Annotated in this window: 116 protein-coding genes, 1 tRNA gene and 1 pseudogene; 110 read left to right on the top strand and 8 right to left on the bottom strand. The window is 45.1% G+C overall.

Translation table 11 applies throughout. The features are described from left to right. The first annotated feature begins 18 nt into the window (after nt 1–18). The 80 genes from FGS84_RS17520 to FGS84_RS17140 all read left to right on the top strand — a co-directional run bounded on the left by FGS84_RS17520 (nt 19) and on the right by FGS84_RS17140 (nt 60,103). Nucleotides 19–339 (top strand): hypothetical protein, encoded by a 321-nt coding sequence (locus tag FGS84_RS17520; RefSeq protein WP_331672092.1) that lies wholly within the window; start codon nt 19–21, stop codon nt 337–339. Nucleotides 340–383: 44 nt separating this feature from the next. Further along, a complete protein-coding gene (locus FGS84_RS31825; protein ID WP_007868868.1) occupies nt 384–518 on the top strand; it encodes a hypothetical protein in 135 nt (44 codons plus the stop codon). Between the two features lie 78 nt (nt 519–596). Further along, nucleotides 597–815, top strand: a complete 219-nt coding sequence (locus tag FGS84_RS17515) for a hypothetical protein (RefSeq protein WP_007868866.1) — start codon at nt 597–599, stop codon at nt 813–815. 63 nt (nt 816–878) lie between these two features. After that, nucleotides 879–949, top strand: a tRNA-OTHER gene (locus FGS84_RS17510). Between the two features lie 54 nt (nt 950–1,003). After that, a complete protein-coding gene (locus FGS84_RS17505) occupies nt 1,004–1,321 on the top strand; it encodes a hypothetical protein (RefSeq protein ID WP_007868857.1) in 318 nt (105 codons plus the stop codon). A 22-nt stretch (nt 1,322–1,343) separates the two neighbouring features. Continuing rightward, entirely contained in the window at nt 1,344–2,123 is a 780-nt protein-coding gene (locus FGS84_RS17500) for a DUF6353 family protein (RefSeq protein WP_007868853.1), read from the top strand. A gap of 46 nt (nt 2,124–2,169) precedes the next feature. After that, on the top strand, nt 2,170–2,340 hold the full coding sequence (locus tag FGS84_RS30945) for a hypothetical protein (protein ID WP_007868851.1): 171 nt from the start codon (nt 2,170–2,172) through the stop codon (nt 2,338–2,340). Between the two features lie 36 nt (nt 2,341–2,376). Beyond that, a complete protein-coding gene (locus FGS84_RS17495; protein ID WP_007868850.1) occupies nt 2,377–2,667 on the top strand; it encodes a hypothetical protein in 291 nt (96 codons plus the stop codon). Nucleotides 2,668–2,700: 33 nt separating this feature from the next. Continuing rightward, on the top strand, nt 2,701–3,579 hold the full coding sequence (locus FGS84_RS17490; RefSeq protein WP_138309753.1) for a DUF6273 domain-containing protein: 879 nt from the start codon (nt 2,701–2,703) through the stop codon (nt 3,577–3,579). Then, nucleotides 3,579–4,352: a DUF6353 family protein gene (locus tag FGS84_RS17485; protein ID WP_007868846.1), complete on the top strand. Its 774-nt coding sequence runs from the start codon at nt 3,579–3,581 to the stop codon at nt 4,350–4,352. Before FGS84_RS17490 ends, FGS84_RS17485 begins: the two co-directional genes overlap by 1 nt. A 70-nt stretch (nt 4,353–4,422) precedes the next feature. After that, a complete protein-coding gene (locus tag FGS84_RS17480) occupies nt 4,423–4,689 on the top strand; it encodes a hypothetical protein (protein ID WP_006781043.1) in 267 nt (88 codons plus the stop codon). 82 nt (nt 4,690–4,771) lie between these two features. Continuing rightward, nucleotides 4,772–4,978 carry a hypothetical protein gene (locus FGS84_RS17475; protein WP_007868844.1) on the top strand — a complete coding sequence of 69 codons (207 nt, stop codon included), beginning with the start codon at nt 4,772–4,774 and terminating at the stop codon, nt 4,976–4,978. Continuing rightward, a complete protein-coding gene (locus FGS84_RS17470; protein WP_006781041.1) occupies nt 4,978–5,580 on the top strand; it encodes a hypothetical protein in 603 nt (200 codons plus the stop codon). The genes FGS84_RS17475 and FGS84_RS17470 overlap by 1 nt, the downstream gene beginning before the upstream one ends. 14 nt (nt 5,581–5,594) lie before the next feature. Then, nucleotides 5,595–5,855 carry a DUF3310 domain-containing protein gene (locus FGS84_RS17465; RefSeq protein WP_007868842.1) on the top strand — a complete coding sequence of 87 codons (261 nt, stop codon included), beginning with the start codon at nt 5,595–5,597 and terminating at the stop codon, nt 5,853–5,855. A gap of 2 nt (nt 5,856–5,857) precedes the next feature. Then, complete coding sequence (locus tag FGS84_RS17460; protein ID WP_007868841.1) at nt 5,858–6,817, top strand: DUF6353 family protein; 960 nt, start codon at nt 5,858–5,860, stop codon at nt 6,815–6,817. A 70-nt stretch (nt 6,818–6,887) separates the two neighbouring features. Then, nucleotides 6,888–7,457, top strand: a complete 570-nt coding sequence (locus FGS84_RS17455) for a cell wall hydrolase (protein ID WP_007868840.1) — start codon at nt 6,888–6,890, stop codon at nt 7,455–7,457. 119 nt (nt 7,458–7,576) lie between these two features. Beyond that, complete coding sequence (locus tag FGS84_RS17450; protein WP_007868827.1) at nt 7,577–7,741, top strand: hypothetical protein; 165 nt, start codon at nt 7,577–7,579, stop codon at nt 7,739–7,741. Further along, nucleotides 7,731–8,345, top strand: coding sequence for a hypothetical protein (locus FGS84_RS17445; protein WP_007868814.1), 615 nt, complete (start codon nt 7,731–7,733; stop codon nt 8,343–8,345). The genes FGS84_RS17450 and FGS84_RS17445 overlap by 11 nt, the downstream gene beginning before the upstream one ends. Then, nucleotides 8,345–8,893, top strand: coding sequence for a hypothetical protein (locus tag FGS84_RS17440; RefSeq protein WP_007868810.1), 549 nt, complete (start codon nt 8,345–8,347; stop codon nt 8,891–8,893). Before FGS84_RS17445 ends, FGS84_RS17440 begins: the two co-directional genes overlap by 1 nt. A gap of 14 nt (nt 8,894–8,907) precedes the next feature. Beyond that, nucleotides 8,908–9,120, top strand: a complete 213-nt coding sequence (locus FGS84_RS17435) for a hypothetical protein (protein ID WP_007868808.1) — start codon at nt 8,908–8,910, stop codon at nt 9,118–9,120. Nucleotides 9,121–9,363: 243 nt separating this feature from the next. Continuing rightward, nucleotides 9,364–13,464: a DUF5906 domain-containing protein gene (locus tag FGS84_RS17425; RefSeq protein ID WP_119205463.1), complete on the top strand. Its 4,101-nt coding sequence runs from the start codon at nt 9,364–9,366 to the stop codon at nt 13,462–13,464. Nucleotides 13,465–13,483: 19 nt separating this feature from the next. Next, nucleotides 13,484–13,969, top strand: a complete 486-nt coding sequence (locus tag FGS84_RS17420) for a hypothetical protein (RefSeq protein ID WP_007868801.1) — start codon at nt 13,484–13,486, stop codon at nt 13,967–13,969. 92 nt (nt 13,970–14,061) lie between these two features. Then, nucleotides 14,062–14,949 carry an N-6 DNA methylase gene (locus FGS84_RS17415; protein WP_007868799.1) on the top strand — a complete coding sequence of 296 codons (888 nt, stop codon included), beginning with the start codon at nt 14,062–14,064 and terminating at the stop codon, nt 14,947–14,949. A 22-nt stretch (nt 14,950–14,971) separates the two neighbouring features. Beyond that, nucleotides 14,972–15,136, top strand: coding sequence for a hypothetical protein (locus FGS84_RS30940; protein ID WP_006781028.1), 165 nt, complete (start codon nt 14,972–14,974; stop codon nt 15,134–15,136). Continuing rightward, nucleotides 15,126–16,364: a DEAD/DEAH box helicase family protein gene (locus FGS84_RS17410; protein WP_007868797.1), complete on the top strand. Its 1,239-nt coding sequence runs from the start codon at nt 15,126–15,128 to the stop codon at nt 16,362–16,364. The genes FGS84_RS30940 and FGS84_RS17410 overlap by 11 nt, the downstream gene beginning before the upstream one ends. A gap of 13 nt (nt 16,365–16,377) precedes the next feature. After that, the gene (locus FGS84_RS30935; protein WP_006781026.1) at nt 16,378–16,536 is read left to right on the top strand and encodes a hypothetical protein; all 159 of its coding nucleotides are present in this window, start codon (nt 16,378–16,380) and stop codon (nt 16,534–16,536) included. Further along, nucleotides 16,533–17,060 (top strand): DUF5662 family protein, encoded by a 528-nt coding sequence (locus tag FGS84_RS17405; protein ID WP_007868794.1) that lies wholly within the window; start codon nt 16,533–16,535, stop codon nt 17,058–17,060. The genes FGS84_RS30935 and FGS84_RS17405 overlap by 4 nt, the downstream gene beginning before the upstream one ends. Further along, entirely contained in the window at nt 17,044–17,244 is a 201-nt protein-coding gene (locus FGS84_RS17400) for a hypothetical protein (RefSeq protein WP_007868793.1), read from the top strand. Before FGS84_RS17405 ends, FGS84_RS17400 begins: the two co-directional genes overlap by 17 nt. Then, nucleotides 17,241–17,432 carry a hypothetical protein gene (locus FGS84_RS17395; RefSeq protein ID WP_007868788.1) on the top strand — a complete coding sequence of 64 codons (192 nt, stop codon included), beginning with the start codon at nt 17,241–17,243 and terminating at the stop codon, nt 17,430–17,432. Before FGS84_RS17400 ends, FGS84_RS17395 begins: the two co-directional genes overlap by 4 nt. Further along, entirely contained in the window at nt 17,419–17,973 is a 555-nt protein-coding gene (locus tag FGS84_RS17390; protein ID WP_007868786.1) for a LemA family protein, read from the top strand. Before FGS84_RS17395 ends, FGS84_RS17390 begins: the two co-directional genes overlap by 14 nt. A 95-nt stretch (nt 17,974–18,068) precedes the next feature. Further along, nucleotides 18,069–18,743 (top strand): hypothetical protein, encoded by a 675-nt coding sequence (locus FGS84_RS17385; RefSeq protein ID WP_347563852.1) that lies wholly within the window; start codon nt 18,069–18,071, stop codon nt 18,741–18,743. A gap of 103 nt (nt 18,744–18,846) precedes the next feature. Beyond that, nucleotides 18,847–19,914 carry a hypothetical protein gene (locus FGS84_RS17380; protein WP_007868780.1) on the top strand — a complete coding sequence of 356 codons (1,068 nt, stop codon included), beginning with the start codon at nt 18,847–18,849 and terminating at the stop codon, nt 19,912–19,914. 109 nt (nt 19,915–20,023) lie between these two features. Next, nucleotides 20,024–20,221, top strand: coding sequence for a hypothetical protein (locus tag FGS84_RS31570; protein ID WP_242827942.1), 198 nt, complete (start codon nt 20,024–20,026; stop codon nt 20,219–20,221). After that, nucleotides 20,221–20,493: a hypothetical protein gene (locus FGS84_RS17370; protein ID WP_119205464.1), complete on the top strand. Its 273-nt coding sequence runs from the start codon at nt 20,221–20,223 to the stop codon at nt 20,491–20,493. The genes FGS84_RS31570 and FGS84_RS17370 overlap by 1 nt, the downstream gene beginning before the upstream one ends. A gap of 15 nt (nt 20,494–20,508) precedes the next feature. Further along, on the top strand, nt 20,509–20,835 hold the full coding sequence (locus tag FGS84_RS17365) for a hypothetical protein (protein WP_055649095.1): 327 nt from the start codon (nt 20,509–20,511) through the stop codon (nt 20,833–20,835). A gap of 15 nt (nt 20,836–20,850) precedes the next feature. Then, nucleotides 20,851–21,126 carry a hypothetical protein gene (locus tag FGS84_RS17360; protein WP_007868773.1) on the top strand — a complete coding sequence of 92 codons (276 nt, stop codon included), beginning with the start codon at nt 20,851–20,853 and terminating at the stop codon, nt 21,124–21,126. Beyond that, on the top strand, nt 21,119–21,805 hold the full coding sequence (locus tag FGS84_RS17355; protein WP_007868771.1) for a hypothetical protein: 687 nt from the start codon (nt 21,119–21,121) through the stop codon (nt 21,803–21,805). Before FGS84_RS17360 ends, FGS84_RS17355 begins: the two co-directional genes overlap by 8 nt. A gap of 3 nt (nt 21,806–21,808) precedes the next feature. After that, nucleotides 21,809–22,009, top strand: coding sequence for a hypothetical protein (locus FGS84_RS17350; protein ID WP_007868769.1), 201 nt, complete (start codon nt 21,809–21,811; stop codon nt 22,007–22,009). A gap of 2 nt (nt 22,010–22,011) precedes the next feature. Then, entirely contained in the window at nt 22,012–22,230 is a 219-nt protein-coding gene (locus tag FGS84_RS17345) for a hypothetical protein (protein WP_007868766.1), read from the top strand. 158 nt (nt 22,231–22,388) lie between these two features. Beyond that, a complete protein-coding gene (locus FGS84_RS17340) occupies nt 22,389–22,763 on the top strand; it encodes a hypothetical protein (RefSeq protein ID WP_007868764.1) in 375 nt (124 codons plus the stop codon). Between the two features lie 123 nt (nt 22,764–22,886). After that, entirely contained in the window at nt 22,887–23,090 is a 204-nt protein-coding gene (locus FGS84_RS17335; protein WP_006781013.1) for a hypothetical protein, read from the top strand. Nucleotides 23,091–23,093: 3 nt separating this feature from the next. Further along, nucleotides 23,094–23,357: a hypothetical protein gene (locus tag FGS84_RS17330; protein ID WP_006781012.1), complete on the top strand. Its 264-nt coding sequence runs from the start codon at nt 23,094–23,096 to the stop codon at nt 23,355–23,357. A 778-nt stretch (nt 23,358–24,135) separates the two neighbouring features. After that, entirely contained in the window at nt 24,136–24,657 is a 522-nt protein-coding gene (locus tag FGS84_RS17325) for a hypothetical protein (protein ID WP_007868760.1), read from the top strand. A gap of 13 nt (nt 24,658–24,670) precedes the next feature. Continuing rightward, the gene (locus FGS84_RS17320) at nt 24,671–25,465 is read left to right on the top strand and encodes a DUF4839 domain-containing protein (protein WP_007868758.1); all 795 of its coding nucleotides are present in this window, start codon (nt 24,671–24,673) and stop codon (nt 25,463–25,465) included. A gap of 162 nt (nt 25,466–25,627) precedes the next feature. After that, nucleotides 25,628–25,918, top strand: coding sequence for a hypothetical protein (locus FGS84_RS17315; protein ID WP_007868756.1), 291 nt, complete (start codon nt 25,628–25,630; stop codon nt 25,916–25,918). Then, nucleotides 25,890–26,447 (top strand): DUF2800 domain-containing protein, encoded by a 558-nt coding sequence (locus tag FGS84_RS17310; RefSeq protein ID WP_007868754.1) that lies wholly within the window; start codon nt 25,890–25,892, stop codon nt 26,445–26,447. The genes FGS84_RS17315 and FGS84_RS17310 overlap by 29 nt, the downstream gene beginning before the upstream one ends. A gap of 3 nt (nt 26,448–26,450) precedes the next feature. Further along, the gene (locus tag FGS84_RS17305) at nt 26,451–29,198 is read left to right on the top strand and encodes a helix-turn-helix domain-containing protein (protein WP_119205465.1); all 2,748 of its coding nucleotides are present in this window, start codon (nt 26,451–26,453) and stop codon (nt 29,196–29,198) included. A gap of 9 nt (nt 29,199–29,207) precedes the next feature. After that, nucleotides 29,208–29,459, top strand: coding sequence for a hypothetical protein (locus tag FGS84_RS17300; RefSeq protein WP_007868750.1), 252 nt, complete (start codon nt 29,208–29,210; stop codon nt 29,457–29,459). A gap of 278 nt (nt 29,460–29,737) precedes the next feature. Continuing rightward, the gene (locus FGS84_RS17295; protein WP_006781004.1) at nt 29,738–30,076 is read left to right on the top strand and encodes a hypothetical protein; all 339 of its coding nucleotides are present in this window, start codon (nt 29,738–29,740) and stop codon (nt 30,074–30,076) included. A gap of 127 nt (nt 30,077–30,203) precedes the next feature. Then, nucleotides 30,204–30,482, top strand: a complete 279-nt coding sequence (locus FGS84_RS17290; RefSeq protein WP_243130008.1) for a hypothetical protein — start codon at nt 30,204–30,206, stop codon at nt 30,480–30,482. Then, nucleotides 30,442–31,044 carry a structural protein gene (locus FGS84_RS17285; RefSeq protein WP_243130007.1) on the top strand — a complete coding sequence of 201 codons (603 nt, stop codon included), beginning with the start codon at nt 30,442–30,444 and terminating at the stop codon, nt 31,042–31,044. Before FGS84_RS17290 ends, FGS84_RS17285 begins: the two co-directional genes overlap by 41 nt. Next, nucleotides 31,041–31,373: a hypothetical protein gene (locus tag FGS84_RS17280; protein WP_007868739.1), complete on the top strand. Its 333-nt coding sequence runs from the start codon at nt 31,041–31,043 to the stop codon at nt 31,371–31,373. Before FGS84_RS17285 ends, FGS84_RS17280 begins: the two co-directional genes overlap by 4 nt. Before the next feature lie 11 nt (nt 31,374–31,384). Continuing rightward, nucleotides 31,385–33,130, top strand: coding sequence for a terminase TerL endonuclease subunit (locus tag FGS84_RS17275; protein ID WP_007868738.1), 1,746 nt, complete (start codon nt 31,385–31,387; stop codon nt 33,128–33,130). Nucleotides 33,131–33,147: 17 nt separating this feature from the next. Further along, the gene (locus tag FGS84_RS17270; protein WP_007868735.1) at nt 33,148–34,488 is read left to right on the top strand and encodes a phage portal protein; all 1,341 of its coding nucleotides are present in this window, start codon (nt 33,148–33,150) and stop codon (nt 34,486–34,488) included. Further along, complete coding sequence (locus FGS84_RS17265) at nt 34,488–35,318, top strand: hypothetical protein (protein ID WP_007868723.1); 831 nt, start codon at nt 34,488–34,490, stop codon at nt 35,316–35,318. Before FGS84_RS17270 ends, FGS84_RS17265 begins: the two co-directional genes overlap by 1 nt. A gap of 43 nt (nt 35,319–35,361) precedes the next feature. Continuing rightward, complete coding sequence (locus FGS84_RS17260) at nt 35,362–37,227, top strand: HK97 family phage prohead protease (RefSeq protein WP_007868722.1); 1,866 nt, start codon at nt 35,362–35,364, stop codon at nt 37,225–37,227. Nucleotides 37,228–37,334: 107 nt separating this feature from the next. Next, nucleotides 37,335–37,613, top strand: a complete 279-nt coding sequence (locus FGS84_RS17255; protein WP_243130006.1) for a hypothetical protein — start codon at nt 37,335–37,337, stop codon at nt 37,611–37,613. A gap of 15 nt (nt 37,614–37,628) precedes the next feature. Continuing rightward, nucleotides 37,629–37,943: a hypothetical protein gene (locus tag FGS84_RS17250; RefSeq protein WP_007868718.1), complete on the top strand. Its 315-nt coding sequence runs from the start codon at nt 37,629–37,631 to the stop codon at nt 37,941–37,943. Nucleotides 37,944–38,280: 337 nt separating this feature from the next. Beyond that, complete coding sequence (locus tag FGS84_RS17240) at nt 38,281–38,988, top strand: hypothetical protein (protein ID WP_007868716.1); 708 nt, start codon at nt 38,281–38,283, stop codon at nt 38,986–38,988. Further along, a complete protein-coding gene (locus tag FGS84_RS30930) occupies nt 38,988–39,128 on the top strand; it encodes a hypothetical protein (RefSeq protein ID WP_007868714.1) in 141 nt (46 codons plus the stop codon). The genes FGS84_RS17240 and FGS84_RS30930 overlap by 1 nt, the downstream gene beginning before the upstream one ends. 61 nt (nt 39,129–39,189) lie before the next feature. Then, the gene (locus tag FGS84_RS17235; protein WP_007868712.1) at nt 39,190–39,591 is read left to right on the top strand and encodes a hypothetical protein; all 402 of its coding nucleotides are present in this window, start codon (nt 39,190–39,192) and stop codon (nt 39,589–39,591) included. Between the two features lie 56 nt (nt 39,592–39,647). Continuing rightward, nucleotides 39,648–40,148: a hypothetical protein gene (locus tag FGS84_RS17230; RefSeq protein ID WP_330417969.1), complete on the top strand. Its 501-nt coding sequence runs from the start codon at nt 39,648–39,650 to the stop codon at nt 40,146–40,148. A 5-nt stretch (nt 40,149–40,153) separates the two neighbouring features. Then, nucleotides 40,154–41,158, top strand: a complete 1,005-nt coding sequence (locus tag FGS84_RS17225) for an N-acetylmuramoyl-L-alanine amidase (RefSeq protein WP_007868708.1) — start codon at nt 40,154–40,156, stop codon at nt 41,156–41,158. Nucleotides 41,159–41,170: 12 nt separating this feature from the next. Then, nucleotides 41,171–41,548: an HK97 gp10 family phage protein gene (locus FGS84_RS17220; RefSeq protein ID WP_006780988.1), complete on the top strand. Its 378-nt coding sequence runs from the start codon at nt 41,171–41,173 to the stop codon at nt 41,546–41,548. Then, the gene (locus FGS84_RS17215) at nt 41,545–48,057 is read left to right on the top strand and encodes a tape measure protein (RefSeq protein WP_007868699.1); all 6,513 of its coding nucleotides are present in this window, start codon (nt 41,545–41,547) and stop codon (nt 48,055–48,057) included. Before FGS84_RS17220 ends, FGS84_RS17215 begins: the two co-directional genes overlap by 4 nt. After that, nucleotides 48,054–48,968 carry a phage tail domain-containing protein gene (locus FGS84_RS17210; RefSeq protein ID WP_007868698.1) on the top strand — a complete coding sequence of 305 codons (915 nt, stop codon included), beginning with the start codon at nt 48,054–48,056 and terminating at the stop codon, nt 48,966–48,968. Before FGS84_RS17215 ends, FGS84_RS17210 begins: the two co-directional genes overlap by 4 nt. Before the next feature lie 2 nt (nt 48,969–48,970). Further along, nucleotides 48,971–50,041: a siphovirus ReqiPepy6 Gp37-like family protein gene (locus FGS84_RS17205; protein WP_007868697.1), complete on the top strand. Its 1,071-nt coding sequence runs from the start codon at nt 48,971–48,973 to the stop codon at nt 50,039–50,041. A 20-nt stretch (nt 50,042–50,061) separates the two neighbouring features. Then, nucleotides 50,062–51,192: a hypothetical protein gene (locus FGS84_RS17200; RefSeq protein WP_055649099.1), complete on the top strand. Its 1,131-nt coding sequence runs from the start codon at nt 50,062–50,064 to the stop codon at nt 51,190–51,192. Between the two features lie 17 nt (nt 51,193–51,209). After that, entirely contained in the window at nt 51,210–52,181 is a 972-nt protein-coding gene (locus FGS84_RS17195) for a hypothetical protein (protein ID WP_138309752.1), read from the top strand. A gap of 100 nt (nt 52,182–52,281) precedes the next feature. After that, complete coding sequence (locus tag FGS84_RS17190; RefSeq protein WP_007868694.1) at nt 52,282–52,590, top strand: hypothetical protein; 309 nt, start codon at nt 52,282–52,284, stop codon at nt 52,588–52,590. A gap of 15 nt (nt 52,591–52,605) precedes the next feature. After that, the gene (locus FGS84_RS17185; protein WP_007868693.1) at nt 52,606–52,749 is read left to right on the top strand and encodes an XkdX family protein; all 144 of its coding nucleotides are present in this window, start codon (nt 52,606–52,608) and stop codon (nt 52,747–52,749) included. Continuing rightward, the gene (locus FGS84_RS17180; RefSeq protein ID WP_007868692.1) at nt 52,746–53,231 is read left to right on the top strand and encodes a hypothetical protein; all 486 of its coding nucleotides are present in this window, start codon (nt 52,746–52,748) and stop codon (nt 53,229–53,231) included. Before FGS84_RS17185 ends, FGS84_RS17180 begins: the two co-directional genes overlap by 4 nt. 211 nt (nt 53,232–53,442) lie before the next feature. Beyond that, on the top strand, nt 53,443–54,639 hold the full coding sequence (locus tag FGS84_RS17175) for a reverse transcriptase domain-containing protein (RefSeq protein WP_055649101.1): 1,197 nt from the start codon (nt 53,443–53,445) through the stop codon (nt 54,637–54,639). A gap of 17 nt (nt 54,640–54,656) precedes the next feature. Further along, nucleotides 54,657–54,980: a hypothetical protein gene (locus tag FGS84_RS17170; protein WP_055649102.1), complete on the top strand. Its 324-nt coding sequence runs from the start codon at nt 54,657–54,659 to the stop codon at nt 54,978–54,980. 11 nt (nt 54,981–54,991) lie between these two features. Continuing rightward, nucleotides 54,992–55,288: a phage holin family protein gene (locus tag FGS84_RS17165; RefSeq protein ID WP_055649103.1), complete on the top strand. Its 297-nt coding sequence runs from the start codon at nt 54,992–54,994 to the stop codon at nt 55,286–55,288. 60 nt (nt 55,289–55,348) lie between these two features. After that, nucleotides 55,349–55,930, top strand: coding sequence for a hypothetical protein (locus FGS84_RS17160; protein ID WP_055649104.1), 582 nt, complete (start codon nt 55,349–55,351; stop codon nt 55,928–55,930). A 13-nt stretch (nt 55,931–55,943) separates the two neighbouring features. After that, the gene (locus FGS84_RS17155) at nt 55,944–56,195 is read left to right on the top strand and encodes a hypothetical protein (RefSeq protein WP_055649105.1); all 252 of its coding nucleotides are present in this window, start codon (nt 55,944–55,946) and stop codon (nt 56,193–56,195) included. Nucleotides 56,196–57,974: 1,779 nt separating this feature from the next. After that, complete coding sequence (locus tag FGS84_RS17150; protein ID WP_347563851.1) at nt 57,975–58,535, top strand: GNAT family protein; 561 nt, start codon at nt 57,975–57,977, stop codon at nt 58,533–58,535. 226 nt (nt 58,536–58,761) lie between these two features. Then, on the top strand, nt 58,762–59,061 hold the full coding sequence (locus FGS84_RS17145; RefSeq protein ID WP_138309751.1) for a hypothetical protein: 300 nt from the start codon (nt 58,762–58,764) through the stop codon (nt 59,059–59,061). A 58-nt stretch (nt 59,062–59,119) separates the two neighbouring features. Next, nucleotides 59,120–60,103: a tRNA-dihydrouridine synthase family protein gene (locus FGS84_RS17140; protein WP_138309750.1), complete on the top strand. Its 984-nt coding sequence runs from the start codon at nt 59,120–59,122 to the stop codon at nt 60,101–60,103. 96 nt (nt 60,104–60,199) lie between these two features. Here FGS84_RS17140 and FGS84_RS17135 read toward each other — a convergent pair whose 3' ends face one another. Beyond that, on the bottom strand, nt 60,200–60,709 hold the full coding sequence (locus FGS84_RS17135; RefSeq protein ID WP_138309749.1) for a superoxide dismutase family protein: 510 nt from the start codon (nt 60,707–60,709) through the stop codon (nt 60,200–60,202). A 338-nt stretch (nt 60,710–61,047) separates the two neighbouring features. Here FGS84_RS17135 and FGS84_RS17130 point away from each other — a divergent pair, with 338 nt between their 5' ends. From FGS84_RS17130 to FGS84_RS17115, 4 genes are all read left to right on the top strand, one after another. Further along, nucleotides 61,048–62,178, top strand: a complete 1,131-nt coding sequence (locus tag FGS84_RS17130) for a hypothetical protein (RefSeq protein WP_138309821.1) — start codon at nt 61,048–61,050, stop codon at nt 62,176–62,178. Between the two features lie 132 nt (nt 62,179–62,310). Then, entirely contained in the window at nt 62,311–62,814 is a 504-nt protein-coding gene (gene greA, locus FGS84_RS17125) for a transcription elongation factor GreA (protein WP_138309748.1), read from the top strand. 134 nt (nt 62,815–62,948) lie between these two features. After that, nucleotides 62,949–64,274, top strand: a complete 1,326-nt coding sequence (locus FGS84_RS17120; RefSeq protein ID WP_138309747.1) for an MATE family efflux transporter — start codon at nt 62,949–62,951, stop codon at nt 64,272–64,274. A gap of 71 nt (nt 64,275–64,345) precedes the next feature. Beyond that, on the top strand, nt 64,346–65,560 hold the full coding sequence (locus FGS84_RS17115) for a BTAD domain-containing putative transcriptional regulator (RefSeq protein WP_138309746.1): 1,215 nt from the start codon (nt 64,346–64,348) through the stop codon (nt 65,558–65,560). Between the two features lie 167 nt (nt 65,561–65,727). On the opposite strand, the gene FGS84_RS17110 is transcribed toward FGS84_RS17115, so the two are convergent. Next, nucleotides 65,728–66,873: an AAA family ATPase gene (locus FGS84_RS17110; protein ID WP_138309745.1), complete on the bottom strand. Its 1,146-nt coding sequence runs from the start codon at nt 66,871–66,873 to the stop codon at nt 65,728–65,730. A gap of 426 nt (nt 66,874–67,299) precedes the next feature. Between FGS84_RS17110 and FGS84_RS17105 the strand changes: the two genes are divergently transcribed. From FGS84_RS17105 to FGS84_RS17015, 20 genes are all read left to right on the top strand, one after another. Beyond that, entirely contained in the window at nt 67,300–75,459 is an 8,160-nt protein-coding gene (locus tag FGS84_RS17105; protein WP_138309744.1) for a doubled motif LPXTG anchor domain-containing protein, read from the top strand. A gap of 216 nt (nt 75,460–75,675) precedes the next feature. Continuing rightward, nucleotides 75,676–83,508: a doubled motif LPXTG anchor domain-containing protein gene (locus FGS84_RS17100; RefSeq protein WP_138309743.1), complete on the top strand. Its 7,833-nt coding sequence runs from the start codon at nt 75,676–75,678 to the stop codon at nt 83,506–83,508. A 153-nt stretch (nt 83,509–83,661) separates the two neighbouring features. Continuing rightward, complete coding sequence (locus tag FGS84_RS17095) at nt 83,662–84,486, top strand: SDR family NAD(P)-dependent oxidoreductase (RefSeq protein WP_138309742.1); 825 nt, start codon at nt 83,662–83,664, stop codon at nt 84,484–84,486. A 179-nt stretch (nt 84,487–84,665) separates the two neighbouring features. Beyond that, nucleotides 84,666–85,766 carry an alcohol dehydrogenase gene (locus tag FGS84_RS17090; RefSeq protein WP_227146737.1) on the top strand — a complete coding sequence of 367 codons (1,101 nt, stop codon included), beginning with the start codon at nt 84,666–84,668 and terminating at the stop codon, nt 85,764–85,766. 51 nt (nt 85,767–85,817) lie between these two features. After that, a complete protein-coding gene (locus FGS84_RS17085) occupies nt 85,818–86,420 on the top strand; it encodes a cytidylate kinase-like family protein (RefSeq protein WP_138309741.1) in 603 nt (200 codons plus the stop codon). Then, nucleotides 86,417–86,560: a hypothetical protein gene (locus tag FGS84_RS30925; protein ID WP_171042660.1), complete on the top strand. Its 144-nt coding sequence runs from the start codon at nt 86,417–86,419 to the stop codon at nt 86,558–86,560. Before FGS84_RS17085 ends, FGS84_RS30925 begins: the two co-directional genes overlap by 4 nt. A gap of 124 nt (nt 86,561–86,684) precedes the next feature. After that, a complete protein-coding gene (locus FGS84_RS17080; protein WP_138309819.1) occupies nt 86,685–87,101 on the top strand; it encodes a MarR family transcriptional regulator in 417 nt (138 codons plus the stop codon). 4 nt (nt 87,102–87,105) lie between these two features. After that, nucleotides 87,106–88,170 carry an efflux RND transporter periplasmic adaptor subunit gene (locus tag FGS84_RS17075; RefSeq protein WP_138309740.1) on the top strand — a complete coding sequence of 355 codons (1,065 nt, stop codon included), beginning with the start codon at nt 87,106–87,108 and terminating at the stop codon, nt 88,168–88,170. Between the two features lie 11 nt (nt 88,171–88,181). Next, a complete protein-coding gene (locus FGS84_RS17070) occupies nt 88,182–89,342 on the top strand; it encodes an ABC transporter permease (protein WP_243130004.1) in 1,161 nt (386 codons plus the stop codon). Beyond that, nucleotides 89,339–90,490, top strand: a complete 1,152-nt coding sequence (locus FGS84_RS17065; protein WP_138309739.1) for an ABC transporter permease — start codon at nt 89,339–89,341, stop codon at nt 90,488–90,490. Before FGS84_RS17070 ends, FGS84_RS17065 begins: the two co-directional genes overlap by 4 nt. A gap of 70 nt (nt 90,491–90,560) precedes the next feature. Beyond that, on the top strand, nt 90,561–91,973 hold the full coding sequence (locus FGS84_RS17060; protein ID WP_243130003.1) for an MATE family efflux transporter: 1,413 nt from the start codon (nt 90,561–90,563) through the stop codon (nt 91,971–91,973). A gap of 198 nt (nt 91,974–92,171) precedes the next feature. Further along, nucleotides 92,172–93,059 (top strand): MurR/RpiR family transcriptional regulator, encoded by an 888-nt coding sequence (locus FGS84_RS17055; RefSeq protein WP_138309737.1) that lies wholly within the window; start codon nt 92,172–92,174, stop codon nt 93,057–93,059. After that, nucleotides 93,056–93,955 carry an N-acetylmuramic acid 6-phosphate etherase gene (murQ, locus tag FGS84_RS17050; RefSeq protein WP_138309736.1) on the top strand — a complete coding sequence of 300 codons (900 nt, stop codon included), beginning with the start codon at nt 93,056–93,058 and terminating at the stop codon, nt 93,953–93,955. The genes FGS84_RS17055 and murQ overlap by 4 nt, the downstream gene beginning before the upstream one ends. Beyond that, nucleotides 93,936–94,922 (top strand): GNAT family N-acetyltransferase, encoded by a 987-nt coding sequence (locus FGS84_RS17045; protein ID WP_138309735.1) that lies wholly within the window; start codon nt 93,936–93,938, stop codon nt 94,920–94,922. Before murQ ends, FGS84_RS17045 begins: the two co-directional genes overlap by 20 nt. Before the next feature lie 29 nt (nt 94,923–94,951). Then, complete coding sequence (locus tag FGS84_RS17040) at nt 94,952–96,280, top strand: PTS transporter subunit EIIC (RefSeq protein ID WP_138309734.1); 1,329 nt, start codon at nt 94,952–94,954, stop codon at nt 96,278–96,280. Between the two features lie 157 nt (nt 96,281–96,437). Next, the gene (locus FGS84_RS17035; RefSeq protein WP_021893973.1) at nt 96,438–96,650 is read left to right on the top strand and encodes a FeoA family protein; all 213 of its coding nucleotides are present in this window, start codon (nt 96,438–96,440) and stop codon (nt 96,648–96,650) included. Further along, on the top strand, nt 96,647–96,871 hold the full coding sequence (locus tag FGS84_RS17030) for a hypothetical protein (protein ID WP_331669360.1): 225 nt from the start codon (nt 96,647–96,649) through the stop codon (nt 96,869–96,871). The genes FGS84_RS17035 and FGS84_RS17030 overlap by 4 nt, the downstream gene beginning before the upstream one ends. Nucleotides 96,872–97,070: 199 nt before the next feature. Further along, on the top strand, nt 97,071–97,499 hold the full coding sequence (locus FGS84_RS17025) for a MarR family transcriptional regulator (RefSeq protein WP_002571615.1): 429 nt from the start codon (nt 97,071–97,073) through the stop codon (nt 97,497–97,499). Between the two features lie 47 nt (nt 97,500–97,546). Next, nucleotides 97,547–99,277, top strand: a complete 1,731-nt coding sequence (locus FGS84_RS17020; RefSeq protein WP_002571614.1) for an ABC transporter ATP-binding protein — start codon at nt 97,547–97,549, stop codon at nt 99,275–99,277. Beyond that, entirely contained in the window at nt 99,274–101,076 is a 1,803-nt protein-coding gene (locus FGS84_RS17015; protein ID WP_117626270.1) for an ABC transporter ATP-binding protein, read from the top strand. The genes FGS84_RS17020 and FGS84_RS17015 overlap by 4 nt, the downstream gene beginning before the upstream one ends. A gap of 110 nt (nt 101,077–101,186) precedes the next feature. Here FGS84_RS17015 and FGS84_RS17010 read toward each other — a convergent pair whose 3' ends face one another. The 3 genes from FGS84_RS17010 to FGS84_RS17000 form a co-directional block, all read right to left on the bottom strand. Further along, on the bottom strand, nt 101,187–102,011 hold the full coding sequence (locus FGS84_RS17010; RefSeq protein ID WP_002565882.1) for an ABC transporter permease: 825 nt from the start codon (nt 102,009–102,011) through the stop codon (nt 101,187–101,189). Continuing rightward, on the bottom strand, nt 102,004–102,771 hold the full coding sequence (locus FGS84_RS17005; RefSeq protein WP_002565883.1) for an ABC transporter ATP-binding protein: 768 nt from the start codon (nt 102,769–102,771) through the stop codon (nt 102,004–102,006). The genes FGS84_RS17010 and FGS84_RS17005 overlap by 8 nt, the downstream gene beginning before the upstream one ends. Nucleotides 102,772–102,927: 156 nt before the next feature. Beyond that, nucleotides 102,928–104,454 (bottom strand): polysaccharide deacetylase, encoded by a 1,527-nt coding sequence (locus FGS84_RS17000; protein ID WP_138309733.1) that lies wholly within the window; start codon nt 104,452–104,454, stop codon nt 102,928–102,930. A 155-nt stretch (nt 104,455–104,609) separates the two neighbouring features. Here FGS84_RS17000 and FGS84_RS16995 point away from each other — a divergent pair, with 155 nt between their 5' ends. Both FGS84_RS16995 and FGS84_RS16990 read left to right on the top strand, forming a co-directional pair. Continuing rightward, nucleotides 104,610–105,050: an HIT family protein gene (locus tag FGS84_RS16995; RefSeq protein ID WP_002565885.1), complete on the top strand. Its 441-nt coding sequence runs from the start codon at nt 104,610–104,612 to the stop codon at nt 105,048–105,050. Nucleotides 105,051–105,209: 159 nt separating this feature from the next. Next, entirely contained in the window at nt 105,210–106,724 is a 1,515-nt protein-coding gene (locus FGS84_RS16990) for a D-alanyl-D-alanine carboxypeptidase family protein (protein ID WP_138309732.1), read from the top strand. Nucleotides 106,725–107,316: 592 nt separating this feature from the next. Here the strand turns inward: FGS84_RS16990 and FGS84_RS16985 are convergent. From FGS84_RS16985 to FGS84_RS16975, 3 genes are all read right to left on the bottom strand, one after another. After that, nucleotides 107,317–108,321, bottom strand: a complete 1,005-nt coding sequence (locus FGS84_RS16985) for an ABC transporter substrate-binding protein (protein ID WP_138309731.1) — start codon at nt 108,319–108,321, stop codon at nt 107,317–107,319. Between the two features lie 615 nt (nt 108,322–108,936). Next, nucleotides 108,937–109,392: a transposase gene (locus FGS84_RS16980; RefSeq protein ID WP_279232823.1), complete on the bottom strand. Its 456-nt coding sequence runs from the start codon at nt 109,390–109,392 to the stop codon at nt 108,937–108,939. A 237-nt stretch (nt 109,393–109,629) separates the two neighbouring features. Further along, nucleotides 109,630–110,361 (bottom strand): tyrosine-type recombinase/integrase, encoded by a 732-nt coding sequence (locus tag FGS84_RS16975; protein ID WP_243130002.1) that lies wholly within the window; start codon nt 110,359–110,361, stop codon nt 109,630–109,632. 703 nt (nt 110,362–111,064) lie between these two features. Here FGS84_RS16975 and FGS84_RS31990 point away from each other — a divergent pair. The 4 genes and pseudogenes from FGS84_RS31990 to brxL all read left to right on the top strand — a co-directional run bounded on the left by FGS84_RS31990 (nt 111,065) and on the right by brxL (nt 115,144). Next, nucleotides 111,065–111,568, top strand: a pseudogene (locus tag FGS84_RS31990) (transposase). A gap of 371 nt (nt 111,569–111,939) precedes the next feature. Beyond that, nucleotides 111,940–112,491, top strand: coding sequence for a hypothetical protein (locus FGS84_RS16960; protein WP_138309728.1), 552 nt, complete (start codon nt 111,940–111,942; stop codon nt 112,489–112,491). 37 nt (nt 112,492–112,528) lie between these two features. Then, nucleotides 112,529–113,071, top strand: coding sequence for a hypothetical protein (locus FGS84_RS16955; protein WP_207671128.1), 543 nt, complete (start codon nt 112,529–112,531; stop codon nt 113,069–113,071). 9 nt (nt 113,072–113,080) lie between these two features. Then, the gene (brxL, locus tag FGS84_RS16950) at nt 113,081–115,144 is read left to right on the top strand and encodes a protease Lon-related BREX system protein BrxL (protein ID WP_138309726.1); all 2,064 of its coding nucleotides are present in this window, start codon (nt 113,081–113,083) and stop codon (nt 115,142–115,144) included. The last annotated feature ends 199 nt before the right edge of the window (nt 115,145–115,343 follow it).

Raw genomic sequence — 115,343 nt, 5'->3', positions numbered from 1 at the left:
CCGAACATCTATTTGTCGATGTACGGAAAAGTATATTTTTGTGACCATCCAGTCTATCATTGCTGCACGCTGTTCCAAATCGGAGAAAAGGGACTGGCAGTTATTCAGCAGAGATTTGACGAGAAAACAAAGAGTACCTGGTGGGGAGACGTGGACCCATGGATTACGGATGATTTATATTTGCATCCTCGTTTTAAAGAATACTTTGATACACATTCCGGAATGGCTACGGACGGGCTTTATCCCACTGTGACACTTCGTCAGATTATGTGGGCTTTAAAAATGAAGCCGATTAAGAGGGAACGATGGGAGACTGTTTTTGACAGGAGAAATATTTAGTCCGCTAAAATTACATCTCCTATTGTGAAAGGAGAGTGACTTTTATGATTAAAATAACGTATAAGCGATCAGGAGTCGAGGATTATCGAGAGTTTAGAAACAAAGAAGAATTCGAAGATTGGCTTGATCGCCAGAAGAAAATTGAAGAGATCACCATTATCAATAAGAGCGAGTCCTAACAAGGACTCTTTCTTTTTGCGTGATTTTTACAGCTTCTCTTATGGAAACCGATAGATCTTGAGAGGAGGAAGAGGAGTATGGACGAAATGAAAATCAACTCAAAATTTACACGGATGTTGCTTTCGAAATTAGCAAAAGGGGTATTACATAAAAAGCTTGGATATAACGTAGATATCCAGTTAAACGAGTTGAATGCTTCGATTTCAGATGAGAAAGCGCACGTACATGTGAGTATTGATGCAGATATGAGTAAAGAAGAACTCATGAAAATTCTGAAGAAAATCGGTTTAAATTAAGAGGATTGAGCCAGCAATGGCTCTTTCTTTTTACTTCGCAAAATTTACAATTCCTATTATGGAGAAACAGTTAGCTCATTGGCAGAGCGCCACACTTCCGTGGAGGTAATCGGTTCGAGTCCGATACTGGTTCTCTTTTATTTTTTTATCAATCAAGAAAGGGGGATTTTAAGAAGGTGGTCAGAAATTTGAGTTTGGACGAATTGGCGTTGATTCTATGTGATATGTACGAAATGGACGAATGGTTGCCAAATCCGGTATTCGACAAGAAAGAGTTCACTAGGGTGAGCAATACATTGTGGGCGATTGGAGAATTTCGAAATTATGTAGCCGATCATATTTTTCCCCAGACCAAAACGTCCATAAAAAATTTAGAAGCGATGGCTCGATCATTTATAGAAAAAATGGATGACTTTGCTTCTATGAATCAACAGAACAGTTCTATATTTACCACCGCTAAGATGGTTGGAGAAAATATTCAAGATCTGTTATATGCCATGGAATAGGATAAAACGAAAGGAGAATATTATGCAAAAAGTTAAAATCTTGAAAAGAGTCGGGCGTCAATTATATCGCTCATCTCCGACAATTTTAACGGTAGTAGCTTCTATTGGAGTCATTGCAACAACCATTACGGCTGTTCAGGCAACCCCTAAAGCAATAAAATTGTTGAAAGAGGCAGAGCTGGAGAAGGGCGAAAATCTAACTAAATTAGAAATCGTCCGAGTAGCGGGGCCGACTTATATTCCTTCTGTACTGCTGGGAGTTTCAACTATTGCTTGTATCTTTGGAGCGAATGCATTAAATCAAAAGAAACAGGCTTCTTTGATGAGTGCATACGTTATGCTCAATGAATCCTATAAGCAATATCGGAAGTCAGCCAAGACAGTTTACGGAGAGGATGCGGATGATAAAATCCATGCGGAAATGGCGAAAGATGCCATGGTGTCTTCCTACGACTGGGGTTATCAGGTTTACAACATGGACATGGATTCTGAAAGTGAACGGTTGCTTTTCTATGATCTTGCCTCAAAGAAGTATTTTAGAACCACAATGGCAGCGGTGTTAAACGCCCAATATCATGTAAATCGGAATCTTTCCATTAAAGGCGATTGTTCATTAAATGAATACTTGTCATTTTTAGGTGTCGAAGGCATAGACGGAGGCGATGAACTCGGATGGGATATCAGCTATATGGTAGAAGAAATGGATTGCTATTGGTTGGATTTTGATAATTACAAATCAACGTTGGAAGATAGCTTGGAGTGCATCATTATAGACACGATGGCGGTCAACAAATTTGAATGATTCGCAAAAATTACAGACCGTATTATGAAAAGGAGGCTAATGCTTTATGAAAAACAAAAATTTTATCAAAGCCATTGGGATTGCAGTTACGGCGATCGGATTTGGAGTAAGTATTCTTACCGATTGGGTAAACGAAAAGAAAATGGATGAGAAAATTGAAGAAAAGGTAAACGAGGCACTTGCCAAAAAAGATGATGAAAACGAAGAGGAGTCCTAACAAGGGCTCTTTCTTTTTAGTTTGGAGCAAGTGCTGATGAATGATGAGGCTATTCAAAAAATCATGAATTATACGAATATGCATCTGTTTGAACCGGGAGAAAATTGGCCTAAATCAGCCATTATGGAACGTTCGTATGAACGGTGGGCGGTTGACGAGATTCTACTGGCCATTATGGATCATCCGATGACAGAAGCCGATTTAGTGATAGAAGGGTTTATATTGAAAATGGAGCTTTTTCTTTACCTGTCGGAAAATCCAGCAAATAACCACATATTTCAAGTTGCAGAAAATACGGCCGAGACACTTCTCGGTCTTATTTTATAACCACAAATTTTATATTTCGAAAGGAGAAGCATTATGAAGGTATTAAGAAAACAGGAAATCGAAACAGCCAACATTCAGGTAGGAGATCAGATAGTCATTCCGCTGGCAGAGCTTGGAGAGTTTACCGCGACCGCTCACAAGGTTACGGACGAGGGCGTCATGTTTATATTTGACGAATATGTTACCTGCCGGCCGATGAATAACTGCTCTACAAACAAAGGTGGTTTTGAAAAGTCCGATCTGAAGAAGTGGATGGATACAGTTCTGTTTATGGCGTTCCCAGAAGAGTTGCGTGATAAGATTTACGGACTTACTATTCCAACCGTTGGACAGATTGTTGGTCATGAGGACGAATGGGATAACAAGAATCTGGAACCAGATAGCGATGAACAGCTTCCTTTGATGAAAGAGTGCAAGAATCGAATTGCTTGTTTTGAAGATCAGCTTACGTGGGGATGGCTGAGAAATGCTACAAAAGAGGAGTTTTCTTCGGCTTATTTCGCTCGTGTGTACGACTATGGCACTACGTACTGCAACGGCGCTTCGTACTCTCATGGGGTTCGTCCGGAATTCTGGTTGGTTAAGCAGGAATCTAGGGGCCCTGTGCCCCGTAGATCTGGCCGTTATCCTTGGGGCTTTGATGCTGGTTCAGAAGACATTCTGCATTATTGTCAGAATGATGTAATGGTTACAAAAGAAGCAGTGTTAAAGATGGAAATTTGGAATAAAGAAAACGAGATTGATACTCTGAGAAAGGAAATTGAGAAGTTAGAAAAATATAAGCAGTACGATAAAGCAACAGCGGAAACCAAAGTAATTATGGACAGCTTTGTTCGTGCTGGCTTTACTGAGAATCAGGCTCTTGACATGGTTAAAACGATATTCAGTGTGATATTTGGAGGAATGAGATAATGAAGAAATCGAACATATCAAAAGTTTTGTCGTCAGTTCGAACATCCATGGCGAAGCACAGCCCTGAAATTCTTACCGGAATTGGTATTGCTGGTATGATCACAACGACTGTCATGGCGGTCCGGGCAACGCCGAAAGCGCTGATTCTCATTGAAGATAGAAAAGAGGAGATTGGAGCCGAGGAGCTTGAAGTCGCAGATGTGGTAAAAACAACTTGGTTCTGTTATATTCCGGCAGTGATTACGGGAACCCTCTCCATTGCATGTTTAATTGGAGCCAGCTCAGTAAACGCTAAACGGAATGCAGCACTCGCAACGGCATATACCTTATCGGAATCCGCTCTCAAGGACTATCAGGGAAAAGTCGTTGAGATGTTCGGAGAGAAGAAGCACGAAACTGTGAAAGATGCTATTGCAAAGGATAAAATCGAGAAAAATCCAGTGGTAACAAGAGAGATAATCATTACAGAAAAGGGAAATACGCTCTGCTATGACGCGATTTCTGGCAGATATTTTAAAGGCGATATCGACAAAATTAAGAAAGCGGAATGTGAATTAAATCGTCGGATGCGCGATGAGATGTATGTATCCTTAAATGATTTCTACTACGAAGTCGGTCTGGATAATATCAAAATCGGCGATGAGTTGGGATGGAATATTGATAATGGGTATATTGATCTATCATTTAGTTCTCAATTGACCAGCGATGGAACTCCCTGCCTGGTGATTGATTACAGTATTGCTCCGAGATACAATTTCAGTGAGCTGATGTGACGCGCGAAAAAAACAGTGGCTTTAATGGAAGAAGAACCACACATTTTCAAAAATTGAAAGGAGAATAAACATGGAAACCAATGAAATCATGAACAACGAAGAGGTTATGGAAACAGCCACAGAGGAAATCGTTAAAGCGAGTTCTGGTAAGGGGTTTAAGGTTGCGGCCGGTATCGGTTTAGCCGTACTTGCAGGTGTTGTAATCTACAGGTATGTGGGTAAGCCGATGATTGCCAAAATCAAAGCTCAGAAGGAGCAGCAGATTATCGATGCTGAGTGGGATGAACCCGAAGAACCAATCATTGAGAATGAAAAAGAGGATTCCGAAGAAGCCTAAACGAAAAAATGTGTTTCAACACGAGGGAGAGTACCTGTAACAAGGTGCTTTCCCTTTCTTCTTTTATCCGGAGGTGAAATTTATGAACATGTATTCGTATGATGGCCCAGTTATGGAATTTGACAACTGTGTTGCAAATCGCTGGATTGCTTCCACACGGGCAGTTTCAGAAAAGAAAGCAAGGTCAAACCTTACTTATCAGTTTAAAAAGAAAAACAACCGACTTCCGGGTACAAAGATTATATTGCCTGGAAAGATCAGTTTGGTGAGCGGAAAGGAGACAACTTAATGGAGGAATATAAGCCGAATTCCCACAAATCAAAGGAGGAGCAGAAAAATCTTGTTCCCGAAAAACGTGTAGAGAAAGTGATTTCTGGGACGGTAAAATCAAAGAAAAAATCAGAAATGCAGAAGTTTGCAGACGTATTCATTTCTGAAGATGTCAATAACGTAAAATCTTATATTGTGATGGATGTTCTGGTGCCGGCAATAAAAAAGGCAATTTCCGATATAGTTACCAATGGTATTGATATGATCCTCTATGGAGAAACTGGGAAGTCAAAAAAGAACTCTACAGCGTCCAAGGTATCCTATCAGAAGTATTACGACAGCGGAAAGAAAGATTATACAGCACCGAAGAGCCGGACGAGCTACGAATATGATGAGCTTTTATTCGAAACTCGTGGAGATGCGGAATCGGTATTAGACGCCATGAACGAAATTATTGCACAGTATGAGGTAGTTAGTGTTGCAGATCTTTATGATTTGGCAAACGTGTCCAATGACAATTATGCTGCCAATAAATACGGATGGACTGATATTGCTGGATGCAGGGCGGTTCGAGTAAGGGATGGTTATATTTTAAAATTGCCTAAACCAATGCCGTTGTAAAGGAGGGATTCAAGATGTATGAGTCAGAAGACAGGATGGTATCTCATCCGGATCATTATATTTCCGAAACGGGTATGGAAGTTATTGATGTAATCGAAGCCTTTACTTCTGATTTAAAAGGAATTGAGGCTGCCGATACCGCAAACATCATCAAATATGCCTGCCGTTGGAAGAAGAAAAACGGAATCCAGGATTTGGAAAAAATCCTTTGGTACGCCCAGCATTTGATCGACCATTTAAAGAAAACAGAAAAAGTAGAAGAGGAGAATAAATAATCATGAAAAAAGCAGAGATTGTAAAGAGCATGAATGGTTTTCTTAGTAAAACCAGTTTCCAGTTAAAGAAGCATAGTCCGGAGATTCTCGTTGTGGCTGGAGTTATCGGTGTGGTTACAAGCGCGGTAATGGCTTGTAAAGCAACGACAAAAGTGGGTGAAATTCTGGACAAGACAAAAGAAGATGTCGAAACAATTCATAAATGTGAAGCAGACGAATCCGTGAAGGAGCGGTATTCCAGCGAGGATGCCCAAAAAGATTTGGCGATTGTTTATGTTCAGACCGGTATGAAATTTGCCAAACTGTATGGGCCTTCCGTCATACTCGGTGCATTGTCAATCACCAGTATTTTGGCATCTAATAACATTCTTCGTAAGAGAAATGTAGCTCTAAGTGCGGCTTATGCAGCTATTGATAAAGGATTTAAAGAGTATCGCAGCCGTGTGATCGAACGATTTGGCGAAGAGGTTGACCGTGAACTGAAATATAATCTCAAAGCCAAAAAGTTTGATGAAACGGTTATTGATGAAGAGACTGGAAAAGAGAAGAAAGTTAAGAAGAATGGTTTTGTGGTAAGTCCGGGGGATATCAGCGGTTATGCCAGATTCTTTGAAAAGTACACGCAGGATGAGGATGGAAATTCCATTCTTAATCCTCATTGGGAAAGCAACAATGAATATAATCTGATGTTCATCAAAGCCCAAGAGCGTTATGCAAACGACTTGTTGAAAGCAAAGAAGCGCGTATTTCTGAATGAAGTCTATGAGATGCTTGGACTTCCGAGAACAAAAGCCGGCCAGATTGTTGGTTGGGTTTATAATCCGGAAAATTCTAAAGGAGATAATTACATTGATTTCGGTCTGTATTCTGATAATCTGAGTTATTCGGATTATGTCAATGGATTCGACCAGGCAATCCTTTTGGATTTTAATGTGGATGGGAACATCTGGGATTTGATGTGAGAGATAAATTTATAACTATCCCTAGGAGTTATTACGATTCTTGGGGATAGTTTTTATTTGGGAGGAATTTATGCGCAAGTTAATCAAAGTAATAGCGGTTCCGATCTTGTGTGGTATCGTGATAGCATCTTCGTTCTTTGTATCTGAATTTCACTCAGAAGGGGAAGACGTTGTAGCAATACCTAGGGCCAGCGTTGTCGAAAAGACAGAACCGGTTATTACAGTTTTGCAAGAGGAATCCATTCCAATTGCCACTGAGGAAATGGAGGGATTAGAAGAAGTTATACCGAAAATGTCGAGAGAAGATGTAGAGTTAATCGCCCTAGTTACTATGGCAGAAGCCGAAGGTGAATGTGAAGAAGGAAAACGCCTTGTTATCGATACTATATTGAATCGGGTAGATTCCGAACATTTTCCCGATACGGTATATGAAGTGGTTTATCAACCGAATCAATTTTCATCTATGTGGAATGGTCGAGTGGACAGGTGCGAAGTCCGAGCGGATATTTGTGACCTTGTCTATGAGGAACTGGAGTCAAGGAGCAATTACGACGTTGTGTTCTTTACGGCAGGAGAATACAGTGCGTATGGCGTTCCGATGTTCCAAGTTGAAAATCATTATTTTTCAAGGTATGAGTGAAGAAAGGAGAATCATCATGCGTAATCTTTTAGCATTTGTGTCTTATACACTGGCGGCAATGTCCGGTATCTGCTTTGTTGGTGGAATCGCAATTCTATCAACGGGAAGGGAGCATTGATATGGACGGTCTGGAGAATGTGATATCGGTACTGGACTATGTTCTGGATACTAAGAGAAAAAGACATATTATGGGAGGCATTCTGTTGAGTGTCTCCTTTCTTTTTGGCGGTTTGGCAATAACCGTAATGACAATTAAAAACGAGGAGGAAGAGGATGAGCAGTAAAGGATTGACTTTCCTTGCTTTTATTGCTGGAGCGGGGATTGGTTCTGTATGTACATGGCAACTGCTGAAACGGAAATATGAGCTGATCGCTCAGGAAGAAATCGACTCCGTAAAAGCAGCTTATGCCGAAAGAGAAAGCGTAGAGAAAGCGGGAAAGAGTTTTGTGAAGGGTTTTCGTGATGGCCTTAAAGTAGCGGAAGATAGAACTCCGAAGGATGTAGACGACATGGATTTCAAAAAGTACGCGTCTATCATTCAGAAAGAGGGCTATACGGATTATTCCAAAACGGTTGAGGAAAAGAAAGGAGAGGCGTTTGTGGAAAAACCTTATGTCATCTCGCCAGAGGAATTTGGCGAATTTGAAGAGTATGAAAAAATCAGCCTCACTTACTATGCAGACGAAGTTCTGGCTGACGAGAATGATGAAGAGGTAGACGATGTGGAGGAAATTGTCGGTAAGGGCTCTCTGAATCATTTCGGGGAATATGAAGACGACTCTGTGTTTGTCCGAAATGACCGGTTAAAGTGCGATTATGAAATCCTGCTTGACCAGAGAAACTATTCCGATGTTGTAAAAACGATGCCACATCGAATGGAGGAGTAATGACAAAGAACGAGCTTAATGATGCATATTTTAACTGGATGTATCAGCTTGTATTTGATGGGAGATATTCAAAGAGATTATCGTATCAAAAGCTTTTAAGAGAGCTGCATCGAATCGAATTTACTTACAGTATTCCGATGGATGGAAATCGGGCGGAAGATGGAGTGGATTTAAGGTATCGGTTTGGTTATGAAAACGGATACAGCAGCTCTATGGTTTCCACCTATTTGGATAATCGGACTTGCAGTGTGCTGGAAATGATGATCGCGCTTGCGATTCGGTGTGAAGAACATATTATGGATGATCCAGACATTGGAAACCGAACTGGACAGTGGTTTTGGAATATGATTGTCAATCTTGGGCTGGGTTCTATGAATGATTCCAAGTTTGACAGAGATTATGTCGAGGACATTGTCCAGAAGTTTCTGGATCGGAAATATAGCCGTAATGGTGACGGAGGACTGTTTACCGTAAATCGCAGCCGATACGATTTGAGATCTGTTGAAATCTGGTATCAGATGTGCTGGTACTTGGACGAAAATACTTAGAAGGAGAGATTGCCATGGGTCACAGTGAAGTAATGAAGTGGTTTGAGAGTTATTTTCCCGATTTTTCAGGAGAGCGGATTGATATGTGGTTTCCAAATGGAAGGAACAGTATCCGTATCCGCCAGAAAAATGGCCAAGAATTTATATTCACTTATCACGGTCAGAAAGATTGGAAATTTGAAACGATTACTAGCTTTCTGAATGGAATGAAGGGAGAAAAAAAGTAAAATGTGCGAGGTTATGAATTATATTTTTGGAAGTCTTAGCAGCTCGGAAACAGCGATCCGGTCTATCCGGAAATCCATGAATAAACAGGCACGTTATAATCGGAAATTAAGTACGCTTGTTCTTATCGTAACGGTTAATCTGGTTCTCCTGGAACTGGATCGAGTAGAGCAGAAAAAGAGAATCGAGAAATTGGAATCAACAATAGAGGAAATGAAGTGCGATAAAGGAGAGTAAAAAATGAGATGATCGACTTTTTGATGATTTCTACACGTAGTACAAAGCGTGGTGTAATTGAAATCTATCCGAAGTTCATTATTAAGAAAAGCTCCGATCTGATGATTCGAGGTGGTGACTTCTACGCTATCTGGATTGAGGAACGAGGTTTATGGTCTACTGATGAACAGGACGCTTTACAACTTATCGACCGTGAACTGGATAGGTACGCAGAAGAAAGCCGCCAGCGCTTTGACTCTGAAATAAAAGTTCTTCACATGTGGGATGCAGAGTCTGGAATGATTGATTCCTGGCACAAATATTGTCAGAAACAAATGCGGGATTCTTTCCACATGCTGGATGACAAATTGATATTCTCCAACACAAAAACCGATAAAAAAGATTACGCCAGTAAAAAGCTGAAATATCCGCTTGAAGCTGGCGATTTGTCTGCTTATGACCAATTGATGTCTACTCTGTACTCTGAGGCTGAGCGACAGAAAATTGAATGGGCTATCGGTTCTGTGGTATGTGGAGAATCGAAAAAACTGCAAAAATTTATGGTTCTGTATGGAGCTGCCGGAACAGGTAAATCCACAGTTCTCAATATTATTCAGCAGCTCTTTGAAGGGTATTATTCGGTCTTTGACGCAAAAGCTCTGGGGGCGTCCAGTAATTCTTTTGCATTGGAGGCATTCAAGAGTAATCCGCTTGTTGCGATCCAGCATGATGGCGATTTGTCAAGAATTGAGGATAATACCAGGTTAAACAGCTTGGTGTCCCATGAGCTGATGACCGTAAATGAGAAGTTCAAATCGACTTACTCCAACCGATTCAAATGTTTTTTGTTCATGGGTACCAACAAGCCGGTAAAGATTACAGATGCAAAATCTGGTTTGATTCGACGACTGATTGACGTATCTCCTTCAGGAAATAAGCTGAGCCCGAAGGAATACAAAGCAATTATGAAACAGATTGAATTCGAACTGGGAGCGATTGCATATCACTGCCGGGAAATCTATCTAAACAATCCCGGTCTGTATGATGACTATATTCCCATTGCAATGCTGGGCGCATCCAATGATTTCTATAACTTCATCATTGATTCCTACCATGTATTCAAACGGGAAAACGGCACGACTTTGAAAGCTGCCTGGGAGATGTATAAGACCTATTGTGATGAAGCCAAAGTAGGCTATCCATTTTCTCAGAGAATTTTTAAGGAAGAACTGAAGAACTATTTCCATGACTACAAAGAGCGATTCAACATGGAGGACGGTTCGAGAGTACGAAGTTATTATATCGGATTCCGGACTGAAAAATTTGAAGAGGAAATGGTTGCTGAAAAGCCGGAAGAGAAGCCTTCATTATTGCAGTTTAATACTGCCAAATCCATTTTCGATCAGGTATGTTCCGATTGTCCATCGCAGTATGCAACAGACAAAGAAACACCTTCCATGAAATGGAACAAGGTAAAAACGAAGCTATCGGATTTGGATACTTCTAAAATCCACTATGTTAAAGTCCCGGAAAACCACATCGTAATTGATTTCGATATTCCAAATAAGGAAGGGAACAAATCCTTCGAACGGAATGTAGAAGAAGCAAGCAAGTGGCCGGCGACTTATGCAGAGCTAAGCAAAAGCGGAAAGGGGGTTCATCTTCATTATATTTATACGGGAGATGTGAAAAAACTGAGTCGTATTTATGACGACCACATCGAAGTGAAAGTGTTCACGGGTAAAAGCTCATTACGAAGAAAACTTACAAAGTGTAATGATTTGCCCATCGCAACGATTAGCTCTGGTTTACCGACGAAAGGAGAAGATAAAATGGTAAATTTTGAAGCGATTAAAAGCGAGAAAGGGCTTAGAACACTAATCAAGAGAAATCTGAATAAAGAAATCCATCCGGGTACTAAGCCCAGTATCGACTTTATCTACAAAATACTGGAGGACGCATATTCCAGCGATTTGAGTTATGACGTGACGGACATGCGGAATGCGGTTTTAGCATTTGCTGCGAATAGTACGCATCAGGCCGAATACTGTATCAAGCTGGTTAATAAGATGCAGTTTAAATCAGCAGACCCTTCCACAGCGGGGAGAAACGAAGAAGCAAAGTTGGTATTTTACGATATTGAGGTATTTCCAAATCTGTTCCTTGTAAACTGGAAAATCGAGGGCGAAGGAAAGCCTGTGGTGCGTATGATTAACCCGACTCCAACGGAGATTGAGGAATTGATGCGATTCCGGTTGGTCGGGTTTAACTGTCGGCGATATGATAATCATATTCTGTATGCAAGACTCATGGGTTATACAAACGAGCAGCTTTATAACCTCTCACAAAAAATTATCAGTGGAAGTCCGAATTGTTTCTTTGGAGAAGCCTACAATGTTTCCTATACGGATGTGTATGACTTTGCATCTGCCGGAAATAAAAAGAGCTTGAAGAAGCTGGAAATTGAGATGGGAATCCATCATCAGGAGCTTGGGCTTCCTTGGGATCAACCGGTTCCAGAAGAAATGTGGACGAAAGTTGCCGAGTATTGTGATAACGATGTAATTGCAACCGAAGCGGCATTCCATTATCTGAAAGCTGATTGGACAGCTCGACAGATTCTGGCGGATTTGGCTGGAATGACAGTGAATGATACGACCAATACGCTTACCCAGAAGATTATATTTGGAAACGAGCGGAAACCACAGGATCAGTTCAATTACCGAAATCTGGCAGAGCCAGTGCATCACCTTGATGAAGAAACCTATTCCTTCTTGGCCGAAGCGTGTCCCGAAATGATGGCGCAAACGCATGGCGATGAAGGAAGTCTCTTACCATATTTTCCTGGATACAAGTATGAGAATGGAAAATCGACATATCGAGGAGAAGAAGTTGGAGAAGGCGGTTATGTCTATGCAGAACCTGGTATGTACGGAAATGTGGCATTGCTGGATATTTCCTCTATGCATCCTCATAGTGCAATTGCAGAAGTTCTGTTCGGTGTGAAATTTACGAGAGCCTTCCGTGACATTGTGGAAGGACGAGTCAGCATCAAACACGAAGCTTGGGACGAAGTCAATCATATGCTGGATGGGAAGTTGACACCATATATCCAGAAGGTCATTGACGGAGAGATGACAGCGAAGGATTTGGCAAATGCTTTGAAGACGGCAATCAACTCGGTATATGGTCTGACTTCTGCTAACTTCGAGAATCCGTTCCGTGATCCGAGAAACAAAGATAATATTGTAGCCAAACGAGGAGCTCTGTTCATGATTAACCTTAAACACGAGGTACAGGAACGGGGCTTTACTGTTGCTCACATTAAGACGGACTCTATCAAGATTCCTGATGCGACACCGGAGATTATCCAGTTTGTTATGGATTACGGAAAGCGATATGGTTACACCTTTGAGCATGAGGCTACATACGACCGGATGTGCCTTGTAAATGACGCCGTCTATATCGCCAAGTATAAAGACGGAAAATGGACAGCCACAGGAACTCAGTTCCAGATTCCGTATGTCTTCAAGAAACTTTTCAGCGGCGAAGAAATTGCCTTTGAAGATGTGTGTGAAACCAAGTCGGTAAGCAGCGCTTTATATTTGGATATGAATGAGAAACTTCCGCGGCTTACAACCGAGGAAGAAAGGGAATTAAATGCCATCGACAAGGCTTGGAATAGTCAGGCTGGAGGGAAATCTCTTGAAGATGTCGCATCTAAATACGGATATACATACGAAGAAATAGGAGCAAGATACAGCGAGCTTTGTAAAAAAGACGAGGCGACTCACAATTATATTTTCATTGGACGAGTTGGTCAGTTCTGTCCGATTAAATCGGGGGCTGGTGGCGGATTGCTCATGAGAGAAAAGGACGGACGATATTATGCTGCCACTGGGTCAAAGGGCTATCGGTGGTTAGAGTCTGAGATGGTAAAGGAACTCTCTAAAGAGGATTCCGTTGATCGTTCTTATTATGACAAGCTTGTAGACGATGCAGTGGAAACCATATCCAAATATGGTGACTTTGAATGGTTCATATCCGATGATCCTTATATTCCCAAACCTAAGCTTGAGGATTTTATGAACATTCCAGAAGACGCTGATGAGGAAATACCATTTAATTAAAGAAAAGGAGAAGTATATCATGGCTTACAAAAATGTACCCAATATCATTATTGAAAACGCAAGAATTATTTTTCGAAACTTCCGAGGCGAAGAGTCTAAATACAATCGGGCTGGAAATCGGAATTTCTGTGTCATCATCGAAGATCCGGAGCAGGCGGAGAAACTCTCCAATGATGGATGGAATGTAAGAGCGCTGGCTCCGAGAGACGAGGACGAAGAGCCGAAACATTATATCCAGGTGGCAGTCAGCTTTGAGAATATCCCGCCTAAGGTGTATATGATTACCAGAAAGACAAAAACACCGTTGGATGATGAATCCATTTCCACTTTGGACTATGCGGAGATTCGGAAGGTTGATTTGACGATTCGGCCGTATTCTTGGGACGTGAACGGTAAGAGCGGTATTAAGGCTTATCTGAAAACGATGTATGTCACCATCGAAGAGGATGAGTTTGCTGAGAAGTATGCGGAGGAAGAAGGGCCGGAAGAGGTCCCATTCCACTGATGAGCGACAAATAGGGTGCCTGATATTGCCAGCAAGGTAAATGTCCTAAGGCTAGAGGAAACAGCCCTATATTTCTGCGAAAGGAGAAAGTTATGGCATTTTGGAATCGGAAAAAGAAGCGAACCACAGCGAAACCGAAGATCAATGCTTCTATTTCCAAGGTCGAAAAACCAAAGAAAATATCAGAGAAGCACGACTTTGTAGTTCATAAAGAGGAACATCAAGTAAGCTTATCACCGAAGCCGAAAATGAAAAATCTTCCCACTTTCAAACCCGACAGATATGAGAAAGAATTTATGAACATCTTTCGTCAACTTGTTTCAGAAAAAAACAGACCGTGGGATATTTGGAAAGACTTTATTGTTATGTCGGCTTGTTCTATATCAAATTCTGTGGACAAATCTCAATATGATAAGCGAGAGAAACGATACTTGGATATCATTCGCCATTACAGTAAGTCAAAACAGGAACTTTTTCCACAGTTGTTTGCAAATCTGGTCATGTCTTTAGAAATGAATCCGGAGCAGGATTTTTTAGGAAAGATGTACATGAGCTTAAATCTTGGCTACGATGAGTTGAAACAAATATTTACTCCTTATGACATGTGTCGGCTTATGGCAAAAATCACCATTACGGATGTAACTGAGAAAGTAAGGAAAGATGGCTATATTACCATCAACGATCCATGTTGCGGAGCGGGAGCCAACTTGATTGCTGCTATTCACGAAGCACGAAAGCAATTAGAAAAAGAAAATTATAATTATCAAAACCATTTATTAGTTTCCGGACAAGACATTGAAGAAGTTCCAGCTTTGATGTGCTATATTCAACTTTCTCTTCTAGGAATTGCTGGATATTTTAAAGTTGGAAATTCTTTGACCAAACCAATGACTATGGCTGATGATTTGAAGAATTACTGGTTTACACCTATATATTTTTCAGATGTGTGGACTATGAGAAGATTATTTCACAGTATATGAAAGTTTATGAGGAGGGATAAGCGTGAATGAACGATTGAAAGCATTAGAAAAAGAGCTGGATAGTCTGTTAAATATGGCCCCCATAGAAGATGACTGCACGAAGAATGAAAACGAGATGTATTCGGATATGGCGAACCTGAAAAACAGCATAACAGCGGTTCTTGAGGAGCAACGGAATGGCCGTTGAATTGTATGACTATCAAATAGTAGCAGTAAAAAAAATGAGAAATGGTTGTATTCTGTGTGGCGGCGTTGGAAGCGGAAAATCAAGAACAGCATTAGCTTATTACTATCTCCAGAATGGCGGAAATCCGGATTGCTTGATGGGGGTTGAGGATTATGTTGCGATGGACGATCCCCCAAAGGACTTATACATCATCACAACAGCCAGAAAGCGGGACACGATGGAATGGGAGGGTGATCTTTCGCCTTTCCTTCTTTCGGTTCACGAGGATGTCAATCTATATTCAAATCAGATTGTCGTGGATTCCTGGAATAATATCAAGAAGTACGAGGATGTAAAGGATGCTTTCTTTATATTTGACGAGCAGAGAGTGATAGGCTCCGGAGCTTGGGTGAAGGCGTTTTTGAAAATCACCAAATCAAATCAGTGGATTCTATTGTCTGCAACTCCGGGAGATACCTGGCAGGATTATATTCCGGCATTCATCGCAAATGGGTTTTACAAAAACCGGACAGAATTCATCCGAGAACATGTGGTTTATAGTCGATTCAGTAAATACCCAAAGATTGACCGATATTTGAATACTGGGAGATTGATTCGACTCAGAAATCGTATTTTGGTGAATATGGATTTCAAGCGTCAGACGGTTTCTCATCACGAAGATATATTTGTTCGATACAGCATAGAGCGATACAAAGATGTTGGACGAACACGATGGGACCCGTATAAGAATGAGCCGATTGCGAATGCCGCCGGTCTTTGCTATGTATGGCGGAAAATTGTGAATACGGACGAGTCACGACAGATCGCCTTGATGGAAATTGTAGAGAAGCATCCCAGAGCCATTATATTTTACAACTTTGATTATGAGCTGGAGCTTTTGAACGGGTTGTTTCGAATTTATGAAGACGATGGAGTCTTTGAAATTGCAGAGTGGAATGGTCACAAACACCAGCCAATCCCAGAGTCGAAAAACTGGGTGTATCTTGTTCAGTACAATGCTGGAGCGGAAGGATGGAACTGCATCAAGACAGATACCATTATATTCTACTCACAGAACTATTCTTACAAAATCATGCAGCAATCTGCGGGGCGAATAGACAGGTTGAATACGCCATTCAAAGATTTGTATTACTATCACTTGAAATCTCGTAGTGGGATTGATTTGGCAATTAGTAAGGCACTGAAAGATAAGAGAGATTTTAATGAATCGAGGTTTGTGAAGTGGTGAAAGGAGATCAACCATGAACGAAGAGTATTTGGAAGTGGATTTTAAAAAGTATTGTAAAACCTGTAAACACAAGGAATTGGGAGAAAAATTCGACCCATGTAATGAATGCTTGGATTATGGATACAATCTCAATTCCCAGAAACCTATGAAGTGGGAGGAAAAGAAAAAATGAGCTATCAATATGACCGATATTTGGCGCAACATAAATCCAACGTTGAAGCCGGATTTCGTTGGTTGCAGAAAAATCTTCCTGAAATTACAGAGGGCAGTGGTGCGGAACACAATATCGTATTTGCACATGACCAATCCAAAACGGAGCCCGATGAGTATGGCCCCTATGATATTTATTTTTATGGAGGCAATCGCTCTTATGGAGTAGTTGAGGATTTCAGAAAAGCTTGGCTGTTACATATTCATCGAAACCCTCATCATTGGCAGTATTGGGTGCTTATCAATGACGATCCCGAAGAAGGAGAAATCATTTTGGAAATGCCTTACTGTTATATTCTGGAGATGATTTGTGATTGGTGGTCCTTTAGCTGGTTTAAAGGGAACCTGCTGGAGATCTTCTCTTGGTATGAGGAGCGGAAAAGCTATATAAAACTGCATCCGAATACGAGAAGATTGGTGGAGGATATCTTAGGACGTATCAAAAATAAGCTTGGGGAGGTGATAGTGAATGAAATCAACAGATAGTGTTATTGTGAGTTGGGATTTTTCTCATGGGAAAGACGCTGGCGTTCTGATTGTTGGAAGGCAGCAAAAAGGAAGGGTAGAAATTATCAATGCCTATCAAGGGGAAGAAGCCAAAGAAATTTATCAAAAGCTGGTATTCCCCAAATCTAAGAAAATCAATTACAGCGAGGAGAAAACCACATGAAGCAACCGAAAAAATTGACCAGAGAGCAAAAAGAATGCTTATCTGCTCATTATTTAAACTGTAAAGATTGGATGTTGGTTGAGGAGACAGAGTTCTATTATCGCATTATCAATAAGAATACGGGTGTGATAAAGAGTGTAGATAAATTCAGAAGAGTAAGAAGGAGAAAAAATCATGAGAACAATTAAAAACAACTGGAAAGTAGCTTTAATTGTAGCAGTCGGTATTATTGCTATTATTTTGTTAGGTGTGTTTTGTATACAGAGTTCCCAGAACAGAGCATTTACCTTGGAAGAGCAAGTTAATACTGCTGATTCTGACATCAAAGTTCAGGAAAAACGACGTGTAGATTTGGTTTACAACCTTGCTAATTGTGTTAAGCAGTACGATAAGCATGAAGCGGAAACATTGACGGCGATTGTTGAAAATAGAGGCTCTACCGGTGATATCGAAAACGTTACTACAGCTATCACGGCGGTGTCAGAAGCGTATCCAGAATTAAAATCTAATGAAAATTATAAAGAGTTAATGAATGAACTTTCAATTACAGAAAATTTAATTGCAGAATATCGGAGTAACTACAATAAGCAGGTAAAAGAATACAACCGATATATACGCAAATTCCCGACAAGATTTTTTCTCAATATTCTCGGATATGAGGTTCGGGGATATACCTATCTTGACTATAGTGCTCCTGCCGATGCTCCGCAGAATCTGTTTGGAGAGTAAAAGCTATGAGAGGACGCAAGCGTAGAAGTTTTGATTTCGGGAATTTCGAGATTACGAAACGGGAAATACTGGTAAGTGTATCGATTGTCGCTATTATGCTTCTGATTGGAGTCCTTATTGCTGGAAAAATTTCGGATTATCAATTGGATAAAAATGAAAAATACAACAAGGCGATAAAAATAGAATCGCAGGAACTGTTTGAGTACGGAATGAGGACTAATGCCGGGAACGCTTTTGTATATGGCGATTTGAAAGCGGTCGATACAGTTACATATCCTGAAATTGGTGGAGAATACATTTATATTGAAAAAGTGAAAGAACGATATACAATGCATACTCGCCAGGTTGCACATACAACAACTACGAATGGAAAAACCCATACTTACTATACAACGGAAACCTATTGGACATGGGATTATGCTGGTAGTGAGGAACGGATATGTGATGAAATATCATTTTTAAATCACGTTTTTTCAGTTAGTAAAATCGACCTGCCGGGAAAGGAGTATATAGACACTGTTAAAGAATCCAGCCACATTCGTTATAAGTATTATGGAGTTGGTTTAAACTTTACCGGAACCATATTTACAGAACTGGCTGATAAAACAATAGCCGATAACTCACCATTTTATGAAAATATGAAGATTGATGAAACCGTAGAATACTTAGAAACCGATTTTGCAATGTGGATATTCTGGATTATTTGGATGGTCTTAATTGGAGTCTGTGTCTACAGTTTCTATTATATCGACAACAAATGGCTTGAGTAATTGGAGAATTTGGGAGAGGGTCGAGCAATAATGAGGGCGACCACAAGGCGGATATAGTAGTTGCATAAGGGATGAGTCCGCTATAAGAAAGGAGAAAAAACGTATGAATCTTAAATCAGTGAAAATTATTGCAGTAGATTTCGATGGAACTTTATGTGAGAACAACTGGCCAGGGATCGGAGCGCCGAACGAAGAACTGATAGAGTATCTTCGTAATCGGAAAAAGGATGGAGATAAGTTGATTCTGTGGACCTGCCGCGTGGAAGACATGCTTCAAAAAGCTGTTGAGTGGTGTAAGGAGAGAAATCTGGTGTTTGATGCGGTCAATGAGAATCTTCCGGAAATCATCGAGAACTTTGGTTCTGATACCAGAAAGATTTTTGCAAATGAGTATATAGATGACCGGAATATTCCTTTGTCATCCTGCCGGGAAAAATCCAATACGCAGACATGGGCTGAAAAAGAGGTAGAGATTGCTTGTGAGAACGAAAGAAAAGCCTCCGGAACAAAAGAAAGGGAGTGGGATTATGGTTGCGTCTGCTACGAAAGTGCTCTGAAAGCCTATCACAGTCTGTCCGAGGACGGCCATAGCGGTTTCAGTATCGGTATGACTAAATATATTCTGAATCGCCTAATTGACGGAAAGCCACTTACATCGATCGAGGATACAGAGGATGTTTGGAGTGATATTACGGACCTTTCGGGATATCGCGGTGAAATTGTAAACTATCAGTGTAAGCGAATGAGTTCTCTTTTCAAATATGTATATTCTGATGGAACCGTAAAGTATCACGATGTAGATAGATACTGTGGAATCAATATGAACAATCCACATGATTCCTATCATAGTAGCTTGATCAATCGGGTAATGGAAGAGAAGTTCCCTATTACCATGCCATATTTTCCGGCAAGTAAACCATTTAAGGTCTATTGCGAAGATTTTTTAGTTGATCCGGAAAATGGAGATTACGACACAGTTGGAATTTTCTATACAATTACACCAGAAGACTGTACAGTGGAGCTTAATCGCTTCTTTAAAGAAGAAAATGACGAATTTGTTGAAATAACCAAGGCTGAGTATGATATGAGGAAGCATTGCCATGGCTGTTTCGGAGCCGCTAATAATGATTGTCTGCGTTGCGAGGAGGAGCTTCAGTATGAATCGGAATAGGTTTATCCAGGGATAAAAAGGTGACATTCAATTTTCTGAAAAAGAAAGACGGCGTATTATTCACAGAAGCCTTCAAAAACATTCCTGGAAAACAAAATGTACGGTGGCAATGGAGGAATTTGCAGAGCTTCAGCAGCAGATCAGCAAACAGGTTCGAGGTTATGGCGATAGAATTGGACTCTTGGAAGAGATGGCAGATGCTTATATTTGTCCGAACTTCCTGGAGTCCATTTTTGATATTAAGCCAGAGGATTTACAGAAAGCCATTGATGTGAAGCTGGAACGGGAAAGGAGAAATTGTCAGTAATGGGATTATCAAAACTTTCAGAAGAATGCAAGAATTGCCCGTTTGTCAGTCGGTGTAAAAATAAGCGAATGGAAGCACTGGCGTATATGACTGAAACACAAGTTTTAGCAAACGCGGCAGGTCCAAGTTTCGAAAACTTAGCAGCGCCTTTATTACGAGAAACTATGACAATTATGGTAAACGGTACGCCAACCAAGGTTTATAAAGACGAAATAGAAAAACAGATTTATTTCCAGTTATATTCAGGGTTAGGCTTGAAATTAGGAAGTTAAAAAAGGAGAAAGTTTATGAATGAAAAACATTTGAGTCCTCTACCACAGTATCATATCGACAGAGATAAACTGTGTGAGATTGTAAAAGAAACCGTTGGCTACGATAGACTTATGGACGCATTCTGTCATGGAACTGTCGTTTGTGATGAATTTGCTTGGTTTTCTAACTCCGACGAGTATTACATCATCCATTTGGAAAGTGGCATGATGGTAAATTGGTATAAACATCTCGGAAGGACAAACACTTGCTCACAGAAAGACAGAACTATTGATGATTATTACGAGTTCTTCAGATTATTTAAAGAAGAATTGGACTATTTTGAGAGGAAAAATTGCGAATGAAGAGAGGAGAAAGCGATGATTGAAAGTTTGTTAAAAGAACTGGGAGAACGCCATTTTGAAATTCTTTGGAGATATGAGAGCGCAACGAATTCTATCGTTATTCAGATGGATAAAAGAGACTGTCATCAACGGCATAGGTTGGTTCGTAAAGTTATGTTCGATGACTTTCGTCGTATTAGAAGCAATCAGTTTGAATTTGTTATAGTTCAATTTTTAAAAGACATGGCTCAGGAATTGGAGTATCAAATTAAAGTTGCAGCGGAACCCATGAAAGGAGAAGACAATGATTAAAATTGAAAATGTTGAAGTTATGGGATGGGAACACGCTATCCGCGGAATGCGGAATCCGATGAACAGTTGGGAGAAATCGGATAGTGGAATCTGCAAAGGTGGGGATGATGGTATCGGATGTGAGAACTGTGCCAATTATGATTCCTGCGAGCATACATATGATCATTCCTGGCAGCTCGGTAAAGCAGACCACGATTTGATGATGCGGCTTGCGGATGCGAGGTATCGGCGAATGATTACGGTGAATCTGGACATCACGGCTCCGTTGTATTGGTGGAAAGATTTTTATACCTACGAGGTTGGTATAGCTGTTGATACTCGCTCTGCGATGTCTGAACTGGCTGCGAAGGCGTTTACATTGGACGATTTCTCATGTGAGCATCTGGTCGACGAAGGTGACAACTGCTGGTTTTGTAATTTGGACGTCATCATCGATTCATTAAATTCGGCACGAGAGATGTTTTTAATAACCAAAGACAAGAAATATTGGTGGCAGATGATTCAGCTTCTTCCCGCGTCCTATCATAATCAGAAACGTACTGTGATGACGAATTATGAAACACTAACCAGTGTTTATCCCATGCTAAGAAATCATGAGCTGGATGAGTGGGTAAAATTCTGCAAGTGGATTGAGGCGCTTCCATATTCAGACATTATCATTGGTAGAATGTGGAGATAAAACATGATTCAATACTATGAGTCTATATTTTACAACACCTTGGAAGAACTATTAGCAACTTGGAAACCCAACCATCCGGATGTTTTGCGGTTGAAAGCAAAATATGGAGAAGGTATTCAATTTAGTACCATCGCACATCGAAGTGGTGTGAAGCCTCAATTTGAACTGAGTTGCTACAAACTAAAAAAATTAAAAGGAGCGTAATAATGACATCTATTCAATATGTGATTTTATTTAGCCTTGTATATCTTTATGTATATGCTCTGATTTGTAGAATCTGTAAATGCATTGAACATTGTGCTACCGCCAGAGCTTATTCTAAATTAAGAGAAAACGGAGTTATGACTAAAATGAGCGATGTTGAGGCGGGCATTATTAAAATCGGAAAAGAGAAGGAGGATGCAAGAAAAAATGTGGAGTCATAAGTTAGTAAAAAATAAAATCCATGCCGTTCTGTTTATTCTTCTAGGAGCGTTGTCAGTCCCGATTGAATGGGATGCAACGTTCTTTTTATTTACCCTGATTATAGGTGGATATCTGTTCTTTTCGAAAGAGAATTGGATTTATGAAGGAGAGGAAGACGATGGGACGAGCCGAGAGAAGACGTGCTCAAAAGTTAAAGCAAAAAGAGAAAACCACTACATACAATCTCACAAAGGCACAACTCGATGTCATGGTTCGGGAAAAAATCGGAGACGAACTTATCAGAGTAAAGCAGGAGGCTACCGATGATGCGGTAAATACTGCGATGGTTCTGCTTCTGACTTTGCCATTGGAAGTGTTGATGGACCATTATTGGACAAAATCCTATGCGAAGAGAATTCCGAAGTTCACCGAACGAGTTCTGGAATACTACGAACGCTGGCAAAATGGTGAGTTGGATATGGAAAAACTGAAAGAGGATTTGTGGGAATATGGTGGTGTGAAATTAGTTGAAAGTGAGGGTGAAGCAACATGAAATGTGTAATGGGAGTTATTGCGTGTATTGTTGGGCTCGTGGGTCTGATCGGACTGATTGTGTTAAAGGCGACCAGCTCTTCTGCAACTTATATGGACGATTCATTCCGGTGGGGAGGACGAGATGGGCGTTAAAAATGATTATCGTAAAAATGCAGAAGGGTATTCCGATCCGACTGCCTGTGAAGCACTGAGAAACATTGAGCGGGAAGAAGAACGGTTCCATAAGCTGCTGGATACGATTTTTACTCTTTGTGAACTGTCCGACTTCCACGTTGAAGAGCGGATCGTCATCAAGGACAAACGAACCGGGCGAATTTGGAGGTAGCTTATGGATATGACTGATTTACAGCGAGCGATTGATACACTTGTAGAAGTTTGGGAAAAGTTTACAGCATCTATAAAAGAGATGGCGGATGCTCTGAACAAGGCGTTTGGAGTTTCGACACCTGAGAAAGAGAAGAAAAAGAGTCTAGGTTCTCCGGCTCGATATGGGATGTCTTTGCGGAAATCTCGAAGAGAATCCTTCGTTAAGCAGTATTCGTATCGGCCAATTGTTCAGAAACACTTACCTTATCAGAGAAGGAACTATTGAAAATCGTCCGTACAAAGCTTGAAAGTGGGTGAAAATCACGCCCACTTTTGGGTTTTGAAAAATGGGCTTTGACCACTTTTATGTGGGCTTTTTGAGAAACGCAGGGAATTTTGGGGAAGGATTCGGACGATTTTGGTCAAATTTGTGGCCATTTGCCCACTTTCTGCCCACTTTTAAAACCCCGATTTGGTCAGTAAAAACCCAGTATTAATGCGGGTTTGCGGGCTCAAAGCCCACTTTCCCACTTTTTTTCTTAAACTATTATGATAGAAAGTTTAAAAGTATATAGTAATAGCGCAAAAAAAGTGGGTTTTTGGCCACGAGCAAAAAAATGGAGGAAATCATGAGCAAGATTAGTTGGGAGAGCTTGTATGAAAATTTTAAGTCAATCTATCCAAGGTTGTCGCGGTCATCCGTATATTTTCGTCCGTTCGGTTATATGAGTATAGTAGTGTATTTTGAGAATGGAATGAAGATGGTCTATGATGATCTCAGAAAACAGGCATATATCACAGCTTAAAGAAAATGTCAAGAGATAATGAAAAATTTCTTTTCTTCTGGAAAAATTTGTGATATACTGTAAGAGCCACACAATCTAATATAGAATCCGTTTAAGGGAATTCACTTTGGTAAAAGGTGTATTCTCTCTTTACTCATACCTTAAACGGAACGAGATTGTGTGGCAACAATGGGAGAACACTTTTTTAGGTGCGTCTCTTGTTGGGGCCGCACCTTTTTTATTGCGCCAAAATCTATCTGACTAGAGGACGGTGACATTGTGGATAGACCATATACAGAAATACAAGTTCTAAAAAAATTAGATATTCCTGACTTTCGTCATCTGACAAAGGATAAAGTCATAGCATTTGCTACAATGATTCCGGGAATGGAACCTGAAGTGGCAAAGAAGGCTTTAGAGCAGTTTCCTAACTTCGTATCGATATCTCTTGAAATTATGAAAGAGTATCGGGGTATTCTACAACAGTTGATGAATGATGACAGGGATGGTGCGGAAATATGTTACGATATGTATAATCGTGTGATGAATTCTCTTGAGTGTATTCTTGAAAATGACAATTTGACCTTTAAAGAAAAGACTTACATACTCGAACAAATGAGAGAGGTTGCCGATGAAATATCGAAAAAGGATTCCGAAAAGTCGGCTAACCGCATAAAGTTAATAGGGATTGTGAGTGGAGTGGTGGCGGGTGTTATTACAGTTTTAGGTACCGCCATTGGGGTCAATTTAACTTCTAAGCAAAACAATATTCCCGGCGATGACGAAGAAGAAAACCATTAAAAGGAGATTGAAAATGAAAAAGATTGTTATGTTTATGATCGCAGCAATTATGACGTTTTTGCTTATTGCTTGCTCTGATTCTCAGACACATGATGGCGAAGCAAAGACACCTTCTGCATCGGGAGCTCAAAAAGGAAGGGATTATCAGTCAGTTGTTGAAGATTTTGAAGAACGTGGATTTACAAACATATCGTTAGTTGCTCTTGATGATTTAATAACAGGTTGGCTGACGAAAGATGGAGAAGTTGAAAATGTTTCTGTAGATGGTGATGAAAATTATTCCGCTGATAAATGGTATTCAAATGATGTAGAGGTTATTATTACTTACCATACATTTTCGGAAGAGAGTGATTTGGAAGAAGATGAGGAGTCGAAGGAGTCAATAAGCGAAAAAGCCGAAGACAAAGCAGTAGAATCGATACTCACAATTGAAACTTGTGCTGATCTCGAAAAACTTTTATCGACTGAAGGAGAAATAAACGATTTTTATTCCACTTTTGCAGAACAATATAAAGGCTCAACGATAGTATTCGATGGTTGTATTACCTACATTACAAACCATGGCGATTACGATACTCGATATGATATTTTGATGAGCGGCGGTAATTATGTAGATGATGAAATGGTCAATCCTGGACCAATCTTTAAGTTTGAAGATGTGAATACTTATGGAATGGGAATCGAGGATTTATATCTTCCTGATTATATAAGTGTCGGATCAAATGTACATGTGACCGCTGAAGTTGAGTATTTTAGTGAGAATGAAGGTGTTTTTTATCTAAATCCTGTGAAAGTTGAGTCCCGATAAAATAAAGAAATTATTTAGCCTGTACCTATTGGAATTGGGGTACGGGCTATTTTTATGTTTTCATTTGTTTCTTTTTGCGCGCGAAAAATACATCGACTGTTATGAAGAGAGAGGGTTAAAATGGCCATTCTCTCTTTTATTTTGGAGAAAGGAGGCTTACTTATGCTGGAAAGCGAATTTCAGAATAAACTGATCCAAGAACTGAAAAAAATGTTCAAAGGCTGCATTGTAACAAAACTGGATTCCAGCCACATTCAGGGAATTCCTGATTTGCTGATCCTTTATAACAATAAGTGGGCCACTTTAGAATGTAAGAAAAGTGTTCGCGCCAAGAAACAACCAAATCAAGAATATTATGTTGGACGAATGAACGAGATGTCGTTCTCAAGATTTATTTGTCCTGAAAATAAGGAGGAAGTGTTACATGATCTTCAACAAGCATTCTGCTCTTGAAGGGCAACACGCCTTTCTTGGCGCAAGTAAATATCACTGGATCAACTATGACGAATCCAAAGTTGCAGAATCGTATTCAAAATTCCTTGCAACTCAAAAAGGAACAGAGCTTCACGATTTTGCGGCAAAATGTATCACACTTGGACAGAAACTTCCGAAGTCCCAGAAAACATTGAATATGTATGTGAATGATGCCATAGGATTCAAGATGGTTCCTGAGCAGCCTCTTTTCTATTCGGAGAATTGCTTTGGAACAACAGATGCGATTGCATTTCGAAATCGTATGCTTCGCATTCATGATTTAAAAACCGGCGTCATTCCTGCGCACATGGAGCAGCTTGAAATATATGCTGCTCTTTTTTGTTTGGAATACAAAATCAAGCCAGCCGACATTGAAATGGAACTTCGGATTTATCAGAACAACCAGATTCTTTATGAGAATCCAACGGCTGAAACCATTGTTCCCATCATGGACAAGATCATCACATTCGACAAAGTAATCAACAAAATCAAAGAACAGGAGGGCTAACTTATGAATCCGATTGCAGAAGAAATTTTGATGCATTATGGAATGCCCCGCCGTTCCGGTCGTTATCCGTGGGGATCTGGTGATAATCCGTATCAGCATAGTGGAGATTTTCTGAGTCGAGTGGATGAACTGAAAAGTCTGGGTATGAGTGATACCGAAATTGCAAAAGCCATGGGTTTAACCACCACTCAATACCGTACGCAGAAATCGTTAGCAAAAGATGAACGTCGTGCGCTGGATGTGGCGAGAGCAAAATCTCTTCGAGAAGATGGTTTGAGCTTAAATGAAATTGCGAAAGAAATGGGCTTCGCAAACGACTCTTCTGTTCGTTCGCTTTTGAATGAAAATTCTGAGGTTCGTATGAACCAAGCTAAGACAACTGCTGAAATTATCAAAAAGCAAATTGACGAAAAAGGCATGATTGATGTTGGTGCCGGTGTGGAACGTGAACTTGGAATTTCCAAGGAGAAACTGAATGAAGCACTCTATATGCTGGAGATGGAGGATTATCCTGTTTACGGCGGACGAGTGGATCAGGTAACAAATCCTGGGAAGAAAACAACGCTTCGTGTGATTTGTCCTCCTGGAACAGAGCATAAAGAGATTTACGATTTTGAGAATATCAATTCTCTGAAAGATTATGTCTCTCATGATGATGGGGAATCTTTTGATCCCAAATTTGTTTATCCCAAAAGCATGGATTCAAAGCGGTTGCAGATTCGGTATTCGGAAGATGGCGGCGAATTGAAGGATGGTGTTGTGGAAATTCGAAGAGGTGTTGACGACCTGTCTCTTGGAGAATCCCATTATGCTCAGGTTCGCATCTTAGTTGACAAGACACACTACATCAAAGGGATGGCGGTTTATTCAGATGACCTTCCTGATGGTGTGGATGTTATGTTCAACACCAATAAGAAAAAAGGGACACCTAAAATGGATGTTCTGAAACCAATCAAAGATGACCCGGATAACCCGTTCGGTTCTTTAATTAAAGAGGGAGTTAATGACCCGGATAACCCCACTACTGAAAGAGGAGGTCAGAGTTACTACTATGATAAAAATGGGAAGAAACAGCTTTCCCTTATCAACAAGCGAGCAGAAGAAGGGGATTGGGGCGAATGGGCAGACAAGCTTCCATCTCAGTTTCTGTCGAAACAGAGTAGAACTTTGATAAAGAAGCAGTTGAATTTAGCGGCCGCAGACAAGCAGTCTGAATTTGATGAGATTTGTTCTCTTACGAATCCAACAGTGAAAAAGGTTCTTTTGAAATCTTTTGCTGATGACTGCGATGCAGCCGCTGTTCATTTACAGGCAGCCGCTCTTCCCAGACAGAAGTATCAAGTTATTCTTCCATTGACATCTATCAAAGACAATGAGGTCTATGCTCCGAACTACAAGAATGGAGAAACAGTAGCTCTTGTGCGGTATCCGCATGGTGGAACTTTTGAGATTCCAATCTTAACTGTTAATAATAAGCAGCCAGAAGGAAGAAGAGTTCTTGGGAATACACCGACAGACGCTATTGGCATTAACAAAAAGGTTGCTGACCGTCTTTCCGGAGCTGACTTCGATGGCGATACTGTCATGGTGATTCCTTGTAATTCTTCTAATAGTAGGGTGAAGATTACTTCTACTCCACAATTAAAGGGGTTGGAAGGATTCGATCCTAAGATGTCTTATGGGACCGTTAAGAAAGGTGACGATTATTGTAACAGCAGCGGTCAGAAGATTAAGATTATGAAAAATACCCAGACAGAAATGGGTAAGATTTCAAACTTGATTACTGATATGACTTTGAAAGGTGCTACTCAAGATGAGCTTGCAAGAGCTGTACGTCACAGTATGGTCGTCATCGATGCAGAGAAGCATAAGCTAGACTACAAGAAGAGTGAGCAGGACAATGGTATTACGGCTTTGAAGAAGAAGTACCAGGCTCACGATGACGATGATGGTTATGGCGGAGCTTCTACGCTGATTTCTCGTGCCAAGTCTGAGACTTCTGTGTTGAAAAGAAAAGGAAGCCCGATCATTGACAAGGAAACCGGAGAGCAAAGCTGGAAGAGCGTCAGGGAGGAGTACATAGATAAGAACGGAAAGACCCAGGTGCGGACTCAAAAGAGTGCCAAGATGGCAGAAACCAGAGACGCTCGCACTCTCTCATCTGGGACACCACAGGAAGAGGCGTATGCAGACTATGCAAATACCATGAAGTCTCTGGCTAATCAGGCCCGCAGGGAGATGGTTAATACTGGAAAGATAGCCTACTCTGCTTCAGCAAAACAGACCTACCAGACAGAGGTTGATTCTCTTATGGCTAAGCTTAATGTAGCTTTAAAGAACGCCCCCCGCGAGCGTCAGGCACAGACCATGGCGAATTCTATTGTGGCCGCTAAGAAGATAGACAACCCTGATATGACAAAGGCTGAAATCAAGAAGGCTAATCAACAGGCCCTTACTGCGGCCCGTACTGCTGTTGGTGCCAAGAGAACCCCTGTCGAGATTACAGATCGTGAATGGGAAGCGATTCAAGCCGGCGCTATCAGCGAGAACAAGCTTACCCAGATTCTCAACAGTACAAACATAGATACAGTCAGACAGAGAGCTACCCCTCGTGCAACAACAACCCTTAGTTCTGCCAAAGTAAATCGTATTGCGGCGCTGAACGCTTCTGGCTATAGCACTGCTGAGATAGCAGCGGCTTTGGGTGTTTCCAGTTCTACTGTGTCGAAGTATCTGAATGGAAAGGAGTGAACAAAGTAAATGGCGAAGAAGTGTATGCTTACAACCATTGACAATCCTTTCGATCCATTTGAACAGTTCACTTCATGGTTACTGTTTGATGAGGAAAAAGGTTATCATTCATGTTCGTATCTTGGTAGAATTGCCAGAACCTCGGACCAACTCTCCGATGAAGAGAATGACTTGGAAGTTGAACGAGCAATTGATGAGATCGTAAAATACGATTTCCGAAACATTTACAAAAAAGTTACGCGAGACGCGGGGGCTGTCTAGGTATCAGATGGTATAGGGGGGGGGGTAGCAAAAATCGCACCCCCTCCGTCATCGCGGCGGTCTTTAAAAATTCCCCGGGGGTATTTTTCGGAGAATGTTTTTACCTTCCGGCAGTATTTAACAGAGCTCATAAGGTTGGCTAAGTAATAAGCTGTGGTTCTTTTTACTCTTTTTTCTCCTTTCGGTAAAAAAGTTACAGTCAGCCTTGTGGGTTCTTTTAAATACTGCCGGAAAACTTTTATGAAACTATTGAAGAACAGACGGGAAGGAGGCAGTAAATGGCTAGAAAAGTAAAGAGTTCTGAATCGACAGGTTCTTCCAAAAAGATTCGTCCTGCTTTGACTCCGGAAGCAAGGGAACTTCAGATGATTTCTTTGGCTGTTGACCTGGCTGAAAGACAATTGCTGGAAGGGACTGCTTCTTCTCAGGTCATTACTCATTATTTGAAACTGGGCTCTTCCAGAGAGAAGCTTGAGAGGGAGAGACTGGAGGAAGAGAACAATCTGTTGCGGGCAAAAGTAAGAGCTATTGACTCCACAGATGAGATTAAAGATCTCTATAAGGACGCCATCAATGCGTTTCGTATATACAGTGGACAGGGTAACGATGATGATTAGGACATATTCGGAATTATCAAAATTGAAGACTTTTAAAGAACGATACGAGTATCTTCGTTTGGGCGGAGTCATCGGGGCAGACACGTTTGGGTTTGACCGATATCTGAATCAGATTTTCTATCGGTCTATGGAGTGGAAGTCAGTTCGTGATTTTGTGATTGTGAGAGATAACGGATGTGACCTCGGAATAGAAGGTCATGAGATATATGGGAAGATATTGATTCACCATATGAATCCGATTTCCGTGGAGGATATTTTAAAGAGAAGTGATTTTCTTTTAAATCCAGAATTTCTCATCTCAACAATTCTTACAACACATAATGCCATTCACTATGGAGATGAAAGTCTTCTTGTCGCAGAACCTATTGTTCGAAGCAGAAACGATACATGTCCCTGGAAACTTTGATGGAGAGGAGATCATAGAGATTATGGAAATTATAGAGAGTATATTGACTTCAATCAAAAAGATGCTTGGTATTACGGAAGAATATGAACATTTCGATTCAGATCTTATCATGCATATCAATTCAGTGTTTATGATTTTGACACAACTTGGGGTTGGTCCGCCATCGGGATTTTCCATTCGGGATAAAACTTCTATATGGAAAGAATTCGTCTCCGATGAGACAAAATTTCAGTTAGTAAAATCATATATGCATTTGAAGGTAAAGCTGCTGTTTGATCCTCCTTTGAGTTCCGCTGTAATGGCGTCTATGGAAAAGATGATTGCTGAGGCGGAGTGGAGACTGAATGTTGCAGCGGAAACTGACGAAGAAAAGTCCGAAGAACACGAGTCCTACGATGGCGAGTATAGGGTAACGCCGAAAGCGTTCCAATCTCAAATGCTGGATACTGAGAATAAAGTTCTGGATCGAAATATTGTGGTAACAGAAGTTCCGTATTACGAGACTGGGAACGCAGCAAACGGAGTGACATCATATATCGCAAAGGAGGGAGATTCAAAATGAGTAATGAAGCATTACTACAGCATCACGGGATTCTTGGAATGAAATGGGGCGTCCGAAGAACTCCCGAACAGCTTGCAAGAGCAAGCGGAAAGAAGACGAGTTCCGATGATGAGGTGAAGAAGATGTCTGATTCGGAACTCCGCTCAAAGATCAACCGTCTTCAAATGGAAAAGCAGTATAAACAGCTTACCAGTTCAGAAATTTCTGTCGGTAGAAAGTTTGTACAGGATGTGCTGACCAATGCCGCAAAGCAGACCGCCACCAATTATGTATCGAAGTACATGACGAAGGGAATTGACGCGGTCATCAAGAAAGCAACAAGCAAGTAGGTGATTCAATTATGGCATTATCAAACACTGCCGTTCCCAAATACTACGGCATGTTTCGGGATGCCGTAATCAGGGGAGAGATACCGGTTTGTAAAGAAATCTCTATGGAGATGAACAGAATTGACGACCTAATAGCCAATCCTGGTATTTACTATGATGACCAGGCCGTCGAAGGATGGATTGCCTATTGCGAATCAGAACTAACATTGACGGACGGTTCTGATTTGAATTTGCTGGACTCGTTTAAATTGTGGGGTGAGCAGCTTTATGGATGGTACTACTTCGTCGAACGAAGTGTGTGGGAGCCAAGTTCTGACGGACATGGCGGCCGATATGTGAATAAAAGAATCAAGCAGCGTCTGACGAAGAAACAATATCTTATCATTGGGCGAGGAGCTGCTAAATCTTTGTATGACACCTGTGTTCATTCCTATGGGCTGAATATCGACACATCCACGACTCATCAAGTCACGACAGCTCCTACCATGAAACAGGCGGATGAAGTAATGTCACCTTTTCGCACTGCGATTACAAGGTCGAGAGGTCCATTGTTCCGGTTTCTGACAGAGGGCTCTTTGCAGAATACGACTGGTTCTAAAGCAAAGAGAATGAAATTGGCCTCCACCAAAAAGGGTATTGAGAATTTTCTCACAGGTTCGCTTTTGGAAGTGCGGCCAATGTCCATCGCAAAGCTTCAGGGATTACGACCTAAGATTTCTACAGTGGATGAGTGGCTGTCCGGTGATACCAGGGAAGATGTGGTGGGCGCTTTAGAGCAAGGAGCATCGAAATTGGATGACTATATCATTGTTGCCACGAGTTCAGAGGGAACAGTGAGAAATGGAGCAGGCGATACAATCAAAATGGAGTTGATGGACATTCTTAAAGGAGAATATGTCAATCCACATGTTTCCATTTGGTGGTATAAGCTTGATTCCATTGATGAAGTTGGAAATCCAGACATGTGGTTGAAGGCGAATCCCAATATCGGTAAAACGGTAAGCTATGAGACCTATCAGCTCGATGTGGAAAGAGCAGAGAAGTCTCCGGCGGCCAGAAACGATATCTTGGCTAAGAGATTTGGATTGCCGATGGAGGGCTACACCTATTACTTCACATATGAAGAAACTCTTCCTCATAAGAAGAGAAGCTATTGGCAGATGCCCTGCTCTTTGGGAATTGATTTGTCGCAGGGGGATGACTTCTGTGCTTTTACGTTCCTTTTCCCGTTATCGAATGGTTCCTTTGGAGTTAAAACCAGGAACTACATTTCTTCATCGACTCTGATGAAACTTCCGGCAGCAATGAGAATTAAATACGACCAATTCATGGATGAAGGAAGCCTGATTGTCCTAGAGGGAACCGTTTTGGATATGATGGAAGTCTATGAAGATTTGGATAACCATATCACAGAATTTGGCTATGACGTTCGTTGCTTGGGGTATGACCCGTACAACGCAAAGGAGTTCATTGAGCGATGGTCTTCTGAAAATGGTCCGTTTGGAATCGAAAAGGTAATACAGGGTGCTAAGACAGAATCCGTTCCTTTGGGAGAGTTAAAGAAACTTTCTGAGGAGCGGATGCTTTTGTTTGATGAAGAACTTATGACCTTTGCAATGGGGAACTGTATCGTTATGGAAGATACGAATGGAAATCGTAAATTGCTGAAAAAGCGATATGACGCAAAGATTGATGCTGTGGCAGCTATGATGGATGCGTTTGTTGCTTTCAAGCTGAACAGAGATGCTTTTGAATAGGAGGTGACGATTTCAAAATGGAAGTTTCAATCGGTTCCAGGATTAAACATGCCTGGAATGCTTTTTTAAATAGAGACCCAACAGGTTTCTATCGGGACATAGGGGTTGGATATTCGTACAGGCCCGACCGTCCAAGACTCACAAGAGGAAATGAAAGATCTATCGTTACCTCTGTATATAATCGAATCGCATTGGATTGCGCTTCAATTAACATTCAACATGTCCGTCTGGACGACTCCGAAAGATTTCTTGAAAAAATTTCTTCGGGGCTAAATGATTGTCTGAATTTATCAGCCAACATTGACCAGACTGGGCGGGCTTTCCTTCAGGATGTGGTTTTGTCAATGCTCGATGAGGGATGTGTGGCGATTATCCCGGTGGATACGGATGATGACCCTGACACTACAGGCTCCTATAAAATCGAGTCAATGCGAACCGGGAAGATTCTGGAATGGTTTCCGAATCATATCAAAGCAAGAGTTTATAATGAGCGGACTGGATTAAAGGAAGACATTGTAGTTCCAAAAGATACGGTCGCCATTATTGAAAATCCGCTTTATGCGGTGATGAATGAGCCAAACTCAACGATGCAGCGTTTGATAAGAAAACTGAATTTATTGGACGTTGTTGATGAGCAGAGCAGTTCAGGAAAACTCGATTTAATTATCCAGCTTCCCTATGTGATAAAAACAGAAGCAAGGCGTCAACAGGCTGAGAAGAGGCGTGTCGAGATTGAGCGTCAGTTGGCCGGTTCTAAATATGGTATTGCGTATACCGATGGTACGGAGCGAATCACACAGTTGAATCGTTCTGTGGAAAATAATCTGATGAAGCAGATTGAATATCTAACGAGTATGCTATACAGCCAGTTAGGTATCACTCAGAGTATATTGGATGGTTCCGCAGACGAGAAGACCATGCTGAATTACTACAACCGTACTATTGAGCCGATCATTTCAGCAATCGTTGACGAAATGAAACGTAAGTTCCTTACTAAAACAGCCAGGTCTCAAAAGCAATCGATTCTGTTCTTCCGTGACCCCTTCAAACTTGTACCAGTAGCTGATCTGTCAGAAATTGCTGACAAATTCACAAGAAATGAGATTATGACATCAAACGAAATTCGCCAGATTATTGGTATGAAACCGTCTGATGATCCAAAAGCTGATGCGCTGAAGAACAGCAATATCAGTGAGGCCAAATCTGATCCTTCAAACGGTAGTTCTGATGTCGAATCCAATGAAAGTGATGCCGGAGCCGATTATGACAGTATCATAAACGAGCTGCTTGACGGTCTTGAAAAGGAGATTGATGAAATTATAGGAAGCTATCTTTCGGATGATGAGGAGGAGACCTAATGGATATTAACGAGCCTCTTCAACACTATGCATCTCCTTATTACGACCCGGTGAAAGCTCATGAATATTATATGAGAACCAGAGAACTCAAAGGGCGTCGTTCCACAACGAAGCTTAACGATGAGGGAAAGAAAGTCTGGGCTTATACAAAAAATGAGATTTCTGGTGAGAAGAAGGAAAAGGTAAAAGAAGAACAGGAAAAACGGAAACAAAAAATTGCTGAGCTGAGAGCAAAGGCCAAGGCGACCCGAGAGCAGATCTCGGCTAAATTAAAGGAACTGAATACTCAGCTTACCGAGGAATCTTCGTCGAGAAGGAGTAGGGTTGACTCCCGTAAAAAATCTGATTTGGAGGATATTGGAGAAGAAGCAGAAGACCAGAAAGAGCGTATCGATGAAAAGAAGAATACTGAGATCGAACGCTTAATGGCGATAGAAATTCCATCCGGGTTATCCAAAGAGGAAAGGGTAAAGCGAGTAGCGGAGCGAAATGAGAAAATTGCAAAGCTTCGTGATGATGCCAGCGAGGATAAATCTAAGGTGAGTGAGCAGGCGAAAGCTGAAAAGGAAGAGGTGAGAACTTCCGCAAGTCTTAAGAAGAAGCGAATTACCGAGGACACCAAAGAAGAAAGGGCTGATAATTCTGCGAATGCTAAATCGGAAAGAGAAAAAGTTAGTACAGAGTTAAAGGCTGCCGTTACCGCCGCAAGGGAAGCTTATAAAGCGGCAAAAGAAAATCTTGATGCCACTTATGAAGATCTTTATCAGCAAGAGTTTGACAAGATAGCTTCCGAATATAAAGCGGTAAAGAAGAGGAAACGGAGGAAGTAGCAATGGCTTTCGCACAATACTGATAGAAGGAGTGATTTTCAAAATGGAGAAATACGATTTTAGTGGTTGGGCCACTAGAAACGATCTTCTTTGCACCGATGGCCGTACCATCAAAAGGGATGCGTTTAAGAACCAGAATGGACAAACTGTTCCACTAATTTGGGGACATAATCATTCCGATCCCAATCGTGTACTCGGTCATGGGGTACTGGAAAATCGTGATGAGGGCGTTTATGCCTACTGTAGTTTCAATGACAGTGAATCCGGACAGGCAGCGAAGAAGCTAGTTAAGCACGGAGATGTTCGTTCACTTTCTATTTGTGCCGGTCAGCTTAAACAGGCCGGAGCGAATGTGATGCATGGCGTTATCTACGAACTGAGCCTTGTTCTGGCTGGAGCTAATCCGGGAGCTTTCATTGATTCTGTTATGGCTCACGGTGAGACTTCAGAAGACCGTACCATTATTGGATATGACGAGAACATTATGATTTATCATTCCGCCGAGGAGGATGACAAATCCGAGGAAAAGAAGACGGAGGAGAAATCCAAATCTAAGGAAGATAAGACTTCTGAAGAAAAACCTGAGGAAGTTGACGAGACAATTGAGCAGGTATTTAATACCCTCAATGAAAAGCAGAAAAATGTGGTTTATGCAATGATCGGACAGGCTATTGGGGAAACCGATAAGCCTGAAGATAAAAATGATGACGATTCTAAAGGAGGAAATACCGAGATGAAGCATAATGTGTTTGACAACGATAAGAAAAACGAAACCGGTGGCTTTCTGACGCATTCCGCACAGGAAGACATCATCAAGGCGGCGAAGACCAGCCAGGTTGGTACTTTCCAGACAGCGCTTCAGCTTTATGCGGAGCAGAACGGTCTTCAGCATGATGCTGTCAGCGGCGGATTTGTTCAGACCGGCGACGGAAATGTGACGAGTCTGTTCCCGGAATATCAGGAAGTGCGTCCGGGGGCTCCCGAACTCATTACCAATGACCAGGGCTGGATTACTAATGTGATGAAGAAAGTACATAAGAGCCCGATTTCCAGAATCAGAACCAGCCAGACCGATATTCGCGGTATTGATACACTTCGCGCCAGGGGCTACAAGAAAGGAAAAGAGAAGAAGCAGGCCGGAAATTTCAAGTTGGTACGCAGAACCACCGATCCGCAGACCGTTTATGTGAAGAATGCTCTGCATCGCGACGACATTGTCGATATCACGGATTTCGATTATGTAAAGTATCTGTATGACATCGACCGCCTGATGCTCAATGAAGAGCTGGCTATTGCGATGATGCTGGGGGACGGTCGTGATGATGGTGATGAGGGTAAGATCGATCCGGATAAGATCAGACCTATCTGGACCGATGATGACCTGTATACCATTCATGCAGATTTGGATGTTGCCGCCGCAAAAAAGGAACTTCAGGGTACTAATACCGGCGTGAACTTTGGCGAGAACTATATTTACGCTGAAGCAATGATCAATGCGGTTTTGTATGCAAGAGAGGATTATAAGGGTACTGGCACTCCCGATATGTACATCACTCCTCACATGCTCAATGTAATGCTCCTGGCTCGTGATATGAACGGCCGCCGCATTTATAGCTCTAAATCAGAGCTGGCTTCTGCTCTGAATGTTGGGGAAATCCATACGGCCGAGCAGTTCGAAGGCAAGACTCGTAAGACGGACGACAGCAAGACCAAGAAGCTGCTTGCCATCATCACGAACCTGAATGACTACTCTCTGGGTGCTACGAAAGGCGGCGAAGTTACTCACTTCACGCAGTTTGATATCGACTTTAACCAGGAGAAGTCCCTTCTGGAAACCAGATGCTCCGGCGCTCTGACCAGAGTGTACTCCGCCATTGCGATTGAAGAGGACGTAACGGTAAACCCTTAATCAGCTTCTCCGTTAGTCCCGAAGATGGAGAAGCCAATCTGTTCGGGAAAACGGTAAATTCGTTACAGGAGAATATTGCTATCAGAGAGTCTGAGATTACCGGTACATTGAAGCATGTTACTGGATACACGGGATTTAGCAGTAATACTTCTGAGCAGGAAGGAAACTATCTTGCTTTGAAAGTTGATGCTGATTCCAAAGATGCAGTTGCGACCGTTGAACTCGTAGGTGGTACCAAAGGACCGGTTACGCTTGATGACGACATGAACATTGTACTCCTTATTAAGAATAAGGATACTCAGAGCATTAAGGTGACGGTAGACAATGGAGAAAATTCCACTACGAAGACTTATGGGCTTATTGGATTGACTTTGGAGACAGAGTAAAGGAGAGAATTCAAAATGGCAAAGTTTTTTGGGAAAATCGGCTATGCAATATCAAAGGACGTTCGTCCGGGTGTTTGGGACGGGGAAATTACTGAGCGAGAGTATTTCGGCGATTTGATTCGGAATACCAGTCGGTATCAGACTTCCAATAAACTCAATGACGATATCAACATTTCCAATGAGATCAGCATCGTGGCCGATCCTTTTGCTTATCAGAATTTTCACGCAATGCGGTATGTCGAGTTCATGGGAGCGAAGTGGAAGATTTCCAGTGTTGAAGTACAGTATCCGCGTCTGATTCTGACGGTAGGAGGTGTGTATAATGACTGATCGACGAATCCTGTTTCATAAACTGTTGTGCGAGATTTTATCTTGCCCGATAGAAGGTGAACAGTGCCGATGTTATTTTCAGCCTCCGGAATCTATTAAGATGAATTACCCCGCTATTGTATATAGCCTTGATGATGTAGACAAGACATATGCAAACGACGGGGTATATTTATCTAATCGAAGATATGCCGTTACCGTTATTGATAAAGATCCGGATACATCCTTGGTGCAGAAAGTAACGAATTTACCGATGAGCCGGTTTGACCGGCATTTCAAAAAAGATAACCTGAATCACTACATTTTTAATGTGTATTTCTAAGATTGGAGGAATAATTCAATGAGTAAGCTTATTTGGGATAAAGTTGGGGAACGCCTCTACGAAACTGGTGTTGATCATGGTGTTCTCTACCCGATTCAGACTGGTGGACAGTATAACAAAGGTGTTGCTTGGAACGGTCTGAGCGCGGTGACAGAGAGCCCTTCCGGGGCGGAGCCCTCCCCGATCTATGCGGATAACATCAAGTATCTGAACCTGATGTCCGCAGAGGATTTCGGCGGAACGATTGAGGCTTATACTTCTCCGGATGAATTTGCGGAGTGTGACGGTTCCGTTGAAGTCGCTCCTGGTGTCTTTGCAGGCCAGCAGAGCAGGAAGCAGTTTGGACTTTCTTATCGCACTATTCTTGGCAATGATGTAGATTCCAATGACTATGGTTATAAGCTGCATCTTGTTTATAATTGCCTTGCCTCTGTTTCTGAGAAAGGCTATACCACTGTGAATGACAGCCCGGAGGCAATCGCTCTGTCCTGGGAATTCAGCACGACTCCGGCGGAGATTGCGAAGATAATCGATGGTAAGAAGCTGAAACCTACCGCAATCCTTACACTGGATTCTACTAAGATTGATGCGAAGAAGCTGGCAGCTCTGGAAGAAATCCTGTATGGTAAAGACCCGACTACTCCAGAGGGTAACGATGGCGTTGATCCCAGACTGCCGTTTCCTGATGAAGTGATTGAGCTTCTGGCTGCTGAAGACCTCCCTTAATGAGCCTTTCTGTTAAGCCTGAAGACGGAGAGGCTGTTTTATTTGGAAAAGCAGTGAATGAATTGCAGAGTGAGGTGGTTGTTGCTGATGATGAAGTGACAGGCACTCTGAAGTATGTCAATGGTTATGTTGAAGAATAACGTATAGGAAGCCTCGTATTCAATGTGCGGGGCTTCTTTTTATTTGAAAGGAGAAAAAATTATGCTGAAGAAAACCATTCCCTATATCGATCTGAATGGTGTCGAAAGAAAAGAGGATTTCTATTTCCACCTGTCAAAGCCGGAAATTGTCAAGATGCAGACAAGCGTGAAGGGTGGCTATGATGTACAGCTCAAGAGTATTGGCGCCGGTGCTGATGGCGGCCAGATTATGGAATTCTTTGAAGATCTCATTACGAAAGCTTACGGTGTCAAGAGTGAAGATGGCCGTCGCTTTATGAAGTCTGAGGAGATTTCCAGATCCTTTATGGAATCTCCTGCTTATGAGGTTCTCTTTGAGGAACTGGTTACGAATGACAAGGCAGCAGCAGACTTTGTGAATGCGGTGATGAACATCGGCAATTCTGCCACAGTTCCTGCAATCGCAGCAAACACTCAGAATTAAAGGAGAGGTGAGAGATGCTCCGAATCACAATACCATCCACGGAATTCTGGGAGGAGGTGAAGCAAGAGTTTGTTTACACAAAGGCTCAGACCTTGCAATTGGAGCATTCTCTTGTTTCTCTTTCAAAATGGGAATCGAGATGGAATAAGCCGTTTCTGACGAAGCAGGAAAAAACTTTGGAAGAAACCATCGATTATGTAAAATGTATGACTCTTACACAGAACGTGAACCCGGAAGTTTATAACTATCTGACGAACAGCAATATCAATGAGGTCAATCGGTATATTGCTCTTCCTATGACCGCCACCCGGTTTTTCGAGGAGAAAAAAACGCAGGGGAGCAGAGAGCAGATTACGGCAGAACTCGTTTATTACTGGATGATAGCTTTAAACATTCCATTTGAATGTCAGAAATGGCATCTCAATAAACTGTTCACTTTGATAAGAGTATGCGATGTGAAGAGCAGGCCGCCGAAGAAACATAGCCGCAGAGAAATTATGAAACGGAATGCGGCATTAAATGCGGCCCGCAAAAAGAAGTGGAATACGAAAGGGTGATTACTATGAGTAATAGCAGCTTGGTGAATTGTACAGTAAAAAGTCCAAACCATAGCGGAGCTAGGACGCATTCAATTGACCGGATCACTCCGCATTGTGTAGTCGGTCAGCTTTCAGCAGAATCTATTGGGGGCTGTTTTGACAGTAGTAACGTACAGGCTTCTTGCAACTATGGAATTGGTAGTGACGGACGTGTGGTTCTTTGCGTGGATGAGGCAAACAGAAGCTGGTGCTCTTCCAGTAACGCGAATGACCAGCGGGCTGTGACGATTGAGTGTGCCAGTGATATGACCGATCCGTATGCCATGACAAATGCGGTATATGAAAAGTTGGTTGCTCTGTGCGTTGATATCTGCCGGAGAAATGGTAAGACAAAACTCCTTTGGTTTGGCGACAAGGACAAATCTCTGAACTACAGTCCCAAATCAAACGAGATGATCCTTACGGTTCATCGGTGGTTTGCCAACAAATCTTGTCCTGGGGATTGGCTGTATTCCAGGCTGGGGAATCTTGCAAATCGGGTAACTGCTCAGCTTGGCGGAAGTACGACTGACAGCGTCCAGAAAACCTACAAAACTGGACTTTACAAAGTCAACATCGGTGATTTGAATATTCGCAAAGGCCCTGGGACGAATTACGGAACCAATGGGATGATTACTGACCGAGGTACTTACACGATTACCGAAATTCAGAACGGTTACTGGGGTAGGTTGAAATCCGGAGCAGGATGGATCAGCGTTCATGAAGCTTACTGTACCTATAAAGGCGCAGCTTCTTCTGATTCTGGTGGATCAGTAGAGAAGCCTTCTGGAAATTTTCTGGTTCAGGTGGACATTTCCGATCTGTATATCCGTAAAGGTCCTGGAACGAATTACGGAACCAATGGTTTCTGTCCGAAAGGAGTCTACACCATCGTCGAGGTTAAAACCGGTGCTGGTTCTGATGCTGGATGGGGTAAGTTGAAATCCGGAGCAGGATGGATCTCACTGGATTACGCAACTCGAATTTAAAGAGGACGCACGATGATAAGTTTCAGACAAAAGGGTGACTTCTCCAAGTTGACACGCTTTCTGGAGAGAGCAAAAGAAGCGGTTCACATCGGAGACCTGGACAAGTTTGGTAAAGAGGGAGTAGCCGCCCTTGCGTCTGCAACACCAGTGGATTCTGGGGAGACGGCGAATTCCTGGTATTACGAAATTGAGAATCGAAAAGGTTCGGTTACAATTTCATTTCATAATTCGAATGTTCAAAATGGAGTTCCAATCGCTGTTATTTTGCAGTATGGACACGGAACTCGAAACGGCGGCTGGGTACAGGGGCGAGATTACATCAATCCTGCTATCCAGCCTATTTTTGACGAAATTGCAAATAACGCATGGAAGGAGGTTACTAAGCTATGAGTAAGACGATTGATGAAAGAGTCGTTGAAATGCGATTCGATAACAAACAGTTTGAGCAGAATGTTCAGACCAGTATATCTTCAATTGAAAAGCTCGAAAAAAGCTTAAACTTAAAAGGTGCCTCCAAAGGATTGGATGACGTTAATGCCGCAGCAAAAAATTGCAATATGACTCCGCTTTCCAATGCGGTCGAAACCGTAAAGATGCGGTTTTCGGCGTTGGAAGTCATGGCAGTTACGGCTCTGGCGAACATCACAAATTCAGCGTTAAATGCTGGTAAAAATATTGTTTCTGCACTGACAATCGATCCAATTAAGACTGGATTTCAGGAGTATGAAACACAGATCAATGCAGTTCAGACCATTCTTGCTAATACACAGAGCAAGGGGACAACCATTGACCAGGTAAATGCTGCTCTTGATGAGTTGAACAAATACGCTGATCAGACGATTTACAATTTTACGGAAATGACCCGTAACATTGGCACTTTCACAGCTGCCGGTGTTGACTTGGATAAATCAGTAACATCAATCAAAGGTATTGCCAACTTAGCAGCAGCTTCGGGTTCTAATGCTTATCAGGCCAGTACCGCTATGTATCAGCTTTCGCAGGCGATTGCAGCGGGCAAGGTTAGTTTGCAAGACTGGAATTCCGTTGTAAATGCGGGAATGGGCGGTCAGCTATTTCAAGACGCCTTAACTCGAACCGCAGAACATTTCGGAACCAACATGGATGCGATGATTGAACAGTATGGTTCATTCAGAGCTTCTCTGACCGAAGGTGGATGGCTGACAACAGAGGTGTTGACCGAAACTCTGACACAGTTGTCTGGAGCTTACTCAGAAGCAGATCTTATCGCTCAGGGATATACCGAAGAACAAGCTAAAGAGATTACAAAACTGGCTCAGACAGCATTGGATGCAGCTACCAAGGTAAAGACATTCACGCAGTTATGGGACACCCTGAAAGAATCGGTTCAGTCTGGTTGGACTCAGAGTTGGGAAATCATCATTGGTGATTTCGAAGAGGCAAAAGAACTTTTAACTGAGGTTAGCAACGCCCTTGGCAACATGGTAAATGCTTCTGCCGAAGCGAGAAATAAGATGTTGCAGGATTGGAAAGATCTTGGCGGACGAACTGCGTTGATTGAAGCGGTAAGGAATGCTTTCGAGGGTGTTTTAAGCATTATAAAGCCAGTTAAAGAAGCGTTTAGAGAAGTCTTTCCGCCGATGACCGGAGAACAGCTTTACAATCTCACTGTAGGATTACAGGAACTTACCGAAAAATTCAAAATGGGCGAAGAAACAGCGAATAACCTGAAGAGAACATTCAAAGGGGTATTCGCTTTATTTGATATTGGACTTCAAGGTGTCAAAGCGCTTGTTGGTGGATTTGCAGATCTGATTGGTTATGTGGCTCCGGCCGGAGATGGAATTCTCGGGTTTACGGCCAGCATTGGAGATTTCATTGTTAGTATCGATGAAGCTATTAAATCGTCCGATGCCTTTAACAAAGCTATCGAAGGAATCGGGAATTTCCTGAAACCAATTGCGGATGGAATAAAGACTTTTGTAAAAACAGTTGCCGATGCGTTCAGCGAGTTTGCGAATGTTGATACCAGTGGTCTCGATAATTTTGCGGATAAGGTACAGACTCGGTTTGAACCGTTTGTAAAATTAGGCGAACTGGTAAAGAAGGCATTTGAAGGAATTATTGGGATTGTCGAGAAGGCAGCGCCTGTTTTATTGAAGCTGGGTTCCATTGTCGCAAATGCGTTTGGAAACCTTGGGGAAGCAATTCTCACAGCATTTGATACCGCAAGTTTTGACCCAATTTTGGATTTAATCAATACCGGATTGTTTTCTGCAATTCTAATCGGGGTGAAAAAGTTTATTGACTCTCTATCGGAAATCACCGAAAACGGCGGCGGAATTCTTGGTTCATTCAAAGATATTTTGGATGGAGTTAAGGGGAGTCTTGAAGCATGGCAGTCAAGTCTGAAAGCTGGCACTCTTCTGAAGATTGCCGGAGCTATGGCAATCCTGACCGCAGCGATTGTGGCGTTATCCCTGGTTGATTCCGAAAAGCTGAATGCGTCCTTGGGAGCTTTGAGTGTTCTGTTCGTCGAACTGCTTGGTTCAATGGCCATCTTTGAAAAGATAATGAACGGAGCGGCAATCAAAGGAATGGGACAGTTGACCATTGCGATGATTGGGATGTCTACCGCTGTTCTTATTCTTGCAGGCGCAGTTCAGAAATTATCCGGTTTGGATTGGGATGAGCTTCTGAAAGGATTGGTTGGCGTTGCCGGGTTATCCGCTATTCTGGTAGCATCTGCGACAGCTCTTTCCAAAACATCGAAGGGGTTGATAAAAGGTTCTGCTGGTTTAGTAGTATTTGCAGCAGCGATTCGAGTGCTTGTAGGAGCAGTTGAAGATTTGGGAGCGTTGGATGTAGGCTCTTTGGCGAAAGGTCTGATTGGAGTCGGCGTTCTTTGCACCGAACTGGCGTTGTTCCTGAAAGCTACGGATTTGGATGGGATGGGTGTTCTGAAAGGAACTGGTTTGGTTCTTCTTGCGGCGTCCATCAATATTCTGGCGAATGCGGTTGGAGCATTTGGTGCTTTGGATATTTCCACTCTTTTGAAGGGATTATCTGCGGTTGCGGTGGTTCTTACCGAACTGGCGGTATTCACCAAAGTGACAGCCAATGCGAAGCATGTGATTTCTACCGCTACAGCAATGACAATTCTTGGGGCGGCTATGCTCGTGTTTGGGGAAGCAGTGGAAAAGATGGGGAACTTGACATGGGGGGAGATTGGACGAGGTCTTACCACAATGGCTGGTTCTATGGCTGCTGTAACGGTTGCGATGAATCTACTTCCAAAAGGAATGATGTCGAAAGCGACTGGAATGGTGGAGGTCGGTGCAGCATTACTCATTATTGGCGAAGCAGTTCGAAATATGGGCGGAATGTCTTGGGATGAAATTGCCAGAGGACTGGTAACCCTTGCAGGTTCCATGACCATTCTTGTTGTGGCACTCAACGCAATGAAAACTGCACTTCCGGGTGCGGCAGCGGTTCTTACCGTGTCCGCTGCATTGGCGATATTTACCCCGGTTCTCAAGTCATTGGGGAATATGTCTTGGGAGAGCATCGCCAAAGGGTTGGTGGCACTGGCCGGCTCTTTCACCGTTCTCGGTGTTGCAGGAGTGGCATTAGGACCATTGACTCCGGCTATTTTAGGACTTTCAGCCGCTATTGCCGTATTGGGAGTAGGATGTCTGGCCGCAGGTGCTGGTATTCTCGCATTTTCCACTGGACTTTCTGCTCTGGCAGTATCCGGAGCAGCGGGAGCGGCATCCCTTGTAGTGGCGGTATCCAGTATTCTCAGTCTGATTCCATTGCTGTTTGAAGCGATAGGCGAAGGAATCCTTTCTCTCGCAGGAGTAATTGCAAATGGGGGACCGGCTATTGCCGAGGCATTTACAGTATTGGTACTTGCAGCAGTTGAGGCTTTGGTTACGGCTGTTCCAGCAGTCGTGGACGGACTATTTGTCTTGGTTGACAGTGTGCTTTCGGCTCTGGTTGAGCATACGCCGATCATCGTAGAGCAGTTATTCGATATTCTGATCGGAATTATCCAGGCTATCACGACAAAATTGCCAGAACTGATTGTAGCCGGTGTGGAGCTGCTGATGGCTTTCTTTGATGGCGTAATCGATGCTTTGAGTGGTATTGACGTAAATGTACTCATCAAAGGAATCGCTGGAATTGGTTTGCTTTCAGCAATCATGCTTGCTCTTAGTGCAGTGGCATCGTTGGTACCAGGAGCCATGCTTGGCGTTCTCGGGATGGGAGCAGTCATTGCAGAGTTGGCATTGGTTCTGGCGGCTGTCGGTGCCTTGGCTCAGATTCCGGGATTGGAATGGCTTATCGGTGAGGGCGGAAATCTATTGCAGGGAATTGGTACGGCTATCGGTCAATTTGTTGGCGGAATTGTCGGCGGTTTCATGTCTGGAGTTTCAAGTCAATTCCCTCAAATTGGTTCAGATCTTTCTGCGTTTATGACGAATGTGCAGCCATTTATCGAAGGTGCTACACAGCTTAATCCTTCTATGCTGGATGGCGTAAAAGCATTGGCAGAAACAATTCTTATTCTGACCGCTGCCGATATTTTGAACGGATTGACTTCCTGGATTACAGGAGGATCTTCTCTGAGCGACTTTGCTACTCAACTCGTTCCATTTGGTGAAGCGATGCGAGATTTCTCTATTGCCATTGCTGGTATGGACGGGGAATTGGTGGCAAATGCGGCTACGGCGGGAAGGACACTTGCGGAGATGGTGGCAACCCTTCCGAATTCCGGAGGAGTCATCGGCTTCTTTACGGGTGAGAACGATATGAGTGCTTTCGGCGCCCAGCTTATTCCATTTGGCGAAGCAATGATGGGGTTTGCAAATGCCGTAAGAGGACTAGATGCAGATACCGTAACGAATGCTGCTACCGCAGGAAAGGCTATGGCTGAAATGGCAACCACAATTCCGAATTCTGGAGGCGTGGTAGGTTTCTTTGCTGGCGAAAATGATATGGATGCGTTTGGCGAGCAGCTTGTACCGTTCGGCGAGGCGATGATGCTGTTCTCTCAGGCGGTAAGAGGTTTGGATGCGAATGTAATCGTGGAATCTGCTACTGCGGGAAAGGCTTTAATCGAATTGGCAAATACTGTTCCCAACAGTGGCGGTGTCGTGGGCTTCTTTACCGGAGAGAACGACATGGACACGTTCGGGGAGAAGTTGGTGCCATTTGGCAGAGCGATGAAATCCTACTCTGATGCGATTGCGGGCATTGATGTGGAGGCCGTTACGAACTCCGCAACGGCTGGCAAAGCAGTGGTTGAGTTGGCGAATACGTTACCGAATACAGGTGGATTGGTGAGTTGGTTTACCGGAGACAATGATATTGCTGCTTTTGGCACAAGTTTGGTCTCCTTTGGTAAGAGCTTCGCACAATATTCCGACTATATGAAAGATGTGGATGCGAACATCGTTACCACTACAACTAATGCTGCTACATCCATTGTTGAGCTTCAGAAAAGTCTTCCAAAAGAAGGCGGATGGTTCTCCGATGATATGACACTTTCCAGCTTCGGTAGCGATATGGCTTCGTTCGGTTCTCATTTCAGTAATTATTACAACAGCATCAGTGGTATTGATACGACGTTGTTGTCCGGAGTGATTACCCAGACAAACCGGCTTGTCAGTATGGCAAATGGGATGGTTGGTCTGGATACAAGCGGTATGACTTCCTTCAGCTCTGCGTTGACAACGCTTGGCGAAACCGGTGTAACCGGATTTATCAATGCATTCAATAATGCAGAATCGAAAGTAACAGCCGCAGCTTCAAGTATGTTGTCATCCTTCATCAATGGCGCAAATGCGAAGAAATCCGAACTGACAACGACATTCACTACGCTGGTTCAGGCTGTGCTGACGGCAATCAATGGGAAACAGGGAGAGTTCCAAACCAGTGGCTCTACACTTATGGTTAAGTTTATCGCCGGTGTACGGTCTCAGGATAGTTCTTCCAGAACAACCTTTACCAATATCGTTAGCGGTTGTTTGACTGCAATACGAAATAAGTACGGGGAATTTACGTCAACTGGAACCCAGACGATGGTGAAGCTTATTGCCGGCGTCAGATCGCAGGACAGTAGTGCGAGGCTGGCGTTTACAAACATTATCAGCGCTTGTCTTACGGTGATTAAAAATAAATATGCGGAGTTTACCTCGACTGGTAGAGAGTGCATGGTTAAGTTTATCGCCGGTGTGAGAAGCAAAGATAGTGAACTCCGAACAGCTTTTACAACTACGCTGAGTGGCTCTGTAACTGCCATCAAAGACTATTATAGTCAGTTCAAATCTGCCGGTTCATACTTGGTCGATGGTTTCTGTGATGGTATCAGCGAAAATACCTGGAAAGCAGAAGCAAAAGCAAGAGCTATGGCAGCCGCAGCCGCTGAAGCAGCGGAAGACGAATTGGACGAGCATTCTCCTTCTAAACGCTTTTATGGAATCGGTAACTTTGCAGGAGTCGGCTTCATAAATGCGTTGATTGACAATGTTTCCAAGGCTGGAAAGGCTGGACGGGAAATTGCCAGATCTTCTATCGATGGACTGAATGACATCATTTCCAAGATTGCAGACTATGTAGATGCAGACATGGATGTTCAGCCCACCATTCGACCGGTTCTTGACCTATCCGCTGTAGAAGCAGGGACCGGAAGGCTGAATACTTTGTTTAGCAGAAATCAGGCATTATCTGTCAGCACTGGGATGAATGATCGTGTTTCTGAAATGGAAGTTCAAAATGGAGAAAGTTCTCCTACGGGAAATACCTATCAATTCACGCAAAATAATTATTCGCCTAAAGCTCTGTCGAGAATTGATATTTATCGGCAGACAAAGAATCAATTTTCGGCGATGAAAGGGCTGGTGGGTAACACATGATTAGAGCAGTAACTGTAACTAATTACTTGGGCGAATCAAAAAGATTTGAATTAGCGTTCCCGGAGGAATCCGGGTTCGCTGTTCAATCTATCAGCGGATTGGGACCGAGCAAGGCAGATATTAACACGACCGAAATCTCTACGAATGACGGATCGCTGTATAACTCGGCAAGAGTAAATTCCAGAAATATCGTTATGTCTCTGAAACTGATGTTTAATCCTCAGATTGAAGACACAAGACATGACTCCTACAAATACTTTCCGATAAAGAAGAAAGTAACACTTCTCATAGAGACTGATAATCGTATTTGTGAGACTTATGGTTATGTGGAATCAAATGAACCAGATATTTTCAGCAGCGATGAGACGACGCAGATTTCAATCGTGTGTCCTGATCCTTATTTTTATTCTGCTGGTCCGGATGGAACTAATACCACTATCTTCTATGGAGTGGAACCTCTGTTTGAGTTCGCTTTTTCGAATGAATCTTTAACCGAGTCCTTGATTGAATTTGGCGAGATTAAGAATGAAACCGAGCAGACGGTATATTACTCCGGTGATGCCGAGATCGGGGTTGTGATTACCATCCATGCCATTGGAAATGTGAGAAACATCACGATTTACAATACCGGGACGAGAGAGGTAATGCGTATTGATACTGATAAATTAAAGCAGCTAACTGGTTCTGGAATGGTTGCTGGCGATGAAATCATTATCTCAACAATCAAAGGGGATAAATCAATCACGCTTCTTCGAAACGGTATCTACACTAATATTTTAAACTGCCTTGACAAAGATTCCGATTGGTTTCAGCTATCAAAAGGCGATAATATTTTCGCTTATGTGGTTGAAGAAGGAACAACCAACGTGCAGTTTAAGATTGAAAACAGAACGGCGTTTGAGGGGGCATAGTTATGGAATTGATTGTTCTGGATACTTCTCTGAAAATGCTTTCTGTGCTTGATACCTTTGAGTCATTGATATGGACGGAGCGGTTTTCCGCCTATGGAGATTTTGAGGTATATACAAGCATCAACGATTCTGTTCTTGAAATCCTGAAAGATGACTACTATCTCTGGCTGAAAGAATCTGACCAGACTATGATTGTCGAGGATAGAAAGATCGAGTCTGATGCTGAAAACGGAAACCACTTCACGGTCACTGGAAGGTCATTGGAATCCATTCTGGAACGCCGCATCATTTGGAAGCAAACGATTCTGAGCGGAAACTTTCAAAATGGAATCAAAAAGCTGCTGGATGAGAACATCATCAATCCTTCTGATGCTTCCCGAAAGGTGGAAGGACTGATATTCGAGGCTTCTACAGACCCAGCGATTACTGGACTGACGGTAGACGCGCAGTTTACCGGAGACAATCTGTATGATGCTATAAAAAAGCTATGCGATTCTAAGAATATTGGTTTCCGAATCAAACTATCTGATGATAACAAATTCGTCTTTAAACTCTACGCCGGCACAGACCGTTCCTACGATCAGTTTACTAATCCCTATGTCATTTTCTCTCCTAAATTTGAGAATGTGATCAATACCAATTATCTGGAATCAAAGAAAACTTTGAAAACAGTCACTTTGGTTGCCGGAGAGGGAGAGGGGGCTGATCGGAGAACTACGACCGTGGCTTGCTCGTCCGGAGCTGGAACAGGTTTGAAGCGACGGGAACTTTACACAGATGCCAGAGATGTTTCTTCGACCGTAGATAACGAAACTCTGACAGATGCTGAGTATAAAGCGCAGCTTTCCCAAAGAGGTTTGGAGAACTTGGCAGAGAATGTTTTAACTAAATCTTTCGAAGGAAAGGTTGAAACAACGAGGATGTACCGATATGGAGAGGATTTCTTCTTAGGAGATATGGTACAGATTGTGAATGAATACGGAATTGAGGGGAAAGCTCGGGTAACGGAATTCATTCGCTCTCAAAGCAAAGAAGGACTCGACTCGTATCCGACATTCGTTACCGTAGAATAGCAGGAAAGGGGTGAAGAAAAATGAGTGTCACTTATGGGTTCTATAACTCAAAGAATAAAGATCGGAGATACGATGCCATTCAAATGTCAAGCATTTTTGACGGGATCATACGTGACGGCATTTTGCAGCATGTTGGGACTGCTATGATGGTGAAAGAGTCTACTGGCATGATGGTGAATGTCGGAATTGGTCGAGCTTGGTTTAATCATACATGGACGTTGAATGACGCCTTGCTTCCTTTGACTGTACCACAATCGGAAGTTATTCTAAATCGGATTGATGTGGTTGTTTTGGAAGTAGATGCTCGTGAATCTGTTCGTGCAAATGCGATTAAAATCATCAAAGGTACGCCAGCTACTAATCCAGCGAAACCAACAATGATTAGCACGACCGACCGTTGGCAGTATCCATTGGCCTATATTCGGGTAAATTCTGGCGTTACATCCATCCGTCAGGCGAATATCACCAATGCTGTTGGTACATCGGAGTGTCCGTTCGTAACAGCTCCACTGGAGAAAATGTCCATTGACGCCTTGGTTGCTCAGTGGAAAGACCAGTGGGATGCATTTTATGAAAAAGAGACATCTGATATGGAAGCGACAAATGCTTTCTGGAAAGACCAGTGGTCAAAATGGTTCAGCACCCAGACGGAAGAAATCCAGAAATCTTATCTGGCATGGGAAAAACAATGGAACGACTGGTATGCTGCTCAAACGGCAGATATGCAGGAAACAAGTGCTTACTGGAAACAGTTATGGGCGACCTGGTTTAACGAGTACACAAACAATAATACATCTGAAATGGCTGCATGGAGAGAAAATGCTCAGGCATTGTTTGATGAGTGGTTCCAGCAGTTGAAGGATACTCTTTCGAAGGATGTAGAAGCAAATCTGGCAAACCAGATATTAGAGTTACAAAAAAGGACATCGATTCTTGAAGAAATTGTAGAGGGGATTCGGACGGAATTCACCGTATACAACAATCTTTATGACAATGGATACGAGAATTACGATAATCTTCTCGATTCATCAGAAGGAACTATCATTGATAGTAACGTGGACCCGATTGTGGCGCGTGCATATTCCAGCTCCTTAATTCTGGATAGCAACGGACAGCCAATTGATGGCCGCGTTATTTTTTGTATTAGGTAAAAGGAGGACATATCGAGATGAAAATTACGGATTATCAGAAGGTCCAGACACTAGATGAAAGCAACATCGTCTTGATTGATGGTAACAATGGAACCAAAACAATTATGGTGACTGATTTTATTAAATCCTTGATTGGGCTTACCAGTTCTCAGGATTTCATTTCCGGCGTCAATCTGTCGGAACTTACGCAAATCAATACGTTGTCTGCGGATGATAAGTTATTGATTGGCACCGCAGCAGGGAACAAAGCGATTGGTGCGGACGATGCACTCTTTGCAATTCTGGACGCTTTTGTTCCGAAGGAGCAGCGCCGCATGATTTACAGAGGAAAAAATCTGGGGAGCGTTATTACAGACGACCAGAAGGCAAATATCAAGAACGGAACCTTCAAAGGATTTTTCCTTGGAGATTACTGGTCTATCGGCAGCTATACATGGAGAATCGTAGATTTTGATTACTGGTATAATTGCGGCGATACGGCTTTCACCACGCCCCATCTGGTTATCATGCCGGATAAACCTCTTTACAACGCACAGATGAATGAGACGAACATCACAACCGGCGGCTATGTTGGTTCTAAAATGTACACCAAGAATCTGGCGCAGGCGAAAACGTTGGCGGCGAGTGCCTTTGGTGACTTGATTCTCACCCACCGTGAATATCTGACAAACGCCGTTTCGAATGGATATCCTTCGGCTGGTGCTTGGTTTGATTCTACGCTGGAACTTCCGAATGAAATTATGATGTACGGAAGCCTTGTCTTTACTCCGGCAGGAGATGGTACGGTCGTTGTGAACCGTTATACGATCGGAAAGACGCAGCTTGCTTTGTTTACGGTGGTTCCGAAGATGATCTCAAATCGTGCAACGTTCTGGCTCAGAGATATCGTTTCTTCGGCTAATTTCGCTTTTGTGTACGGCTATGGTATTACGAACTACTACTACGCTTCGAACTCTTATGGAGTTCGTCCGGTCTTCGCTATTGGTTAGTCTGAATCCAGGGGCCCTGTGCCCCCACGAAAACCGTACACAGGTGACAACAATCTGTGCTATAAAAAAAGAAAAATCTAAATGAAAGGTGTGAATCAAAATGGAGGATAAGATTTATAAGATTACTCTGTCCGATGAAACTGTTCTTGATAATTTGAGGTTGAACGGTAATAACTTTATATCTTCATCGGAAATCAATGAGTCCGTTTTTGACGGAAATTGTTCGATCGTAACAATCAACGATGGAGAAAAGGATGAAGTTCACATGAACATGGAACTTGTCCAGATTACCAAGGTCAATGACAAGTATTGGTTTGTCTTGCGGGAGGTTCCAGAAACAGAGCTGGCCTTTGTTAAAATGCAGTCAGATATCGAATATGTTGCCATGATGTCTGAAATCGAACTATAAAAGGAGGAAACAGTTATGGAACATAGCAAGAATTACGACAAGGTAAAACGCTACTACAATTTGGGTATGTGGAATGAAGTACGGGTTCGGAATGCAGTGAAAAAGAACTGGATTACGGAAGAAGAATTCAAAGAGATCACAGACAAGGATTATGCATGAGTGTTCTTGTGAGTGATCGGACTGAATCTAAATTCGAAGCAATTACATATTCCATCGAATTACATGATATGTTGATTGATTTCATGCAGCGTAGTTTCGGAGTGAAAGACTTGGATCAGCTTGTCCGAGTAAGATATGCTCACGGAAAGGATGCGACAGAAGATTTTTCAAGGTATAGATATTTGATGCTGAACTACAAAAATCGTATTGATCAGTTGGCTTCTATGCTGACCAGTAATGTTCGAGCAGCAAACTCTATCTATCCAACTACGCTACACGAGTATGAACAAAGAAGAGATTATCAGAATACAGCCATAGTAAACTGCGAGCAGCTTTTAAAAGAGCTGCAACGAATCGTTGAGATATTCGAAGTGGACGTTAATCTCTACAGTCGTTATGTTAAAGCTATCGACCGAGAAATCGGATTGATAAAGAAGTGGCGTCAACGAGATAACCGAATCAAGTCACAGTTAAGAGGGTAATGTCTAATTTATGCGTCGTTTCTTCGGCTAATTTCGCTAATGTGAACAACAATGGCAATACGAACTACAACAACGCTTCGAACTCTAATGGAGTTCGTCCGGATTCTCTGCCTAACCAACAGAGAAGGAGACATTGTCCTTTCCGAACGGATAAATAGCAAAGCCGGACGCAATTTACTACGGTAAGTATTGCTATCACGGTGAATGATTTATGAACTATGAGGAGATTATCTGTGACGCCAACAACTTGTATAGGGCTTACAAGGTTTCTGTCAAAACCAGCAAATGGAAGGAGACTACCCAGAAATTCATGCTGAATTTTCTTCGGTATATCTTTTCCATTCAAGATGATCTGATGAATCGGACCCTTCAAAATGGACCGACACAGGAATTCACGTTGTTTGAGAGAGGCCGAGTAAGACCTATTACAAGTATTCAAATTCGGGATCGCATTATTAGGCACGTCTTATGCGATGAAGTCTTGCTTCCGGAAGTGAAGAAGCATATTATCTACGATAATTGCGCCTCGATTAAAGGAAGAGGTATCTCCCACCAGCGGGACAGGTTCGAAGTTCATCTTCGTAAATACTATCGGTTGTATGGAAATGAAGGATGGATATTGTTCGGAGATTTTTCCAAATTTTATGACAATATCATTCACGAGATTGCCAAACGGGAACTCTTAAAGCTGTTTGATGACGATGAATTTATTGACTGGCTGCTGACACAGATTTTCGATGGATTCAAAATTGATGTTTCTTATATGACGGATGAGGAATACGCCAACTGTATATCCGATACCTTCAATAAGCTGGAGTATAGGAATATTCCAGAATCCAAGCTGACGGGCGAAAAATGGATGGAGAAATCGGTAAATATCGGCGACCAGCTATCACAAGTCATTGGGATTTATTATCCGTATCGGATTGATAATTACGTCAAGTATGTAAGAAGCCAGAAGTTCTACGGAAGATACATGGACGACTGGTACATCATGAATCCGAGCAAAGAAGAACTGATTGATTTGCTTGATAATATTCATCGGATTGCAGAAGAGTACGGAATTCATATCAATAAGAAGAAAACTCGAATTGTGAAGATTTCCAGCACTTATAAATTTCTGCAAATAAAATATAGACTAACAGATTCCGGAAGGGTAATCAAACGAATCAACCCAAAGCGGGTTACTACGATGCGAAGAAAGCTCAAGAAACTCGCTGGCAAAGTGAAGAATGGGGAGATTTCGTATGAAAACGTAGAGAATATGTTTCGAGGCTGGATGGGAGGCTTCTATAAGCTTTTGTCTAAAGAACAACGGAAAAATTTAATAGGTCTCTTTGAGAATTTATTTGAAAAGTCGATTAAGATTGTCGATAAGCGAATGATTATAACCGATAAAATCGAATAGACATGGAGGATGCTGGAATGGAACCATGGTTTCAAATGGCGGCGACGATTGTATGTGCAGTCGTCGCTTCTTCTGGTTTTTGGGCATATATCCAGAAGAAAAGTGAGAAAAAAGATGTGAGGACGCAGATGTTGATCGGTCTTGCCCACGATAGAATTATCTATCTGGGAATGTCCTACATCGAACGGGGATGGATCACGCAGGATGAATATGAAAATTTGCATGATTATCTCTATAAACCTTATGAAGAGATGGGTGGAAATGGCTCAGCTAAGAAAGTCATGCAGGAGATCAATAAATTGCCCATTCACAAATCAACCTATATTCAAGAAAATCAGTAGGAGGAATTAAAATGATGGAACAGATTATGAACTATGTGCAGCCTGAGTTAATCGTTGTAGCGATTGTTCTGTATTTCTGCGGCATGGGCCTGAAGCAGACACAGGCAATCAAGGACAAGTATATTCCATTGATTCTCGGTGCCGGCGGCATCGTTCTTTGCGGGATTTGGGTTATGGCTACTTGTCCCTTAGGGAGCGGTCAGGAGATTGCATTGGCTATATTTACCGCAATTGTTCAGGGAATTTTAATGGCTGGCCTCAGTACCTATGTAAATCAGATTATTAAACAGGCAAATAAAAATGAGTAACAACGAGGAGTTGCGGTAAACTGCTCTCTTTTTTTATTTTCAAAGAAAGGATGGAGAATATTGACTATCAATAAAGTAATCTACGGTGGACGGACGTTGATCGACCTGACTGGAGATACCGTAACCGCTGATAAGATTCTTTCCGGTTTTACCGCCCATGACAAAGGGGGTGAGTCGATTACAGGTACTTGTGAGTTTGATGTAGACTCATCCGATGCAACGGCTGCTGTTGCTGAAATCCTTCAGGGGAAGACGGCGTATGTACGAGGTCAGAAACTGACGGGAACCATGAAGAATAACGGAGCTGTGACAGGTACAATTTCTTCAAAGGATGAAGAGTACACCATTCCGCAGGGACATCACGATGGTTCTGGTAAAGTTGGGATTTCGGCAGCAGAAAAAGAGAAAATCATTCCGGATAATATTCGAGAGGGTATTACTCTGCTTGGTGTAGAAGGTTCTATGTCAGGTACGGAAGATGCCAAACCACAGGCAAAGACAGTTACACCTTCTACAAAGGAGCAGACAGTGCTTCCGGATTCTGAGGAAGGATATAACTACTTATCGCAGGTTACAGTCAAAGCAATCCCATATAACGAAAGCGAGAATCCCGCTGGAGGTACTACGGTAACTATCGGCTAGGAGGGAGGCTTAAATGGCTACAAATAAAGTTGTTTACAGCGGTAGGACCCTCATAGACCTGACCGATGATACTATAACAGAGGAAGCTTTGCTAAGAGGTTATACGGCTCATAAAGCGGACGGGACGCAGATTGTGGGAACAGCATTTGCCGATTATCCGGAGCGATATTCGTTTCTTGACCCTCTTCAGGATTCAAATGGAGAAAAGATCCTTGATAATTCGAATAATGTACTACAGGGTGAAACGGTGTATAAAAAGGTGTAGAAATGTCGTTTACTTCTTGAATATTCCTATACTTTTGATAAAAGAATGGCTAAAAATCAAGGTTTCCTGTTTCTATTGAGGAAGCGGCGAAGGCTGGAAAATTTTAAATAATGCTGATAGAATAAGATGTTTTGGAAGTTTTGAGTGTGTTTGATGGTTGGAATAAATGTTTTGATAATTAATAAATTATTGACATTTTCACTTCCTTGGCGTAATATAATGTTAGCAGAGAAAAGTGGTTGTGTCTACTGGACGCAAAGCGAAACCCCAAGGAGTTGCACCTCCTTGGGGTTTCTTTTTCCTTTTGAAGAGGAATAACTTAGGCAGACTGTTGATTATTTATCTCTGTCCAACCATTTACAAATATAGTAGCAAACTATACCTGCCATAACAGAGATAAGAAAAGTGGTTATGTATTGCACTGGTCGCACCTCCTTCCTGCTGGAAAGAGTCAACAGCAACTTTGTTATATCGCTTTGATAGAAGGCTGTCCATTGTTTTATATAAACTCCATAAAGAAATCGGAACAGTAATCAGAACGGCAGCGTAGCACACTCATAGCATACAAATATCCCTAAAATTTTTGAAAATCCAGCCTTCACAGTTTCCAGTGAGGAGAGCGCTAAAGCAGGGAAATCCTAAGAAAAGCTTTATGATATAAGGCTTTGAGAGGATGAACCATATTTTTATGGTTTTAAAAAAATCATTATATATGTGTTTCTTGACATTTCAGCTATTCTGGTTTAATATGATAGTAGCAGAGAAATGAATTTATGTGCATTGTGTCACAAATGCAAATCCCCAGGAAGTTGCAGCTTCCTGGGGATTCTTTTTCCTTTATAGGGTGGGATAACCCAGGCTAGCTGTTGTTATTTTTTTCTGTCTAACCATTTGTTGATATAGTAGCAGACTATACCAGCCATGACAGAAATGAGAAATGAATCTATGTAGTGCATTATGTCACCTCCTTCCTGCTGGAAAGAGTCAACAGCAATTTAATTATAGATGTTAAGTGGTGGAATGTCTATGTCAATTTATAAAATAAAGAGTGGGAATAGGTAGTCATCAGTAGTGCAGAGTAGAACACTCATAGCGCACAACCACCCCTAAAATCCTTGAAAATCCAGCCTTCACAGTTTCCATTGAGGAAGCGGCTAAGGCTGGAAAATTTAAAAAAACGCTTATGGAATAAGGTTTTTTGAAGATTTAGGAAATGCTTGGTGGTTAGAATAACGAAGAAATGTAAAATAAGAGCTATTGACATTTTCCTAAGATAGTTATAATATAATAATAGCTAGGAAAGCTATTTTGTCCGTGTGACAAAGACGAACCCCAGAAAGAGGCCACTTTCTGGGGTTCTTTTCCCTTATATGGTAGGATAACCTAGGCCAGCTGTTGCTATTTATCCCGGTCTGGCCATTTGCAGATAAAGTGGCCGACAATACCTGCCAGGACTGAGATAAGGAAAGCTATTATGTAGTCCATGTGAGCACCTCCTTCCTGCTGGAAAGAGTCAACAGCAATTTAATTATAGTTATTATATGTTGGTTGTCTATGCTAACCTATTAAATAAAAAATAGTAAATATTTAGTGGCTATAAAATTCTTTTTCCAGCCGGAAAGGCCGATGAAATCAGCATTTCTGCCATGTGAGAAACCGTTCTGCAAAGGGTAAAATGGTGCCTGAATGGTGCCCAAGCGAACAAACTGAGTTATGAGCAGTTATATGAAGTAATGAAACAAAATGAGTTGTTTGACATTTCCATGCGGTCATATTAAAATGAAAAAAGTAGTTATGAATTTGCACGATTTAGGTTTAAAAGACGTACGAATTGGAATTTGCGGGGGAGAACATATGATTAGAATAAGACCATATAAAGCTGCGGACGCAAATACGATTTTATCGTGGTGTCAAGATGAAATAGCATTTTATAAGTGGACAGCAGGCGTACTTGGAAATTATCCTATAACACAAAATGAATTTCGTTCCGTTGAATCTTTAATGCCGTTTACTGCATTTGATGAGACAGGAATCGTTGGTTTTTTTACGTTAAGAAATCCTAATGAATCATTGGATGAATTGCGTTTTGGGTTTGTTATTATAAATCCCGAAAAACGTGGGAAAAGCTATGGGAAAACGATGCTTCGATTGGGACTCAAGTTTGTGTTTGAGATATATGGGGCTAAAAGAGCAACGTTAGGAGTTTTTGAAAACAATCTGCCTGCTTATTATTGCTATAAAGCAGTTGGTTTTGATGATGTGATTCTTGATACAACTGAAACATATTGCGTTTTAGGCGAAGAATGGAAGTGCAAAGAATTGATGATGGAAAATGTATAAATTCCAGTTCGTCCAGCTGGTTTCCTGCGCCTTATTGGTATAAGACGTGCTTCCTCTTTAGCCGTTTTCAATAGTGGCAAGCAGGGCAAAGTGGTACACACTTTGCGATTTTTCGTTTTTCGCCTCCGCGAGAACCTGAAAAATATACTTGTTGTGGGCCGCCCCCAACCCCCCGGCAAGGGCCGCTTGCACTGCCTTGCGAACGCGCCACAGGTGGATTGGCCATGTGCTGTCTGCTAAGTCTGTCAGCAGGCCACGCAAGGGTTTGCTGTTTTTTGTTTTGTGGTGCCCAACTTTACAAAATTATGCGGTTGCAGGTTGTGCCGGTTTATTCGCCGGATTTGAGAAAACGTCCATTTCATGCGGGTTTGCGAGGTGTTCTTATGAAACGGCTTGCCGCTTTTTGACATTTGAAATAGCTATTCTAGCAATAAAAAATACAGCAATGAAGAAACGCAGCAACAAAGAAACGCAGCAACAAAGAAACGCAGTAACAAAGAAACACAGTAACAAAGAAACACAATAACAAAAGCCGCAATTAAAAAATCACAATATTAATTAACAAGAAAAGGACGGCCCATTCAATGAACTTCTATTTAGCCCCCATGGAAGGCCTTACCGGCTACATATACCGCAATGCATACCACGCCTGTTACCACCCTATGGATAAATATTTCACCCCATTCCTGTCACCAAAGGCAAACAGCAATCTCAGCTTCCGGGAACTCAGTGACATCCTGCCGGAGCACAACCGCGGAATATATCTGGTTCCGCAGATTCTCACGAACCAGGCGGAAGATTTTATGCGGGTGGCGAAGGAATTGCGGGAATACGGTTATACTGAATTGAACCTGAACCTGGGCTGCCCCTCAGGAACCGTGGTATCCAAGCACAAGGGGGCGGGATTTCTGGAGCGGCCGGACAGCCTGGACCGGTTTCTGGATGAAGTCTGCACAGGTCTGAGCCAGATGGGGATGGAGCTTTCCATAAAAACCAGGCTGGGGATGACCTCTCCGGATGAATTCCCGGGTCTTTTGGAAATTTATAACCGGTATCCCATAAAAGAGCTGGTTCTCCATCCCAGAATCCGCACGGATTATTATAAAAACACCCCAAACATGGATGCATTTTATAGCGGGTTTCACGGCAGCCGGGCCCCGGTTTGCTATAACGGGGATATATTTACTATATCTGACTATGAAACATTATGCGGAGAATATCCGGAACTGGATAGGGTGATGCTGGGACGGGGAATCATATCCAATCCCGGACTGCTGGATTGGATTGGGGTTGAAGCAGGTTCAGGCAATGCCAAAAACAACAAGGAAACATTAAGACAATTCCACCAGATGGTATACGAAGGCTACCGTGAAATCATGTCCGGGGACAGAAATGTCCTGTTTAAAATGAAAGAACTGTGGGCCTGCATGATTCAGATTTTTTCCGACAACGGAAAATACATTAAGAAAATAAAAAAATCCCAGAGACTGGAAGAATATGAGGCTGCGGTGGCTGCTGTGTTCCGGGACCTGGATATCCTGGAAGGTGCCGGATTCCGCACATATTAATGGCGGTATCCGGTATTTTCTGACTGTAATTTGTTCCTCTGCATTTCCTGGGTATTTTTGTGAAAACTGCGGGGATGATATTTCCCTGCCATTGTGCTATACTTTTAGATAATCCGCTTTTTCAATGACGCCGCATCCGATTTTGGTTCCGGAGTTTCCGGAAGGCTGGGATGTAAAGTCGTCGGCATGACTGTGAATGACAACCGATTTGCCGATGATGTCATCTGTGGAAAAGCGCTTGTCATAAAAGGAGAGCCAGGCATAACCCTCGTTCCCGAGAAGGGGAAGCAGGTCCCCTGCATGGTCCGGATGAGGTTCGCCGGAAGGATTGTAGTGGTCCCCCGTACGGGCGAAGTCATCGGAACAATCACCGTTCTGGTGAATGTGCATGGCATAAAAATCCGTGGAACCGGGAGCCTGTTTATTGGGAAGATTAAATATCTCGGCTTCCACCAGTACGCCCCCATAAGGAGTCTGGTAGAATTTCACCAGGCCGCTTAAGCCGGGCGCAGCACTTCCGCCTCTGACCCAGGCAATGGCGGCAGGGGCCCGAAAGCGCAGCAAATCAGCAAAGATGTCAGCAGGAGTGACAGATTGGTTGGCCATAATGGTCTCCTGTAAAAATGATTTCTTTATAGCATATGCGCATAAAAAAATAAGTTTACCTGAATCGGTAAACTTATCTTTCATTTGGAGGGGACCGGCAGAAGGGGAGCTGCCGGTCATAGGTATGAAAAAGTGTTTTCCTGTATAGTAAAAGGTCTATCGCCTTACAAGTATTACTATACAGGGAAAATGTGGCCAAAGTTTGAGCACACGCTAAAGATTCAATAAAGAAACTAAAGGGAAAATAAACAATTTATAAAAGCAGGAGTCAGATTATGGCAAGACGGTTCGTCAGAGGGGCGGAATACATGAAAGAATGGAGTATAAAAGAAACCGGAATGAAGTCATCAAACACAGGCCGCACCATTATAAGGCTGCTGGCAGCGGCGTCTGCAGCATTCCTTTTATTATCCACGCCTGCATACGCAGGGACCTGGTCACAGGCGGGCGGAACATGGAGATACCAGAAGGACGATGGGTCCTATGCCAGGGGATGGCTGCAGAGCACGGATGGGAAATGGTATTATTTTGATGCAAACGGAAGGATGCTGGCAGACACGGTCACACCGGACGGATACCAGGTGGGACCGGACGGGGCATGGGCGGATGGCGGCTGGGAAGCAGCCTATGATGCCAATTACCCACTGAAGGACTACCTGGACCAGGCCGGACTTCAGTATGTGGATGTCATTATGGGGTGGAATGCCAAGGGGGAGCCGGTGATGGAGAGGCGCCTGCGCCAGGATTATAATTATGGGCTGTACAATTATTTTGGCCTTTCCGATGATTTGTGCAAGGCATTGTACGGGGAGAGCGACCAGATAGGAACCGGGGAAACGGCTGTTGACGGCGACAGTCTTCTGGTACTGGGCCAGGTGGCCCTGTATCAGGAAAGCGTGGGAAGCGATACCTACAAGCAGCGGCGCAATGCCCTGGCCCTGGTGGTCCGGGATTATCTGAACAGCTACCGGTGGAGGGATGCCAGCGAACTGGAGCGGGCAAAGCATGCAGCCCTTTACATTGCCTCCGGCTGTACGTATGATACGGGATTGTATACCAGGTTTGTTAACGGGGAAGACACCTCCGGGGACCCTTCCTTTACAGCCTATGGCTGTCTGGTAAACCATAAGGCTGTCTGTGAAGGCATTTCCGTGGCATACCAGATGCTAGCCAGGTCCATGGGCCTGAACTGCTTCTGTGCTCCGGATGACAATGACAAGGACCATATGTTTGTCTATGTGGAAGCGGGCGGCAGCTGGTATAAGGTGGATTTATCCGTGACAGGACTGATGCCCCAGACCATGGTGGACCGGTGCTTTAAGACCACTGCGAACCAGGAGGTGGAGCGTATTTTTGCTGCTTATTACAATAAGTCCAATCCATACATTGCCCATGTGGATTATGGAAACCTGGCTCCCGGAAAGGTATATGACTTAAGCGCCGGAGGACAGCTTCGGAAATATCCGTAGGCTGCGGCCTGGCCTGGGGAACACGGCGGCGGAAGAATTTTAAAGATGGTTTAACTGTTACCGGAACGTGATTCAGTAAAGCAATGCCGGAGACATGAAAGATTCCGGAAAGAAAGGACTGAGAATAATACAATGTTTGATAATCTGACAGCCAATGACATAAAGAAAATGCAGGAAGAAATAGAGTACCGGAAATTAGTGGTCCGCAAGGAAGCGCTGGAGGCAGTGAAGGAAGCCAGGGCTCATGGGGATTTAAGTGAGAATTTTGAATATAAGGCGGCCAAACAGGATAAGAACAGGAATGAGAGCCGGATTCGCTACCTGGAAAAGATGATAAAAACAGCCAGAATCATAACGGATAACTCCAGGGAGGACGAAGTGGGCCTGGGGGATACGGTGGAGGTTTATATACCCGATGACGATGAGACAGAGAAGTATAAGCTGGTAACTACGGTCAGGGGAAATTCCCTTCAGGGATTAATCAGTATTGATTCGCCTCTGGGCAAGGCCATAAGGGGACACAAGGCAGGGGATACGGTTTATGTGAAGGTGGACGACCGTTTTGGATATGATGTGGAGATACGTTCCATTGATAAGACCACGGAAGAGGATGAAGATAAGCTGCGCAGTTTTTAACAGAATAACATTTACGTTTGATTCTACATGGATTCAGGCCCGGCAGAAGGTTGAGAAGATTCAGCAGGTCTTGCCGGGCCTTCTCAGGCGGTAAAGGGATTCATACATAAAACAAGGGACAGAAGGAGAACCATATGGCGGCAGTTAACATGACGGAAGGCGGTATCACAAAACATCTGGTGGATTATTCCATTCCCCTGATTCTGGGCAATATGTTCCAGCTTACCTACAATGCAGTGGACTCCATCATAGCAGGCAGATTCATAGGAAAAGAGGCCCTGGCGGCGGAAGGCACGGCCAGCCCGGTGATGAATATTGTCATACTCGGAATATCCGGTATCTGCATGGGGGCATCCGTACTGATGAGCGAGTTCTATGGGGCTGGCCAGAAAGAAAAGCTGAAACGGGAAATGTCTACCACGGTCATATTCGGCTGTTATTTTTCAGTGTTGATAGCCATACTTGGAGGATTTTTCTCAAACCCCCTTCTCGGAGTGCTGGGAGTGCCGGAAGAGATACAGGGCAAGGCGGCTTCTTATCTGTCCATCATTTTTTTAGGCGCTCCGTTTACTTATTTTTACAATGCAGTGTCGGCCGCCCTGAAAAGCGTGGGAGATTCTAAGACGCCCCTTAAGTTTTTAGCCTTTTCTTCTATATTAAATGCTGTTCTGGATTTGATTTTCATCGGAGGTCTTGGATTCGGCATTGTATGCTCTGCTGTTACCACGGTCGTGGCGGAAGCAGCCTCGGCCTTTCTCTGTATAACATATGTGTATAGGAAAATTCCCATGCTGCAGCTCAGGAGGGGAGAGTTCACCATGGACAGGCAGCTTCTCAGACAGACTCTGCGTTACGGCAGCATTACGGCATTGCAGCAGTCCTGCCAGCCCATCGGAAAGCTGCTGATACAGGGCGCTGTAAACCCTCTGGGTGTGGATATGATTGCGGCTTTTAATGCGGTCAATCGAATTGATGATTATGCGTTTACGCCGGAACAGAGCATTTCCCATGGAATCACCACCTTTGTGGCCCAGAACAGGGGGGCAGGCAGAAAGGAACGCATCCGCAAAGGGTTCAGGAGAGGGCTGACGCTGGAGGCGTGTTACTGGGTCTTCATCTGTATAACCATTACCTTGTTCCGAAAGCCGCTTATGGGATTGTTTGTAACAGCGGGAAATGAGGGAATCGTGGCGTTGGGAAGCAGTTATCTGGGGATGATGGCGTTATTTTATGTGTTCCCTGCATTTACCAATGGAATCCAGGGATTTTTCAGAGGGATGGGGAATATGAGCGTTACACTCTTGGGGACCTTTGTCCAAACCAGCCTCAGGGTGGTATTTGTATACCTGTTAACGCCCGGAATCGGACTTCCGGGGGTTGCGTATGCCTGCGCCATAGGCTGGAGCGTAATGCTTTTGGTTGAGGTTCCTTACTATTTTTGGTTTATGAGAGATAAATAATGGAAAAACCCAGGAATCTGTAGTAGAATGTGTTATATATAGAATAACGCTTAGCCATAAGGGGGATACAAATGAAGGAGGAAAGTACATATTATCCGGCCAGAGTTGGGGAAGGCCTGACCGTATTCATGATGGGAAGTATAATGCTGGAATATAACAGGAAGCCCCTGCAGATTCCCGGAGGCCCTTCGGGGAAGGTACTGCAGCTGATACTTATACTGCTGTATTCAGGCGGAGAGGGCGTACACAGGGAGGAGCTTCTGGATATGCTCTACGGCAGCGGCGAGTGCTCCAATCCTTCGGGAAGTTTACGGGCAACGGTGTTCCGTCTCCGCAAGCTTTTGGAGGGCAGTGAATTGCCGCCCCGGGAATATATCCGCACAGACGGCGGAATCTACAGATGGGACAGCGGGGACCTGCCTGTGTATATCGATGCCAGGGATTTTGAAAATACGGCAAAGGAGGCCCTGCGCACCCATGATGAAATCCTCATAAAACGGGCATGCAGCCTGTATCAGGGTGAATTTCTGGCCCAGCTCGCAGGGGAGAAATGGGTATCAGTGGTGGGGGTGCGCTATCAGGAGCTGTATTTCAGCTGTCTGCGGGCTGCCAGCAGCCTTATGAAGAAAAACCGGGAATATAACGGACTTCTGGAGCTGTGCAACTATGCCTGCGAGCTGTATCCGTATGAGGAATGCCAGATTATGAAGATTGACTGCCTCATTGCCATGAAACGGTTTAAGGAGGCCATGCAGGTGTATGATGCTGCTGTTTCCCAGTATTTTGAGGAACAGGGACTTCCGCCTTCTGAGAAGATGCTGGAACGGTTCCGCATCATGAGCGGGCAGATTCGTTATACATCGGATACCCTTAAGGATATAAGGGACAGCCTCCATGAGAGGGACCGGATTAACGGGCCGTATTACTGTGCGTATCCGGCCTTTATCGACTGTTACCGGCTCCTGGCCCGCATGGCGGAGAGGGTGGATTTTTCCAGTGTGCTTCTGTGCTGCACCTTGCTGGATTCAAAGGGCAAGCCTCTGGATGCAGGCGGGGAACTTTTAAAGGCTGCCTCGGAAAAGCTTCACGATGCCATAGGCAAATCCCTCAGGAAAGGCGACTTATTTACCTGCTATAATCCCAGCCAATATCTGGTCATGCTCAATGGCACGTCCAATGAGTATTGTCTGCGGATTTATGAGCGGATTGACAGGAACCTGCATCTCTGGGATGGGGGCAGGAAGGTGAAGCTTAATTACCAGGTGATGCCGGAGAGTCTGATGTAGGGGAGAAGGAAGATTGTGCCGGAAGATTAAGCGGGAAGATTAAGCAGGAAGTTTGCAATAGAATAAATTGGTTGGCAGTTGATAAGCCGTCGCAGTGGTCTGCGGCGGCTTTATTAATTACATCGAAAACATACAGTATACGAATTTAGAAAATAATTATCAGTCCGTCAGGCATGTATATTGGGCATAGCCCCATACCGGCCTTCCAGATACTGCTTACCATAGGCCTCATCGTTGCGCGGGATGAGGCCGTTTTCTTTTTTGTAACTGGAGAGAGGGTATAATTCGGTATCCTGTCCTTCCTGACGGCAGCAAAGCCAGATTTCATCCCTGCGCATCTGCGTTGGCTGCAGGATGGCGGTGTTGTGTGCAGTGAATAACAATTGCGCATTGTGAGGATTTTTCTCGCTATTAGCATAAAGAGAAATCAGGTAACGGAGTGCATGGGGATGAAGAACACAGTCCAGGTCATCGGCCATCATGAGACTGCCGTCATCCAGGCTGGCCACAACCGAGGGCAGCAGTGAGAGCAGCTTTTTGGTGCCCATGGATTCTTCCTCCCATGGCAGTTCAAAGGTGCATCCTTCATAAGGACTGTGAACAAGGAAGGCGGCAGGAGACTTATGGTCGGAATCAGGTATGATGCTGTAATCCGTTATATCAAGTCCCAAATCCTGCAGGATGCGGCACAGTCTCCGCCGCGTGTCCATATCGGATGGCAGTTCCCTGGGGCTGCTTCCCTGTATTCTGCTGAACCAGGAATAGGCAGCCCTGGCATGCATGGAATCCGTATAAGCATTGAGCCATGACAGCAGAGTCACCGATGGAGGCACGGCCTTAAGGGAGAAGGAGATGAGTTCCCGTCCGGGATGGATGACGGATTCCTTCCTATTAAAAAGAATACCCGTATCACTTCCCCCCAGGCTTCCGTAGAACAGATTCTCCTCAACAATGGCTCCCTTTAAGAACTGGAGCTGGTAACGGAACAGAAATCCCTGACTGCGGAATAACACGTCAAACTGGGTTGGAATGTCCCTGCACTCAGATGATAACATGCAGTGCACATCCCTGATTCTGGTTGGCACGGTGACAGAGGCTGTAACCAGGGAGGAGAGACAGGACAAGGCGTTGAGAACCGTGGACTTCCCGCAGCCGTTAGGGCCATAGATTCCGATAAGAGGAAGGATGCGTTCGCCGTCAGACGGGTCCTTCAACAGGGTATTTTTATGTTCGTTAATGGAGGCAGGTAGGAAATCCAACAAAACTTCCTCTTTGAATGCTTTGAAATTTTTAAAACTGAACTGGACCAGCATAATAGCACCTCGAAATGTGAGAAAAAAACTCATGAATATGCGTCATTTGTATCTGAAATCATTTTACCATAAAATTGACAATAACACAATTAAAAATGAGGTTTTTTCTCACTGGCTGGGTATATTCTTAAAGTTTTATAAATGGAAATGTATGGGGACAAAAACATGGAAAGGTTATAAAAAACAAGCGGGATTTTATTGATATAAATAAAAAGTAACGAAAAATGTGGGATAAATAACGCTTTACGTAACGCCATCTTTGCTATGATTATAGCGAGGGAATCTATAATTACATAAATAATTTAAGAAAAATTTTAAACTTTCTTAAATTGTAACCAGATTGTAACTGTGGTTTGCTATACTAGTTTCAGACAGTTGGATTTATCTGGAATCATGTAGAAGAAAAAATATGAGAGGAGTGTAAGTATGGAAGGACGAAAAAGGTCTGGCATGTTAAAGAAATCAGTTTATAACATGCGGAAGCGTCTGGTGGCCTTCGCGTTAGCGGCAGCCATGGTGTGCACCAACGTCGGTGCGGACCTGAACGCAGCGTATGCGGCTACATCGTCGTCAGAGTCTGTCACATTCGAAATGACTGGTTCCCAATTGGTGACAGCTATCGAAGAGGCAATCGAAAACGGCAATGTAATATCACCAGGCGACCTCGACTTTACCAATGGCGACATTGCGAAGTTTGAGAGTTTGTTCTACGGAGAAGGGAAGGTATTGGAAGTATTCCCGGACCCGGATGGCGGGAGTATGGATGCCGAACTAAGAGTGTTCGTACGTCTGCCGGAAGATGCCGATGACATGTATATGGTGACCGGCGATGAGGAGATTATCTTCTTATATGTGAATAATGGGGAAGATACAATCAGCTGCTCCACCAACATCACCAGGATGGACGATGGCGTAGAGAAGGTTAAAAAGACCAAGAGGATTACTGTAAAGAGCTTTGAAGCGGCATATGGCGATGAGGAGATTAATTACATTTCCAAGCCGGCAGAAGAGACTACAGCCCCTGCACCGGAAGATGTCAATGGACCAGCAGTTGAGGAAACCACAGTTCCTGATACCACAGCACCAACTGATGAAGGAACCGTAGATGATACAACGACAGTTGCTCCGGATGAAAATGAGTCAACGGATGCTCCGACAGAGGAACAGACCACGGCGCCGGAAGAAGGCAGCACGGCTCCGACGGAGGAACAGACTGAGGTATCTACAGAAGCAGCTACCACAGAAGAGGCAACGACAGAAGAAGCTGCGGCTCCGGAAACAACTGAGGAAAAAACTCAGGAAGCCACAGAAGCAGAAGTAAAAGAAACAGAAGCTCCTGAACCGGAAGCAGCAGAGCCGGAAGCGGCAGCTGGTGAACCAGTGGCATCCATTATCCGCCATTATGCACCGGTAGTTGCTGATAATGAGGAAGGCAATGCTGAGGAAACTCCTAAGGTTGATGAGGCAAAGGAACCTGAGGCTGAGCCGGAAGAAAAGACGGAACCTGTTAAGGAAACAGAGGCTCCGACAGAGAAAGAGACAGAGCCGGAAACCCCAGCAGAGACTGAAAGTACCAAGGAAGCGCAGGAAGGAAATACGGAAGAATCTGCAACAACTGCACCGGATGAAACATCTGCCGAGGCAGGGGAGAGCACGGACCCAAGTGAAACAACCACAGAGGGAACTACCGCTGCTCCGTCAGAAGGTGATGAGACTACAGCTCCTGAGACAACTACAGAGGCGGCAGAGACACCAGCTGAAACACAAGAGGTTCAGGTAGGAACTCCTTCTGAAGTTACAAAACCAGAAGTTAAGCCGGAAGAGACAGTTAATAAGGCTGTGACAACTGATTTGGTTGGTATAGGATACTGCAGCACTGCTAAGGTATATACCACTACGATTAATCAGCTGAAGGCTTTGGATGATTTTGAGGGTTATAAGGTTACTTATTCCATTAATCCGGGAGCCAGCGCGCGTATTGTGGATGGCGTCAGGGGTGTGGAAGAAGGTAATGATTTAACATTTGGTGTTGTAAATCAGATTGGTTATGAGACAGAAAGTGTAGTTGCCAATGGAGTCATTTTAACAGCTGACTCAATTGAAGACGGGGGAGATGGTACCCAGATAGCATGGTATACTGTTTCTGGAATTACGGAAGAACAGGATATCCAGGTAAATATGAATGAAATAGCACCCCATCCGGCATATTACGATTTTAAAGTTATTAAGGGTATTAGAATCGAAGTGTCAGCAGGCCAAGGTGTATTACCCGAAGATACTATACTGGATGTTAGGGAAGTGACTAATACATCACAGTTGCGTAAAGCTGCACAGGATGATGTTGACCCATCGATGGAATCCGCGAAAGTTGTTGACGTTATTGCGTATGATATTAAGTTACTGACTCCGGATGGTAATAATGTATATTTTGACGGTGAGACTGTTAATGTTAGGTTTTCAGGTACTAGAATAGAAGAGAATTCTAAAGATGCTGATTTGATTCAGATTTCATATGTAGAAAACGATGGAGTCTCAACAAAAGAGGCGGTAGAAAATGCAAATGCAAAAGAGCTTGCGGTAACCACAGTAGAGGAAAAAGATGTATCCGGTACTGCGACAGACGATGTATCATTTGATGCACAGCACTTTACGGTCGTTGAGATTCGAATGATAGAAACCAGGGAAGCAGATGAGCATGTAGTTAAATTCTTTTCTAGCGAAGATGAATCAGAGCCATTTGTAGTTCAGTATGTAAAAGACGGTGAACCTACAACTGCTCCTATTGTTCCTGATAAAGAAGGGTACACATTTGCAGGATGGGTTGATGGGAATGGAATTCCAGCTAATTTTGATTCTATTACATCAGATTGTATTTTTTATCCTTTATATACACAGTTGGAATCAACGATTACTTTGAGAGTTGATTATGTATATGAAGATGGTTCAAGAGCTGCGCAGCCGTTCATTGCCAATATACTAAAAGGTCAGAATGCTGATTATCAGGTAACAAGTCCTGTTCTTGAAGGCTTTAGCGTAGAATCAGGAAAGGAATCAGTCGCCTTTAATGGTATATATGAAGAGAGTCAGGCTGTTACTGTCACATATTATGGTGAAGTACGTAGCTATAAGGTAGAACACTGGCTTCAGAATCCGAATGACGATGGATATACCTTAAAGGATACAGAAGATTTGACTGGTCATGCAGGTACTCGTACTGAGGCGGTGGCTAGAGATTATGAGGGTTTTACTGTACAAAGCTTTAATAATGTAACAATTGGAAATACTGGAGATATTACAGTACGTATTAATTATAATCGCAATTATTACTTATTAGAGTATAATACAGACGGTGGAACATATATTGCACCTAAAAGATTACGCTTTGGGGCGGAAATTCCAGCGGTGGATAGTCCTACTAAATTAGGGTATGATTTTAATGGGTGGGATAAGAATTTAACCACTATGCCTAATCAGGATATTGTGATTACTGCTAAGTGGAACTCCAAAAAGCGGGCTGATTATACTGTTATATACTGGCAGGAGAAAGTCCCGGATAAAGATGGTAAAGTTAATGGGTATGATTTTAAAGAATCCGTAGTAATTAAAAATGCGTATGTCGGTAATGATGCAACATATGCTACAAAAACATACGAAGGGTTTAAACTTAATAAGGATTTAAGTAATGTACCCGTTAAAATTACGGCCGATGGAAAAGCAGTAAAGAATGTATATTATGATAGGGAAACGTATTATGTTCGTTTTTATGATAGGTGGGGGAGTGATGAATATACAAATTTAAAAATCACAGCAAAATTTGGCCAGGATATCTCAGATAAGTGGAATGATGATGCCCATTCAGTGTATCTTTGGAAGAATCCGGATGCACATACTGGGAACATAAGTTATTATACTTTGCAGTTTAATATGCCAGCACATGATTTAAGGGCATTTAATGGTGGTACTAATTCTGGAAAAAAGGTGATAATTTACTATGTGGAAGGCCTTGGAAATAGTAAGCCTTTAATTAAACAGATTGCTGAAAATCAAAGTTTCACTAGTTTAGATAATAGTGATAAAGCCGAAATACTAGGTTTTGATTATGATAGTTGGTTGAAATCCCCAGATTTCTTTAAGGGATTTGGCCAAAATGATTCGGACAAATGGTATAATGGTTCATGGCTTTATTACACTAGGAAATCATATGAGATTCAGTTTTATAATGCAACAGGAATCACCCCTAATCCGGTAGAAGTAAAATATGAAGATAGCATAAGAGATGCAGAGCCTAGAGGTGTAATTGGAAGGCCTGCGGGCATTGATTCTGATTATGTATTTGATGGCTGGTATACATCCCCAAGTTACGATAAGAAAGTTGAGTGGGATAAAGATATTATGCCAGCATATAATCTGAAATTTTATGCTAAATGGAAAGCTCCGGAATATACAGTTTATTTTGAAACGAATGGAGCAGATGCTATTTCTCCAAAAACTGTGACCAAGTATGAAACCATAACTTTACCTGATAATCCTGTAAAAGAAGGCGACGAATTCTTGGGCTGGTATATTGACGAGGCATGTACGATGCCGTTCATTAAAAACCAGCAAATCACTTCTGACATGACATTATATGCAAAGTGGAGTAGTAGTGAAGAGTTTAGCTACACAGTTCGCTATGTGGACGAAAATGGAGAACTTATAAGCAATCCAGTAAGCGAAGATGGTACGCTTATTACCAATCCACAAGAGCCAATGATTGTCAGCAAAGACGCAACTATAGTAGTCGATGCACCAGCTATTGCTGGTTATACCGCAAAAGTTCCGTCTATGAATGTATTGATTGATGAAAATGGGAAGCAGATTGATGTGGAGTATGTCCGGCATAGAGAATGGCAATATACAGTAAAGTATGTTGACGAGGCAACCGGGGATGACATCATAAGCCCCATCCCATACGTAACAACAGACAATGTGGTGATGGTTTCATATTTGCCAATAGATAATTATATTTTGACAGGAGAAGCACAGATACAGGTGAGTCCTGACAATACTATAGCTACTTTCAGATATAAGAAAGACCAGTCAACTTATAGAGTAATCCACAGGCTGTTAGATGCAAATGGGAATAAGGTACGTGATGTAGTTGATGAAATTAAAACAGCTAAAATTGGTACCTATGTAACTGAACCAGTAAATGATTATACTAATAACGAACCCTCTCAGAATTATATTTGTATATCTAATGATGTTAGGGAACGTAGCGGTGTAGTCAATCGAAAAGGTACTCTTACAATTATAATTCGTTATGCATTGGATGCAAATGGTCCAGATGAGAAACCGGATGTAGTGCCTGATATGTATGAATATCCAATTATCTATAATGGAAATGGCGCTACAGAAGGAAGTACTGTTGATAATGGAATTTATCCAGTGAATACGGATGTATTTGTGAAAGCAAATGGATTTATTAAAGCAAATTCCACCTTTGTTAATTGGAATACCATGGCTGATGGAAATGGGAATGACTATGCTATAGGTAGTACCATAAAGATGGAAAAAGGTGGTCTTGAATTATTTGCACAGTGGAAACTAGATGAATATGGATACAGCGTGCACTACTTCTACGATGAAGTAGAGGACGGAGTGAAGCTGGGCAGCGGAGAATTCGGAAGCCAGGTAACGGCCTATGAAGATAGGCCGAGAGATAATTATGTGCTTGACTATGTGGAGAACCTGCCGCTGACCATCAGTGCAGATGAATCGAAGAACGTTATCAACGTGTATTATGCGAAGGATGACGATGGGGACAAAACGCCAGATAAGTACCAGGTGACAGTAACCTTCGGGGCAGTGAACGGAACGTTTACGGAAACGGGAAGCACCTATACAGAAAGGGTATATACCCTTAAGAAGGACGGGAAGCTGAGCGAGACCGGAAGCTACGAGCTGCAGAGCAGTGATATACCGGAAGCCAAAGCGGCGGACGGATATACAGGCGAGGGAAGCTGGGATGTGAATCCGGTGGGCCAGCAGGTAAGCAAGGACAGTGAGAAGTTAAGCTACATTATCACGTTCAGTACCAAGGGTCAGTATGACGCAAGCGTGGAGTTCTACTTTGACGGAGAGCTGGACGAAGGCCTGACAGAGACATCGAAGGAGTACTTCGGGGAGCTGTTCCAGATAGCACCGGAGCCGGAGCTTACACATGACGAAAAGCATTATGCGCTGGATGAGGTCAGGAACAACGGCCTTCTGATTAGCACAGATAAGAGCAAGAACGTAGTGGAGGTATACTACGCACTGGACGAAAACGAGGACGGAACGCCGGATAAGTACCAGGTGACAGTAACCTTCGGGGCAGTGAACGGAACGTTTACGGAAACGGGAAGCACCTATACAGAAAGGGTATATACCCTTAAGAAGGACGGGAAGCTGAGCGAGACCGGAAGCTACGAGCTGCAGAGCAGTGATATACCGGAAGCCAAAGCGGCGGACGGATATACAGGCGAGGGAAGCTGGGATGTGAATCCGGTGGGCCAGCAGGTAAGCAAGGACAGTGAGAAGTTAAGCTACATTATCACGTTCAGTACCAAGGGCCAGTATGACGCAAGCGTGGAGTTCTACTTTGACGGAGAGCTGGACGAAGGCCTGACAGAGACATCGAAGGAGTACTTCGGGGAGCTGTTCCAGATAGCACCGGAGCCGGAGCTTACACATGACGAAAAGCATTATGCGCTGGATGAGGTCAGGAACAACGGCCTTCTGATTAGCACAGATAAGAGCAAGAACGTAGTGGAGGTATACTACGCACTGGACGAGAACGAGGACGGAACGCCGGATAAGTACCAGGTAACAGTAACCTTCGGGGCAGTGAACGGAACGTTTACGGAAACGGGAAGCACCTATACAGAAAGGGTATATACCCTTAAGAAGGACGGGAAGCTGAGCGAGACCGGAAGCTACGAGCTGCAGAGCAGTGATATACCGGAAGCCAAAGCGGCGGACGGATATACAGGCGAGGGAAGCTGGGATGTGAATCCGGTGGGCCAGCAGGTAAGCAAGGACAGTGAGAAGTTAAGCTACATTATCACGTTCAGTACCAAGGGCCAGTATGACGCAAGCGTGGAGTTCTACTTTGACGGAGAGCTGGACGAAGGCCTGACAGAGACATCGAAGGAATACTTCGGGGAGCTGTTCCAGATAGCACCGGAGCCGGAGCTTACACATGACGAAAAGCATTATGCGCTGGATGAGGTCAGGAACAACGGCCTTCTGATTAGCACAGATAAGAGCAAGAACGTAGTGGAGGTATACTACGCACTGGACGAGAACGAGGATGGAATTCCAGATAAATACCAGACAATATTCCGATATGTCAGTGCTGATGTTAGTAAGGGAACGGTAAGTATTGCGGAAGAAGTCCATACCTTCAAGGACGATAATGGAAACTACACTGAAAAGACACCAATAAGCCCCAATGGAGCAACCGCAACCGCAACCGATGGCAATGCATTCGATTACTGGACAGACAACGATGCAAAAGATTCAACAATCAATATGAGCATTCTGAAATCGAAGACATATTTGGAAGACACCACCTTCACTGCATACTTTGATACAGACGAGAAGGGAAATGGCCCAGACGGAAATGAACCTGACGGAGTACCTGATAAATATGAAACAATCTTCGTATACAAGAGTGCAGATGTGACAAAGGGTACGGTAGATGCAGACCCACTTAAGGCAGAAGTACATGTATTCATGGATGCAGATGGCAACTACACAGAGAAGACACCGATTAGCCCGAATGGCTCAATCGCAACAGCTCTGGATGGCTATGCATTCGACTATTGGACTGACAGAGAAGTAAATGACTACACTCCAGACATGTCAAAGATGAAGTTGAATACCTATCTGGTAGATACAACATTTACAGCATACTTTGACGTTGATGAAATCGGTACTGAAGAGCCGAATACACCAGATGGAGTACCTGATAAGTACCAGATTGTGTTCCAGTATGTATCAGAAGACGCAAATCGTGGAACAGTATCAGGAACAGTAACTGAAGTCAAGACCATCTATGAAATCGTTACAGGAGAAGATGGCAATGACCATAGGGAACTGAGGCCTGCAAGACCGGGCGCTAACGTAACAGTATCCAGCATTGGAAATTATACTTTCAATAACTGGACAGATGGAAGCAGGAGCTATGCCAATGCAGACGAAATCAAAGCTGCAGAGTTCACACAGAGCACCACGTTTACCGCACAATTCAGATATAGTGGCGGTGGCGGTGGCGGAGGAGGCGGTGGCGGCACCGGCGGGAACACCGAAGGCAATGGACGCTACACCCCATCACCCGGTGGCCCGGGAGCAACTACAACCATCACTCCAGAGGATGTGCCGTTAGCACCTCTTCCAGAATCACCAGTAGATGTAACCTTAATCGATGACGGTGAAGTGCCGTTGGCACCACTGCCAAAGACAGGTCAGACATCTATGAGAACCACATTGACTATGATGTTATCAGGAATCTTCGTTGCGGTAACAGCATTGAGCAAGAAACGTAAAGAAGAGGATTCATAACAGTCAATGTAAAACAAAATAGCAGTATAACAGGAGCCCCTGGTCATTATGGCCAGGGGTTCTTTTTGGCTCTTTGTCAATCGTTAGGGTGGGATTTAGAACAAATTAAATAAATATTAAGAATTTTCCCATTATCTGGCCAACCTAACGCTTCCAATAACGTCCCATTTGATATGATTAATAACATAGGACTAAGTATGAAGAGGAGAAAACGGTATGAAGGAGAAAGGAAAATCAAGAGCATTGCATAGAAAACCTTATGGTTTATGCAAAAGGCTGCTGGCTGCATTGATTGCTGCGGTTATGATTACCACTAATATTGGTACGGACCTTACGACAGCATATGCGGCGGAAACTTCCGACAGCGTAGTTTTCGAGATGAGCGGTGCCGGTTTGGTTACCGCAATTGAAGAGGCGATTGCTGCAGGAAATCCCCTACAGGAAGGAGACATTGACTTTACCAACGGAAAGACAGAACAGTTTGAAGCATTATTTTATGGTGAAGGAAATGTATATGAGATTTATCCGGAATATGACGGAGGGGACATGGATGCGGAGCTGCGCGTATTTGTCCGGCTTCCGGATGACACGGATGACATGTATATGGTCACCGGAGATGAGGAAATTATATTCCTGTATGTGAATAATGGGGAAGGTTCCATCAGCTGTTCCGCATCCATCACCAGAATGGAAGATGGCAAGGAGAAGGTAAAGAGAACAAAGAGACTGACTGTAAAGAGCTACGAGGCTGCGTTTGGAGATGAGGAAGTAAATATCATATCCAAGCCTGCGGAAACGGTTCCTACGGAGACAGTTCCTGCGGAAACGACTCCTGCAGAAACCGTGCCGTCGGAAACAGTTCCCGCTGAAACAGTTCCAGGAGAAACCGTGCCGTCAGAATCAAACCCATCGGAAACCAATCCGGCAGAGTCAACCCCGGCAGAGTCAGCTCCAGATGAAACGGAGGACCAGACATCCCAGAGTCAGGAGACAGAGAATTCAGCAGGAGAGGAAGGGCAGAAAGAAACCACAGCTCCTGCTACAGAGGAAACAGACACTGGCAAACAGGAAACGGACGGGACCCGGAAGGAAACAGAAGAAAAACAGAATGAGAATACAGATAAGACCGGGGAAGCACCCGATAACGTAAAAGAAGAAACGGAACAGAAGGCAGAGCAGGACAAAGGACAGAGCGATGCTGAAAAAAAGGATGCGAAGTCAGAGGCAGAGCCGGAAAAAACAGTGAAAGATGAGTCCACAGATAACAGGCCTGTTGCATCCATAAACCGTCACTATGCGCCTGTTGTTGCAGAAAAGGCAGGTGATGGGTCAGCAGCCCTTCCTGAAAATCATGATTCAAGTGTGAAAATCGAGGAAGAGACAAAAGAATCGGAGGAGAAAAAATCAGAAGACAAAGAATCCGAAGATAAAGAACCCCCAAAGAAACACCAAAATGAGGAAACAGCCGCAGATACCTCTGAAAAAGAAACCACAACAAAAGAAACCTCTGACAGCCAAAACAGCAGTAATGTGGAACCATCAGATGAAGCAGGTACATCCAGCGAGTCAGATACATCCAACGAGTCAGGTACATCCAGCGAGTCAGATACATCCAATGACTCAGCTGCATCCGGCAATACCGAACCAACCGATGTCTCACAACCAACCGGCGGGTCAGAGCAGTCCAGCCAGGCTGACCAGACCAGCCAGCCAGATACATCCGGCGAATCCGGTCATGGTAAGGAGACAGAGGAAGAGTCCGCTGCGGACACTCCGTCCGAAACAACAGGGGCAGCCATAACCGATGAAACGCCTGTCATTACCATAGAGACAGAGCCGTCGCAGGCACCGGCGGAAACAGAGGCGGAAGAAGTACATAAGGTTAAATCAGCCACATCGGATGACCTTGTGGGAATCGGATACTGCAGCACGGCCAAGGTTTATACCACTACTGTAAATACGCTGAAGGCCTTAAATGATTTTGAGGGATATAAGGTAACCTATGCTGTTTATTCACAGGGAACAGCCCGCATTGTAGACGGCCCGCGCGGTGTTGAGGAAGGCGGAAGCCTTACATTTGGCGTCAAGACCCAGGTTGGTTATGACATACAGTCAGTGTCAGCCAATGGAGATATCCTGGAAGCCTCAGATTCAGAAGCCTCAGACTCAGGTGCCCCAGACTCAGAGGCAGCAGTCTTCGGGAAAGCAAACCCGGAGGCTTCATCCGAAAGTATCACCTGGTTCACCATAGAAGATGTGACGGACGAACTGGAGATTGAGGTTTATACCACTGAGACAGACGAGCATCCGGAATTTGCAGATACCATTGTGGTGGATGATGGCATGATTATCAGCCTTTATGCGCCGGAAGGCGTATTGCCGGAGGGTGTAACTGCTTCAGCGGAAAGAGTGGATGCAGCCCTTGAGGATTCCATCCGGGAAAATGCACAGGAGGCGGCTTCCGAAGAGGGAAAGAATGTCTCATCAGTGGCAGCCTATGACATAAATCTGTGGCTTGGAAACCAGAAGCTGGACGCCGGAATCTGGAACCAGGAGGGCGCTGTGACAGTGACATTTTCCGGTATTCCCGTGAGGGAGGCCAGCCAGACCGCAGAAGAACTGTCCATTGTTCACGTGGAAACAGAAGCTGAGGATGTAAAGGCCTTGGAAGAGGTCCGGGATACGGTGGATGTATCTGGCAGAACGGTAGATACACTGAGTTTTGAAGCAGAGCACTTTTCCATCTATGCAGTAATCAGCAGAGATAATATAACCTGGACTACGGTGAAGGTTAACAAGGGAGAATCTTTCTTAGTAAAAGCAAACCGGATTTATGGCGGTAAATGGTCCGCATCAGACCCAAAGGCAGTTGCTGTGCGGACAGTGAAGGATACAAAGGAAAATGGCAAATGGTATTCGGTGGCAGAAGTAAAGGCTTTTGAAGGTGATAAAGCAGCCACAATCTGGTATGGCAATGGATTATACAATGAGTTTTTCAATATTATAGTCAAAGACACAGCCAGCCAGTTCCATTTCAAATTCAATCAGGAATCCTCCGATATATCATTATGGTATAGCGTCAACGGCGGAGAACTCAAAGAAATGGAGAGAGGCCAGAACCTTCAGACAGCCAGAACGGACATTGTATCCTTCTATGTAAAACCGGCCACCGGCTATGTGACTCCGACCACCTTTGAGCACAGAAATGGCGGGTCCGAGGCAGAGCTGGCAAAAGCGCGGTATGGGGAAGGCATCTATGTGGATATAGCGGATGCACCGGACGCCATTTCCGCTGACGGCGCAAGCAGGGATTTTTCATCTGCAAACGCAGAAGCTGTTTCCCTGGGATGTACCAACCAGTTCCATTACTCCGACAGGAACGAGGCATACCGGTACAGGGAATTTAAAATCCAGGCAACGCCTGCAAGGATTAAGGTAAGGTATGATGGCAATGGGGCGGAAGGAAAGGCTCCGGTTGACAACGAAACCTATTACCACCCAGCAATTAAAAATAAAAACAGCTATATTGAGATTAAGGGTTCCGGAAATCTGAAAAAGAATCATTTTGATTTTGCCGGATGGGAACTTGCCGAAACCAGCGTCAACCAGGCCGGCAGTAAGATATATCAGCAGGGAGACAAGCTGTTTGTAGGCAATGTCTGGAAGGATATAAATATAAATCCGGTCACCTATGTCCTTACAGCCAAGTGGAATCCCAGACAGTATACACTTACCACGGCTTCGGATGCATATTCTGTCATTGACCAGGGCGCGCAGTATTTTTATGACGCAGAAGCTCTTATCAAGGTGAGCTTTGCAGCCGTACAGGGGTATCGGATATCCGGCGTCAGGGTGGACGGTGTTGATTTAACAGGAAAAGCACTGGATGAAGCTGTGAAAAACGGATGGGTGGAAGTGGACTGTAAACAGGACCATCAGGTATCGGTGACTTCCGTCAGGTCTGAATATAAGCTTATTACCAGCTCCCAAAATGCCGATATCACCAAAGGAACTAAATACTCCTACAGCGATACGGATATGCTGGATGTGAAATTCAAGGCGGATAAGGGCTATACGGTTACCAGCATTACTGTGGATGGGAAATCTTACACATCGGATGAAATCCTGGCCATACTGGCGGAGACGGACCAGCAGGGCTACAGCCATATAACACTGGACCGCAGGCAGGACCATACAGTGGTGGTTAAGGCTGATAAGACGCTTTATACACTGACAGCCAGGGCAGATGAGAATTCCTGGATTAATCCTCAGACCAAGAGCTACGAGTATCAATGGGCCGGCAGCTATAAGGTCGAGTTTGGGGCAAAGGATGGTTACCAGATACAGAATATCATTATTGATGGGAAGGAATTAACTGGTCTTGAGAAGATGGCTGCCATAGCTGCCGGTGCTTACCGGTTTGATTATAGGAGCAGCCACACCATCGAAGTGACCACAAGGATAAACAGCTACCGTCTGGTCACGGACTCAGACCGCAACAGCTGGATTACCCCTTCCATGGATTTCACCTATGATGGAACGGAGAAGCTCAGAGTGGAATTCGGCGCAAAGGAAGGCTATTCCATATCCGGCCTATGGGTTGATTTGCGCCCATACAGAGGAGATGAGCTGAAAGAGGCGGTTTCCAGAGGATATATAGAGCTGGAACGCAACAGGGACCACATTGTAACGGTCACAAGCAAGATTAACGAATATAAGCTGACTGTGGGAGCGGATGAAAACAGTCAGATTACAGAACCAAAGCAGGCCGTAACCACCTTTACCTATGATGCAGGCAAGAGCCTGGTGGTTAAGTTCAAGGCCAATACAGGCTACAGAATCAGTAATGTGATAGTGGATGATGTTTCCCTGGAGGGAGCAGAGCTTCTCAAAGCGCTGGCCTATCATTCTGTTTCAGTGGACCGCAAGGGCGACCACAGTGTATTCATAGAGAGCAGTCCCTTGGAATTTACCCTTACTACCGGGTCAGACCTGCACAGCCGGATTACATACCCGCTGGATAGGATTTATACGTACAGCTATGATTCAGAGGAAATGACAGAGGTTACCTTTGAGGCGAAAGAAGGGTATGGCATTTCCGGGATTTTTGTAGATGCACATCCCCTTAAGGGACAGGAACTGCAGGATGCCATTGAAGCAGGCAGTGTAAGGGTTGACAGGAAGGCATGTCATTCCGTTTATGTGACATCGGAGGCCATGCGTTTTACTCTGACTACGGCTTCTGATGAACATTCCAGTATCAGTGAAGGCGGAAGCTACGGATATGATGCAATTCTGCCTGTGCTGGTAAGGTTCAGGGCGGATACAGGTTATACCATAAGCAGCATTACGGTGGATGGCCGTCCGCTTCAGGGGGAGGAGTTTGAAAAGGCAGCGGCTCTGGGATATGTGTCTCTGACACGTACCAGGGACCATGAAGTGGAAGTCACCAGCCAGATTCGCCGGGATTTGGCATACACGGTAAATTATTTCTTTGAAAATACCCAGGGGACGTTCCGCATTGACAGGCAGTACGAGCATGCACAGCATGTGACAAATGCAGAATATGGTTCCGACATTGTATTTGATAAGACAGCATCCCTGGATAAGGACGGACGCCATTATGCGCTGGACCACATTGACGGGGACGGCAAAAAGGTTTCCCTTAATCCGCTGGCCAATGTAGTTAATGTCTACTACGGCATTGATGAAATAGGGGAGGCTAATCCGGAGGACAGCGGAAAGCCGACAAATCCGGACGGCATACCGGACCGGTACCAGGTTACATTTACCTACAGGGCCGGTGCAAACGGCGCCATGACAGGAACAATCATGGAGGTAATGACACGGAGGGATTCAACCGGGGAATTAAGCCTGTACGCTCCTGTAAGTCCTGCTGCTGACGGTGTGGAATACCTTGCAGATGACGGATTTACCTTTAATAATTGGAAATCCGACCAGCCCGGCTATCAAAAGCTGATGCCTGATTATGTGTTTGATGACACAGAGGACATTGCTGCGCATAAGTTCTATTGCGACACTGTATTTACAGCTAACTTCCTTGATAATGAGAACATCCGTTACAAAGTGGAGTTCCGCATGCAGTCCAGGGGCCGTTACCCGTCAGAGCCAACATACACGGAGATAAGGAATGATGTGCCTCTCCATGGGATGGCGAAGGTAACAGAGCAGGATTTGGCGGATAAGGTTGAGAGTGAATGCACCTATGTTCTGGATACAGATAAATGGAATATCAAGGAGGCTAAGGTAAAAGAGGATGGTTCCACTACATTAAGGCTTTACTTTAAGCAGCAGTTTACCGTGACCTATCAGCCGGGCAGCGAAGGCGCATTTGCAGAGCAGTCAAAGAGCGATTACAAATATGGCGACCGCTTAAATCCGTTTATCGGTGAAAAGACGCCATTGGATGAAAAAATGCGGTTTGCAGGCTGGATGGATATGGAAGGCAATGTACTGCAGGACAGCCAGCTTCCCAAGACAGTTACAAAGAATCAGGTTTATACCGCTGTATTTGAGGAAGATACGGTCAGGAGCGGGTTCTTTGTGAGAAAAGATAAGATTGCAAGGCCGGACGGCAATGAGCCGGATTCTTCTTATAAGTATGTATTGTTCGGGGAAGGCTTCCTTCATGCCGACCCGGTGATGGTTCCGGCGCCGGCCGGGGAACTGAGCCAGAGCAATGAAGCGGTCATAGAGCGGATTGCCCAGTGGCCGGAGAACGACACATTTACCATGGACGGCAGGACCTATTCCAAGGACGATATCATATGGTATAGGATTCAGTTTGAGGAAGGCGACCCGTACGAATGGCATGTGGATGGTGAATTAAAGCACAATATAGCGGTTGTATTTGATTTGAAAGGCGGAACACTGAATGATTCGGCTGACCCGCTGGTGACCTACAGCCTGCAGAAATACGGAGTGATTACAGACAACCTGATTCCTTCACTGGACGGAAGCGGATTCAGCGGCTGGAGGGTTGTGGATTCCATGGATGCTGACTTTAAGGCGAACCAGTTATATCAGGCAGCGGATATCAATAACCATGAGTTTACCGGCAGCGTTGCCTTTGAAGCAGTTTGGGATATCAATATGTACACTGTGAAGGTGGAGATGGTTGATAAGACAGTGCCTGCAAACGTGCTTGACAGCAGGCTTCTGGAGCAGGTGCCCTTTGGGTCGGACCCGGAAGCAGACGGCAGGCTCCACGGACTGATTGCCGAATCAATCGAGGGAACAGATGGAACCCACTATATCTATACCGGAATGATGCGCAAGTCCTATGAACCTGTCCAGGGGGTAAGGGAAAATGGAACCATAACCCTTTATTACATGGCGGATAACGATGGACCGGACCATAAACCGGATGGAATTCCGGATGCCTATGAGATTCAGTTTATCTATGAATCCTCGAATGAGCAGCAGGGACGTATCCGTGATAACCGTACAGGTGCATATGGAACCGTTACAGAGTGGAAGAGTCTGGTGGAACTTGATTCAGAAGGACGCATTGTCATTGGGGCAGATGGAGAACCCGTATTCCTGGAGGATGGGGTGAGCCCCGATGCGGCGGTTACGGCCGAGGCATATTCCGGATATACTCTTTCCGGATGGAATGCAGCCATGGACGATGTGAATACAGAGTTTACCGATTTAAATGATATCAGAAGCAATAAGTATCAGCAGGATGCGGTATTTGCAGCCCAGTGGTCCGCAACCGGTGGAAATACTCCTGACGGCAGCGGCAGCGGAGGCTCCGGAGGTTCAGGCGGAAGCGGAGGTTCAGGCGGCTCCGGCAGAAGGTATGTTTCCACAGCGGGAGGTCCCGGAGCAGTTACCCTGGAGGATAACCAGGTTCCGATGGCCGAAGGGCCGGAAACAGGCATGGCGGTTATTGATGATGGAGAGATTCCTCTGGCTCCTCTTCCAAAGACCGGAAATGTAATGGACAGAATGAGTCTGACATTCCTTCTCTCCGGTATCGTACTTACCCTGTCAGTATTTGACAGAAAAAGGCATATCAAATAAGGCATAAAGAGATAGGGCACAGCAGTATGGAGATTTCCGTACTGCTGTGTTTTTTAATGAAACTTTAATAATCTTTTCACAATCTGACGTGGTGGAAATACGTTTGGATTTGGGATATAATAACTCCACCAAACAACAGGAGGCAATTTATATATGAAACAATATTATCCCAACCGTTTTAGAGACAAGGTAATGATTCTGACAGGCGCGGCCAGGGGTATTGGTGAGGCCACAGCCATCCGGGCGGCAAAGGAGGGCGCAAAGCTGGTACTGGTTGACCGGCTGAAGGAGGAGGGAGAGCGGGTGCTGGACGCTGTCAGGGCAGAAGGGGGCACAGCCATTTTCCTGAACCTGGACCTGTCAGCAGAGGAGCATGCAGCACAGATGGTGGATATGGCGGTTAAAGCCTATGGACATCTGGATATTGCCATTAACAACGCAGGAGTCATGGGAAATCCAAGCCCGCTCCATGAGCTGAAGCAGGAGCAGATGGACTATACCATGGCAAATAACTTTTATTCCGTATTTTTTTGCTGCAAGCATGAAATACAGGAATTTATGAAGGAAGGAAATGGAGGCGTCATTGTCAACAATGCGTCCATTGCCGGTCTCACAGGTCTTCCGGGCAATCCTGCCTATGTGGCATCCAAGCATGCGGTCAATGGTCTGACTAAGAATCTGGCCCTTGATTATGCCAGATACGGAATACGCATCAACTCCGTCAATCCGGCAGGCACCACCACGCCCATGGTAGCCGAGGCGTACGAGTATGTGAAAGCCCACAGGGAGGCTGCCATCAAAGCCGGTATGGACCCTGCCAAAGCCCAGTCCATGGCCGGTCAGAAGCGCACTTCCATGCTGGAGCGGGAGGCCACGGCAGAGGAGCAGGCAGCATCCATCCTGTTCCTTGTATCGGATGATGCCACCCATATGACAGGGGCAGCGGTGCAGACAGACGGGGGATGGACGTCCTTTTAGAAGCGTATGGCGTATGCGGTGCGTGCCAGAAACGCAGGGATGGTTTCAGGGAGGAGTCCGGGGGTTGGGTATTCCTTGTTCTGCCGGCCAAACTGTGATATCCTAATTCTATCATAACCTTAAATCTGTGGGATAATATCAGATTTAAAAAACAGCGATACATTGGAGGTAAATTAAAGATGCCAAACGATATGAAACCCCAAGCAGTGACTCCCCTGGCAGTGAATCCCCAAACAATGAAAGCCGCGGTCTACAAAGGAAAGGGAGTCATAACCCTGGAGGACCGTCCGGTTCCCACTCTGGAGGACCCCGGGGACGCCATCATAAAGGTAACCCTTACCACCATCTGTTCCAGCGACATACATATCAAGCACGGCGCTGTCCCAAGGGCTGTGCCGGGAACCATACTGGGACATGAGTTCGTAGGCATTGTTGAGCAGGCCGGTGAGGCAGTAAGAAAATTCAAGCCAGGGGACCGGGTGGCTGTGAATGTGGAGACTTTTTGCGGGGATTGTTATTTCTGCAGGCGGGGCTATGTCAACAACTGCACCCATGAACACGGAGGATGGGCGCTGGGATGCAGGATTGACGGCGGTCAGGCCGGATATGTCAGGGTGCCGTTTGCGGACAATGGCCTTACCCGGATACCCGATGAGGTGACGGATGAGGCGGCTCTTTTTACCGGCGACATCCTTTCCACCGGATATTGGGGTGCTTCCCTGGCGGAAATCAAACCGGCAGATACGGTTGCTGTTATCGGCGCAGGCCCCACCGGACTGTGTACCCTGATGTGTGCAAAGCTTTATGGTCCGGGAATGGTCATTGCGGTTGACACATCCAATGAACGGCTTAAGCTGGCAAAGGAGCAGGGACTGGCAGATGTGATACTCAACCCGCTGGACCAGGACGTGGAACAGGAGATAAGAAATCTGACACAGGGACGCGGCGCAGATGCCGTGTTGGAGGCAGCGGGAGGCAGGGACACCTTCCGGATGGCGTGGAGGATTGCCAGACCCAATGCAGTAGTCTGCGTGGTGGCCTTATATGAAGAACCGCAGGTGCTTCCTCTTCCGGACATGTACGGTAAGAACCTGGTCTTTAAGACAGGAGGAGTGGACGCTTCCTGCTGCGGGGAAATCATGAAGCTGATTAAGGCGGGAAAACTGGATACCAGCTGTTTGATTACACACAGGGCAAAGCTTCAGGATATCATGGAGGCCTATGACGTGTTCGAACATAAGAAGGACCATGTGATAAAGTACGCAATTGAGGTATCATAATCTTAAGGATATTCAGGGACATTTGGGATATATAAGAAAGAAGGAATGATTATGGGCAGAAACAGATGTATCACCATTGAGCGTCAGTACGGAAGCGGAGGAAGGGAGGTGGCCCGTATCCTGTCGGAGCGCCTGGAGATTCCCTGTTATGGGCGGGAGCTTCTGGCAGTGACAGCGGCAGACAACGGAATCAGCATCGAGGAACTGAAAAAGCTGGATGAAAAGCGGACCGGAAGCCTGCTTCATGATTTGGTGCTGTACGCCTTCCGCTTCCAGAACTACAACAAAATGCAGGAGCCCTTTGATATCAATAAGGAAGTGTCTGACACCATCCGCAGGCTGGCAAGTAAGGGGCCGTGTATCTTTATCGGAAGATGCGCTGATTTTGCCCTGGATGGAGAATGGGGTGTGCTTAAGCTGTTTATTTATGCCTCTTCCATGGAAAAACGCAAACGCCGTATCTGCGAGGTAGACGACATAGCCTTTGAGAAGGCGGAGGAGGAGCTTAAGAAGCGGGACAGCCAGAGAAGCGATTATTACCATTATTTTACCGGTAAGAACTGGGGAGATATGGAAAATTATGACGCCTGCCTGAACACCTCCGTATTGGGGTATGAGGGCTGCGCGGACCTGATTGTGAAAATGATGGAATGACAGACAACCGCGCCAATGCCGTGAATCGGACGGATTCCCAACCGGAAATCCAACTGATTCACGGCATTTTTTCGTCTGTATGCAGGCCGGAGGAACCATACCGTCAATTAAACGGAGAAATCGTAAAAGTCAGGCTGTAATTTTGTGAAAAATAAACGGGTTGATTTTCATTCGCAAAATGCATATAATATTTGTCAAACACAACAGTTGTCAAACACATATAATTAAGGCGGGGAGGTGAGTACCATACAAGAAATATCCACCATGATTGAAAAAAGCAAACGAAGGTTTCTGTGCATTAAATTCAGGTCCTGCGGCCTTTCCTTTTCCGAGGGAATCGTGCTTCTGGTCATTGGCTACAGCAAATACGGCAACCAGGATACCATATCCAGCCTGTCCGGTATCGACAAATACCAGACAGCCAAGGTGCTGGCTGCCATGGAGGAACGGGGATATGTCAGGAGGGAGGTCAATCCTGAGAACAAGCGTGAAAAGCTGGTGTGCCTGTCGGATAAAGGAAAAGAGGCAGCCGATGCGCTGAAGGATATTATGGACCAGTGGGAGAAAATCATTTTTGCGGGAATTACCCCGGAGGAAGAACGGGCCCTGGAGCAGATTATGTGTAAAATCGTCGGAAATGTAAGGGAGTATGAGAGAACTATCGGAAGGGAGAAACTGTAACAACATGAAGCAGGCAAAATCCAAGAAAAAAATCATAGGGGCAGCGGCAGCCGTTATTCTGTGCGTCATTGTCCTGGCAATCATCTTCGGCCATGTAACGGGAGATGATTTATTATTTAAGAACAAGAAAAATCTGGTGGTGCAGTCCTATGTGACCATGGATGAGAGCAACATCAATGCGCTGACAGGCGGCCAGATTAAGGAGGTTCTGGTGGAGGAAGGGGAGCTGGTAAAGAAGGGACAGGAACTGGTCCGCCTGGACAGCGATACCCTGACTGCCCAGAGGGAACAGGCCCAGGCAGCCCTTGCCCAGGCCCAGGCAGCCTACCAGAGCCTGTTAAACGGCGCAACTGAGGAACAGATGAAACAGCTGCAGCTGGCGGTCCGGATTGCCCAGGCAAACCTGGAAAATGCCCAGGCATCCTATACCAGGATGGAGGCTGATTACCAGAGGACCCTGGCCCTGGTTCCGGCAGGAGCCGTATCCCAGTCCTCGGTGGATGCCCAGAAAGCAGCCCTGGCTTCTGCAAAGGCAGCCCTGGACAGCTCCCGTTCCAATCTGGAGATTTCCCAGAGCAAGCTTTCCGAAGCCCAAAACGGAGCCACGCCGGAGCAGATTGCCCAGGCCCAGGCCGGGGTGGACCAGGCCAAGGCAGCCCTGAAGCAGATTGACACCACCCTGGACAAATGCGTCCTCACCTCCCCTGTGGACGGACTGGTGACAACCGTGAATGTCAAGGCAGGGGATGTGGTGTCCTCAGGACTTCCCTCTGTGGTGGTTGCGGACATTTATGCACCCTATATCACATGCGATGTGGATGAAATGAAGCTTCCCCGGGTAAAGCTGGACCAGGAGGTGGATATCACCCTGGCAGCTCTGGGCAAGACGAAATACAAGGGAAAAGTGGTGCGGATTAACAAGGAGGCGGATTTTGCCACCAAGAAAGCATCCAATGAAGCGGACTGGGATATCCTGACCTATGGAATCAAGGTGACCTTTGACGACCTGGCAGAATTGCAGGATGAGCTGCGTTCCGGTATGACAGCCTATGTTGACTTTGGAAAGTGATGTGATGGTATATGAGAGAATGGATGAAACAGGCCGGAAGCCTGGCATCTTCTGTGAAAAAAAGGTACATAACAATTCCCATGCTGATTCTTCTTCTGGCGCCTACCATACTGAGTCTGCTCATGGGGGCGGAGTTCATTCACCTGCCCTTTCAGAAGGTTCCCACGGTCATTGTGAACCACGACCATTCGGAGACGGTCCAGAGCCTGATTCAGATGATTTCGGATAACAGGACCTTCGACGTCATTGCATGTACTGGTGAGGAGGATGACCTGAAGGAAGCATTTTACTATAATAAGGCACTGGCCGGCATCGTGATTCCGGAGCATTTTTCAGAAGATTTGCTCAACGGCCGGGAAGCCAAAATCATGATATTTAATGACGGAGCCCTGTCAACGGTTGCCAGCGGCATGAGGGGGACCATTGCCGAGGCCCTGGGAACCATCAAAAGCGGCTATATGCTGAAGCTGGCAGAGGGAAAGGGCATACCGCCCCAGGCAGCCATGAACCTGATTGCGCCCATGGGATATGTGACAAAGGCCATCAGCAATCCCTCCAAGAACGTGGCATATATGATGATGGAGGGCATTCTCCTTACCATCGTGCAGATAGGAGCAGGCTGCGTGGGTGCCTGTGTGTGCGAGCGGAAAAGCTTTGGAAGGCTGATGAAGAAGGCGGGGTTTATTACCGGAATTGCCTGTATTTCAGCCCTGGGCTGTATGGTGACCCAGAGCCTGTGCTTTGGTTTTCCCTATAAAAGCTCACCCTGGGCCGGTATCCTGATGACTGTTTTCACCTGCTTCGGCATTACCCTTTTCGGGATACTCCAGAACCTGGGAACCGGGGGTAACTGCGAGGAGGCGGTGCAGAAATGCGGCATTATAAGTTTCACCATGCTGTTAGCCGGCTACACATTTCCGGTCATCTCCATGCCCTGGCCCTGTAAGTTTCTTACCTGGTTCATGCCAAACACCCATTACATTTTGCCGCTCAGGGACATGGCTCTGGTGGAGCGCAGCTTTCTGAGCGAGGCCCATCATGTTCTGTGGCTCATGGGATTCAGCGCGGTAATGGTGCTTCTGGCGGCCAGGAAATTCAGGAATGTCAGGACAGAGGCGGGAAATCCGCTGACGGACATTCACATGACGGAAAGCGGGGTGGCCGGGATATGATAAGCAGGATATGGAAGGAAGAGAAAAACACGGTCATCGGCCTGTTCATTTCCGTGCTGGCCGGTATGCTGCTGATTACTACTATCTGGAAAAATGATTACACGGAGGATGTTCCCTTTGGAATTCTGGATGAGGACCGTTCGTCCCTGTCCCAGTCCATTGTGAAGCAGTTCGGCATCAATCCCACGCTGGATATTGTGTATTATGCGGATTCGGAACAGGATTTAAAACAGGCCATCCTGGATAAGAAGATTGAGGCCGGCGTCATGATACCCAGGAATTTCAGCCGCGATATGTCCCTTAAGAAATCACCCCAGGCCGTGATATTTGCAGACTGCTCCAACATTATCACCGGAGGCGGGGCAGTGGGCGCGGCCTCGTCCGTGCTGGGAACCATGAGTGCGGGTATGCAGCTTAAGATGCTGGAGGGCAATAATTTCTACCCTTCGGCGGCCCAGACCAGCCTGGGTACATTTTCTTATGTGGACAGGACGTTGTATGAGCCCCAGGGGGATTATATCAGGAAAATGAGCTATCTGCTGGTTCCCTCCATCACCATGCAGACCTTCCTTATTTCATTTTTCATTCCGCTGATGATTCGAAAGAGAAAAGCCCTGGCGGCAGCTTCCCCGGATAAGCGGGGGGAGGAGCTGAAGGACGGAATCATCAGGACAGCCGTGGTGGCAGGCGGCGCGGTGGCGACCCAGTTCGCGGCCCTTTGCGTGGTGGGCTTGTATAAGAATATTCCGCTGAGAGGGGAGATTGGGCTATATCTGTTCAGCACAGTGCTTTTCATGCTGGCGGCCGTGGCCTTCGGCGTGATGCTGGGGTCGTTTACCAGGCGGGTGGCCTGCTTTGCGCAGCTGTATATGATGTGCAGCAACCTGATTATATTTACCTCAGGGCTTATATTTCCTTTCTACCTGATGCCGAAGTGGCTCAGCGTTGCTTCCAGGATTTTTTCTCCCATTGCCAACATTGCAGTGGAGTTAAAGGCTGTAAACCTGAAAGGAATTGGCTGGGACGCTGCCTGGCCCCATCTGGCCGGAACAGCTCTGTATACCGTGTTCTGGCTGGCAGCCGGAGGCGCCCTGTACGCTATGAGCATTAAGAAGGAAAGGAAATGCATAGGAACAGGTGAAAAATAGATAGATAATTCAGTTAAAATCATGTATGATAGAGGGAGCAGCTTGGTGATAGACTGCTTTCTCTTTTTTTGTGATAACATACAGGGAATGGCAGCCAACAGTGTTTGGGGAATGGGGTGTTGTCTTGCAAGGCGCTGATACGGATATGATTGACGGCAGTATCTTTAAATCTATTTTCTGGTTTTCAATCCCTCTTCTGATTGGGAATTTTTTCCAGCAATTGTACAATACAGTGGATTCCTATGTGGTAGGGAATTTCGTCAATACCAATGCCCTGGCGGCGGTGGGGGCTTCAACTCCTGTCATCAACATGCTGGTGGGATTTTTCATGGGATTGTCCACGGGCGCAGGTGTGGTCATTTCCCAGTATTTCGGAGCCAGACGGGGGGAGGATATGAGCAGGGCGGTACACAGCTCCATGGCTCTCACAGGGATTTTGAGTATTGTGTTCACAGGGCTGGGGCTGCTGTACACAGGACCCCTCCTCAGGGCAATCGGGGTGCCGGAGGACGTTCTCCCCCATTCTTCTTTGTATCTGATGATATATTTCTGCGGAATCACATTTTCACTTTTCTACAATATGGGTTCGGGCATACTACGCGCAGTGGGGGATTCCAGGCACCCTCTGTTCTATCTGGCAGTGGCCAGTATTGTGAACATTATCCTGGATTTTACCTTTGTGTGCGGGTTTCACATGGGTATTGCAGGCGTGGCCATAGCAACTATCATAGCCCAGGCAGTGAGCTCGGCCATGGTTATGTACAAGCTGATGCACACAGGGGAGGACTATAAGGTGGAACTGCGCAAGATACGGTTCCACAAGAAAATGATTCGGAAAATCATTGCCTTCGGCTTTCCGGCTGCCTGCCAGCAGAGCATCACGTCCTTTTCCAATGTGGTGGTCCAGTCCTACATCAACGGGTTCGGCACGGCTGCCATGGCCGGGTATTCGGCCACCTTACGGATTGACGGATTCCTCCAGCTGCCCCTGCAGAGCTTTAATATGGCAATCACTACATTTGTGGGGCAGAACATCGGCGCCCGTAAGTATAAGCGGGTGAAGAAGGGGATATTTGCTGCCTGGGTCATGAGCTCCCTGATTATCCTGGCCGGCTCCGTGGGAATGTATTTTGGCGCGCCCCTGTTAATCAGCGTATTTACAAATGACCCTCAGGTAATTGCAAACGGGAGCAGTATGCTCCGCATTTTCTCCCGTGCGTACATTGCCCTGGCCGTGGTCCAGGTACTCAACGGAGCCCTGCGCGGCGCCGGACTTTCCAAGGTCCCCATGTTCTTTATGCTGGGCTGCTTCGTGGTGCTGAGACAGATTTATCTGATGATTGCAGTGCCCATGACCCACAGCCTGATGGTGGTCATGGCTGGCTGGCCCATTACCTGGGTCGTCTGTGCGGCCGGTATGTTCCTGTACTATGTCAGGGCGGACTGGCTGCCGCAAGAGACTGGGATGGAGGGCAAAGAATGATTCCGGATAACCATTCCAAATAGTGATTCACAGACAAGGTACGGTCAAGGCCGCCGCTGGATAAAAGCGGCGGCTTTTCAGTATTTATGCACAATAAAAGGTTAAAATATCAAAATGTGAAACAATTTTTCATAAAAATCGGATAATATTGACAAAAGCGTTCAAAGGAGTAATATAAAGTCATAGAAAGGAACTTATATGAAAAGTGTACTAGTCAGGATACAGGAATATTTTGCACAGGCCAGCGGGGCTGAGAAGGGTGTCCTCAGATTTTTAAGGGAAAATCCTGAGGAAGCAGCCGGATACAGCATAAAGCAGCTGGCGGACAAAACATTTTCCTCTGCAGCTACCATTGTCCGGCTGTGCAGGAAAATGGGCTTTGAGGGCTACAAGGAGCTGCAGAAATCGCTGCTGTATGAGTCGGCCCTGCGCAGGGAGAGCACGCGTCCCATGGAGCAGGAGATAAAAAAGGACGACAGCCTGGAGGAGCTGGTAAACAAGGTGACCTACAAGAATATTGTGTCCCTTGACAATACCAGGAAGCTGGTGGATTTGGACATTCTGAACCAGTGCGTGGACCTGCTGGACCGGAGCCAGACCGTGTATCTGTTTGGAATCGGCTCTTCCCTTTTGGTGGCCAGGGACATGTACCTGAAGCTCCTTCGGGTCAATAAGCCCTGTGTGATTTGCGATGACTGGCATGCCCAGCTTTTGCAGGCCAGAAACATCCGGTCCTGCGACCTGGCCCTGATTGTCAGCTACTCGGGCCTGACAGAGGAAATGATAACATGTGCCCAGGAGGCCAGGCTGAGGGAGGCGCCGGTCATCACCATATCCAGGTTCGAGCAGTCGCCGCTGGTCCGTCTGGCGGATTATAACCTGGCAGTGGCTGCAACGGAACTGATTTTCAGAAGCGGGGCCATGTCGTCCAGAATATCCCAGCTGAACATGATAGATATTCTGTACACTGCCTATGTCCACAGGCGGTATGATGAGTGCATGGAGCAGTTCAGGAAGACCCATATAGCCAAATCCGGGGGCACGGATGAAAAACAGAACGCATTGCAGGGGGAGGAAACACAATGATAGATTTGTCAGTGTTGGTAACAGAGAGCAGGAATGAGGAAACCATGGGGCTGGACCAGATGACGCCACTGGAAATCGTTGCCGCCATGAACCGGGAGGATGGGAAGGCGGTGGCAGCTGTTGGGGAGGTTCTGCCGCAGATTGCCCAGGCCATTGCATGGTGTACGGACAGCCTGAAGCAAAAGGGAAGAATCATCTACATTGGGGCCGGCACCAGCGGAAGGCTGGGGGTTCTGGATGCAGTGGAATGTCCGCCCACCTTCGGGGTATCCCGGGATGTGGTGGTGGGATTGATGGCCGGAGGCTCCGCTGCCTTTGTCAGGGCGGTGGAGGGAGCAGAGGACAGCCAGACCATGGGGGAGGAAGACTTAAAGGGCATTCATCTGACTCCGGCTGATATTGTCATAGGTCTGGCGGCCAGCGGAAGGACGCCCTATGTCATATACGGCCTCCGGTATGCCAGGAGGGTTGGCTGCAGGACCGTGGCAGTGTCCTGCAACCGGGATTCGGAGATAGGGAAGGAGGCGGACCTTGCCATTGAACCTGTGCCGGGCCCCGAGGTCCTGACCGGTTCCACCAGGCTGAAGGCCGGCACGGCCCAGAAGATGGTGCTGAACATGATATCCACAGGAAGTATGGTGGGAATCGGAAAGGTCTACCAGAACCTGATGGTGGATGTTGTGCAGACCAATAAGAAGCTGATTACAAGGGCGGAAAATATTGTCATGACAGCCACCGGATGCACCCGGGAAGAGGCCAGGGACTGTCTGGAGAAGGCAGAGGGAAGCGTAAAGCTGGCAATCACCATGATTCTGCTGCAGTGCAGCGCAGAAGCTGCAGAGGAAAGACTAAATCGGGCAGGGGGGTATGTTCGGAATGCAATACAGGACGTATAAGGAAACCATGCTGCCCCAGTTGGTGCGGCTGTGGAAAGAGGAAGCAGTGCGTATCCGGTATAAGGCCTATGAGTCGCCGGAAGAATGGAAGGCGGAGCTTTTGGACAAACCGGATTTTGACCCGGAAGGGTGCATCCTGGCTTTTACGGATTCCGGCAGTCTGGCAGGATTTGTGACCGCTGTCAGCCAAAAGGAATTCCTGCCGGGACAAAACAACGATAACACGCCGGGGTATATATTTATGCTGGCGGTAAAGGAGGAGTATGAGGGCAGAGGCGTGGGCACCGGCCTTTTGGAAAAGGCGGAAGCATACCTGAAAGCCCAGGGAAAGCGTGAAGTAAGAATCAGCCACAAATGTCCCGTTAAAATGTCCTGGTACATAGACCGGGAGGGGCATGAGCATAACAAGGCGCCGGGAATCAGGACAGATTCCCCGGGATACGGCTTTTTTCTGAGAAGGGGGTATGAGCTGGTACAAAAAGAGGTTTCTTATTATCTTGAACTGGAAAAATTTTACATTCCGGCAGATATACAGGAACGCATCCTGAAGCTGGAGCAGGAGGGGATAAGGACAGCCTGGTTTGACGGCGCCAGGAATTTCGGGTATGAGGAAATGTTTGGGCGTCTCAAGGACCAGTCCTTTCTGAAAAAGTTTCGCGACGGAATCAGGGAACATAAGAAAATCCTCATAGTGGAGGACGGGGACGGCAGGGTTATGGGCACGGCCGGAACCGTTTATCCGGAGAAAAACGGACGCGGATTTTTTTCGGCCCTGGCAGTGGACCCGGCTGACGGGGGAAAGGGAATCGGCAATGTATTGTTCTTCAGCCTGTGTCAGGAGCTTAAGGACATGGGGGCGGAATACATGACGCTTTTTGTAACGGAAACCAATTTTGCCAGAAGAATTTATGAGAAGGCAGGTTTTATGGCAGTACAGGAGTGGGCGATACTTAAAAAAATGGTATAGGCAAGGGATAAGAAAGGGGAAGGTATCTTATGACAAAGAAAGAGCTGGCGCAGGCAATCTGCAAGTTAGTGGATGAATCCAACATCAGGACCATAGCAAACTGCTACACCCGGGTCAGGCTGACCGTAAAGGACCCGGAAAAAATGAAACGGGAGGAGCTTAAAAAGCTGGACGGCGTACTGGGAGTCATTGAGGAGGGGCACAATGTCCAGCTGGTGCTGGGACCGGGCACTGCGGCGGCAGTGGCCCAGCTTATGAGCGATATGACCCATATTAAAAGCGAGGAAGTGGATGAAGCCGTTCTGCTGAAAGAGGAAAACAGGGCAAAAAATAATGTCCCCTACAAGAACATGCTGAAAAAGATAGCCAATATCTTTATTCCCATCATTCCTGCGTTCATTGCCTGCGGACTGGTGGTTGCGGTCTATGAATCATCCTATGTATTTTTCCCGGGCTTTCAGGATACGGATTTCGGCAAGATAATGAGCGCCTTGGCTTACTCAGTCTTTACCATCCTGCCCATCATTGTAGGGTATAACACATCCAAGGAATTCGGCGGAAGTCCCATCATCGGGGCTGTGCTGGCCTCCATACTGAACAGCTCCTCCCTGGCCGGGGTACAGCTGTTCCATGTGTCCATTACCCCCGGACGCGGCGGCGTGATATCCGTGCTGATTATTGCTTATGTGGCAGTGCTGCTGGAAAAACAGCTTCAAAAAGTGATTCCGGATTTCCTGGACATGTTCCTGCGGCCGCTGATTACAGTCTGCGTCATGACCTTTGTGGGCCTGATGGTGTTCCAGCCCATAGGCGGTTTCATATCAGAGACCATCGGAGCCTTTGTCAGCTTCATCATTTATAAGGCACCTGTGCTGGCCGGCCTGGCCTCAGCCATCTACCTGCCTCTGGTAATGACAGGAATGCACCATGGACTTATAGCGGTCAACACCCAGCTCATAGCGGATTTCGGCGTGACCTATCTGCTGCCTGTTACCTGTATGGCCGGAGCCGGACAGGTGGGAGCTGCATTTTATGTGTACCTGAAAACCAAGAACCAGAGACTGAAGAAGACCATTAAGAATGCGCTTCCCGTGGGAATGCTGGGCATAGGGGAACCCCTAATGTGGGGCTGTACCATTCCCCTTGGAAAACCGTTCATAGCATCCTGTATCGGCGGCGGAATCGGCGGAAGCGTCATGGCTGTGATGAAGGTGGCTGCCAAGGTTCCTGAGCTGTCGGGAATCCCGCTGGCCTTCATTACAACCAGATTCCCCCTGTATTTCGTAGGTCTGTTTGCATCCTATGCCGCCGGATTCATCGTGTGCAGGCTGATGGGATTTACGGACCCGGAGGACTAAACATCAAAAAATAAAAAGATTAAAAATGCCTAACCCACATTGCCGTTGACTAACAGCCTTCAGGGTGTTTACAATATAATTAAACAGAAGGGCCGGCATGAAAAAGGGACCCCCTGCTCATACCGGGTATGAACGAAAAGGCAACGGAGGTGTGGTTATGCAGTCATTATCAGAGGTTAAGGCAGGAGCTGTCTGTACGATTAAATGGATGTTCGGCAATCCCCAGGTCATGGAGTTTATGCATCAGCATGACATCAGGGAGGGAAGTACCATCAATGTGTTCCAGCACGGAAGGGACAGCATGATAATCGGAATGAACAATATGCGCCTTGCAATCGGAAATGAGGTTGCGGAGCGGATCAAGGTGTGATGCAGGCAGAAAAAATAACAGAACAGACAAGCAAAGCAGACCGTGAAGCAGATAATAAAGTAAATAGTAAAACAGATAACAAAACAGATAATAAAGCAGATAAAAAAACAGATAACAAAACAGATGGAATAAGAGCCGGAAAACAGGCCGCTGATATCTTGATGAGAGGTATCGGCGGCCTGAAATTTTTTTGGAGTTTCCTCTTGAAATTTTTCCTCTAAAATGTTTCTTTGCCGGGAGAATAATTATGCAGTCAACTTCAAAAAATGTAAGGTAAGTCCCGTCAATTTATTGAATTTTTATATTTATTTAATAAAAATGCTCTTTATTTTTAACGACTGTAATGATATTCTATAATAGTTTATATATAAACTATCTGGGGAAGTAAAAAAATTAAGAGAATCGGGAGAAAGGTTCCTTATGGCGTTTATTAATTTTAAGGACCAGTGGTTTCAGGAGCTTCGCAAGGTGAACTGGCTTGTCCGGGAATGTGTGGAGGAAAAGTGCAGGCCCTTCGGCATTACCCCGGAACAGGGAAGGGTGCTCAACCATCTCTTTCTGGCGGACGGACAGGTAAACCTGACTCAGCTGAGCAGGAGTCTCCATGTTACAAAAGGAAACTGCTCCATGTTCTGCCGGCGTCTGGAACGGGCTGGTCATATTACAATGGTCAAGAATGACAAAGACGCCCGTTTTATAAATGTGGCCCTTACGGAAAAAGGGCGGTCATTGGTGCAGGGCATGATAGAGCAGATGGGCAGTCATTCTGAGAAGGATACTATGAGCAAAGAAGATTTGGAGACTATTTTAAAAGGGTTAAAATGTCTGGAAAAGTATTTGCAGAGCTGAACAGCTTTTCCGGATGTTTTTATTTTGCAAGAACAAGGAGGCACAACATGAAAAAAATATTTGCGGAGCTGAACGCGTTCCGGCCGGAACTTCTATGCGTGCTGGTCAGTGTGGCGGCCGGAGTAGGAGCCACGCTGGGGCTTCCCACCTATCTGTCAGATATTATCAACAGGGGAATCGCGGATAAGGATATGAATTACATTCTTCACACCGGCGTTATTATGCTGGGAATCGCTATTCTGGGAATGGTATGTAATATTACCACAGGCTTTTTTGCCTCCAGAATCGCGTTGGGTTTAGGACGGAATGTGAGGAGCAGGATTTTTACAAAGGTGGAATATTTCTCCCAGGCCGAGATCGACACATTTTCAACCGCGTCTTTGATTACGCGCACCAACAACGACATTACCCAGGTACAGAATTTCATGGTTATGTTTCTGCGCGTTATTCTGACAGCGCCTATCATGTGCGTGGTTGGCATCATGCTGGCTTACAGCAAAAATCCGAAAATGTCAAGCATACTTGTGGTGTCCATGCCGGTGATGGTGTTGATTATCAGCCTGATTGGCAGGAGAGCCATGCCGCTTTCCAGAAAGATGCAGACAAGAATTGACCGAATCAACCTGATTATGCGGGAAAAGCTTTCAGGTATCCGGGTTATCCGGGCATTTGGGACAGAGGATTACGAAGAAAAGCGGTTTGACGGCGCCAACAAGGACCTGATGAACAATGCCATGAAAATGATGCATGCCATGTCGCTGTTGGGACCGTCACTGATACTGATATTAAACCTGACCGTGGTGGGGCTTCTCTGGCGCGCGGGCCAGGGAATCGGCACGGAGCCTGTGATGCCGGGAGATATCCTGGCAATCATCCAGTATGTCATGCAGATCATGATGTCTGTCACCATGCTTTCCATGATTTTCGTCATGTATCCCAGATGTGCTGCTTCAGCGGACCGTATATGTGAGGTGCTGGATACTGAAAATTCCATCGGGGATCCGGCGGTTCCCAAGCTGTCAGACGGGCAGAGGGGATATCTCACCTTCCGCGATGTAAGCTTCTATTTTCCGGGGGCAAAAGAGCCGGCTGTCAGCCATGTCAGCTTTGAGGCTAAGCCGGGAGAGACCACGGCTATCATCGGAAGTACAGGAAGCGGAAAGACGGCGCTGGTGGGATTGATTCCCCGCTTTTATGATGTCCAGGAGGGCGAGGTCCTGGTGGACGGAGTCAATGTAAAGGATTATGACAGGAGGACCCTGCGCCGGAAAATCGGTTATGTGCCCCAGAAAGCCCTGCTGTTTAAGGGCACCATCATGGAAAATATCCGTTTTGGGGATGATTCGGCCAGCGATGAGCGGGTGAAGGAAGCGGCCGCCATTGCACAATCCACGGATTTCATCGAAGATAAACCGGACGGATTTGACTCATCCATTTCCCAGGGCGGAAGCAATGTCTCAGGCGGTCAGAGGCAGCGCCTGGCAATTGCCAGGGCCATTGTCAGGAAGCCGGAGATATATGTGTTTGACGACAGTTTTTCCGCCCTGGATTTCAAAACGGATTCTGCCCTGCGTCAGGCATTGTCCAAAGAGACGGGAAATGCCACTGTGGTAATCGTAGCACAGCGTGTCAGCACTATCATGAATGCGGACCGGATTATAGTGATGGATGAAGGGAAGGTCATGGGAATTGGTACCCACAGGGAGCTTTTAAATACCTGCGGCACCTACCAGGAAATCGTCCGGAGCCAGTTGTCAGAGGAGGAGATGAGTGCATGAAGCAAATGAATGTGAGGGCAGCAGATAAGAAAATCAATACCAAGGGCACCATGGGCCGTCTGTTCCGTTTTATGAAACCATACCGAATCAGAATCATTCTCATGGTGGCCTGCCTTGTGATGGGAGCCGTGTTTACCACCCAGGGGCCATATACCCTTGGCAGGGCCATGGATGCGCTGGTGGCCGTGGCCGTGGACAGCGCCGGGGTCCTCCAGGGATTTAGAACGTTCATCACTGTTCTGATACAATTGGGCTGTGTGTATGTACTGGCCTTTCTGTTCAACTATTCCGGCCAGTACATTGTGGCAGGAGTGGCGGAGCGCACAATGCATGATCTGCGCATGGCAGTAGACAAGAAAATCCGCCGTCTGCCTCTGGCCTATTTTGACAGCAATACATTCGGAGATGTGCTGAGCCGCGTCACCAATGATGTGGACACCATAGATACCTCCCTTCAGCAGAGCATCAGCCAGGTTATCACAGCCGTCTGTACCATGGTATTTATATTCGTAATGATGCTGGTGGTCAGCCCGGTGCTGACACTGATCGGCATTTGTGTTATCCCGATTTGCGGCCTGGTGAGCATGAAGGTGGTAAAACATTCCCAGCGGTATTTCCAGGGGCAGCAGTCCGCGCTGGGGGATCTTACCGGGTATGTGGAGGAGATGTACAACGGACAGAACGTGATTGCCGCCTTCGGAAAGGAGGAGGACGTCATCGGGAATTTTGAGGACATAAACAACCGTCTCTACAACAATGGCTGGAGAGCGCAGTTTTCTTCCAGCATCATCATGCCCTTAACACAGGCACTGACCAACATCGGTTATGTGGGGGTGGCGGTTGTCAGCGGATGGCTCTGCATCAACGGCAGGCTGAGCATCGGTATGATACAGTCCTTTATCCAGTATCTGCGCCAGTTCTCCCAGCCCATCAACCAGGTATCCAACATTGCCAACATCATGCAGGCCACCATGGCTGCGGCCCAAAGGGTATTTGAGTTCCTGGATGCCGAGGAGGAGGTGCCGGAAGCAGAGAAGCCGCAATTCCCCGAAATCCGGGAAGGAAATGTGGATTTCAGCCATGTGCGGTTCGGCTACACAGAGGACCGGACCCTGATTCATGATTTGGACCTGCATGTACACGCAGGCGACAAGATTGCCATTGTGGGACCCACCGGAGCTGGAAAGACAACGCTGGTCAATCTGATTCTGCGTTTTTACGATGTAAACGGAGGGAGCATTACCATTGACGGCGTGGATGTGCGGGATATGAAACGGGAGGCCCTGCGCTCCATGATAGGCATGGTGCTGCAGGATACATGGCTGTTCGCAGGTACCATAAAAGAGAACATCCGCTACGGAAGGCTGGATGCCACTGACCAGGAGGTGACAGACGCTGCCAGGGCAGCCCATGCCAATGGATTCATCATGTCTATGCCGGGAGGCTACGACATGGAGCTTCATGAGGGGGCTTCCAATATCGCCCAGGGCCAGCGCCAGCTCCTGACCATTGCCAGGGCCTTCCTGTCAGACCCGGAAATCCTGATTCTGGACGAGGCAACCTCATCCGTGGATACAAGAACCGAGGTGGCAATCCAGAAGGCCATGAATAAACTGATGGAGGGCCGGACCAGCTTTGTCATCGCCCACCGCTTATCCACGATAAAGGATGCGGAACTGATTGTGTACATGGAGCATGGGGATATCAAGGAAGTGGGAAACCACAGGGAGCTTTTGGCAAAGGGCGGTTACTATGCAGCCCTGTATAACAGCCAGTTTGCAGCAGAGAACGCTGGGTAGGCTGTTTGGAACAAAGGATAGTGTGCCTGTGATAAAATCAGGATATAAGGGACAGGAGGGTTTGTCATTCCTCCTGTCCCTTATATTGTCAGGCCAGAGACAGTTTTAACTCACTGTCTCTTTTTAATCTTCAGCTCCGCATAGGCGATAATCTGGTACAACACCCCTGACACAATGCAGAGGATTACAATGGAGGTCACCACCATGGTCATGGCAAAGGTCTGGGAGCCATAGGTGATCAGATATCCCAGGCCTGCTTTTGCGCTCAGGAATTCGCCTATAATCACACCCACCAGACACAGCCCGATGTTTACTTTCATATTGCTGATGACCAGGGGCAGGGAACCGGGCAGCAGAACCTTTAAGAGCACATCCTTCCTTCCGCCTCCCAGGGAATAAATCAACTTGATTTGCTCCGTATCCATCTGGGAAAATCCGGTGTATAAGGTTAGAATGGATCCAAATACAGCCACGGACACGGCAGCCACCACAATGGTCCGCATGTTATTGCCCAGCCAAACAATCAAAAGGGGGGCCAGGGCGGATTTGGGGAGGCTGTTTAACAGGACAAGAAAGGGCTCCAGCACCTGGGCCACGCTTTTGCTGGACCACAGAAGCAGGGCGCATGCCAGGCCGAAGATGGTGCAAACGGCAAAGCTGATAAGGGTTTCCATAAGGGTGACCCCTGTGTGGAGGAACAGGCTTCCGTCCTTTGCCATGGAAACCAGGCATTTGGCAATCATCACAGGGGAGCTGAAAATAAAGCTGTCAATCCAGTGCATGTCGGCCGCCAGCTCCCACAGGGCCAGAAGAAGGACCAGCAGCATGACGCGGCATATGGTCACCTGGCGGTGGCGCCGTATTTCACGGGCCACATATTCCTGCTGTGCCACGGACATATTGCAGGCTGATACAGGCTGTTTATCTCTATTCATAAGTCTTCAGCTCCTTCCATACCATATTAAAGTAAGTGGAAAATTCCGGGCAGTTCCTGCGGTCCAGGGAGCGGATGCAATTTTCCGGAAAATCAATGGACAGGATTTTTTTGACCCGGCCGGGACGGGGAGACAGGACCAGGATGCGGTCAGCCACGCTGATGGCCTCAGACAGGTCATGGGTTACAAGTATGGCGGTCTTGTGTGTCTGGCGTATGATGGAGCTGATGTCGTCACACACAGACAGCCGGGTCTGGTAATCCAGGGCTGAAAATGGTTCGTCCAGGAGAAGAAGGTCCGGCTTAAGGGCCAGGGTCCGTATAAGGGCCGCTCTCTGGCGCATGCCGCCGGACAGCTCCGAAGGTTTGGCATATTCAAAGCCTGCCAGACCGTAGGCTGCCATCATTTCCAGCAGTTCCTGCCTGGCAGGTTCGTCCAACCGCTTTTGAATTTCAAGGCCAAGGGATATATTGGAGAAAATATTTCTCCATTCAAATAAATGATCCTTCTGCAGCATGTATCCAATGGCAGAAGGAGATTTGGTCAGGGGGACGCCGTCTATGGTGATGGTGCCGCCCTCAGGCTTTGTCAGTCCGCACAGCATGGACAGAAGGGTGGACTTGCCGCATCCGGAAGGTCCAACGATAGCCAGGAATTCCCCGGGTGACACATCAAATGATATATGGTCAAGGGCCAGCGTCTCACCATCTAACGAATGGTAGGAATAGCTGACCCCGTTTACTTCCAGTTTGGGAATCATGAAGAAGCTCCTTTCAATTAGAAATCAATTCCTTGATTTATTATATGTAGACAACGGGAAACCGTTCGCCCGGAGCAGGAAAAAGAAAACAGGCCCCTGCCGCTTGATAGCGGCAGGAAGCCTGCATGATAACAATATGAGCGTGGGACCCCCTCCCTACTTCTGGTAACTCCAGCTTACCGGCGTGGGTCTGGCCGAATCAAATACCTGGGCTGCGTCAAACAGATCAGTCAGTCGTTTCTTGGACGGATCTGTCTGGATGAGGTCCTCATACAGCCGGTAGCCGTCCAGGTTCCTTCTGGCCATGCGGAAGTAGTTTGTCCCCATCTGCGTCCAGTAGGGCTTGCTGGCATCCACATTGCAGAAATAGCGGAATCCCTTGGATTCCAGATAGGCAAAGCGGGGATTGTCCTGATGGTAGGGGCGCCAGTCTGCAATGTCGTTGCCGTAAGGATAAAGGATGATATCAGTGGGCCCGATGAGGGATTCCACCTCAGCCTCCCATTTGTCCGTATCAGCCCGGAACCGTTCCTCGTCAATGGCAAATCCGGCCTCCGGATCATCCGCCACCCCCAGGTGGAGATGGCCCCAGCTGTGGGATGCCAGCTCCCAGCCGTTATCCTTCAGACACTGGGCCACTCTGGCTGCCTGCTCACGGTCAGCCTCATAGGTGGGGCTGTCCTGGTAGGAGGAGGCGGTTCTGTACCCCAGTATGCCTTCATAGCCGGTAAACGCGATAATGGCCCTTGCCCCTTTGTAGGAAAAGTCAGGGTGTTCCTGTATAAAATCCTCCAAAAGCGGAATCAAATCATAGGAACCCGTGGAGGTGGTGCCGTCGTCCATGACCATCTCACAGGTGGGCTTTCCGTCCTCGCCAATCACGACCCGTTTGGCAAACCCGTCCCCGTCCATGTAGGGATAGTAGCAGACATCGTCCTGGGACATGACAAAAGGCTTCTTTCCCTCAGGGAGCATGACGCTTCCCTTTACAAAACGAACGTTTCCATTTTCATCAGGTGCCTCATAGGCCACATCGTGGATACGGACCAGCACATAGCCCTTCTGGTACATATCCTCCAGTATTTTAAGAAATTCGTCCTTGGTGGTCATGACTGAATTATAGTTGGCGCTGTCCGAGTCCCCGTCAAAAGCCTTGGAGGTATCCATGATAAGGGAGTGGAAAAAAATGTGGGTGACAGCGTTCATATCAGCTGGAACCAGGGCGGCCTTCTGTGATTCATACCGTGCCAGCGCCTCCTTCATGCGGGAGTCATTCAGGTCCAGGCCGCTGGAGTTGATAAGCTCTGCCGCCTTGTCATAATCATACCCCATGGCGATACGGTCAGCCTGGGCTATGAGCCGGGAAATGTCGTCCTGGGGAATTTCGGCAAAAGGCTGGTTTGATGAGTCGCCGCCGGAAGCGGGGCCGGAACCGCTGTCGGGATAGCGGTCGGAATTGCTGCCCTCGTCCGGATTAGGGGAGCCGTTCCCTGATGAGGCTATGACCTGGACCGTTCCGTCCGGCTGTTTCGCTAAAACAAACCGGTAGAGGGCGAAAATGCCGCCCCCTACCAGTACAGTGATTGCTAATAATAAAATAAATGTAGGAAGATGCCGTGACATCCGTGCAAGCTTCTGCCTGCGCCTGCGGGATTGCCGGCGTCTGAAATCTGCTCTGCTCATAAAATTTCTCCTGTAACTGGTACTTGCCTACCTATTATAGCATAGATTCCATGAAGTGGGTACTATGAAAGAAAAAACAAATATTGGAATTGAAATTCAACTTGTTCCGTGGTATGTTTAAGTTGGTATGAATAAACATAAAGGAGAACAGGAACATGGAAGATATGGTAAAGGATCCTAATTGCGCATATTGTATGCAGGGCGAACTGGTGGCTAAGTTCGGTTATCCTGTGTGTGAGATGAAGACAGGCTTTCTCTATGTATTTAAGGAGCAGAGCAAGAAGGGAAGGGTTGTTCTGGCGCATAGGAAGCATGTCAGCGAGCTCATTGACCTGACCGATGAGGAGAGGAATGATTTCTTTGCAGAGGTAGCCCAGGTGGCCCGCGCCGTACATAAGGTATTCCAGCCGGACAAGGTAAACTACGGCGCTTACGGCGATACAGGACATCACCTGCATTTCCACATTGTCCCCAAATATAAAGGCGGTGAAGAATGGGGCGGCACCTTTGAGATGAACAGCGGAAGGACCATGCTCACAGACGCTGAGTACGAGAAGATGGCAGAGGACTTAAGACAGGCCCTGAAGGAAGTATAAATATAATAAGGTAAGAAGATAAAGGGGTATATGCAGCAGGAGCCGGGAGACAATCACGGCTTGCTGCATTTTTTTGCGGTAAAAATCAAGGCTTTGCGGGCATAAGCTGTCTGTCCACTCCCATACAATTAGTAGCAGATGATTTTATTGGAGGAAAATATGAGACGGATTGCAGCGATATTATGCTCGGCGGCAATACTGGCCTCCTATCCCGGGATTGCCGCCCTGGGCCAGGAACCGGCAATCGCCATCCCCGTGGGAGCGGGGGTATCAGGGAGCAGCCTCTATGGACAGGAAGATGGATGGACAGGGGAGGATGTACAGGCGGCGGAAAGTGCGCAGACGGTAGATGTGCAGACGGCGGGAGATGCGCGGGCCGCGGTAGATGTTCGGGCGTCGGGGGACGCGCAGGCGGTAGATGTGCAGACGGCGGGAGACGCGCGGGCCGCAGGAGATGTTCGGGCGTCGGGAAACGCGCAGGCGGTAGATGTGCAGACGTCGGGGGACGCGCGGGCCGCGGGAGATGTTCAGACGGCGGGAGATGCCCAGGCAGCGCCTGCGGACCAGAGTCAGGCAGCTGTCCAGATAGCCGCTCCATCGGCCATTCTCATGGAAGCATCTACCGGACAGGTAATCTATGAAAAGGATGCAGATGAAAAGCGAAGCCCGGCCAGTGTTACCAAAGTTATGACGCTGATATTGATTTTTGATGCCCTTCAGTCCGGAAAGATCCAGCTGACGGACGAGGTAGTTACCAGCGCCCACGCCAAATCCATGGGAGGTTCCCAGGTGTTCCTGGAGGAAGGCGAGAAACAGACCGTGGAAACCTTGATTAAATGCATTGTCATTGCATCCGGCAATGACGCGTCTGTGGCCATGGCGGAGTACATAGCAGGCAGCGAGGATGAGTTTGTACGGATGATGAATGAAAGGGCAGCCAGCCTTGGCATATCCAACACCCATTTCGTGGATTGCTGCGGACTTACGGAATCCCCGGACCATTACACTACGGCCAGGGACATCGCCATCATGAGCCGCGAGCTGATTAATAAATATCCTCAGATACATAATTATTCCACCATATGGATGGAGAATATAACGCATGTCACAAAGCAGGGAACCAAGGAATTCGGCCTGTCCAATACAAATAAGCTGCTCAAGATGGCAACTAATTTTACGGTCACAGGCCTTAAGACAGGTTCCACCTCCATTGCAAAATACTGCCTGTCTGCCACAGCGGAAAAGGACGGGGTGCGCCTGATTGCCGCCATCATGGCTGCGCCGGATTTTAAGGCCAGGTTTGCAGACGCCCAGACCCTTCTCAACTATGGATATGCAAACTGCAAGCTCTATGAAGACAAGGAACATCTGCCGCTTCCCCAGATGCCGGTTACCGGCGGCGTGGAGGATGAGGTAGGGCTTACCTATGAGGGAACATTTTCCTATCTGAGCCTTAAAGGGGAGGATTTGGGAGCTATTGAGAAAAAGCTGGTGCTTTTGGAATCCGTACCCGCTCCGGTGGAACCGGGGCAGAAGGCAGGTGTGCTGGAGTACTCCCTGGGAGGCAAAAAACTGGGAGAGGTTAATGTGCTGACCAACGGGAGCATACGGGAGGCAGGTTATATGGATTATCTGAAGAAGCTTGTGGGGGCCTGGAAGCTGAACCGGCAGTAGCTAATAGCTTTATGTGCAGAGGATTATTTGCAGGGGCTGATATTCAGGGTAATGAAATAAGGGGTATTAATTTCGCTGTCATCCTGATGGATGGCAGCCTTTTTAACGGGGATTAAAATGCCGCAAATGTTTTTGTTAACTGTTTCTATGTGCCCCTATCAACTTCTATATATTCCATCGCATTCTATGACCTTCGGCAAAATATATGAGGCTCTGTGGAGTAACGGATTGGGGATATGGGGATGGATGAGAAGCTTGTATTTTGGGCAGCGTAATGGTTGATTGGCATGGAGCGCTTTTGCTGGCAAAACATGGTGAGTAAAGAAGCAGAAAACAGATATAAACTAAATCAATGACAGAAAAGGTAAAAAGCAGCGAAAAATAAAAGACAGCAAGGAAAATGACAACAAAACCAGCTAAAGGGCATAACTTTGTTAGCTGGTTTTGTTGTCGGGCTTGTTGTCTGCCGTATTGTCGATTGATTGCTTTTATTTGTTTGGCCTGCTGTTTGTTCTACTGTTTGTTCTGCTGTCTGTTTTTCTGTTTGTTCTACTATCTGTTCAGCTATCTGTATTGCTGGCTGTATTGCCGTCTATTTTGCCGCCTGTTCAGAAAATTGTGTGGTCACAAGGTCTTCATAGGGAACACGTGCCGACAGTTCGCCTGCCTCTTCCAGAATGTTTTCCAGAAGCTCAAAGCTTTCTTTTTCAAATACGGTGTCATCCTTCCATGTATCCTGGTCCTTATAACGGCCTACGATAACCGCGAGTTTATCCACCGGTGTTTCTTTAAACTGGGGCTGTATGGTTTTGGCTATTTCTTCGGCTGAATGGGAGTTTACGTAGTCTATGCCTTTTTGAATTGCATTGGTAAACTTCTGAATGATTTCCGGGTTCTGTTCAACGTAACTCTTCCTGGCACAGTAAGCAGTGTAAGGTACATATCCGGATTCTGTTCCAAGAGAAGCCACCACATATCCGCTTCCCTCGCTCTCCAGAGTGGTTGCAAAAGGCTCAAATTCCACGGTATAGTCCGCATCATCGCTGGTAAATGCAGCTGCGGTCAGCCCGAAGTTAATGCTCTGGTCAATAGAAAGGTCTGTTTTGGGGTCCATACCGTGTTTCTTTAAGATATACTCAAAGACCATCTGAGGCATGCCGCCTGCGCGTCCGCCGAGAACCTTCTTGCCTTTCAGGCTTTCCCACTTAAAATTGTCCTCAGGCTGGCGTCCCACCAGGAAGTTGCCTGCGCGCTGGGTCAGCTGGGCGAAGTTCACCGCATAGTCCTGGGAACCTTCCTGGTATACGTAGATGCTGGCTTCGGAGCCCATAAAACCAATTTGGGCGTCGCCGGAGATAAGGGCGGTCATAACCTTATCAGCACCCGCGCCGTTGACAAGGGTCAGGTCGATGCCTTCGTCCTCAAAGTAGCCCAGTTCAATGGCTGCGTATTGGGGGGCGTAGAAGATGGAATGGGCTACCTCGTTGAGGACCAACGGGGTGTTGCCTGAGGATGAACTGCCGGATGATTTTGAACAGCCGGTTAGGGCAGCGGCGGTGAGGGCTCCTGCCAGCAGGGGGATTATAATTTTCTTCATAATATGCTCCTTGTTTGATAAATGGGGTTAGTATAGTTTATTAGGGGGGACAAGGGGGGGTGAGGGAAAATGTAAAAATGCGGAGATTATGAAGGGGAAGATATAGTTAAAACGATCGATCTTGTGGTATAATTCTTTAGAGAAGTATCAGATTCAGAGCAGAAAAAGAGTAGCTTTGAATAAACCTAAAACTGCTCTGAATGTGATTCTTCTCAATTGTACCAATTCGCGGAACTTCAGCCGTGAACTATATGGGGATAGTATCCTTCCTGGAAACCCAAAACAGAGTCCATACGGGGAATATACGGTAAAATCAGCCTGGTATTTTGAGATTCCCGCATTTCAGGGTATGCTTTGTAGACCTTCCTGAGGGAGGTCTGAAAAAGAAATATATCAGGTAACCCGGATTTATGGGTAAGGAACATGGCACCTTCCAAGCAGCTTCATGGAGGCATGTCCGCATTGGAGACATATGCGTATATCAAACTTCCAGACTGATTTTATTAGTTCTGCCATTGATAAGCCGGCATAACGCTGCCCACCCTGAAGCCTGAAAATAAGCCTTAGGTTTCGTGTCTTCATACGGTTGTTCAGGAAACCATAATACATGATTTTCTAAAAACCGTGAGGAAGTACATGCATCAGGAAACGCCGGATGAATTCCGTGCTGTCAAGGGTAATCTGACGTTTGGGTTCTTCCGGCTTCTTTCCTCTGGCAGAAAACGTAACCTGATTCTGTGTAACAGAACGGATTCTGCTGTTAGAAATGGCGGTTTTGTGGGTATAACGTCCCAGGTATTCGATGGCATTGCCAAAACCGTGAAAGGTTTCTTTGATGTAAGGACACCAGTCTTTTTTGTAAAGGTTGTTTTTCCATTCGTTCCAGTCATAAGAATTGCGCAGCGTTTCACAGGAAGAAGAAAATACCAGGGAGCCGCTTTCATAAAGAGAAGAAAGCAGCGCCATAAATTTGCCCCTGAATTTATCCCGCAGAACAGCCACCGGAATAAAAAAATGACCGGATGATGTACGGATTCTTCCATCCCGTGTAAGGCCGCCGCCGGAAACAATGCAGTGCAGATAATGTAAAGCTTTACATTATCTGCATAATGACAAGCGGGATATTATGACAAGGGAAGTAGTATTTTCTAATAAATACAGTCTTTTTCAGCTGCTTCCCTTTACATAATTTAATGCCCCAGAGAATTTAACCAGCTCATAAGAGCCTTATCGTCAACCCAGTCTTTTGCTTTTACCAAAAAAAAAAAAGGGGGGTTGGGGGGGGGGGGTCGGTGAAGGTGTTTTTTGCTAGGCAAGTTTTTCTATTGCCTCGCGTTTCATCTTAACATTTGCTTTTGAATAAATCTGTGTCACCTTTAAATCAGTGTGCCCAAGGAAATCCCGGATATAGACTGGATTGATATCTGCCTCTGTCAGATGGACAGCTTTACTGTGCCGGAGGATATGAGGTGTGATTTTTCCCATACCGGCATCCTCTGCATATTTTTGAAGGATATAAGTGATACCTTGTCTCGTAAGTTTTTCTTCCCGGTGATTAAAAAATAGCGGCGTGTCTGCCCTGCATGGAGTATCCAGTCTGTAACAGGCTATATAATCCCTAAGTATGACTGCGGTTTCCTTCATGAGTGGTACAGTCCTGGTTTTTCTTCCTTTCCCTGTAAGCGTTACTTGCGGGGGCACGGTAAAACTGATATCCCTTATTCTGACATCGGCTAATTCCTGCACCCTGCATCCACTGTCATAAAGAAGGCACAGAAGAGCCAGGTCCCTTTTTCCGTGTACGGTTGTGACATCTGGTGCTGCAAGCAGTTTTTCCGTCTGTGCCGTGTCCAGATATTTTACTTCTGTCTGTGCGGTTTTCTTTACAGGTATGGACAGTATCTGCTGTGCATGAAATATATGTTCCGGCCGCTGGCTGCACAGATACCTGAACAGGGAATGGATTGCCGCAAGCCTTATATTTCTCGTTGAAGGGCTGTTTGTCCTTTCGGATTCCAGCCAGTCAAGAAAGCCTTCCAAACGTTGTGCAGTTATATCGTTAATCCTCAGGGCTTCGGGTCTTATTCCGTATACCTTTGTCTGGAAAAAGCGGTTACAAAAAACCTGGAAAAACTGCTTTTAAAGCTGGCAGCATTTGTAGAAGAGTGTTAGGGCCTTTACGGGCTGAAACTGGTTTATAATAAACAAGTAAAAATGAAGCATGCCAAGATGCTGAGAAAAAACTGTATGCTCTGAAAGACGCGGAGGGGATTGTATTCGTACATGGTACCGGAAAGCAGAAATCCCCTCTTCAGAAAAGTATAGAAACATTGGAGGGCCATTTAGATAAACTTAAAGAATACACACAAAAACTTTATCTGTGTGGGGAGCGTAACAGCTATTCAAAGACCGATCATGATGCTACGTTCATGCGGATAAAGGAAGACGCTATGGGGAATGGCTAGCTGAAGGCAGGGTATAATGTACAGCATGGGGTAGACAGCGAATACATTACCTGGCTTACCATAAGCCCACAGATACCACCATGCTCATCTCTTTTTTTAAGGGCCTTAAGGAAAACCTGAACTTTCAATATGAAAAGGTCGTGACAGATGCGGGATATGAAAGTGATAAAAATTACAGCTATCTGGAGGAGAATGTCCAGATTGCCTTTATAAAGACGGCTAATTATGAGATATCAAAAACGAGGAAGTACTAGAAGGACATAGGCTGGATTGAAAATATGGTATATCATGAAGAAACGGACACCTACACATGCGCAAATGGGAAGGAACTGCAGTTCAGCTATACCAAAAAGGAACGGAGCAAAACGGGATATGAGCGGGAAACCCAGGTATACAGTTGCCAGGAATGCGATGGATGTCCACATAAAAAAGAATGTATTAAAAGGAACCGCAGCAAGAAGCCGCTGAAGGAGCGGAGCAAGGCACTGTATGTATCCAGGTAGTTTGTGGAGTACCGGAAGGAAGACCTGAAACGGATCATAAGCGAGGTAGGTTGTGAACTACGGATGAACCGAAGCATCCAGGCGGAAGGTTCATTTGGTGATCTGAAACCGGACAGTGGGTTCCGACGGTTCCTGTGTCGTGGGACAGTAAATGTAAAAACGGAAGACATCCTGTTGGCGTTGGCCCACAACATGAGGAAACTGCACAATAAAATCCAAGCGGATCGAACTGGAACCTATTTATTTCCACTGAAAAAAGCGCGTAAAATAGAATCGTGAAACAAGAGAGACACTGCAAGAAGGCAGGGTCTGTAAAGGTGTGCCTTATGCACCTTCAAAGAACCTATAATTTCCTGTATTTAGTCCGAAAGTACAAAGAAGGGGCTGTTACACCTATGATTTTTCAATCACTGGTGCGACAGCCCCTGCTGACTTGGTATATTCATTATCCAGAGTATCCGGAGGAAGGGAACCGCATTATATTTCATAAGCATCAGGCATCCCATCCGTTTCATCAGCATGGGTAAAGTAATACCATGAGACAGGCGGTGAGAGCAATTAAGAAGCACGAACAGTGGCAGATGAATGGGAAAAAATTTTGAGATGGAAATCTTGTTGAACAGGTTCATAAATATTGTGACTGCACGGTATTGAATGATTTTATCCAGCAAAAATTTGGACTTGTGGATGCTTTAGATGATATTGAAAAGATGACAACCAATATGTTGTTGTTACATATGAGCTTATATCTGAATGGTATAATACCGGACAACTGGTCGAAGAATTTACCAACTTCTATGAATGCGTCAATTAAGAATAATGCGTATATCTTTATTGATCGTTTTATGAAGAGCGATAAGGCTGAGGATTATAAAGCAATTTCTAAAAAGATTGCTGAAAAACTGAATGTTTTTACCTATGTATCAGGATGGGATCTGGATAGTTTTGCAGATGTAGATACATTCATGGATTTTGATTTGGTGACTATCCAAAGATTGCAGAAACTACTGGTGGATAAGACTGGAGAGTATGAGAGATATATCCGAATTATCAAGCAGCGAAGGAAGTCGTATTGGAATAGTGAACTGATGCATGATTACATGACAATCCACTATGCTTGTAGATTCTTGCAGAAAATGCAGGAAGTCGATTCGACATTTAGTGAACTGGAAGAGAAGATTTTTCCTTACACATGGAAATAGTGGGAACGATTTTACCAGAAAAGTTCCAATGTCTTATATGATTCAGACAGATATGGGAGATATAGATGTTGATTTGATTGTGGAGGTTCCATATGGTACAAATATTTTCCCTAAACAAGGGGAAAGCAAAAAGTATGTACATGGCGGGGATGCTCTGCAGGAAGTAGTTATTCCAATTATCCAGATTGAGAATAAGAAGAAAAATCGAGAAAGAAACCGTCCTAATGTTGCGACTGTAAAACTTGTTTCGATTAGCAGAAAGATAACATCGCTCATCACATTCTTGGAATTTTACCAGAACGAAGAAGTTGATGATAAGACCCTGCCGTGTAATTATGAGGCGTATTTTGTCGATTCAAAAAACGAGCAGATTACAAACTCTATTGTCATTAATTGTGATAGTAAAAGCAAGGAAATGGCAGACAGGTCCTATAAGGAGAAATTTACATTTAAAAACAAAAAGTACAATGCGAATGAGCAGTACTATTTGGTAATCAAGAACTACAATGATAACTATGCAGAAGAAGAGAGAATACCATTTGCAATTGATATTCTGTTCAGCAACAAATTCAATTTTTAGGAGGTCAATATGGATGCATTAGACCAACTTGCGATAAATAATTTTACTGGTCGTATTGTAAGAAAAGATCTTTCCAAAAAGATTAAGGGCAGTTTGAATGTTCCAATCTATGTTTTAGAATATCTGTTGGGCATGTACTGTGCAACGGATGATGAAGATAGTATTAATCAGGGTGTGGAACGTGTAAAGAAAATTCTTGCTGACAACTATGTGCGACCGGATGAGGCAGAAAAAATAAAGTTTAAAATTACAGAGCGTGGATCATTTACCGTCATTGATCGCGTTCAGGTTACTGTGAATGTTGAAAAGGGGCTTTGCTTTGCAGATTTAATGAATCTCGGAATGAGCAAAGTTCCCATTAGATCTGAATATGTTTCTCAATTTGAGAAGCTTTTGGCCGGCGGCATTTGGTGTATTGTTCAATTGGGATATGGTGGAGAAGGAATGGAGGCAGTTTCATGTGAAATCTATGATGCATATGGAGAAAAGAACTCCGGTACTGTAATCGTAGAAGAACTTACCCCAATTCAGATGCCTAATCTTGATTTGAATGAGGTATTTGAGGGACGGAAACAGTTCTCAAAAGAAGAGTGGATTGATCTTATGCTTCGGTCTATAGGTATGGAACCCACTCAGCTGGAAGAACGCGAAAAATGGCATCTTCTTGAACGACTAGTTCCTTTGGTTGAGAACAACTATAATCTATGTGAATTAGGACCGCGTTCAACGGGTAAATCTCATGTATATAAGGAAATATCTCCAAACAGTATACTTGTGTCTGGCGGTCAAACAACGGTTGCTAACTTATTTTATAACATGGGACGCCGTCAGGTTGGATTAGTTGGCCATTGGGATGTTGTTGCCTTCGATGAGGTAGCAGGAATCAATTTTAAGGATAAAGATGGAATTCAGATCATGAAAGATTATATGAACTCTGGATCTTTCGTAAGAGGTAAAGATGAGGTGGCAGCATCAGCATCTATGGTATTTGTTGGAAATATTAATTACTCGGTGGATGTATTGTTGAAAACATCGCATCTATTCCAGCCATTCCCGGACTTAATGGCAAGTGATACAGCTTTTTTTGACAGAATGCATTTTTATCTGCCGGGCTGGGAAGTACCGAAACTTGCCCCAAAGCATTTCACAGATGCATATGGTTTTATTACGGACTATGTTTCAGAGTTTTTTAGATGTATGCGCAAGTATACGTTTTCGGATGCAATTGATAAGTATTTTAAACTGGGAACAACGCTGAATCAAAGAGATGTGATAGCTGTTAGAAAGACAGTTTCAGGATTTGTAAAAGTGCTTTATCCGAATGGAGAGTATACCAAAGATGAGATTGAAGAGATTTTGAAATATGCTCTGGAAGGTCGTCGCCGTGTAAAGGAACAGTTAAAACGAATCGGTGGAATGGAATTCTATGCAGTTAACTTCTCATACATAGATAATGATACTTTTGAGGAACGGTATGTGGGAGTTTCTGAGCAAGGAAGCGACAAGCTGATTCCAGAGGGTACTCCAAAGCCAGGAACAGTGCACACAGTCAGCTGTGCAGCGAGTGGAATGCTTGGAGTTTATCGGTTGGAAAATGAAGCCGTGGCCGGTAACGGTAAGTTTACGAAAGTGGGTAGTACGAATAAAGATACAAACAATAGTATTTCCAATGCGATCAATTTCTTCAAGGCAAATTCGCAGCATATTAGTTCAATGATAAATATGTCAAATACGGATTTCATGATGGACATCCGAGATTTACAGGGACAAGGTCCAGCAGATGATTTATCTTTGGCAGTGTTGATTGCATTGTGCTCTTCGGCATTGAAAAAGTCGGTATTGAGCCAGCTTGCAGTATTGGGTGGATTTAGTATTGGTGGTACAGTAAATCGGATTGACCAGCTGGCAAATGTTCTTCAAGTAGCACATGATGCAGGGGCAAATAAAATTCTGCTTCCGTCAAATGCGAAGAAACAGATTGTGGATGTGCCGGATGATTTATTTGTGGCATTCCAGATAATCTTTTATAATTCTCCAGAAGATGCAGTATTTAAGGCTCTGGGGGTTGAATAGACACTGTTTGAAACACCTTCATAATTCTGTAGTAAATTTCAGCATCTATCCAAATGCAAGATGGATTTGGGAGTGAAATGCTTGCATCTAGATATACTTATTATGAGGCAAATGGAGTGTGTGAAGAAAAGTCTGTAAAAGCTGATCTTCTATGATAATAACTGGGCTGAAAGTTCTTTCTTGGACCTTCAGTCCTTGT

This window comes from Clostridium sp. 1001271st1 H5 (assembly GCF_005845215.1).
Lineage (GTDB): Bacteria > Bacillota > Clostridia > Lachnospirales > Lachnospiraceae > Enterocloster.
This window is presented reverse-complemented; position numbering and strand designations above follow the sequence as displayed.

Excerpts from the sequence above, each read along its gene's own strand:
- FGS84_RS17010 (WP_002565882.1), bottom strand. The coding sequence starts at position 102,011 with ATGAATAGAGATAAACAGCCTGTATCAGCCTGCAATATGTCCGTGGCA.
- FGS84_RS17110 (WP_138309745.1), bottom strand. The coding sequence starts at position 66,873 with ATGCTGGTCCAGTTCAGTTTTAAAAATTTCAAAGCATTCAAAGAGGAA.
- FGS84_RS30925 (WP_171042660.1), top strand. The coding sequence starts at position 86,417 with ATGACAGACAACCGCGCCAATGCCGTGAATCGGACGGATTCCCAACCG.
- FGS84_RS17290 (WP_243130008.1), top strand. The coding sequence starts at position 30,204 with ATGGAGTGGAAGTCAGTTCGTGATTTTGTGATTGTGAGAGATAACGGA.
- FGS84_RS17365 (WP_055649095.1), top strand. The coding sequence starts at position 20,509 with ATGAATGAAAAACATTTGAGTCCTCTACCACAGTATCATATCGACAGA.
- FGS84_RS17240 (WP_007868716.1), top strand. The coding sequence starts at position 38,281 with ATGAGTAAGCTTATTTGGGATAAAGTTGGGGAACGCCTCTACGAAACT.
- FGS84_RS17085 (WP_138309741.1), top strand. The coding sequence starts at position 85,818 with ATGGGCAGAAACAGATGTATCACCATTGAGCGTCAGTACGGAAGCGGA.
- FGS84_RS17425 (WP_119205463.1), top strand. The coding sequence starts at position 9,364 with ATGATCGACTTTTTGATGATTTCTACACGTAGTACAAAGCGTGGTGTA.
- FGS84_RS17065 (WP_138309739.1), top strand. The coding sequence starts at position 89,339 with ATGATAAGCAGGATATGGAAGGAAGAGAAAAACACGGTCATCGGCCTG.
- FGS84_RS17470 (WP_006781041.1), top strand. The coding sequence starts at position 4,978 with ATGGAGGAATATAAGCCGAATTCCCACAAATCAAAGGAGGAGCAGAAA.
- FGS84_RS17435 (WP_007868808.1), top strand. The coding sequence starts at position 8,908 with ATGGGTCACAGTGAAGTAATGAAGTGGTTTGAGAGTTATTTTCCCGAT.
- FGS84_RS17080 (WP_138309819.1), top strand. The coding sequence starts at position 86,685 with ATGATTGAAAAAAGCAAACGAAGGTTTCTGTGCATTAAATTCAGGTCC.
- FGS84_RS17040 (WP_138309734.1), top strand. The coding sequence starts at position 94,952 with ATGACAAAGAAAGAGCTGGCGCAGGCAATCTGCAAGTTAGTGGATGAA.
- FGS84_RS17335 (WP_006781013.1), top strand. The coding sequence starts at position 22,887 with ATGGGCGTTAAAAATGATTATCGTAAAAATGCAGAAGGGTATTCCGAT.
- FGS84_RS17400 (WP_007868793.1), top strand. The coding sequence starts at position 17,044 with ATGAAATCAACAGATAGTGTTATTGTGAGTTGGGATTTTTCTCATGGG.
- FGS84_RS17215 (WP_007868699.1), top strand. The coding sequence starts at position 41,545 with ATGAGTAAGACGATTGATGAAAGAGTCGTTGAAATGCGATTCGATAAC.
- FGS84_RS16995 (WP_002565885.1), top strand. The coding sequence starts at position 104,610 with ATGGAAGATATGGTAAAGGATCCTAATTGCGCATATTGTATGCAGGGC.
- FGS84_RS17105 (WP_138309744.1), top strand. The coding sequence starts at position 67,300 with ATGGAAGGACGAAAAAGGTCTGGCATGTTAAAGAAATCAGTTTATAAC.
- FGS84_RS17225 (WP_007868708.1), top strand. The coding sequence starts at position 40,154 with ATGAGTAATAGCAGCTTGGTGAATTGTACAGTAAAAAGTCCAAACCAT.
- FGS84_RS17410 (WP_007868797.1), top strand. The coding sequence starts at position 15,126 with ATGGCCGTTGAATTGTATGACTATCAAATAGTAGCAGTAAAAAAAATG.
- FGS84_RS17205 (WP_007868697.1), top strand. The coding sequence starts at position 48,971 with ATGGAATTGATTGTTCTGGATACTTCTCTGAAAATGCTTTCTGTGCTT.
- FGS84_RS17515 (WP_007868866.1), top strand. The coding sequence starts at position 597 with ATGGACGAAATGAAAATCAACTCAAAATTTACACGGATGTTGCTTTCG.
- greA (WP_138309748.1), top strand. The coding sequence starts at position 62,311 with ATGTTTGATAATCTGACAGCCAATGACATAAAGAAAATGCAGGAAGAA.
- FGS84_RS30930 (WP_007868714.1), top strand. The coding sequence starts at position 38,988 with ATGAGCCTTTCTGTTAAGCCTGAAGACGGAGAGGCTGTTTTATTTGGA.
- FGS84_RS17450 (WP_007868827.1), top strand. The coding sequence starts at position 7,577 with ATGGACGGTCTGGAGAATGTGATATCGGTACTGGACTATGTTCTGGAT.
- FGS84_RS17320 (WP_007868758.1), top strand. The coding sequence starts at position 24,671 with ATGAAAAAGATTGTTATGTTTATGATCGCAGCAATTATGACGTTTTTG.
- FGS84_RS17135 (WP_138309749.1), bottom strand. The coding sequence starts at position 60,709 with ATGGCCAACCAATCTGTCACTCCTGCTGACATCTTTGCTGATTTGCTG.
- FGS84_RS17465 (WP_007868842.1), top strand. The coding sequence starts at position 5,595 with ATGTATGAGTCAGAAGACAGGATGGTATCTCATCCGGATCATTATATT.
- FGS84_RS17070 (WP_243130004.1), top strand. The coding sequence starts at position 88,182 with ATGAGAGAATGGATGAAACAGGCCGGAAGCCTGGCATCTTCTGTGAAA.
- FGS84_RS17095 (WP_138309742.1), top strand. The coding sequence starts at position 83,662 with ATGAAACAATATTATCCCAACCGTTTTAGAGACAAGGTAATGATTCTG.
- FGS84_RS17295 (WP_006781004.1), top strand. The coding sequence starts at position 29,738 with ATGGCTAGAAAAGTAAAGAGTTCTGAATCGACAGGTTCTTCCAAAAAG.
- FGS84_RS17395 (WP_007868788.1), top strand. The coding sequence starts at position 17,241 with ATGAAGCAACCGAAAAAATTGACCAGAGAGCAAAAAGAATGCTTATCT.
- FGS84_RS17390 (WP_007868786.1), top strand. The coding sequence starts at position 17,419 with ATGAGAACAATTAAAAACAACTGGAAAGTAGCTTTAATTGTAGCAGTC.
- FGS84_RS17275 (WP_007868738.1), top strand. The coding sequence starts at position 31,385 with ATGGCATTATCAAACACTGCCGTTCCCAAATACTACGGCATGTTTCGG.
- FGS84_RS17495 (WP_007868850.1), top strand. The coding sequence starts at position 2,377 with ATGAATGATGAGGCTATTCAAAAAATCATGAATTATACGAATATGCAT.
- FGS84_RS16990 (WP_138309732.1), top strand. The coding sequence starts at position 105,210 with ATGAGACGGATTGCAGCGATATTATGCTCGGCGGCAATACTGGCCTCC.
- FGS84_RS17370 (WP_119205464.1), top strand. The coding sequence starts at position 20,221 with ATGGGATTATCAAAACTTTCAGAAGAATGCAAGAATTGCCCGTTTGTC.
- FGS84_RS17000 (WP_138309733.1), bottom strand. The coding sequence starts at position 104,454 with ATGAGCAGAGCAGATTTCAGACGCCGGCAATCCCGCAGGCGCAGGCAG.
- FGS84_RS17090 (WP_227146737.1), top strand. The coding sequence starts at position 84,666 with ATGCCAAACGATATGAAACCCCAAGCAGTGACTCCCCTGGCAGTGAAT.
- FGS84_RS17345 (WP_007868766.1), top strand. The coding sequence starts at position 22,012 with ATGACATCTATTCAATATGTGATTTTATTTAGCCTTGTATATCTTTAT.
- FGS84_RS30945 (WP_007868851.1), top strand. The coding sequence starts at position 2,170 with ATGAAAAACAAAAATTTTATCAAAGCCATTGGGATTGCAGTTACGGCG.
- FGS84_RS17195 (WP_138309752.1), top strand. The coding sequence starts at position 51,210 with ATGAAAATTACGGATTATCAGAAGGTCCAGACACTAGATGAAAGCAAC.
- FGS84_RS16985 (WP_138309731.1), bottom strand. The coding sequence starts at position 108,321 with ATGAAGAAAATTATAATCCCCCTGCTGGCAGGAGCCCTCACCGCCGCT.
- FGS84_RS17005 (WP_002565883.1), bottom strand. The coding sequence starts at position 102,771 with ATGATTCCCAAACTGGAAGTAAACGGGGTCAGCTATTCCTACCATTCG.
- brxL (WP_138309726.1), top strand. The coding sequence starts at position 113,081 with ATGGATGCATTAGACCAACTTGCGATAAATAATTTTACTGGTCGTATT.
- FGS84_RS17185 (WP_007868693.1), top strand. The coding sequence starts at position 52,606 with ATGGAACATAGCAAGAATTACGACAAGGTAAAACGCTACTACAATTTG.
- FGS84_RS17385 (WP_347563852.1), top strand. The coding sequence starts at position 18,069 with ATGCTTCTGATTGGAGTCCTTATTGCTGGAAAAATTTCGGATTATCAA.
- FGS84_RS17520 (WP_331672092.1), top strand. The coding sequence starts at position 19 with ATGTACGGAAAAGTATATTTTTGTGACCATCCAGTCTATCATTGCTGC.
- FGS84_RS17190 (WP_007868694.1), top strand. The coding sequence starts at position 52,282 with ATGGAGGATAAGATTTATAAGATTACTCTGTCCGATGAAACTGTTCTT.
- FGS84_RS17480 (WP_006781043.1), top strand. The coding sequence starts at position 4,423 with ATGGAAACCAATGAAATCATGAACAACGAAGAGGTTATGGAAACAGCC.
- FGS84_RS17170 (WP_055649102.1), top strand. The coding sequence starts at position 54,657 with ATGGAACCATGGTTTCAAATGGCGGCGACGATTGTATGTGCAGTCGTC.
- FGS84_RS31570 (WP_242827942.1), top strand. The coding sequence starts at position 20,024 with ATGGAGGAATTTGCAGAGCTTCAGCAGCAGATCAGCAAACAGGTTCGA.
- FGS84_RS17490 (WP_138309753.1), top strand. The coding sequence starts at position 2,701 with ATGAAGGTATTAAGAAAACAGGAAATCGAAACAGCCAACATTCAGGTA.
- FGS84_RS17475 (WP_007868844.1), top strand. The coding sequence starts at position 4,772 with ATGAACATGTATTCGTATGATGGCCCAGTTATGGAATTTGACAACTGT.
- FGS84_RS17165 (WP_055649103.1), top strand. The coding sequence starts at position 54,992 with ATGATGGAACAGATTATGAACTATGTGCAGCCTGAGTTAATCGTTGTA.
- FGS84_RS17280 (WP_007868739.1), top strand. The coding sequence starts at position 31,041 with ATGAGTAATGAAGCATTACTACAGCATCACGGGATTCTTGGAATGAAA.
- FGS84_RS17120 (WP_138309747.1), top strand. The coding sequence starts at position 62,949 with ATGGCGGCAGTTAACATGACGGAAGGCGGTATCACAAAACATCTGGTG.
- FGS84_RS17420 (WP_007868801.1), top strand. The coding sequence starts at position 13,484 with ATGGCTTACAAAAATGTACCCAATATCATTATTGAAAACGCAAGAATT.
- FGS84_RS17415 (WP_007868799.1), top strand. The coding sequence starts at position 14,062 with ATGGCATTTTGGAATCGGAAAAAGAAGCGAACCACAGCGAAACCGAAG.
- FGS84_RS17020 (WP_002571614.1), top strand. The coding sequence starts at position 97,547 with ATGAAAAAAATATTTGCGGAGCTGAACGCGTTCCGGCCGGAACTTCTA.
- FGS84_RS17485 (WP_007868846.1), top strand. The coding sequence starts at position 3,579 with ATGAAGAAATCGAACATATCAAAAGTTTTGTCGTCAGTTCGAACATCC.
- FGS84_RS17350 (WP_007868769.1), top strand. The coding sequence starts at position 21,809 with ATGATTCAATACTATGAGTCTATATTTTACAACACCTTGGAAGAACTA.
- FGS84_RS17340 (WP_007868764.1), top strand. The coding sequence starts at position 22,389 with ATGGGACGAGCCGAGAGAAGACGTGCTCAAAAGTTAAAGCAAAAAGAG.
- FGS84_RS17260 (WP_007868722.1), top strand. The coding sequence starts at position 35,362 with ATGGAGAAATACGATTTTAGTGGTTGGGCCACTAGAAACGATCTTCTT.
- FGS84_RS17360 (WP_007868773.1), top strand. The coding sequence starts at position 20,851 with ATGATTGAAAGTTTGTTAAAAGAACTGGGAGAACGCCATTTTGAAATT.
- FGS84_RS17305 (WP_119205465.1), top strand. The coding sequence starts at position 26,451 with ATGAATCCGATTGCAGAAGAAATTTTGATGCATTATGGAATGCCCCGC.
- FGS84_RS17455 (WP_007868840.1), top strand. The coding sequence starts at position 6,888 with ATGCGCAAGTTAATCAAAGTAATAGCGGTTCCGATCTTGTGTGGTATC.
- FGS84_RS17025 (WP_002571615.1), top strand. The coding sequence starts at position 97,071 with ATGGCGTTTATTAATTTTAAGGACCAGTGGTTTCAGGAGCTTCGCAAG.
- FGS84_RS17250 (WP_007868718.1), top strand. The coding sequence starts at position 37,629 with ATGGCAAAGTTTTTTGGGAAAATCGGCTATGCAATATCAAAGGACGTT.
- FGS84_RS17015 (WP_117626270.1), top strand. The coding sequence starts at position 99,274 with ATGAAGCAAATGAATGTGAGGGCAGCAGATAAGAAAATCAATACCAAG.
- FGS84_RS17210 (WP_007868698.1), top strand. The coding sequence starts at position 48,054 with ATGATTAGAGCAGTAACTGTAACTAATTACTTGGGCGAATCAAAAAGA.
- FGS84_RS17055 (WP_138309737.1), top strand. The coding sequence starts at position 92,172 with ATGAAAAGTGTACTAGTCAGGATACAGGAATATTTTGCACAGGCCAGC.
- FGS84_RS17315 (WP_007868756.1), top strand. The coding sequence starts at position 25,628 with ATGCTGGAAAGCGAATTTCAGAATAAACTGATCCAAGAACTGAAAAAA.
- FGS84_RS17270 (WP_007868735.1), top strand. The coding sequence starts at position 33,148 with ATGGAAGTTTCAATCGGTTCCAGGATTAAACATGCCTGGAATGCTTTT.
- FGS84_RS17500 (WP_007868853.1), top strand. The coding sequence starts at position 1,344 with ATGCAAAAAGTTAAAATCTTGAAAAGAGTCGGGCGTCAATTATATCGC.
- FGS84_RS17045 (WP_138309735.1), top strand. The coding sequence starts at position 93,936 with ATGCAATACAGGACGTATAAGGAAACCATGCTGCCCCAGTTGGTGCGG.
- FGS84_RS17155 (WP_055649105.1), top strand. The coding sequence starts at position 55,944 with ATGGCTACAAATAAAGTTGTTTACAGCGGTAGGACCCTCATAGACCTG.
- FGS84_RS17330 (WP_006781012.1), top strand. The coding sequence starts at position 23,094 with ATGGATATGACTGATTTACAGCGAGCGATTGATACACTTGTAGAAGTT.
- FGS84_RS17140 (WP_138309750.1), top strand. The coding sequence starts at position 59,120 with ATGAACTTCTATTTAGCCCCCATGGAAGGCCTTACCGGCTACATATAC.
- FGS84_RS17460 (WP_007868841.1), top strand. The coding sequence starts at position 5,858 with ATGAAAAAAGCAGAGATTGTAAAGAGCATGAATGGTTTTCTTAGTAAA.
- FGS84_RS17405 (WP_007868794.1), top strand. The coding sequence starts at position 16,533 with ATGAGCTATCAATATGACCGATATTTGGCGCAACATAAATCCAACGTT.
- FGS84_RS17440 (WP_007868810.1), top strand. The coding sequence starts at position 8,345 with ATGACAAAGAACGAGCTTAATGATGCATATTTTAACTGGATGTATCAG.
- murQ (WP_138309736.1), top strand. The coding sequence starts at position 93,056 with ATGATAGATTTGTCAGTGTTGGTAACAGAGAGCAGGAATGAGGAAACC.
- FGS84_RS30935 (WP_006781026.1), top strand. The coding sequence starts at position 16,378 with ATGAACGAAGAGTATTTGGAAGTGGATTTTAAAAAGTATTGTAAAACC.
- FGS84_RS17355 (WP_007868771.1), top strand. The coding sequence starts at position 21,119 with ATGATTAAAATTGAAAATGTTGAAGTTATGGGATGGGAACACGCTATC.
- FGS84_RS17130 (WP_138309821.1), top strand. The coding sequence starts at position 61,048 with ATGAAGTCATCAAACACAGGCCGCACCATTATAAGGCTGCTGGCAGCG.
- FGS84_RS17075 (WP_138309740.1), top strand. The coding sequence starts at position 87,106 with ATGAAGCAGGCAAAATCCAAGAAAAAAATCATAGGGGCAGCGGCAGCC.
- FGS84_RS17150 (WP_347563851.1), top strand. The coding sequence starts at position 57,975 with ATGAAAAAAGTAGTTATGAATTTGCACGATTTAGGTTTAAAAGACGTA.
- FGS84_RS17380 (WP_007868780.1), top strand. The coding sequence starts at position 18,847 with ATGAATCTTAAATCAGTGAAAATTATTGCAGTAGATTTCGATGGAACT.
- FGS84_RS17200 (WP_055649099.1), top strand. The coding sequence starts at position 50,062 with ATGAGTGTCACTTATGGGTTCTATAACTCAAAGAATAAAGATCGGAGA.
- FGS84_RS17100 (WP_138309743.1), top strand. The coding sequence starts at position 75,676 with ATGAAGGAGAAAGGAAAATCAAGAGCATTGCATAGAAAACCTTATGGT.
- FGS84_RS16955 (WP_207671128.1), top strand. The coding sequence starts at position 112,529 with ATGATTCAGACAGATATGGGAGATATAGATGTTGATTTGATTGTGGAG.
- FGS84_RS17180 (WP_007868692.1), top strand. The coding sequence starts at position 52,746 with ATGAGTGTTCTTGTGAGTGATCGGACTGAATCTAAATTCGAAGCAATT.
- FGS84_RS17220 (WP_006780988.1), top strand. The coding sequence starts at position 41,171 with ATGATAAGTTTCAGACAAAAGGGTGACTTCTCCAAGTTGACACGCTTT.
- FGS84_RS17235 (WP_007868712.1), top strand. The coding sequence starts at position 39,190 with ATGCTGAAGAAAACCATTCCCTATATCGATCTGAATGGTGTCGAAAGA.
- FGS84_RS17175 (WP_055649101.1), top strand. The coding sequence starts at position 53,443 with ATGAACTATGAGGAGATTATCTGTGACGCCAACAACTTGTATAGGGCT.
- FGS84_RS17115 (WP_138309746.1), top strand. The coding sequence starts at position 64,346 with ATGAAGGAGGAAAGTACATATTATCCGGCCAGAGTTGGGGAAGGCCTG.
- FGS84_RS17265 (WP_007868723.1), top strand. The coding sequence starts at position 34,488 with ATGGATATTAACGAGCCTCTTCAACACTATGCATCTCCTTATTACGAC.
- FGS84_RS31825 (WP_007868868.1), top strand. The coding sequence starts at position 384 with ATGATTAAAATAACGTATAAGCGATCAGGAGTCGAGGATTATCGAGAG.
- FGS84_RS17035 (WP_021893973.1), top strand. The coding sequence starts at position 96,438 with ATGCAGTCATTATCAGAGGTTAAGGCAGGAGCTGTCTGTACGATTAAA.
- FGS84_RS17445 (WP_007868814.1), top strand. The coding sequence starts at position 7,731 with ATGAGCAGTAAAGGATTGACTTTCCTTGCTTTTATTGCTGGAGCGGGG.
- FGS84_RS17300 (WP_007868750.1), top strand. The coding sequence starts at position 29,208 with ATGGCGAAGAAGTGTATGCTTACAACCATTGACAATCCTTTCGATCCA.
- FGS84_RS17310 (WP_007868754.1), top strand. The coding sequence starts at position 25,890 with ATGATCTTCAACAAGCATTCTGCTCTTGAAGGGCAACACGCCTTTCTT.